Origin of the sequence: Aeromonas veronii, from assembly GCA_041319085.1 — a bacterium.
Lineage (GTDB): Bacteria > Pseudomonadota > Gammaproteobacteria > Enterobacterales > Aeromonadaceae > Aeromonas > Aeromonas veronii_F.
On record CP101033.1, the window covers coordinates 3,303,088 to 3,418,430 of the forward strand.

Annotated in this window: 104 protein-coding genes, 8 tRNA genes and 5 pseudogenes (2 of these 117 only partly in view); 53 read left to right on the forward strand and 64 right to left on the reverse strand. The window is 60.3% G+C overall.

Annotated elements, in window-relative coordinates; all coding sequences use genetic code 11:
* The 4 genes in view from NMD14_15605 to NMD14_15620 are tightly spaced (each overlapping or abutting the next) and all read left to right on the forward strand, a layout consistent with a single transcriptional unit that may run on beyond the window.
* On the forward strand, positions 1 to 664 hold the 3' portion of the coding sequence (locus NMD14_15605; protein ID XEI32168.1) for a beta-ketoacyl-[acyl-carrier-protein] synthase family protein. Its footprint begins 503 nt before the window's first position; the window shows 664 of its 1,167 coding nt (coding positions 504-1,167); its start codon lies beyond the left edge, outside the window; it ends in the stop codon at positions 662 to 664.
* A complete protein-coding gene (locus NMD14_15610) occupies positions 661 to 1,119 on the forward strand; it encodes a hotdog family protein (protein ID XEI32169.1) in 459 nt (152 codons plus the stop codon). Before NMD14_15605 ends, NMD14_15610 begins: the two co-directional genes overlap by 4 nt.
* Positions 1,116 to 1,841, forward strand: coding sequence for a 3-ketoacyl-ACP reductase FabG2 (locus NMD14_15615; GenBank protein XEI32170.1), 726 nt, complete (start codon positions 1,116 to 1,118; stop codon positions 1,839 to 1,841). Before NMD14_15610 ends, NMD14_15615 begins: the two co-directional genes overlap by 4 nt.
* The gene (locus NMD14_15620) at positions 1,838 to 3,079 is read left to right on the forward strand and encodes a beta-ketoacyl-ACP synthase (protein ID XEI32171.1); all 1,242 of its coding nucleotides are present in this window, start codon (positions 1,838 to 1,840) and stop codon (positions 3,077 to 3,079) included. The genes NMD14_15615 and NMD14_15620 overlap by 4 nt, the downstream gene beginning before the upstream one ends.
* Before the next feature lie 60 nt (positions 3,080 to 3,139).
* Here the strand turns inward: NMD14_15620 and NMD14_15625 are convergent.
* Positions 3,140 to 4,518 (reverse strand): annotated as a pseudogene (locus NMD14_15625) (IS4 family transposase).
* 151 nt (positions 4,519 to 4,669) lie between these two features.
* On the reverse strand, positions 4,670 to 5,944 hold the full coding sequence (locus NMD14_15630) for an alpha/beta hydrolase (GenBank protein ID XEI32172.1): 1,275 nt from the start codon (positions 5,942 to 5,944) through the stop codon (positions 4,670 to 4,672).
* 262 nt (positions 5,945 to 6,206) lie between these two features.
* On the opposite strand from NMD14_15630, the gene NMD14_15635 reads away from it, so the two are divergent.
* A complete protein-coding gene (locus NMD14_15635) occupies positions 6,207 to 6,392 on the forward strand; it encodes a hypothetical protein (protein ID XEI32173.1) in 186 nt (61 codons plus the stop codon).
* Here NMD14_15635 and NMD14_15640 read toward each other — a convergent pair.
* A tRNA-Asn gene (locus NMD14_15640) sits at positions 6,371 to 6,446 on the reverse strand. The genes NMD14_15635 and NMD14_15640 overlap by 22 nt on opposite strands.
* A 4-nt stretch (positions 6,447 to 6,450) precedes the next feature.
* Positions 6,451 to 6,526, reverse strand: a tRNA-Phe gene (locus tag NMD14_15645).
* Positions 6,527 to 6,791: 265 nt separating this feature from the next.
* On the opposite strand from NMD14_15645, the gene rraB reads away from it, so the two are divergent.
* Positions 6,792 to 7,127 carry a ribonuclease E inhibitor RraB gene (gene rraB / locus NMD14_15650; protein XEI34782.1) on the forward strand — a complete coding sequence of 112 codons (336 nt, stop codon included), beginning with the start codon at positions 6,792 to 6,794 and terminating at the stop codon, positions 7,125 to 7,127.
* Positions 7,128 to 7,190: 63 nt separating this feature from the next.
* Here rraB and NMD14_15655 read toward each other — a convergent pair whose 3' ends face one another.
* A complete protein-coding gene (locus NMD14_15655; GenBank protein XEI32174.1) occupies positions 7,191 to 9,155 on the reverse strand; it encodes an EAL domain-containing protein in 1,965 nt (654 codons plus the stop codon).
* Between the two features lie 176 nt (positions 9,156 to 9,331).
* On the opposite strand from NMD14_15655, the gene NMD14_15660 reads away from it, so the two are divergent.
* Positions 9,332 to 9,826 (forward strand): hypothetical protein, encoded by a 495-nt coding sequence (locus NMD14_15660; GenBank protein XEI32175.1) that lies wholly within the window; start codon positions 9,332 to 9,334, stop codon positions 9,824 to 9,826.
* Between the two features lie 67 nt (positions 9,827 to 9,893).
* Here NMD14_15660 and NMD14_15665 read toward each other — a convergent pair whose 3' ends face one another.
* From NMD14_15665 to NMD14_15685, 5 genes and pseudogenes are all read right to left on the reverse strand, one after another.
* On the reverse strand, positions 9,894 to 10,175 hold the full coding sequence (locus NMD14_15665; GenBank protein ID XEI34783.1) for a type I secretion C-terminal target domain-containing protein: 282 nt from the start codon (positions 10,173 to 10,175) through the stop codon (positions 9,894 to 9,896).
* Between the two features lie 108 nt (positions 10,176 to 10,283).
* Positions 10,284 to 10,490, reverse strand: a pseudogene (locus NMD14_15670) (hypothetical protein).
* A 1,713-nt stretch (positions 10,491 to 12,203) separates the two neighbouring features.
* Positions 12,204 to 22,013: pseudogene (locus tag NMD14_15675) on the reverse strand (hypothetical protein).
* 390 nt (positions 22,014 to 22,403) lie between these two features.
* Complete coding sequence (locus NMD14_15680) at positions 22,404 to 24,065, reverse strand: putative transporter (protein ID XEI32176.1); 1,662 nt, start codon at positions 24,063 to 24,065, stop codon at positions 22,404 to 22,406.
* Positions 24,066 to 24,192: 127 nt separating this feature from the next.
* Positions 24,193 to 24,828 (reverse strand): hemolysin III family protein, encoded by a 636-nt coding sequence (locus NMD14_15685; protein XEI32177.1) that lies wholly within the window; start codon positions 24,826 to 24,828, stop codon positions 24,193 to 24,195.
* A gap of 174 nt (positions 24,829 to 25,002) precedes the next feature.
* On the opposite strand from NMD14_15685, the gene NMD14_15690 reads away from it, so the two are divergent.
* From NMD14_15690 to NMD14_15700, 3 genes are all read left to right on the forward strand, one after another.
* Positions 25,003 to 26,508 (forward strand): aminotransferase class V-fold PLP-dependent enzyme, encoded by a 1,506-nt coding sequence (locus tag NMD14_15690; GenBank protein XEI32178.1) that lies wholly within the window; start codon positions 25,003 to 25,005, stop codon positions 26,506 to 26,508.
* A gap of 115 nt (positions 26,509 to 26,623) precedes the next feature.
* Positions 26,624 to 27,175: a septation protein A gene (locus NMD14_15695; protein XEI32179.1), complete on the forward strand. Its 552-nt coding sequence runs from the start codon at positions 26,624 to 26,626 to the stop codon at positions 27,173 to 27,175.
* A gap of 24 nt (positions 27,176 to 27,199) precedes the next feature.
* Positions 27,200 to 27,496, forward strand: coding sequence for a YciI family protein (locus NMD14_15700; GenBank protein ID XEI32180.1), 297 nt, complete (start codon positions 27,200 to 27,202; stop codon positions 27,494 to 27,496).
* A gap of 96 nt (positions 27,497 to 27,592) precedes the next feature.
* On the opposite strand, the gene cysQ is transcribed toward NMD14_15700, so the two are convergent.
* Positions 27,593 to 28,348, reverse strand: coding sequence for a 3'(2'),5'-bisphosphate nucleotidase CysQ (gene cysQ / locus NMD14_15705; GenBank protein ID XEI32181.1), 756 nt, complete (start codon positions 28,346 to 28,348; stop codon positions 27,593 to 27,595).
* A 119-nt stretch (positions 28,349 to 28,467) separates the two neighbouring features.
* A pseudogene (locus NMD14_15710) lies at positions 28,468 to 29,256 on the reverse strand (DeoR family transcriptional regulator).
* Between the two features lie 274 nt (positions 29,257 to 29,530).
* Between NMD14_15710 and kbaZ the strand changes: the two are divergent.
* The 8 genes from kbaZ to NMD14_15750 are packed head-to-tail and all read left to right on the forward strand — an operon-like array spanning position 29,531 to position 36,690.
* Complete coding sequence (kbaZ, locus tag NMD14_15715; protein ID XEI32182.1) at positions 29,531 to 30,844, forward strand: tagatose-bisphosphate aldolase subunit KbaZ; 1,314 nt, start codon at positions 29,531 to 29,533, stop codon at positions 30,842 to 30,844.
* Between the two features lie 12 nt (positions 30,845 to 30,856).
* Positions 30,857 to 32,026 (forward strand): SIS domain-containing protein, encoded by a 1,170-nt coding sequence (locus NMD14_15720; GenBank protein ID XEI32183.1) that lies wholly within the window; start codon positions 30,857 to 30,859, stop codon positions 32,024 to 32,026.
* Complete coding sequence (gene agaV / locus NMD14_15725) at positions 32,026 to 32,499, forward strand: PTS N-acetylgalactosamine transporter subunit IIB (GenBank protein XEI32184.1); 474 nt, start codon at positions 32,026 to 32,028, stop codon at positions 32,497 to 32,499. Before NMD14_15720 ends, agaV begins: the two co-directional genes overlap by 1 nt.
* Positions 32,500 to 32,514: 15 nt before the next feature.
* Positions 32,515 to 33,288, forward strand: coding sequence for a PTS N-acetylgalactosamine transporter subunit IIC (gene agaW, locus NMD14_15730; GenBank protein ID XEI32185.1), 774 nt, complete (start codon positions 32,515 to 32,517; stop codon positions 33,286 to 33,288).
* Positions 33,278 to 34,156 carry a PTS N-acetylgalactosamine transporter subunit IID gene (gene agaE, locus NMD14_15735; protein XEI32186.1) on the forward strand — a complete coding sequence of 293 codons (879 nt, stop codon included), beginning with the start codon at positions 33,278 to 33,280 and terminating at the stop codon, positions 34,154 to 34,156. Before agaW ends, agaE begins: the two co-directional genes overlap by 11 nt.
* Before the next feature lie 48 nt (positions 34,157 to 34,204).
* The gene (gene agaF / locus NMD14_15740) at positions 34,205 to 34,645 is read left to right on the forward strand and encodes a PTS galactosamine/N-acetylgalactosamine transporter subunit IIA (protein XEI32187.1); all 441 of its coding nucleotides are present in this window, start codon (positions 34,205 to 34,207) and stop codon (positions 34,643 to 34,645) included.
* The gene (gene nagA / locus NMD14_15745) at positions 34,646 to 35,845 is read left to right on the forward strand and encodes an N-acetylglucosamine-6-phosphate deacetylase (protein ID XEI32188.1); all 1,200 of its coding nucleotides are present in this window, start codon (positions 34,646 to 34,648) and stop codon (positions 35,843 to 35,845) included.
* Positions 35,836 to 36,690, forward strand: coding sequence for a tagatose bisphosphate family class II aldolase (locus NMD14_15750; protein XEI32189.1), 855 nt, complete (start codon positions 35,836 to 35,838; stop codon positions 36,688 to 36,690). Before nagA ends, NMD14_15750 begins: the two co-directional genes overlap by 10 nt.
* A gap of 116 nt (positions 36,691 to 36,806) precedes the next feature.
* Here the strand turns inward: NMD14_15750 and pdxJ are convergent, their stop codons facing one another.
* From pdxJ to rpoE, 10 genes are all read right to left on the reverse strand, one after another.
* The gene (gene pdxJ, locus NMD14_15755; GenBank protein XEI32190.1) at positions 36,807 to 37,544 is read right to left on the reverse strand and encodes a pyridoxine 5'-phosphate synthase; all 738 of its coding nucleotides are present in this window, start codon (positions 37,542 to 37,544) and stop codon (positions 36,807 to 36,809) included.
* Between the two features lie 84 nt (positions 37,545 to 37,628).
* A complete protein-coding gene (gene recO, locus NMD14_15760; protein XEI32191.1) occupies positions 37,629 to 38,339 on the reverse strand; it encodes a DNA repair protein RecO in 711 nt (236 codons plus the stop codon).
* Positions 38,340 to 39,239, reverse strand: coding sequence for a GTPase Era (gene era, locus NMD14_15765; GenBank protein ID XEI32192.1), 900 nt, complete (start codon positions 39,237 to 39,239; stop codon positions 38,340 to 38,342).
* A gap of 61 nt (positions 39,240 to 39,300) precedes the next feature.
* The gene (rnc, locus tag NMD14_15770) at positions 39,301 to 39,972 is read right to left on the reverse strand and encodes a ribonuclease III (GenBank protein ID XEI32193.1); all 672 of its coding nucleotides are present in this window, start codon (positions 39,970 to 39,972) and stop codon (positions 39,301 to 39,303) included.
* Positions 39,973 to 40,896 carry a signal peptidase I gene (gene lepB / locus NMD14_15775; protein XEI32194.1) on the reverse strand — a complete coding sequence of 308 codons (924 nt, stop codon included), beginning with the start codon at positions 40,894 to 40,896 and terminating at the stop codon, positions 39,973 to 39,975.
* Positions 40,897 to 40,902: 6 nt separating this feature from the next.
* Positions 40,903 to 42,696 carry a translation elongation factor 4 gene (lepA, locus tag NMD14_15780; GenBank protein ID XEI32195.1) on the reverse strand — a complete coding sequence of 598 codons (1,794 nt, stop codon included), beginning with the start codon at positions 42,694 to 42,696 and terminating at the stop codon, positions 40,903 to 40,905.
* A 116-nt stretch (positions 42,697 to 42,812) separates the two neighbouring features.
* Entirely contained in the window at positions 42,813 to 43,274 is a 462-nt protein-coding gene (locus NMD14_15785) for a SoxR reducing system RseC family protein (GenBank protein ID XEI34784.1), read from the reverse strand.
* A gap of 98 nt (positions 43,275 to 43,372) precedes the next feature.
* On the reverse strand, positions 43,373 to 44,353 hold the full coding sequence (locus NMD14_15790) for a MucB/RseB C-terminal domain-containing protein (GenBank protein XEI32196.1): 981 nt from the start codon (positions 44,351 to 44,353) through the stop codon (positions 43,373 to 43,375).
* A gap of 21 nt (positions 44,354 to 44,374) precedes the next feature.
* Positions 44,375 to 44,977, reverse strand: a complete 603-nt coding sequence (locus NMD14_15795; GenBank protein ID XEI32197.1) for an RseA family anti-sigma factor — start codon at positions 44,975 to 44,977, stop codon at positions 44,375 to 44,377.
* Between the two features lie 22 nt (positions 44,978 to 44,999).
* A complete protein-coding gene (gene rpoE / locus NMD14_15800) occupies positions 45,000 to 45,581 on the reverse strand; it encodes an RNA polymerase sigma factor RpoE (protein ID XEI32198.1) in 582 nt (193 codons plus the stop codon).
* Between the two features lie 184 nt (positions 45,582 to 45,765).
* Between rpoE and nadB the strand changes: the two genes are divergently transcribed.
* Complete coding sequence (nadB, locus tag NMD14_15805; GenBank protein XEI32199.1) at positions 45,766 to 47,373, forward strand: L-aspartate oxidase; 1,608 nt, start codon at positions 45,766 to 45,768, stop codon at positions 47,371 to 47,373.
* A gap of 155 nt (positions 47,374 to 47,528) precedes the next feature.
* Here nadB and NMD14_15810 read toward each other — a convergent pair whose 3' ends face one another.
* Together NMD14_15810 and NMD14_15815 are read right to left on the reverse strand one after the other, a co-directional pair.
* Positions 47,529 to 47,921 carry a hypothetical protein gene (locus tag NMD14_15810; GenBank protein ID XEI32200.1) on the reverse strand — a complete coding sequence of 131 codons (393 nt, stop codon included), beginning with the start codon at positions 47,919 to 47,921 and terminating at the stop codon, positions 47,529 to 47,531.
* Positions 47,922 to 47,940: 19 nt separating this feature from the next.
* Complete coding sequence (locus NMD14_15815) at positions 47,941 to 48,210, reverse strand: succinate dehydrogenase assembly factor 2 (GenBank protein ID XEI32201.1); 270 nt, start codon at positions 48,208 to 48,210, stop codon at positions 47,941 to 47,943.
* Between the two features lie 111 nt (positions 48,211 to 48,321).
* Between NMD14_15815 and ygfZ the strand changes: the two genes are divergently transcribed.
* Positions 48,322 to 49,230 carry a tRNA-modifying protein YgfZ gene (gene ygfZ, locus NMD14_15820; protein ID XEI32202.1) on the forward strand — a complete coding sequence of 303 codons (909 nt, stop codon included), beginning with the start codon at positions 48,322 to 48,324 and terminating at the stop codon, positions 49,228 to 49,230.
* Between the two features lie 6 nt (positions 49,231 to 49,236).
* Here the strand turns inward: ygfZ and NMD14_15825 are convergent, their stop codons facing one another.
* Positions 49,237 to 50,118: a LysR family transcriptional regulator gene (locus NMD14_15825; protein XEI32203.1), complete on the reverse strand. Its 882-nt coding sequence runs from the start codon at positions 50,116 to 50,118 to the stop codon at positions 49,237 to 49,239.
* Positions 50,119 to 50,243: 125 nt separating this feature from the next.
* Here NMD14_15825 and NMD14_15830 point away from each other — a divergent pair, with 125 nt between their 5' ends.
* Positions 50,244 to 50,690 (forward strand): PACE efflux transporter, encoded by a 447-nt coding sequence (locus NMD14_15830; GenBank protein XEI32204.1) that lies wholly within the window; start codon positions 50,244 to 50,246, stop codon positions 50,688 to 50,690.
* 162 nt (positions 50,691 to 50,852) lie between these two features.
* Here NMD14_15830 and NMD14_15835 read toward each other — a convergent pair whose 3' ends face one another.
* Positions 50,853 to 51,209, reverse strand: coding sequence for a hypothetical protein (locus tag NMD14_15835; GenBank protein ID XEI32205.1), 357 nt, complete (start codon positions 51,207 to 51,209; stop codon positions 50,853 to 50,855).
* A gap of 244 nt (positions 51,210 to 51,453) precedes the next feature.
* On the opposite strand from NMD14_15835, the gene NMD14_15840 reads away from it, so the two are divergent.
* The 4 genes from NMD14_15840 to NMD14_15855 all read left to right on the forward strand — a co-directional run bounded on the left by NMD14_15840 (position 51,454) and on the right by NMD14_15855 (position 54,541).
* The gene (locus NMD14_15840; protein XEI32206.1) at positions 51,454 to 51,771 is read left to right on the forward strand and encodes a divalent-cation tolerance protein CutA; all 318 of its coding nucleotides are present in this window, start codon (positions 51,454 to 51,456) and stop codon (positions 51,769 to 51,771) included.
* The gene (locus tag NMD14_15845; protein ID XEI32207.1) at positions 51,768 to 53,567 is read left to right on the forward strand and encodes a protein-disulfide reductase DsbD; all 1,800 of its coding nucleotides are present in this window, start codon (positions 51,768 to 51,770) and stop codon (positions 53,565 to 53,567) included. The genes NMD14_15840 and NMD14_15845 overlap by 4 nt, the downstream gene beginning before the upstream one ends.
* Positions 53,557 to 54,048: a GNAT family N-acetyltransferase gene (locus NMD14_15850; GenBank protein ID XEI32208.1), complete on the forward strand. Its 492-nt coding sequence runs from the start codon at positions 53,557 to 53,559 to the stop codon at positions 54,046 to 54,048. Before NMD14_15845 ends, NMD14_15850 begins: the two co-directional genes overlap by 11 nt.
* Before the next feature lie 79 nt (positions 54,049 to 54,127).
* Positions 54,128 to 54,541, forward strand: a complete 414-nt coding sequence (locus tag NMD14_15855) for a hypothetical protein (GenBank protein ID XEI32209.1) — start codon at positions 54,128 to 54,130, stop codon at positions 54,539 to 54,541.
* Positions 54,542 to 54,594: 53 nt separating this feature from the next.
* Here the strand turns inward: NMD14_15855 and NMD14_15860 are convergent, their stop codons facing one another.
* The 11 genes from NMD14_15860 to NMD14_15910 all read right to left on the reverse strand — a co-directional run bounded on the left by NMD14_15860 (position 54,595) and on the right by NMD14_15910 (position 68,596).
* Positions 54,595 to 55,098 carry a hypothetical protein gene (locus NMD14_15860; GenBank protein XEI32210.1) on the reverse strand — a complete coding sequence of 168 codons (504 nt, stop codon included), beginning with the start codon at positions 55,096 to 55,098 and terminating at the stop codon, positions 54,595 to 54,597.
* 307 nt (positions 55,099 to 55,405) lie between these two features.
* Positions 55,406 to 56,710 carry an FAD-binding oxidoreductase gene (locus NMD14_15865; GenBank protein ID XEI32211.1) on the reverse strand — a complete coding sequence of 435 codons (1,305 nt, stop codon included), beginning with the start codon at positions 56,708 to 56,710 and terminating at the stop codon, positions 55,406 to 55,408.
* A 158-nt stretch (positions 56,711 to 56,868) separates the two neighbouring features.
* On the reverse strand, positions 56,869 to 57,948 hold the full coding sequence (fbaA, locus tag NMD14_15870; GenBank protein XEI32212.1) for a class II fructose-bisphosphate aldolase: 1,080 nt from the start codon (positions 57,946 to 57,948) through the stop codon (positions 56,869 to 56,871).
* 115 nt (positions 57,949 to 58,063) lie between these two features.
* Complete coding sequence (locus tag NMD14_15875) at positions 58,064 to 59,227, reverse strand: phosphoglycerate kinase (GenBank protein ID XEI32213.1); 1,164 nt, start codon at positions 59,225 to 59,227, stop codon at positions 58,064 to 58,066.
* Positions 59,228 to 59,287: 60 nt separating this feature from the next.
* A complete protein-coding gene (epd, locus tag NMD14_15880; GenBank protein XEI32214.1) occupies positions 59,288 to 60,298 on the reverse strand; it encodes an erythrose-4-phosphate dehydrogenase in 1,011 nt (336 codons plus the stop codon).
* A 60-nt stretch (positions 60,299 to 60,358) separates the two neighbouring features.
* Positions 60,359 to 61,288, reverse strand: a complete 930-nt coding sequence (locus NMD14_15885) for an ROK family protein (GenBank protein ID XEI32215.1) — start codon at positions 61,286 to 61,288, stop codon at positions 60,359 to 60,361.
* A gap of 111 nt (positions 61,289 to 61,399) precedes the next feature.
* Entirely contained in the window at positions 61,400 to 62,467 is a 1,068-nt protein-coding gene (gene hemE / locus NMD14_15890) for a uroporphyrinogen decarboxylase (protein ID XEI32216.1), read from the reverse strand.
* Between the two features lie 157 nt (positions 62,468 to 62,624).
* Positions 62,625 to 63,404: an NAD(+) diphosphatase gene (gene nudC, locus NMD14_15895; GenBank protein XEI34785.1), complete on the reverse strand. Its 780-nt coding sequence runs from the start codon at positions 63,402 to 63,404 to the stop codon at positions 62,625 to 62,627.
* 186 nt (positions 63,405 to 63,590) lie between these two features.
* Positions 63,591 to 66,755: a bifunctional proline dehydrogenase/L-glutamate gamma-semialdehyde dehydrogenase PutA gene (gene putA, locus NMD14_15900; protein ID XEI32217.1), complete on the reverse strand. Its 3,165-nt coding sequence runs from the start codon at positions 66,753 to 66,755 to the stop codon at positions 63,591 to 63,593.
* 336 nt (positions 66,756 to 67,091) lie between these two features.
* Positions 67,092 to 67,697: a TIGR04211 family SH3 domain-containing protein gene (locus NMD14_15905; protein ID XEI32218.1), complete on the reverse strand. Its 606-nt coding sequence runs from the start codon at positions 67,695 to 67,697 to the stop codon at positions 67,092 to 67,094.
* A 146-nt stretch (positions 67,698 to 67,843) separates the two neighbouring features.
* Complete coding sequence (locus NMD14_15910; GenBank protein ID XEI32219.1) at positions 67,844 to 68,596, reverse strand: potassium channel family protein; 753 nt, start codon at positions 68,594 to 68,596, stop codon at positions 67,844 to 67,846.
* Positions 68,597 to 68,697: 101 nt separating this feature from the next.
* Between NMD14_15910 and NMD14_15915 the strand changes: the two genes are divergently transcribed.
* Positions 68,698 to 69,948, forward strand: a complete 1,251-nt coding sequence (locus NMD14_15915; protein XEI32220.1) for a methyl-accepting chemotaxis protein — start codon at positions 68,698 to 68,700, stop codon at positions 69,946 to 69,948.
* A 148-nt stretch (positions 69,949 to 70,096) separates the two neighbouring features.
* Here NMD14_15915 and NMD14_15920 read toward each other — a convergent pair whose 3' ends face one another.
* Complete coding sequence (locus tag NMD14_15920; GenBank protein ID XEI32221.1) at positions 70,097 to 70,228, reverse strand: glutamyl-tRNA synthetase; 132 nt, start codon at positions 70,226 to 70,228, stop codon at positions 70,097 to 70,099.
* Between the two features lie 2 nt (positions 70,229 to 70,230).
* Positions 70,231 to 71,646: a glutamate--tRNA ligase gene (gene gltX, locus NMD14_15925; GenBank protein ID XEI32222.1), complete on the reverse strand. Its 1,416-nt coding sequence runs from the start codon at positions 71,644 to 71,646 to the stop codon at positions 70,231 to 70,233.
* A 274-nt stretch (positions 71,647 to 71,920) separates the two neighbouring features.
* Between gltX and NMD14_15930 the strand changes: the two genes are divergently transcribed.
* From NMD14_15930 to NMD14_15940, 3 genes are all read left to right on the forward strand, one after another.
* Positions 71,921 to 74,023, forward strand: a complete 2,103-nt coding sequence (locus tag NMD14_15930; GenBank protein ID XEI32223.1) for a methyl-accepting chemotaxis protein — start codon at positions 71,921 to 71,923, stop codon at positions 74,021 to 74,023.
* A gap of 99 nt (positions 74,024 to 74,122) precedes the next feature.
* Complete coding sequence (locus tag NMD14_15935) at positions 74,123 to 74,791, forward strand: opacity-associated protein A (GenBank protein ID XEI32224.1); 669 nt, start codon at positions 74,123 to 74,125, stop codon at positions 74,789 to 74,791.
* 273 nt (positions 74,792 to 75,064) lie between these two features.
* Complete coding sequence (locus tag NMD14_15940; protein ID XEI32225.1) at positions 75,065 to 75,274, forward strand: cold-shock protein; 210 nt, start codon at positions 75,065 to 75,067, stop codon at positions 75,272 to 75,274.
* A 361-nt stretch (positions 75,275 to 75,635) separates the two neighbouring features.
* Here the strand turns inward: NMD14_15940 and NMD14_15945 are convergent.
* The 7 genes from NMD14_15945 to orn all read right to left on the reverse strand — a co-directional run bounded on the left by NMD14_15945 (position 75,636) and on the right by orn (position 76,958).
* Positions 75,636 to 75,711: transfer RNA gene (locus tag NMD14_15945), tRNA-Gly, on the reverse strand.
* A 24-nt stretch (positions 75,712 to 75,735) separates the two neighbouring features.
* Positions 75,736 to 75,811: transfer RNA gene (locus NMD14_15950), tRNA-Gly, on the reverse strand.
* Positions 75,812 to 75,835: 24 nt separating this feature from the next.
* A tRNA-Gly gene (locus NMD14_15955) sits at positions 75,836 to 75,911 on the reverse strand.
* Between the two features lie 25 nt (positions 75,912 to 75,936).
* Positions 75,937 to 76,012 (reverse strand) — tRNA-Gly (locus tag NMD14_15960).
* Between the two features lie 33 nt (positions 76,013 to 76,045).
* Positions 76,046 to 76,121 (reverse strand) — tRNA-Gly (locus NMD14_15965).
* Between the two features lie 37 nt (positions 76,122 to 76,158).
* A tRNA-Gly gene (locus tag NMD14_15970) sits at positions 76,159 to 76,234 on the reverse strand.
* A gap of 178 nt (positions 76,235 to 76,412) precedes the next feature.
* Positions 76,413 to 76,958, reverse strand: a complete 546-nt coding sequence (gene orn, locus NMD14_15975; protein ID XEI32226.1) for an oligoribonuclease — start codon at positions 76,956 to 76,958, stop codon at positions 76,413 to 76,415.
* A 91-nt stretch (positions 76,959 to 77,049) separates the two neighbouring features.
* On the opposite strand from orn, the gene rsgA reads away from it, so the two are divergent.
* From rsgA to NMD14_16005, 6 genes and pseudogenes are all read left to right on the forward strand, one after another.
* On the forward strand, positions 77,050 to 78,084 hold the full coding sequence (gene rsgA, locus NMD14_15980; GenBank protein ID XEI32227.1) for a small ribosomal subunit biogenesis GTPase RsgA: 1,035 nt from the start codon (positions 77,050 to 77,052) through the stop codon (positions 78,082 to 78,084).
* A 28-nt stretch (positions 78,085 to 78,112) separates the two neighbouring features.
* A complete protein-coding gene (gene asd, locus NMD14_15985) occupies positions 78,113 to 78,985 on the forward strand; it encodes an archaetidylserine decarboxylase (GenBank protein ID XEI32228.1) in 873 nt (290 codons plus the stop codon).
* Complete coding sequence (locus NMD14_15990) at positions 78,982 to 79,248, forward strand: VF530 family protein (GenBank protein XEI32229.1); 267 nt, start codon at positions 78,982 to 78,984, stop codon at positions 79,246 to 79,248. Before asd ends, NMD14_15990 begins: the two co-directional genes overlap by 4 nt.
* Positions 79,247 to 79,366, forward strand: a pseudogene (locus NMD14_15995) (VF530 family DNA-binding protein). Before NMD14_15990 ends, NMD14_15995 begins: the two are co-directional and overlap by 2 nt.
* The gene (locus NMD14_16000) at positions 79,356 to 79,607 is read left to right on the forward strand and encodes a DUF2960 domain-containing protein (protein ID XEI32230.1); all 252 of its coding nucleotides are present in this window, start codon (positions 79,356 to 79,358) and stop codon (positions 79,605 to 79,607) included. The pseudogene NMD14_15995 and the gene NMD14_16000 overlap by 11 nt, the downstream one beginning before the upstream one ends.
* A 2-nt stretch (positions 79,608 to 79,609) precedes the next feature.
* Positions 79,610 to 79,999, forward strand: a complete 390-nt coding sequence (locus tag NMD14_16005) for a hypothetical protein (protein ID XEI32231.1) — start codon at positions 79,610 to 79,612, stop codon at positions 79,997 to 79,999.
* A gap of 97 nt (positions 80,000 to 80,096) precedes the next feature.
* On the opposite strand, the gene NMD14_16010 is transcribed toward NMD14_16005, so the two are convergent.
* The 6 genes from NMD14_16010 to NMD14_16035 all read right to left on the reverse strand — a co-directional run bounded on the left by NMD14_16010 (position 80,097) and on the right by NMD14_16035 (position 85,329).
* Positions 80,097 to 81,350 carry a glutamate-5-semialdehyde dehydrogenase gene (locus NMD14_16010; protein XEI32232.1) on the reverse strand — a complete coding sequence of 418 codons (1,254 nt, stop codon included), beginning with the start codon at positions 81,348 to 81,350 and terminating at the stop codon, positions 80,097 to 80,099.
* A 35-nt stretch (positions 81,351 to 81,385) separates the two neighbouring features.
* Positions 81,386 to 82,489: a glutamate 5-kinase gene (gene proB / locus NMD14_16015; protein XEI32233.1), complete on the reverse strand. Its 1,104-nt coding sequence runs from the start codon at positions 82,487 to 82,489 to the stop codon at positions 81,386 to 81,388.
* A 180-nt stretch (positions 82,490 to 82,669) separates the two neighbouring features.
* Complete coding sequence (crl, locus tag NMD14_16020) at positions 82,670 to 83,062, reverse strand: sigma factor-binding protein Crl (GenBank protein XEI32234.1); 393 nt, start codon at positions 83,060 to 83,062, stop codon at positions 82,670 to 82,672.
* A 62-nt stretch (positions 83,063 to 83,124) separates the two neighbouring features.
* Positions 83,125 to 84,393: an esterase FrsA gene (frsA, locus tag NMD14_16025; GenBank protein XEI32235.1), complete on the reverse strand. Its 1,269-nt coding sequence runs from the start codon at positions 84,391 to 84,393 to the stop codon at positions 83,125 to 83,127.
* 171 nt (positions 84,394 to 84,564) lie between these two features.
* Positions 84,565 to 85,032, reverse strand: coding sequence for a xanthine phosphoribosyltransferase (gpt, locus tag NMD14_16030; protein ID XEI32236.1), 468 nt, complete (start codon positions 85,030 to 85,032; stop codon positions 84,565 to 84,567).
* A 36-nt stretch (positions 85,033 to 85,068) separates the two neighbouring features.
* Positions 85,069 to 85,329 (reverse strand): hypothetical protein, encoded by a 261-nt coding sequence (locus NMD14_16035; GenBank protein XEI32237.1) that lies wholly within the window; start codon positions 85,327 to 85,329, stop codon positions 85,069 to 85,071.
* A 650-nt stretch (positions 85,330 to 85,979) separates the two neighbouring features.
* On the opposite strand from NMD14_16035, the gene NMD14_16040 reads away from it, so the two are divergent.
* Complete coding sequence (locus tag NMD14_16040; GenBank protein XEI32238.1) at positions 85,980 to 87,431, forward strand: aminoacyl-histidine dipeptidase; 1,452 nt, start codon at positions 85,980 to 85,982, stop codon at positions 87,429 to 87,431.
* Between the two features lie 89 nt (positions 87,432 to 87,520).
* On the opposite strand, the gene djlA is transcribed toward NMD14_16040, so the two are convergent.
* Genes djlA through NMD14_16055 form a run of 3 tightly spaced genes read right to left on the reverse strand, consistent with a single transcriptional unit; the run spans position 87,521 to position 90,049 of the window.
* On the reverse strand, positions 87,521 to 88,354 hold the full coding sequence (gene djlA / locus NMD14_16045; GenBank protein ID XEI32239.1) for a co-chaperone DjlA: 834 nt from the start codon (positions 88,352 to 88,354) through the stop codon (positions 87,521 to 87,523).
* A 19-nt stretch (positions 88,355 to 88,373) separates the two neighbouring features.
* Positions 88,374 to 89,042 (reverse strand): nucleotidyltransferase family protein, encoded by a 669-nt coding sequence (locus tag NMD14_16050; protein ID XEI32240.1) that lies wholly within the window; start codon positions 89,040 to 89,042, stop codon positions 88,374 to 88,376.
* Positions 89,039 to 90,049, reverse strand: a complete 1,011-nt coding sequence (locus NMD14_16055; protein XEI32241.1) for a phosphotransferase — start codon at positions 90,047 to 90,049, stop codon at positions 89,039 to 89,041. Before NMD14_16055 ends, NMD14_16050 begins: the two co-directional genes overlap by 4 nt.
* A 174-nt stretch (positions 90,050 to 90,223) precedes the next feature.
* Here NMD14_16055 and lptD point away from each other — a divergent pair, with 174 nt between their 5' ends.
* From lptD to NMD14_16085, 6 genes are read left to right on the forward strand one after another with little or no spacing between them, the layout of a single operon-like run.
* Positions 90,224 to 92,659 (forward strand): LPS assembly protein LptD, encoded by a 2,436-nt coding sequence (gene lptD, locus NMD14_16060; GenBank protein ID XEI32242.1) that lies wholly within the window; start codon positions 90,224 to 90,226, stop codon positions 92,657 to 92,659.
* A 26-nt stretch (positions 92,660 to 92,685) separates the two neighbouring features.
* Entirely contained in the window at positions 92,686 to 93,984 is a 1,299-nt protein-coding gene (gene surA / locus NMD14_16065) for a peptidylprolyl isomerase SurA (protein XEI32243.1), read from the forward strand.
* Positions 93,984 to 94,979: a 4-hydroxythreonine-4-phosphate dehydrogenase PdxA gene (pdxA, locus tag NMD14_16070; protein ID XEI32244.1), complete on the forward strand. Its 996-nt coding sequence runs from the start codon at positions 93,984 to 93,986 to the stop codon at positions 94,977 to 94,979. Before surA ends, pdxA begins: the two co-directional genes overlap by 1 nt.
* The gene (rsmA, locus tag NMD14_16075) at positions 94,969 to 95,796 is read left to right on the forward strand and encodes a 16S rRNA (adenine(1518)-N(6)/adenine(1519)-N(6))-dimethyltransferase RsmA (GenBank protein ID XEI32245.1); all 828 of its coding nucleotides are present in this window, start codon (positions 94,969 to 94,971) and stop codon (positions 95,794 to 95,796) included. Before pdxA ends, rsmA begins: the two co-directional genes overlap by 11 nt.
* Positions 95,797 to 95,800: 4 nt before the next feature.
* Positions 95,801 to 96,163 carry a Co2+/Mg2+ efflux protein ApaG gene (gene apaG, locus NMD14_16080; GenBank protein XEI32246.1) on the forward strand — a complete coding sequence of 121 codons (363 nt, stop codon included), beginning with the start codon at positions 95,801 to 95,803 and terminating at the stop codon, positions 96,161 to 96,163.
* Between the two features lie 6 nt (positions 96,164 to 96,169).
* Positions 96,170 to 96,991 (forward strand): symmetrical bis(5'-nucleosyl)-tetraphosphatase, encoded by an 822-nt coding sequence (locus NMD14_16085; protein XEI32247.1) that lies wholly within the window; start codon positions 96,170 to 96,172, stop codon positions 96,989 to 96,991.
* Positions 96,992 to 97,291: 300 nt separating this feature from the next.
* On the opposite strand, the gene panC is transcribed toward NMD14_16085, so the two are convergent.
* From panC to thpR, 8 genes are all read right to left on the reverse strand, one after another.
* Positions 97,292 to 98,152 carry a pantoate--beta-alanine ligase gene (panC, locus tag NMD14_16090; protein XEI32248.1) on the reverse strand — a complete coding sequence of 287 codons (861 nt, stop codon included), beginning with the start codon at positions 98,150 to 98,152 and terminating at the stop codon, positions 97,292 to 97,294.
* A gap of 70 nt (positions 98,153 to 98,222) precedes the next feature.
* Positions 98,223 to 99,017 (reverse strand): 3-methyl-2-oxobutanoate hydroxymethyltransferase, encoded by a 795-nt coding sequence (panB, locus tag NMD14_16095; GenBank protein XEI32249.1) that lies wholly within the window; start codon positions 99,015 to 99,017, stop codon positions 98,223 to 98,225.
* On the reverse strand, positions 99,014 to 99,523 hold the full coding sequence (gene folK / locus NMD14_16100) for a 2-amino-4-hydroxy-6-hydroxymethyldihydropteridine diphosphokinase (protein XEI34786.1): 510 nt from the start codon (positions 99,521 to 99,523) through the stop codon (positions 99,014 to 99,016). Before folK ends, panB begins: the two co-directional genes overlap by 4 nt.
* Positions 99,524 to 99,534: 11 nt before the next feature.
* Positions 99,535 to 101,010, reverse strand: a complete 1,476-nt coding sequence (gene pcnB, locus NMD14_16105; GenBank protein ID XEI32250.1) for a polynucleotide adenylyltransferase PcnB — start codon at positions 101,008 to 101,010, stop codon at positions 99,535 to 99,537.
* 344 nt (positions 101,011 to 101,354) lie between these two features.
* A complete protein-coding gene (gluQRS, locus tag NMD14_16110) occupies positions 101,355 to 102,263 on the reverse strand; it encodes a tRNA glutamyl-Q(34) synthetase GluQRS (GenBank protein ID XEI32251.1) in 909 nt (302 codons plus the stop codon).
* A gap of 108 nt (positions 102,264 to 102,371) precedes the next feature.
* Entirely contained in the window at positions 102,372 to 102,821 is a 450-nt protein-coding gene (gene dksA / locus NMD14_16115) for an RNA polymerase-binding protein DksA (protein ID XEI32252.1), read from the reverse strand.
* 119 nt (positions 102,822 to 102,940) lie between these two features.
* Entirely contained in the window at positions 102,941 to 103,684 is a 744-nt protein-coding gene (gene sfsA / locus NMD14_16120; GenBank protein XEI32253.1) for a DNA/RNA nuclease SfsA, read from the reverse strand.
* A complete protein-coding gene (thpR, locus tag NMD14_16125; protein ID XEI32254.1) occupies positions 103,681 to 104,223 on the reverse strand; it encodes an RNA 2',3'-cyclic phosphodiesterase in 543 nt (180 codons plus the stop codon). Before thpR ends, sfsA begins: the two co-directional genes overlap by 4 nt.
* A 178-nt stretch (positions 104,224 to 104,401) precedes the next feature.
* Here thpR and hrpB point away from each other — a divergent pair, with 178 nt between their 5' ends.
* The 5 genes from hrpB to ppa all read left to right on the forward strand — a co-directional run bounded on the left by hrpB (position 104,402) and on the right by ppa (position 110,740).
* Positions 104,402 to 106,861, forward strand: a complete 2,460-nt coding sequence (hrpB, locus tag NMD14_16130) for an ATP-dependent helicase HrpB (GenBank protein XEI32255.1) — start codon at positions 104,402 to 104,404, stop codon at positions 106,859 to 106,861.
* 109 nt (positions 106,862 to 106,970) lie between these two features.
* Positions 106,971 to 109,289 carry a penicillin-binding protein 1B gene (gene mrcB, locus NMD14_16135; protein ID XEI32256.1) on the forward strand — a complete coding sequence of 773 codons (2,319 nt, stop codon included), beginning with the start codon at positions 106,971 to 106,973 and terminating at the stop codon, positions 109,287 to 109,289.
* A 58-nt stretch (positions 109,290 to 109,347) separates the two neighbouring features.
* Positions 109,348 to 109,749: a VOC family protein gene (locus NMD14_16140; protein ID XEI32257.1), complete on the forward strand. Its 402-nt coding sequence runs from the start codon at positions 109,348 to 109,350 to the stop codon at positions 109,747 to 109,749.
* 79 nt (positions 109,750 to 109,828) lie between these two features.
* The gene (locus tag NMD14_16145; GenBank protein ID XEI34809.1) at positions 109,829 to 109,993 is read left to right on the forward strand and encodes a hypothetical protein; all 165 of its coding nucleotides are present in this window, start codon (positions 109,829 to 109,831) and stop codon (positions 109,991 to 109,993) included.
* Between the two features lie 216 nt (positions 109,994 to 110,209).
* Entirely contained in the window at positions 110,210 to 110,740 is a 531-nt protein-coding gene (ppa, locus tag NMD14_16150; GenBank protein ID XEI32258.1) for an inorganic diphosphatase, read from the forward strand.
* A gap of 27 nt (positions 110,741 to 110,767) precedes the next feature.
* On the opposite strand, the gene NMD14_16155 is transcribed toward ppa, so the two are convergent.
* Positions 110,768 to 111,115, reverse strand: coding sequence for a hypothetical protein (locus tag NMD14_16155; GenBank protein ID XEI32259.1), 348 nt, complete (start codon positions 111,113 to 111,115; stop codon positions 110,768 to 110,770).
* 139 nt (positions 111,116 to 111,254) lie between these two features.
* On the opposite strand from NMD14_16155, the gene NMD14_16160 reads away from it, so the two are divergent.
* The 6 genes from NMD14_16160 to NMD14_16185 all read left to right on the forward strand — a co-directional run.
* Positions 111,255 to 112,145: a hypothetical protein gene (locus NMD14_16160; protein ID XEI32260.1), complete on the forward strand. Its 891-nt coding sequence runs from the start codon at positions 111,255 to 111,257 to the stop codon at positions 112,143 to 112,145.
* Between the two features lie 219 nt (positions 112,146 to 112,364).
* Entirely contained in the window at positions 112,365 to 112,907 is a 543-nt protein-coding gene (locus tag NMD14_16165) for a YtfJ family protein (GenBank protein XEI32261.1), read from the forward strand.
* 44 nt (positions 112,908 to 112,951) lie between these two features.
* Complete coding sequence (locus NMD14_16170; GenBank protein ID XEI32262.1) at positions 112,952 to 113,251, forward strand: DUF2607 family protein; 300 nt, start codon at positions 112,952 to 112,954, stop codon at positions 113,249 to 113,251.
* 29 nt (positions 113,252 to 113,280) lie between these two features.
* Entirely contained in the window at positions 113,281 to 113,883 is a 603-nt protein-coding gene (locus NMD14_16175) for a DUF2796 domain-containing protein (protein XEI32263.1), read from the forward strand.
* A 4-nt stretch (positions 113,884 to 113,887) separates the two neighbouring features.
* Entirely contained in the window at positions 113,888 to 114,577 is a 690-nt protein-coding gene (locus NMD14_16180) for an ABC transporter ATP-binding protein (protein XEI32264.1), read from the forward strand.
* Positions 114,571 to 115,343 carry the 5' portion of an ABC transporter permease gene (locus tag NMD14_16185; GenBank protein XEI32265.1) on the forward strand. The gene runs 475 nt beyond the window's last position, so only the first 773 of its 1,248 coding nucleotides appear in the window; its start codon is at positions 114,571 to 114,573; its stop codon lies beyond the right edge, outside the window. Before NMD14_16180 ends, NMD14_16185 begins: the two co-directional genes overlap by 7 nt.

A 115,343-nucleotide genomic window follows, 5' to 3' on the forward strand; every position in this document is an offset into this window, starting at 1 on the left:
TGCCCGCCGCCTGCTGGCCAGCGGTCAGGCCGATGTGGCGCTGGTCGGTGGCGCCGACTCGCTATGTGGCCTCACCCTCAACGGTTTTGACAGTCTCGAGTCCTTGAGCGAACAGCGCTGCCACTCGTTTGCCGCCGGGCGCGACGGCATCAACATCGGCGAAGGGGCGGCCCTGTTTCTGGTGAGCCTGGAGCCTGCTCCGCTTGCCCTGCTGGGGGATGGAGAGTCATCGGATGCCTGGCATATCTCGGCGCCGCACCCGCAAGGGGAAGGTGCCGAGCGGGCGATGCGGATGGCGCTGACCCGTGCCGGCCTTGAGGCTGACCAGATCGGCTACGTCAACGCCCACGGCACCGCCACCCGCCTCAACGATGAGATGGAGAGCCGCGCGCTGGCGCGCCTCTTCCCGAACAAGGTGCCGGTCAGCTCGACCAAGGTGCTGACCGGCCACACCCTCGGGGCGGCCGGCGCGACCGAAGCGGCGCTCTGCTGCCTGCTGATCGAACGTGGCCTGCCGCTGCCACCGCAGGGTGAATTAGCCGATCCGGCACTGGCCCCCATCTCTCTTGTGCAAGAGCAGGGGCCGGTCGATATCATCATGTCCAACTCGTTTGCCTTTGGTGGCAACAACGTCAGCCTGATTTTTGGCAAAGAGGCATCATGACTTTTCCTCCCATAGCACAACTGCTTCCCCATCGCGCCCCCATGCTGTTGCTCGAACGCGTCACGGCACATGACGAGCAGAGTGTCTGCTGCGAAACGGTGGTGGGAGCACGGCAGGCGCTGCTGCTCGATGACAACGGCGATCTGCCCGGCTGGTGTGGCATCGAGCTGATGGCGCAAACCATCGCCGCCTGGGCGGGCATGCAGGCACATCATCATCAAGAGCCGGTGCGGATCGGCATGCTGCTCGGAACCCGCAAATACCAGAGCCAGCTGCCCGTCTTTACCGCTGGCAGCCTGCTGCGCATCAAGGCCCACTGCCTGCTGCAGGATGCCGGGATGGCCAGCTTTGAATGCAGCATCTGGCTTGGGGATCGCGAGTGTGCCAGAGCCCGCCTGAGCACTTATCAGCCCACCGAGGCGCAACTGACGGATTTACTGGAGCAGAAACAATGAACTCGACCGTACTGGTAAGCGGTGCCAGCAAGGGGATTGGCCGTGCCATCGCCCTCAAGCTGGCGGCCGACGGTTTCACCGTGGTCGTCCACTACCACAGCGACCAGCAGGGGGCGCAGGCGACCCTCGCCGAGATCACCGCCCAGGGTGGCAATGGCCGCCTCATCCAGTTCGATATCGGCGATCGTGCGCTGTGCCGCGAACGCCTTGAAGCCGACATCGAGCAGCACGGCGCTTACTACGGCGTGGTCTGCAATGCCGGTATCGTGCGTGACGGCGCCTTCCCGGCGCTCACCGACGACGAGTGGGATGATGTCATCCATACCAACCTCGACGGTTTCTACAACCTGCTCAAGCCCTGCATCATGCCGATGATCGGGCTGCGCCGCGGCGGGCGTATCGTTACCCTTTCATCGGTCTCCGGCATCATGGGCAACCGTGGCCAGGTCAACTACAGCGCCTCCAAGGCCGGCCTTATCGGCGCGACCAAGGCGCTGGCACTGGAGCTCGCCAAACGGCGGATAACCGTCAACTGCGTGGCGCCCGGCCTTATCGACACCGGCATAGTCAGCCCGGAAGTAGAGAGCGAAGCGCTCAAGATGATCCCCCTCAAACGCATGGGGCAAGCAGAGGAGGTGGCCGGTCTGGTCTCCTACCTGATGTCCGACATCGCCGGCTATGTGACCCGGCAAGTAATTTCCATCAACGGAGGCCTGATATGAATCGACGGGTCGTAGTCACCGGCATGGCCGGTGTGACCGCCTTTGGCAACGACTGGGCCAGCGTCAAAGCGCGCCTGCAGGCAGGACGTAACGCCGTGGTCACCATGCACGAGTGGGGCGTCTATGACGGGCTCAACACCCGGCTGGCCGCGCCGATCCGCGACTTTGCCCTGCCAGCCCACTATCCGCGCAAGAAGACTCGGGCCATGGGGCGAGTCTCCGAGATGTCGACCGTGGCCTCCGAGCTGGCACTGGAACAGGCGAAGTTGCTGAATGAACCGGTGCTCAGCGATGGCCGCACCGGTATCGCCTATGGCTCCTCCACCGGCAGCACGGCGCCCATCAGCGCCTTTGGCGCCATGCTCAACGACAAGACCACCGCCAACATCACCGCCACTACCTATGTGCAGATGATGCCGCATACGACGGCAGTCAATACCGGTCTCTTCTTCGGCCTGCGTGGCCGGGTCATCCCTACCTCCAGCGCCTGCACCTCGGGCAGCCAGGGGATCGGCTATGCCTACGAGGCGATCCGCCACGGCTATCAGACCGTGATGGTGGCGGGCGGCGCGGAGGAGCTCTGCCCCTCCGAAGCGGTGGTGTTCGACACCCTGTTTGCCACCAGTCAACTCAACGATACCCCCGCGCTTACCCCGCGTCCGTTTGATGCTGCGCGTGATGGTCTGGTGATCGGGGAAGGGGCCGGCACCCTAGTGCTGGAAGAGCTGGAGCATGCCCTCGCCCGCGGTGCTCACATCATCGCCGAGCTGGTCAGTTTTGCCACCAACTGTGATGCGGCCCATGTCACCCAGCCCCAGAGCCAGACCATGCAACTCTGCATGCAGATGGCACTGGATCAGGCGGGGATCAACCCGGAACAGATTGGCTATATCAGCGCCCATGGCACCGCTACCGAGCGGGGTGATATCGCCGAAAGCCAGGCGACCGCCGCCATCTTTGGCGACAGGACCCCCATCTCCTCCCTCAAGAGCTACTTTGGCCATACCCTGGGGGCCTGTGGTGCCATCGAAGCCTGGTTGTCGCTTGAGATGCTGCACGACGGCTGGTTTGCGCCGACCCTTAATCTGGCCAATCCGGACCCAGCCTGTGCGCCCCTCGACCACATCACAGGCAAAGGGCGACAGCTGGAGATCGAGTACCTGATGTCCAACAACTTCGCCTTTGGCGGTATCAACACCTCGCTGATCTTTCGCCGCTGGCACGATGAAGCAAACTAGGTAGCATCGCAGCGAAGCAACTAAAAAAAGGGGCCTATATGGCCTGTCTCTTGATCACAACTATTGGTGCTCAAGAGACTGCGCCAGTTCGTAGCCTTCCAGGAGGGTCTGGAGTCGAAACCAGCCCTCCCATAATGCCGCTATTGAAGCCCGCCCCGTTCGTTTAGTGTCCTTCCAGCCCCCAGCTTGGCCAGGCTCCGGTACGCCCATCTCATATCCGGCACCTTGGTTGGCAACGGCGTTTTCTCTACCTTTCGCCAAAGCAGCTTCCACCCCGTCGGGCCTATCACCGTTTCGCAGCTTTGATTCTGTGCCGATGACTCCTCGTTGATAAACCTCAATTGCAACAGACGCACCGCGATAAACGACAAGATGACGCACATCCGCTTCAGGTTATCCATGCTCTGCATCCTTAAGGTTTCTACCCGAGTGCCGGCACTCTTCCAGACCTTGTGATAATCCTCGATAAGCCAGCGCCGCTCGTAATAGCCGATAACCTTGCGGGCCTGTGCATCGTCGGTCACGGCTTCACTAGTCAGCAGGTGCCACTCCAGCCGGTCAGAGGCATCGCCCTGCTCAATGCATCCCACGTAGTAGAGCGGGATATCCGGCTCGTTACGCTTGTTGGCCGGAGCCTTTAGGGTGACTTTGGTAAACTTGATGTCGAGCACGGCCTCTCTGGCTTTTCTGCCGCCCCGCTGCGGTATTTTGACGACCTTGGTGCCGGCAGAGTGGCACTGCCGGGCATAGTCGTAGAGCTTGTGGTCATGCTCTTCGATACAGCGACTTTGCATCGAGCGCACCACAAAGCGTTGTTGGTTGCTCTGCTTGTAATGCAGATATTCGTAGATATCCGCTTCCCGGTCACAGACCGAGATAACGTTGGCCATCTGAGTGCCGAGACGGGCGGCAAAGGCCACGGATGCCTCCTCCCACTTGCGACTCTCTTTCTCCTTGTAAGGCCGGGTGGCATGCCGGTGGCTCTCTCCCCGCTTGCTGACATCACGGGTCCAGATACGCTGTGCAATCATGCCGACCACCTGCGATTTATGCGGAGCAAACAACAAGACGGAGTGAGCCAGCAGAGCGCGACTACTGCCTTGATTGGTGTGCCCCAGCTCATCATGGACGCTGGCATGGTTGAAGGTCAGGGCCGTGGTATCTTCCAGTGCCAGCAACAGGTCGTAGTCCCTGGCTAGGGCTGCGGTGGTGGCAAAGCCTGCATCAGCAATGGCATCGGCATTGACATGGTGGTTGCGAATAAAGCGATATGAGCCTTCCATGTCGGCGGGTGAGAGGGGAAGTTGTGACACGCAATCTCCGGGTTGTTGAGCAAGGGCGGTGGCGAGTTTGACGAGACGTTCAGTGCGTCTGGGGTCCTTGAGATTGGCATGGCCAAACTGGTCGAATGCCCATTGTTCGAGTTGGGTGAGATGCATATTAGAGCCGTGATAAGGGATGGCAAAAGAGTCAGATCACGGAGAAGGGAAAAGGTTCAAAAAAATCCCCAAGCGATGCTTGGGGATTTGTGTATAAGAGACAGCCTATATGGCCCCCTTTTTCATCCGCAGTCCGGCGTCTCTATCCGCCTCAGCGATCCCGGTTCAGGGCGATAAGCTTGTCGAGCACCACCTCCCCGTCGGCCCGCAAGCCGTTGTGCTCATACTCGCTGGTGATCCAGGCGCGGCTGCTACCCAAGCCCCGCAGGGTCTCACGGCTGTAGTCAAATTCCACATACATATCCTCGGCATAGACGGCGCAGGCTACCGGCACCTGGTTGCGGGCCAGCTGGGCCGGGTCATAGAGCGCCCCCCAGTCCGCCTTGTTGGCCAGCAGATGAGCCGCCTCTTTCAGGGGTAGCAATTCGCGGAACTGCTCGAACATCCAGGGGTAAACCATCTCGCCGGTGAAAGCGAAATCCTTGCCGGGCGCCCAGTTCACCGCCGGGAACGCCCCTCTGACCCGATCCGCCGCCCAGCGAGTGGCCTCACCTTCGGCGTAGATAGCCTCGTGCAGGATGGCAAACAGCGGGTTGGTATTGAATGGCTGCATGCTCTGCACCTGATAGAGAAACGCCGGGCTCAGCTTGTCGCCGATAAAGGCCTCTTCCAGCAGGTAATAGAGCGCTTCAAAGGCGCCCGTGGCACCGAGATCCAGCCCTTGCTGCTGGAACTGCTCCACCGTCAGGCGCTGGCCGTTGGGCAATCGCACATCATGCTGGTGCAGATGGTTGGCCAGCCGGTTGGCAATCGCCTGGGCATGGGGGAAGCGGGCGAAGAAGGCGCGGTTCTTGTCGGCCACCCGCTGATAGGTGGCGCGGTAAACCTCCTCGGCACTGCGGCCAATCGGCGCGATGCCGCCGGTGATATAGACCTCCCGCAGACTATCGGGAAAGAGCGAGAGATAGGTCAGGCAGCAAAAACCGCCAAAGCTCTGGCCCAGCAGACTCCAGCGATGCTTGGGGCTCAGCTCCTGCCGGATGAACTCGGCATCTTGTACTATGCTGTCGGCGCGAAAATGGCTGAGATACGCCGCCTGCTCGGCGGGTGTCAGTTTGGCCAGGATATGCCCGTGGATGGGGCTCGACATCCCGGTGCCACGCTGATCCAATAGCAACACTCTGAACTCCTGCAACGCCCGCTTGAGCCAGCCACTATTGGCCGTCGGGCGCGGCGCCCCGAAACCGGGACCACCCTGCAAAAATAGCAGCCAGGGGAGCTTCTCATCGAGCTTGTCTTTGCGGCAGAGGGTACGGGCAAACAGAGTAATACTGTCGCCATCCGGCTCATCGTGATCGAGGGGAACGGTAAAAAAGTGCGGCTCGCAGTGGATACCGTCCAGTACATAGCTCAAGGGGCTGTTCATCTGGGATCTCTCCGTCAGGATGGGAACATCATTGACCCCATCATAGCCCCGCCCGGCCACGGGGTCACTCCGGTTTTCCAAAATGTTAACAATGGCTTAAAGGTCGAAACAGCCCCAGATTAGGCGCGGTTCAACCGTGCTGAATAAATTGTTTTGCGGGGGAGATTGACGCCATGGCGCCATTCAACAAAGATGGCTCGCCTGCACAGGAGTGCAGCCATTCAGGCCGACAACATGGATAAGAGAACGTGATGAAACCGACGTGGATCAGGGCCAGAAAAAGAGAGAAGAAGCCATGCCCTGGCAGCATGCTGCAAACCGGAATGCTGCTGTTCAGCGCAACCTGTGGCGCAACGCTATTTTTGGCAGCATGCAACAGCAACTAGAAATGAAAAAGCCCGCTCGATTGAGCGGGCTTTTCGAATTTGGCTCCTCCTACTGGACTTGAACCAGTGACATACGGATTAACAGTCCGCCGTTCTACCGACTGAACTAAGGAGGAATTATGGTGCCCAGAGACGGAATCGAACCGCCGACACGGGGATTTTCAATCCCCTGCTCTACCGACTGAGCTATCTGGGCAACGGCGCGCATTAAACCCTTTCTCGACTGGGGTGTCAACCATGATGGCTCGATAAAAAGCGCGTTCGCTCAACAACTGAACGTCACGACCATTTATTATCCATTCCAGCCCCGTTTCCCGCACTTGCTCGCCTCTGCGCGCCATACGGGCTGCGCCAATATGGTGGAAATTCGAGACTCAGTGGGTCAGCCGCATTGAGCCGAATCCACTCTGCGAGTATGCTTTGCCGCAATGATACCGCCTGGAGGCAACATGAGTCTGAATATGCAAGAGTGGCGTGATGAGACCACCGAGATCGTCAACGAACTGCTGGCCGATGGCAGCAATCCCGATGCGGATTACGACATCGAGCACCACTTCGCCTGCCAGGATTTCGACCGTCTGGAAAAAGCAGCGGTTGACCTGTTCAAGGCCGGTTTTGAAGTGACTGATGCCGAAGAGATGGAGCTGGATGACGGCGCCACCATCTTCTGCTTCGATGCCACCATCGAGTGCAAGCTGAATGTCGAAGCGATCGTCGCCGATATCGCTAAGATGCTGCCCATCCTGGAAAAATATGGGGTGGATTACGATGGCTGGGGCACCTACTTCCAGGATTGATCCTGCCTCCATCGTAAAACAACCAGGCCACCTGTCGGTGGCCTGGTTGTTTCTGGCGATCTCTCACGCCAGATAGCTGGCAGCAAACTCCGCCGGCGGCAGGGGGCGGCTGAACAGATAGCCCTGTAGCCGATCACACCCCGTCTCGGTCAGCCACTGCTGCTGCTCGGGCGTCTCCACCCCTTCGGCGGTGATCCGGATCCCCAGCTCATGGCCCAACCCGATCACCGAACGCACGATGGCGGTGGTTGTGGTATTGCTGACCAGCCCCTGGGTGAAGCTGCGATCCAGCTTAAGGGTCGCCACTTGCAAACGCGGCAAATAGGCCAGCGAGCAGTACCCGGTGCCGAAGTCATCGATAGCCAGCTGAAAACCGGCGGCGATCAGGTTGGCGAGGTTGGTCTCAATCTCGTCGGCGTTCTCCATCAGCACCCCTTCGGTGATCTCTAGCTCCAGCTGACTGGGCTTGAGGCCATGGCGAACGATACAGGTAGAGACCCGTTCACAGAGCGCCGGATCACGGAACTGCAGCGGCGAGAGGTTGATGGAGAGCACCATATCCGGCTGCGCGGTTTGCCACTGCGCCAGCTGGGCACACCCCAGCTCCAGCATCAACTGGCCAAGTTGGCCGATGATCCCCATCTCTTCCGCCAACGGAATGAACTCGTCGGGGGAGATCATCCCCAACTCGGGATGAGGCCAGCGACAGAGCAGCTCGGCACCGTGCAGCCGATGAGTACGGGTACAGATGATCGGCTGATAGACGGCAACCAGCTGGGCGGACTTGATGGCGAGCGGCAACTGGGCGGCGATCAGCTGACGCCGCTTGAGCCGGGCATGCAGCTCGGGATCAAACAGGGTGCAGTACTGCTGCTGCCGTTTGCCCTGCGCCAGCGCAGCCTCGGCATGGCTGAGCAACCGTTCGGCATCGCTTGCCCACCCCTGGGCCAGCCCCAGAAACACCGGGATCTGAATGCGATGCTCTTCCACCTGATAGTGCTCCATCAACTGCTGCTGCAGATGCTGGCTCCACTCCTGCAATGGCTCGTTGAAATCGGGCAGCAACAGACTGAAGTCATCGGCAGCGACCCGACAGAGCAGGGAATGTGGTGGCACCAGCTGCTGCAACCGCTTGGCCACCTGGCTGAGCAGGCGGTCGGCAATCCGGATCCCGAAGCGATCGTTGATCTCGCGAAAATGGTGCAGATCGATCAGCACCAGCGTGGCGCTGCGGCCCCCCAGATGGCGGCTGGTCTGCAAGAAACGGGAAAGTTTGAGCAGCCCGGTCAGACTGTCGTAGTGCTGCTCCTGCTGCAACTGCGCCTGAGTTGTGCGCAGGCCGGTGATGTCACGCCCCAGCGTCAGGATCCCGAGAGAGTGGCCATCACCATCGGGGACATCGACCCGGGTGATCTGCATGTGTCGCCCTTGCCCGCAGGCATCCAGCAGACAACACTCGCCATGACCCATTCCCTGTGGCGCCGCCAGCCGGAACGGCAGTTGCTGACCCAGCACCTCATCCGCCCCCTGCCCGATAAAGTCGAGGAATGCCTGATTACACGCCAGCAACACCCCGTTGTGATCATCAAAGCGGATCAGGTCAGGAATGGCATCGAGCAGATAACGCTGCAACAACTGCTGCTTTTTGACCGTCTGCTCCAGGCTCTTGCGCTGGGCAATCTCGTTAACCACACCGAACACCGCGCACGCCTCTCCCTGCGGGGTGTAAAGCGGCACCTTGTGCACCTCCATCCAGCAAGTATTCCCGCCCCGGTCACAATGAAACTGCTGATGAAGCATCGGTACGCCCCCGGCAAACAGCTGCTCATCCTCGCGGCGAAACACATCACCCCAGGGCATCTCTGCATCTGTCTTGCCGACCACCTCGGCTGGCGAGCCGAATCGAGCCTCCTTGGCGAACTCGCGATTGACGAGCAGGTAACGCCCATGGTTATCCCGACAGAAGATACTCATTGGCAATTGGTCGATGATCAGCTGCAGCAGGTCCGGGGTGAGTATATGAGTCACAGGGGCGCTTATGGAGGAATTTCGAGCAAATCTATGATAGCAAACCCATTTTGTAAAGCGCCCCGACCACCTCCCCATGACACCGGACGCAGGATGGTTGCTGACAGAGATTGTCGCTCCGGCGATAATAGGCGCCGGTTGGCCAATGGCCTGGTGATATGGACGAGAGAGACAAGATGAAAAAGATGATGGGGAGTGCCTTGGCGCTGCTGCTGGTTGGTTGTGCTGGTGACAATAACGGCGGTGAGGAGTATCGCTACAACCCGCCAATTGCCAAGGCAACCAACAACACTCAGGAGATGGCGATCCCGGTGGATCTGGTGTGGGCACGCGCCGAGAAGTGGTTCACCGATCACGGCCTCACCATCGAAAACAGCCAGCGAGGTTCCGGCCTGATGACCGCCAATGTCAACCAGTCCGCCGACGGGCTGGAGTGGCTGGACTGCGGCACCCTGGGTTCCAAAGTCGCACTGGGCAACCCGAACCTGCAGATCAACCTGATCATCACCCAGAGCGGCAACAGCAGCGTGGCGACCGTCAACGTCAAGGGCAACACCGAGCTGTTCTTCGTTGAATCCTCAGGAGAGCGCGTCCCGGCCTCGTCCATCAAGCCGGTCTGTGTCTCCCGCGGCACCCTGGAGCAGAGCCTGTTCGCCACCCTCGGCAACTGATTTCGCTTCCCTGCAAAGTAAAAAAAGCGGCAGATTGCTCTGCCGCTTTTTTAGCCTCGAATCGGGCTTACTTGTCGATATCGAGCATATTGTTGGCCAACATGTAGTCGATCACCTGACTGGCACTTGACGCACTGTTACCGGTCAGACTTGCAAAACTATGGCCGGACAACACGATTTCCTGGGTAGCTGGGCCACCCTGCGACTCGCTAACCTTGAAATGCACGCCTTGGCTATCTTCAAACACAGACAACAAACCTTTCAATGACGATTCATTTTTAGACCCATCATGATCCAGCAGATCGCTCAGGTCCAGCTTGTCACCTTCTGCCTTGGAGAAGTCGACCACGTAATCCTTGGCGACGCTGCCCGTAGCGGTATCGCCCTGCAGCCAGGTGAAGGTATCGGCGCCGCTATCCCCCTTGAGGATGTCATTGCCAAGCCCGCCGACCAGAGTGTCATTGCCCAAACCTCCACTCAGGGTATCGTTGCCGGCCCCGCCATACAGGGTATCGTTGCCACTGCCACCAAAGAGCTGGTCATCGCCCAGGCCGCCGAGCAGTATGTCGTCACCGGCACCGCCGAACAGGATGTCGTTGCCAGCACCACCATCCAGAATATCGTTGCCACCCTGACCGAACAGGATGTCGTTACCATCCCCGCCGATCAGCACATCTGCCTTGTCATTGCTGGAAGACTGATCGAACTCGCTGGCGTGGTCCGTGATGTAGTCATGGACCTGGGCATCGGTCACCAAACCTGCGCTCAGCTTGCCGGCCACATACTGCTTGATGGCCGCGTAGCCTTCACCGTTGATGCCGGCAAAATGGATGGCATCACCGAACAGGATGTCGTCACCGGCACCGCCGTCGATCCGGTCGCTGCCCGGCAGGTTGTTCACCGAGGTACCCAGGATGGCGTTGGCCAGGTCACTGGCATTGACACCGGTCATGATGACACCATCGGAGTCGTAGGACTTGAGATCGTTGTAGGAGATGCTGGCCCCTAGGCCGATCGCCTCTACCGTAACCCCCATCCCTGTCAGCAAGCCAAAACCAGCTACCGAGTTGCTGATGGTTGAGCTGGAGGTAGTGCTGCCATCACCATCCAGTGTTGAGTAGGTATATCCCCCCCTGCCATCCGGACGCATAAAACCGATCGGGCTGTTGTATCTGCCATCGGCATATACTCGGCCCGCGCTGTCGATAATGGTGTAACCATTCGAGCTATACACCCGACCCGGAACATAGGTGCCACCAAGCAGACTGTTGAGATAGACGTCATAGCTGTTGCCGGAGAAATTCAATACTCTCGGGTTGGAGCCTTCGTTACCGAGGTAATAAGTCGGTTTACCATCAGTAATGAAGTAGGTCAGGTTCTTGGCATTGGTGTTGTTCTGTACGGTCGAGCTGTTGAACCAGTTGGCAACCGTCTTGAACACATCTTCATAGTTGGTTCCCCCCCCGCTACTCATGGAATCGATGACAGACTGCAGCTGACTCAAGGCATTGCTGTCCTTCAGGTTCACACTAATACTGGCATTCGACAGGGCATCGAAGTCAACCAGCATGATGTTGACTGTACCAGCCCCCTCGCTGCCTGCGCTCGCCTTGAGGCTGGCGAAAATCTGCGCCAGCTGGCTCTTGATGGTGTTCATGGCGCTGCTGCCGATACTGCCTGAGCTGTCGACCATAAAGGCGATGTTGTAGTTCTGACCCGGCAGCACCACGCTGCCATCCAGATCCCCGACCACGATATTGTGCTCGCTACCGTAGGTACGGTTCTGATCACCCGGTTCCCCTTCTGTGGAGAGGAAATAGCTCATGCGGATCGAATCCTGATCCGATGCGCTGCTGGCCTCATCAGTCACCACTTCTTTGGCAATGGCTTCGACCTTGAGGTCGAACTGACCTGCACTGCTGCCCGGTACCCGCAGGGTCAAACCGGTCAGCTTGACGTCCAGCGCGCTCTGGTTCCACAGACCGGTCAGCGTCAGCTTGCCATCGGCCCCCACGGTACCGAGCACGGTGGAGCCCTGATAGAGGATCGACCCCGTCGGCATGCCGGTCAGTACCATGCTGTCGAACTGCTCGCTGCCATCCCGGTCGGTCAGGGAAACGCTGATCTCGAGCGGGTAATCCACCACGCTCGGCTGTACCGCCGTCAGGGTGCCATCGTTCTGATTGAACAGGTAGACACCATCATCAAACTGCACCAGCTCAATGTCGTAGAGCGACTTACTAATGGTGACGCCGTTCTCTTTCACCAAGAAGTTGAAACCGCCGTCACTTCTGCGCTCGATGACATAATTGGCACGAGAGCCCATCAGCACGGCCAGATCGGTTCCAGCGCCGCCATACAGGGTGTCGCCACCCAGCCCGGCTACCAGAATGTCGTTGCCGGTGCCGCCGTCGAGGGTGTCACCTGAGGTGGAGTTGCCACCGACCAGCACATCATTGCCTGCACCGCCGACGAAGTAATCGCCACCGCCCTTCACGCTGACGATGTAGTCATTGCCATTACCACCCACCACTTGATCCTGACTGGTGGTGCTGTCGGTCAGACTGTTGGTGATGCCGAGGCTATCTTTGTTGATGTTGCCGCTCTGGAACGCACCGGTTGAGATACCGGATGACGGGTACTGGGTATAGAGCGGTACGCCATTGCCGGTCAGGCTGATATCGACTACCGGCTTGTCAGCCACCGCAGCAATATCGATCACCAGCTTGCCGCTGTTGCTCAGGTTCGCGCCGTCACTGATCTGGTAACCAACGCTGGCATAATCGCCATTCAGGTTCCCAGTCACGACTCCATTACCGTTGCTGGAATTGGTGCTCGACTCATTGAGGCCAGGCACGAAGCGCAGGTGGCCGCTGTCGATATCGGCGTAGGAGACAAGATCCCCCACCTTCACCGCAATCCACTGGCCGGCTGCGTTCAGGTACTCCAGCTTGCCGCTCAGCGGCAAGGTGTTGATCTGCACGCTCAAGTCAGAAACGGCCTGATCATCGCTGGCACCAAACTGGGCCCAGGTCAACACCAGGGGCTTGTCTTCCTGCCCGGCACTGTAGCCACCCGTGGTCACCGGTACACGATCGTTGTCGGTGATGGTGGCGGTGCCGGTCACGGTGCTGATGGTGCCTGCGCCGCTCAGGGTGTAGCTCTCGCTCGCCTCGAACACGGTGTCATTCACGGTGCTCACCTTGACGCTGAAGCTGTCGGTGTTGGCCGGTACCGTCACGTTGAAGGTGCCATCCGCATTGACGTTCACGGTCTGCACCGCAGTGCCGATAGTGACGGTCACCTGGGTGCCGCTGAAGTCGACCCCCTTGGTGGCAGTGCCACTGGCCAGGGTCAGCGTCAGCGTGGTCGGGGTACTCGAGGTGTTGGTCAGCCCCACTGCAAAGCTGTTGGTATCCCCTTCCACCACGGTGTCGCCCACGATGGTCGCCACCTTCGGTGCGCTGTCGTTGTCGGTGATGGTGGCGGTGCCGGTCACGGTGCTGCTGGTGCCTGCGCCGCTCAGGGTGTAGCTCTCGCTCGCCTCGAACACGGTGTCATTCACGGTGCTCACCTTGACGCTGAAGCTGTCGGTGTTGGCCGGTACCGTCACGTTGAAGGTGCCATCCGCATTGACGTTCACGGTCTGCACCGCAGTGCCGATAGTGACGGTCACCTGGGTGCCGCTGAAGTCGACCCCCTTGGTGGCAGTGCCACTGGCCAGGGTCAGCGTCAGCGTGGTCGGGGTACTCGAGGTGTTGGTCAGCCCCACTGCAAAGCTGTTGGTATCCCCTTCCACCACGGTGTCGCCCACGATGGTCGCCACCTTCGGTGCGCTGTCGTTGTCGGTGATGGTGGCGGTGCCGGTCACGGTGCTGCTGGTGCCTGCGCCGCTCAGGGTGTAGCTCTCGCTCGCCTCGAACACGGTGTCATTCACGGTGCTCACCTTGACGCTGAAGCTGTCGGTGTTGGCCGGTACCGTCACGTTGAAGGTGCCATCCGCATTGACGTTCACGGTCTGCACCGCAGTGCCGATAGTGACGGTCACCTGGGTGCCGCTGAAGTCGACCCCCTTGGTGGCAGTGCCACTGGCCAGGGTCAGCGTCAGCGTGGTCGGGGTACTCGAGGTGTTGGTCAGCCCCACTGCAAAGCTGTTGGTATCCCCTTCCACCACGGTGTCGCCCACGATGGTCGCCACCTTCGGTGCGCTGTCGTTGTCGGTGATGGTGGCGGTGCCGGTCACGGTGCTGCTGGTGCCTGCGCCGCTCAGGGTGTAGCTCTCGCTCGCCTCGAACACGGTGTCATTCACGGTGCTCACCTTGACGCTGAAGCTGTCGGTGTTGGCCGGTACCGTCACGTTAAAGGTGCCATCCGCATTGACGTTCACGGTCTGCACCGCAGTGCCGATAGTGACGGTCACCTGGGTGCCGCTGAAGTCGACCCCCTTGGTGGCAGTGCCACTGGCCAGGGTCAGCGTCAGCGTGGTCGGGGTACTCGAGGTGTTGGTCAGCCCCACTGCAAAGCTGTTGGTATCCCCTTCCACCACGGTGTCGCCCACGATGGTCGCCACCTTCGGTGCGCTGTCGTTGTCGGTGATGGTGGCGGTGCCGGTCACGGTGCTGCTGGTGCCTGCGCCGCTCAGGGTGTAGCTCTCGCTCGCCTCGAACACGGTGTCATTCACGGTGCTCACCTTGACGCTGAAGCTGTCGGTGTTGGCCGGTACCGTCACGTTGAAGGTGCCATCCGCATTGACGTTCACGGTCTGCACCGCAGTGCCGATAGTGACGGTCACCTGGGTGCCGCTGAAGTCGACCCCCTTGGTGGCAGTGCCACTGGCCAGGGTCAGCGTCAGCGTGGTCGGGGTACTCGAGGTGTTGGTCAGCCCCACTGCAAAGCTGTTGGTATCCCCTTCCACCACGGTGTCGCCCACGATGGTCGCCACCTTCGGTGCGCTGTCGTTGTCGGTGATGGTGGCGGTGCCGGTCACGGTGCTGATGGTGCCTGCGCCGCTCAGGGTGTAGCTCTCGCTCGCCTCGAACACGGTGTCATTCACGGTGCTCACCTTGACGCTGAAGCTGTCGGTGTTGGCCGGTACCGTCACGTTGAAGGTGCCATCCGCATTGACGTTCACGGTCTGCACCGCAGTGCCGATAGTGACGGTCACCTGGGTGCCGCTGAAGTCGACCCCCTTGGTGGCAGTGCCACTGGCCAGGGTCAGCGTCAGCGTGGTCGGGGTACTCGAGGTGTTGGTCAGCCCCACTGCAAAGCTGTTGGTATCCCCTTCCACCACGGTGTCGCCCACGATGGTCGCCACCTTCGGTGCGCTGTCGTTGTCGGTGATGGTGGCGGTGCCGGTCACGGTGCTGCTGGTGCCTGCGCCGCTCAGGGTGTAGCTCTCGCTCGCCTCGAACACGGTGTCATTCACGGTGCTCACCTTGACGCTGAAGCTGTCGGTGTTGGCCGGTACCGTCACGTTGAAGGTGCCATCCGCATTGACGTTCACGGTCTGCACCGCAGTGCCGATAGTGACGGTCACCTGGGTGCCGCTGAAGTCGACCCCCTTGGTGGCAGTGCCACTGGCCAGGGTCAGCGTCAGCGTGGTCGGGGTACTCGAGGTGTTGGTCAGCCCCACTGCAAAGCTGTTGGTATCCCCTTCCACCACGGTGTCGCCCACGATGGTCGCCACCTTCGGTGCGCTGTCGTTGTCGGTGATGGTGGCGGTGCCGGTCACGGTGCTGCTGGTGCCTGCGCCGCTCAGGGTGTAGCTCTCGCTCGCCTCGAACACGGTGTCATTCACGGTGCTCACCTTGACGCTGAAGCTGTCGGTGTTGGCCGGTACCGTCACGTTAAAGGTGCCATCCGCATTGACGTTCACGGTCTGCACCGCAGTGCCGATAGTGACGGTCACCTGGGTGCCGCTGAAGTCGACCCCCTTGGTGGCAGTGCCACTGGCCAGGGTCAGCGTCAGCGTGGTCGGGGTACTCGAGGTGTTGGTCAGCCCCACTGCAAAGCTGTTGGTATCCCCTTCCACCACGGTGTCGCCCACGATGGTCGCCACCTTCGGTGCGCTGTCGTTGTCGGTGATGGTGGCGGTGCCGGTCACGGTGCTGCTGGTGCCTGCGCCGCTCAGGGTGTAGCTCTCGCTCGCCTCGAACACGGTGTCATTCACGGTGCTCACCTTGACGCTGAAGCTGTCGGTGTTGGCCGGTACCGTCACGTTGAAGGTGCCATCCGCATTGACGTTCACGGTCTGCACCGCAGTGCCGATAGTGACGGTCACCTGGGTGCCGCTGAAGTCGACCCCCTTGGTGGCAGTGCCACTGGCCAGGGTCAGCGTCAGCGTGGTCGGGGTACTCGAGGTGTTGGTCAGCCCCACTGCAAAGCTGTTGGTATCCCCTTCCACCACGGTGTCGCCCACGATGGTCGCCACCTTCGGTGCGCTGTCGTTGTCGGTGATGGTGGCGGTGCCGGTCACGGTGCTGCTGGTGCCTGCGCCGCTCAGGGTGTAGCTCTCGCTCGCCTCGAACACGGTGTCATTCACGGTGCTCACCTTGACGCTGAAGCTGTCGGTGTTGGCCGGTACCGTCACGTTGAAGGTGCCATCCGCATTGACGTTCACGGTCTGCACCGCAGTGCCGATAGTGACGGTCACCTGGGTGCCGCTGAAGTCGACCCCCTTGGTGGCAGTGCCACTGGCCAGGGTCAGCGTCAGCGTGGTCGGGGTACTCGAGGTGTTGGTCAGCCCCACTGCAAAGCTGTTGGTATCCCCTTCCACCACGGTGTCGCCCACGATGGTCGCCACCTTCGGTGCGCTGTCGTTGTCGGTGATGGTGGCGGTGCCGGTCACGGTGCTGCTGGTGCCTGCGCCGCTCAGGGTGTAGCTCTCGCTCGCCTCGAACACGGTGTCATTCACGGTGCTCACCTTGACGCTGAAGCTGTCGGTGTTGGCCGGTACCGTCACGTTAAAGGTGCCATCCGCATTGACGTTCACGGTCTGCACCGCAGTGCCGATAGTGACGGTCACCTGGGTGCCGCTGAAGTCGACCCCCTTGGTGGCAGTGCCACTGGCCAGGGTCAGCGTCAGCGTGGTCGGGGTACTCGAGGTGTTGGTCAGCCCCACTGCAAAGCTGTTGGTATCCCCTTCCACCACGGTGTCGCCCACGATGGTCGCCACCTTCGGTGCGCTGTCGTTGTCGGTGATGGTGGCGGTGCCGGTCACGGTGCTGCTGGTGCCTGCGCCGCTCAGGGTGTAGCTCTCGCTCGCCTCGAACACGGTGTCATTCACGGTGCTCACCTTGACGCTGAAGCTGTCGGTGTTGGCCGGTACCGTCACGTTGAAGGTGCCATCCGCATTGACGTTCACGGTCTGCACCGCAGTGCCGATAGTGACGGTCACCTGGGTGCCGCTGAAGTCGACCCCCTTGGTGGCAGTGCCACTGGCCAGGGTCAGCGTCAGCGTGGTCGGGGTACTCGAGGTGTTGGTCAGCCCCACTGCAAAGCTGTTGGTATCCCCTTCCACCACGGTGTCGCCCACGATGGTCGCCACCTTCGGTGCGCTGTCGTTGTCGGTGATGGTGGCGGTGCCGGTCACGGTGCTGCTGGTGCCTGCGCCGCTCAGGGTGTAGCTCTCGCTCGCCTCGAACACGGTGTCATTCACGGTGCTCACCTTGACGCTGAAGCTGTCGGTGTTGGCCGGTACCGTCACGTTAAAGGTGCCATCCGCATTGACGTTCACGGTCTGCACCGCAGTGCCGATAGTGACGGTCACCTGGGTGCCGCTGAAGTCGACCCCCTTGGTGGCAGTGCCACTGGCCAGGGTCAGCGTCAGCGTGGTCGGGGTACTCGAGGTGTTGGTCAGCCCCACTGCAAAGCTGTTGGTATCCCCTTCCACCACGGTGTCGCCCACGATGGTCGCCACCTTCGGTGCGCTGTCGTTGTCGGTGATGGTGGCGGTGCCGGTCACGGTGCTGCTGGTGCCTGCGCCGCTCAGGGTGTAGCTCTCGCTCGCCTCGAACACGGTGTCATTCACGGTGCTCACCTTGACGCTGAAGCTGTCGGTGTTGGCCGGTACCGTCACGTTAAAGGTGCCATCCGCATTGACGTTCACGGTCTGCACCGCAGTGCCGATAGTGACGGTCACCTGGGTGCCGCTGAAGTCGACCCCCTTGGTGGCAGTGCCACTGGCCAGGGTCAGCGTCAGCGTGGTCGGGGTACTCGAGGTGTTGGTCAGCCCCACTGCAAAGCTGTTGGTATCCCCTTCCACCACGGTGTCGCCCACGATGGTCGCCACCTTCGGTGCGCTGTCGTTGTCGGTGATGGTGGCGGTGCCGGTCACGGTGCTGCTGGTGCCTGCGCCGCTCAGGGTGTAGCTCTCGCTCGCCTCGAACACGGTGTCATTCACGGTGCTCACCTTGACGCTGAAGCTGTCGGTGTTGGCCGGTACCGTCACGTTGAAGGTGCCATCCGCATTGACGTTCACGGTCTGCACCGCAGTGCCGATAGTGACGGTCACCTGGGTGCCGCTGAAGTCGACCCCCTTGGTGGCAGTGCCACTGGCCAGGGTCAGCGTCAGCGTGGTCGGGGTACTCGAGGTGTTGGTCAGCCCCACTGCAAAGCTGTTGGTATCCCCTTCCACCACGGTGTCGCCCACGATGGTCGCCACCTTCGGTGCGCTGTCGTTGTCGGTGATGGTGGCGGTGCCGGTCACGGTGCTGCTGGTGCCTGCGCCGCTCAGGGTGTAGCTCTCGCTCGCCTCGAACACGGTGTCATTCACGGTGCTCACCTTGACGCTGAAGCTGTCGGTGTTGGCCGGTACCGTCACGTTAAAGGTGCCATCCGCATTGACGTTCACGGTCTGCACCGCAGTGCCGATAGTGACGGTCACCTGGGTGCCGCTGAAGTCGACCCCCTTGGTGGCAGTGCCACTGGCCAGGGTCAGCGTCAGCGTGGTCGGGGTACTCGAGGTGTTGGTCAGCCCCACTGCAAAGCTGTTGGTATCCCCTTCCACCACGGTGTCGCCCACGATGGTCGCCACCTTCGGTGCGCTGTCGTTGTCGGTGATGGTGGCGGTGCCGGTCACGGTGCTGCTGGTGCCTGCGCCGCTCAGGGTGTAGCTCTCGCTCGCCTCGAACACGGTGTCATTCACGGTGCTCACCTTGACGCTGAAGCTGTCGGTGTTGGCCGGTACCGTCACGTTGAAGGTGCCATCCGCATTGACGTTCACGGTCTGCACCGCAGTGCCGATAGTGACGGTCACCTGGGTGCCGCTGAAGTCGACCCCCTTGGTGGCAGTGCCACTGGCCAGGGTCAGCGTCAGCGTGGTCGGGGTACTCGAGGTGTTGGTCAGCCCCACTGCAAAGCTGTTGGTATCCCCTTCCACCACGGTGTCGCCCACGATGGTCGCCACCTTCGGTGCGCTGTCGTTGTCGGTGATGGTGGCGGTGCCGGTCACGGTGCTGCTGGTGCCTGCGCCGCTCAGGGTGTAGCTCTCGCTCGCCTCGAACACGGTGTCATTCACGGTGCTCACCTTGACGCTGAAGCTGTCGGTGTTGGCCGGTACCGTCACGTTGAAGGTGCCATCCGCATTGACGTTCACGGTCTGCACCGCAGTGCCGATAGTGACGGTCACCTGGGTGCCGCTGAAGTCGACCCCCTTGGTGGCAGTGCCACTGGCCAGGGTCAGCGTCAGCGTGGTCGGGGTACTCGAGGTGTTGGTCAGCCCCACTGCAAAGCTGTTGGTATCCCCTTCCACCACGGTGTCACCCACGATGGTCGCCACCTTCGGAGAATTCTGAGCATCAATAATGTTGGTATTAACTGTTGCTTTAGATACATCGAGCAATTCAAACACGTTGGAACCTATCGGTGTTTGGATTGCATCTACCGAGACATTGAAGCTTTCCAAGCCCTCGTAAACACCATCGTTAATCGTATCTATGGTGAAAGTCGCGGTCTTGCCATCAGCACCGATCACCGCCTGGGTGGTCTCGGTGATGTCTTTGCCACTGGCGCTGGTGTAGGTGTAACTCAGGGTCACGATGCTACCGACCGGCGCGGCATCGCTCAAGGTCACGGTGTAGGTCGAGGTAGTCTCGCCCTCCACCACACTGCCCGGCCCGCGCAGAGTAACGGTCACGGTGTCTTCCACCCCCGGCACTTCCGGGTCCACCGGAGAGGCCGCATCCTTGATGGTGGTCTCGACACTGGCACCGGACAGATCCAGTTTTTCAAACACGTTGCTGCCGCTCGGGGTCTGTACCCCGCTCACGCTCACGCTGAACTTCTCGTCACCTTCGGCAAACTTGTCATCCACCGTGGCGATGGTGAAGGTCGCGGTCTTGCCATCAGCACCGATCACCGCCTGGGTGGTCTCGGTGATGTCTTTGCCACTGGCGCTGGTGTAGGTGTAACTCAGGGTCACGATGCTACCGACCGGCGCGGCATCGCTCAGGGTCACGGTGTAGGTCGCAGTGGTCTCGCCCTCCACCACACTGCCCGGCCCGCTCAGGGTCACGGTCACGGTGTCTTCCACCCCCGGCACTTCCGGGTCCACCGGCGAGGCCGCATCCTTGATGGTGGTCTCGACACTGGCACCGGACAGATCCAGTTTTTCAAACACATTGCTGCCGCTCGGGGTCTGTACCCCGCTCACGCTCACGCTGAACTTCTCGTCACCTTCGGCAAACTTGTCATCCACCGTGGCGATGGTGAAGGTCGCGGTCTTGCCATCAGCACCGATCACCGCCTGGGTGGTCTCGGTGATGTCTTTGCCACTGGCGCTGGTGTAGGTGTAACTCAGGGTCACGATACTACCGACCGGCGCGGCATCGCTCAGGGTCACGGTGTAGGTCGCGGTGGTCTCGCCCTCCACCACACTGCCCGGCCCGCTCAGGGTCACGGTGGCGGAATCGCTGTCATCCACCACGGTATTGTTGATGGTGCCAGCAGTGGTCACGCTCTCGTAGTTGCCGCCATTGGTGCTGCTGATGGTGACGCTCAGCGCTTGATCATCCTGTAGATACACATCATCCGCACGCACCGGCACCGGCGCGCTGTTGGCACTGCTGGCGCCCACCGGAATGGTGATCACCACCCCGTTGGAGAGGGTCACGCTCAGCGGGCTGCCGGTCACCGGGTTGCTGACGATGGCGGTGTAGACAATGCTGCCGCCCTCGGTCACGGTCTGGCCGTTGGTGGCCGAGCTCAGAGTCACGGTGGTGGTGTCCACGGTGTCGCCCACCTCGGTGGTCACCGTGCTGCTGGTATCCAGCTGCTCGTAGTTGCCGCCCTGGCTGCCGGTGATACTCACCGTCAGGCTGCTGCCATCCTGGTACACATCGTCGCTCGGTGCATCGACCGTCACGCTGCCGCTCAGCTCGCTCGCCTTGATGGTGATGCTGGCGCCGTTGGACAGGGTCAGAACTAGGTCACTTTGCGGGGCATTATTGACGCTGGCGCTGTAGGTGATCTGGCCCCCTTCGTTGACCTGCGCCGGGGCGCTCAGGGTCACTGTGGTGGTGTCCACGGTGTCGTTAATCTGGGTAGTCGTTGAAGGTCCAGTGATAATCTGGTTGAAACCACCGCCCTGAGTACCGGTAATCGAAACGGTGATCGTTGACGGATCGACATAAGGGCTGTCTGCCGGAGCAGCAACAGTGACTGAACCGGAACTCTGGCCGACGGGAATGGTGATCACGGCACCATTTGACAGCTGAATAACCAGGTCAGCACCAAAAACAGGTTGATCAAGTGTCGCGGTAAAGGTGATAAGCCCACCTTCGTTCACCAGGGACTCGGCACTCAAGGCAAGGTTGGCGGCTGTAAACAGGGGATCATCTTCACCAACGGCTTCAAGCGGTGGCTCACCATCGGCGTTGTAGGTGGTATCGAAGGTAGCTTCGGCAATGGTTGCGGAACCGGTACGGTCGATGGTGACAAACCCGCCGTTGCCACTGGCACCGGCGACACCCCCAATACCGCCACCACCGGCAGCAGGTGCACCGCCTGCGGCAGAGGCTTCAAAAGCTTGAGTCGGGTCAGCGCCACCCAAAATGGCCTGTTGCAGGGCATTGATATCATCAGGAGTACCTGCAGCGCCGTTTTGTGCCAACTGGGAAGTATCCCCCTCTTCGGCAGGCTCACTCTGCTCGCTGGCCGGTTGCACATTGAACGACTGTCCGCCGCCCATGAAACTGGCGCCATCCGGCGACATGATCACCGCCCCTTTTGGCAGCACATCCCCTTCAGCCAACAGCTTCCGGCTGCCATCTGTGGCCACCAGATAAATTTGTCCTTTAAGTTGGGTTACGGTTACGCCCTGTTCCAAGGTAACGGCATTGGTAATCATGTTCTCTCCTGAATCCTGATTTGCATGCAAAAAGCCACGGCTTACTTTGCAGATTGAGGGAAAAAATAACCAGCTCGAAAATTCGAAAGAATAGACCGATTTGAAGCTGAATTATTCAGCCAAACAGGATGGTACGAAATAGCAAGACTGGAAGGGTAAAAACCAAATTTATCAATAAATTACAAAACAATGACAGGAGCATGACACGGCATGCTCCTGGTTAGATTAACCCTAGGCGCCAGCCCAGAGGATGATAGCCAAGAGCTGCGGCGAAATGATCCGCAGGAACATCACCAGCGGGTAGACAGTGGCGTATGAGAGCGCACTGGCACCACTGGTCGGGTGCATGGCGTTGGCAAAGGCCAGCGCGGGAGGATCGGTCATGGAGCCGGCCAGCAAACCGCACAGGGTCAAATAGTTCATCTTGCCGTAGAGGCGCGCCAGCACACCGACCACCAGCAGCGGGATCAGGGTAATGGCGGCCCCATATAGCATCCAGGAGGGGCCATCACCGTTGATCAGGGTATCAACAAAGCCGGCACCGGACTTGAAGCCGACTACGGCCAGAAATAGCACGATACCGATTTCGCGCAGCGCCAGGTTGGCACTGGGGGGCATGAACCAGTAGAGCTTGCCGATGCTGCCGATCCGCGACAGGATAAGCGCCACCACCAGTGGTCCGCCCGCCAAACCCAGCTTGAGCGCGGCCGGGAATCCGGGCAGATAGAAGGGAATGGAGCCGAGCAATACCCCTAGGCCAATCCCGATAAAGACCGGCAACATCTGCACCTGCTGCAGTTTTTGCTGCACGTTGCCGACCACATTGGTCACCGCTTCGATAGCATCGAGGCGTCCCACCAGGTTAAGAATGTCGCCAAACTGCAGGCTGGTCTGGCTGGTCGGCACCAGTTCAATACCAGCCCGATTGAGGCGGGAGATCACCACGTCATAGCGCTGTTTGATGTCGAGATCGCGGATCTTCTTACCCAGCACCTGCTCGTTGGTTACCACTACCCGCTCGACACGCAGATCGGTACCGCGAGTAGAGAGGGAGGTATCGACCTCTTCTCCAAGCACCAGCAACACCTTGTGCAGCGCGTGACGCTCACCGACCAGGTGCAGCAAGTCACCCAGTTCGATACGGGATTCCGGGCGCGGCACCATCAGTTCATCGCCACGCTTGAGCCGTGAACAGATCACATCAGATTCATCGAGGCTCGGGATCTCGCTCAGCATCAGCCCGTGCATATTGGGGTTGCGAACCGCGATGTTGATGGTCTGCAAGCTCTCCTTGGTTTTACCGGTTTGTAGCTCGAACTGGGCGGCTTCATCGTCGATCTTGATACGAAAGAACACCCGAACCAACCACATGGTGAGCAAAATGCCACAGATGCCGAACGGATAGGCGACCGCATAGCCCATCCCCATCAGACCGGTCGAACCGGGCGCAGCGCCCAGCTCGGCCAAGATCTGCTGGCCCGCACCGAGGGATGGCGTATTGGTGACGGCGCCGGAGAAGACCCCCAGAATGACCGGCAGCGGCACATCAAACAGTTGGTGCAAGCCGGCAGCCACCACGCAGCCAAGGATGACCAGCAGAGCGGCAAAGGCGTTGAGTTTGAGACCCGAACTGCGCAATGACGAGAAGAAGCCCGGCCCAACCTGGATGCCGATGGTATAGACAAACAGGATCAGGCCAAATTCTTGAATGAAATGAAGAGTGTGCTCATCCAGAGCGAGATCCGACACTCCGGCAAAGTGACCCACTATGATGCCGCCGAACAGCACCCCACCGATCCCTAACCCAACGCCATAGACCCGCCAGTTCCCCAGCCAGAGTCCTAGCACTGCCACCAGCGACAACATGCTGATGGAAAGCGCGATTTCACTCATTTCGTGCATCCTTTGCGAATTGAACTGGCCCTAGCTTGTCAGCAAACGCTGATACCAACTGTGTGATACCGCACGAATTTATCCATTTACACGCTATCAATACCAATTAAGGGCTAGTTGCACGACGTTAGGCGACGTAGCCGTAAATGGCCATAAAGTGACAAACGCTGCCACCCAGCACAAACAGATGCCAGATAGCGTGGTTATAGGGGATCTGCTTGGCCACATAGAAGATAACCCCGAGACTGTAGATAAGGCCGCCGAGCCCGAGCAGCAGCAGCCCCTCACCGGCCAGATGGATGTAGAGCTGATAGATGACCACCAGCGACAGCCAGCCCAGCATCAGGTAGGTAAACAGCGACAACTTCTTGAAGCGGTTGATAAACACCAGCTTGAACACCACGCCAGCCAGCGCCAAGACCCAGATCACCACCATCAACCCTTTCGCCAGCGGCGTGTCGAGCGCTACCAGCAGAAAAGGAGTGTAAGTACCGGCAATCAGCAGATAGATGGCGCAGTGATCAAACACCTTGCACCAGCGTCTGGCCCGCCCTTCCGCCATGCTGTGATACAGGGTCGAGGCCAGATAGAGCAGTACCAGACTGCCGCCATAGAGGCTGTAGCTCACCAGCGCCTGCGTGCCCTGTCCCCATCCCTTGATGAGCAGCAGCACCAGCCCGACAATCCCCAGCAACAATCCCGCACCGTGGCTCAGCCGGTTGGCCAGCTCTTCCCGGGGGGAGTAATCCATCACACCACTCATAACATTCACTCCGTCATCATTGGCGACACTCTACCCAGCGCCATTTCAGAGTACAAGTGTTCGCTTAAAAAATGGGGTGGCTGTCACCCGCCCCCCTTTGGTGTATGCTCTGCCGCCGATGCCCGAGACAAGCGGCATAGACACCTACCCCGGTGACCTGGTCTGGAGAACCTGATGAAGTTGACTGAGTTGTTTGCACAAGCGGATCCCGCCTTTGGCGAGGCGATGAACACCTTGCTGGAGAGCTTCCACCACTCCGACGACAGTCAGGTCCCCTACCAGCGAGACCAGTTCACCCACCAGCTCGATCAATCCTGTATGCCTGCGGTTGGCCTCTCCATCGAGGAGTATCTGGCGCGTCTGGCGACCCTGGTGCCCGGCGCCTCTCACCTCACCTCGCCACGCTACATGGGCCACATGACGGCGCCACTGCCGGCCTATACCGCCGAGCTGTCGCGCCTGCTGGTGATGCTGAACCAGAATCCGATGAAGATGGAGTCCTCCCGCCTGCTCAGCTTCCTGGAGCGGGAGGTGCTGGCCAAGCTGCACCGCCTCATCTATGGCCGGGACGATGCCTTCTACGGCGAGCAGATGCATGCCAAGGATGCCGCCCTCGGCGTCATGACCAGCGGCGGCACCATTGCCAACGTCACGGCGCTGTGGCTGGCCCGCAACCGCGCCTGCGGCGACAACCTGTTTGCCCTCTATGAGCAGGGCTATCGCGGCGCCGTCATTCTGGGTTCCCGGCTGATGCACTACTCCTTCGACAAGGGGATGGATCTGCTGGGACTGGGCGCCCGCAGCGTCTGGCGCCTTGAGACCGACGAGCAGAACCGGCTCAGTCTGGCTGCGCTGGAGCAGGCGCTGATCCAGTGCAAAGAACAGAAATTGAAGGTGCTGGCGCTGGTCGGCGTGGCGGGCAGCACCGACTTTGGCTCCATCGATCCGCTGCCGGAGCTGGCCGCCATCGCCGAGCGCGAGCAGATCCATTTTCATGTGGATGCAGCCTGGGGCGGCCCGACCCTCTTCTCCCCCCGCTATCAAAACCTGCTGGCCGGGATCGAGCGAGCCGATACCGTCACCCTAGATGGCCACAAACAGCTGCTGGTGCCGCTCGGTACCGGCATGCTGCTCTGCCGCCAGCCCAATCTGATGATGGCGGTCAAGCGGGAGGCTCCCTACGCCATTCGCGCCACCTCGTTTGATCAGGGCCGCTTTACGCTGGAAGGCACCCGCCCGGCCAACGCCCTCTATCTGGATGCCGCCTTCCAGCTATTTGGCCAGCAAGGCTATGCCGACCTGATCGAGGCCAACTACGACCGGGCCCGCCTGATGGCCGAACTTATCGAAAGCGATCCTGCCTTCGAGCTGATGTCGGCGCCGGTGATGAACCTGCTCTCCTACCGCTGCATCCCGCCCCACCTGCAGGGCAAGGCGCTGGACGAAGCGGCCAACGCGCAGATCAACGCCTTCAACGTGGCGCTGCAAAAAGCCCAGCGGGCCGAGGGGCACAGCTTTGTCTCCCGCACCCAGCGGGCAGTGGTGCGCTACGGCGCCCAGCCGCTCACCCTGCTGCGCGCCGTGCTGCTTAACCCGCTTATCGAAGAGCGCCATATCCGCGAGCTGCTGGCGGATCAAAAACGGTTGGGCGAGCCCCTTGCCTGCCAGCTATTTGGCTAGCGCCGCGCCAGGGAACTGGACGTAAATTGGGCGGTCTTATTCATTTGCCGTTGCCCATCGGGCAGGTAAACTGGACAAAATTTTGAGATCCATTCTTGAGGGCTACGCGCCAAACATGAAGCAATTTATTGAATTTATTCCACTTATCGTTTTCTTCGCGGTCTACAAGTTTTACGACATCTACATGGCCACCGGCGCACTGGTGGTCGTCACCGGTCTGCAGCTCGCCTATAGCTGGATCCGCTATCGCAAGGTTGAGAAGATGCAGCTGTTCACCTTCCTGCTGGTCGGCTTCTTCGGTGGCCTCACCGTGTTCTTCCACGATGACACCTTCATCAAGTGGAAGGTGACAGTTATCAACGTGCTGTTCGCACTGGGTCTGCTCATCAGTCGCTACGGCTTTGGCAAGAACCTGATCAAGCAGATGCTGGCCAAGGAGCTGCAAGCGCCCGATGCGGTCTGGGACAAGGTCAATCTCGGCTGGGTCGGCTTCTTTACCGTCTGTGGCCTGCTCAACCTCTACGTGGCGTTCAACCTGCCGCAAGAGATGTGGGTCAACTTCAAGGTGTTCGGCCTGCTGGGGATGACGCTGGTCTTTACCCTGCTCAGCGGCGTCTATCTCTACCGCCACATCCCTGCCGAACAAAAGAACGAGCTTAAAAAATAACCCTCATCAGAAAAGGATCCTCTCATGTGGTATCTCATCTACTCCGAAGATGTCCCAAATAGCCTGCCGCTGCGCAAGCAGGTTCGCCCTGCTCACTTGGCCCGGCTGCAAGCGCTGCAGGATGAAGGGCGCCTGCTGACTGCTGGCCCCCACCCGGCTATCGATGCCGAGGACCCAGCCGATGCAGGCTTTACCGGCAGCACCGTCATCGCCGAATTTGCCTCGCTGGCTGACGCCAAAGCCTGGGCCGATGCCGACCCCTATGTGACCGCCGGTGTTTTTGCCAAGGTCACCATCAAGCCGTTCAAGAAAGTCTTATAAACCCGCGTCAGATGCAAAGAGGCCGGAGTGGGTGTGTAACCCGCTCCGGCCGCTTTTTATGGGGCGATGTGAGCGATGTTCAGCTCTTCGGCAAGATCACGCCCTGGCGACAAACCAGGGGTTGAGGATATCGGGCTTGTTGTAGGCAAGGGGTGAGCCATCGAGTTGGGTGACGCAGCCCCCCGCTCCCTCCAGCACCGCCTGCGCCGCACCGGTGTCCCACTCGCAGGTGGGTGCGAGGCGCGGATAGAGCTCGGCGTCCCCCTCTGCGATGATGCAGAACTTGAGGGAGCTGCCCATGGAAACCAGCTCGATCTCGCCAAAAGGAGCCAGGAAATCGAGAGTCTCCTGCGACAGGTGGTTACGACTGCCCACCACTCGCCACGCCTCTCCTTCACGATGAGGCCGGGTCTGGATAGACTCGCGCTTGCCATCGGTGATGCGCCATGCCCCTAGCCCCTTGCCGCCATACCAGAGCTTGTCCAGCACAGGAGCATAGACCAGCCCCCAACGCGGCGCACCCTCTTCAATCAGCGCGATATTGACGGTGAACTCGCCATTGCGGGAGACAAACTCCTTGGTACCGTCGAGGGGATCCACCAGCCAGTAGCGTGACCAGCCGTGGCGCGCCACCATCACCTCGGGCCCCGACTCCTCCGACAATACGGGAATGTCGGGAGTCAGCCGTGCCAACCCCTGCACTATCACCTCATGAGCCCCCTTGTCGGCCGCGGTCAGCGGACTCTCGTCGCTCTTGTACTCCACCGCGAAGGGCTGGCTGTAAATGGCCATGATGGCCGCCCCTGCCGCGCGAGCGACAGGTTCAAGGTCGGTGATATCGGGGGGGTACATAACATGCTCGTCCTGTGGGTAAGAAACCCAGTCTATCGCGTTTTTCATCAACTACTTATAGCTGATTGCTCTGGATTATATTGTCCCCGCTTCTCTTGCCCTAAACTGCCATCGGCCGGTACCAGCATCACCTCGATTCCTGCATGGCATAATCCAGCAAGGATATCGGCAGGCACGGCATCGTCGGTGATCAGGGTGTGAATACGCAGGGTATCGATAATCTTGTGTAAGCTGCGTCGGCCAAATTTGCTGGAGTCGGTGACCACGATGATCCGCTCGGCGACCTGACACATGCAGCGATTAAGGCGCGCTTCATCCTCGTAATGGGTACTGACACCTCGCTCGAGGTCGATGCCATCCACACCGAGAAACAGCAGGTCAAAATGGTAGTTTTGCAGGGATTGCTCGGCCTGCGCACCATAGAACGAGAGTGATTTGCGGCGCAGGTGTCCGCCCGTCATCAGCAGATCCACCCCTTCGGCCTCCAGCAGTGCATTGGCCACGTTCATGCCATTGGTCATCACCAGGATCTCCTGATGTCCCTTAAGATGGCGCGCCACCTCCAGCGTTGTCGTCCCCGAATCGAGGATAAGACGACACCCGGGTGGCACCAGCGTGGCCGCCAGCGCGCCGATCCGCTGTTTGGCTGGCGTATTGAGCACACTTTTGTCGGCAATGGTCCGCTCGGACACGGCCTGATTAGGTTCACACAGCAGGGCTCCACCATAGGCGCGTACAGCGACCCCTTGTTTTTCTAGGAATGCCAGATCGTTGCGAATGGTAACGGTCGACACCTGATAGTAGGTGGCCAGTTCATTGACCTGAACACTGCCATTGCTGCGCAGTTGCTGAATGATCCGTTCCCGCCGCTCGCTGGTACCGAGCACGCTCTTTTCTGTTGTCTGCATAGTCTCTTCTGCCGGAATGCTGTGGTGAAAATGCTCTTTCACTTCGTTACGTATTCATATTAACGCTCAGCAGAAGAGTCAAATCAAGCCATTACTAAGCTTTTTAACAGCAACATTTTCATTTTCTATCGCGCAACCCTTTCAATGTCTTTCTTTTTTGTGATCGACCTCAAGAAGACAGAACTCTTTTGTTTCGTTTTGTTTGTATCACCACTAGGGTAAAGGAAACGAAGTGAAAGATCACTTTCATCTGGAGCAACGAAGGAAGATCAAAATGAAATCCATGCTGGCACTGGTCGAAAGACATAAACAGGGAGAACAGGTCGGGATCTATGCCGTCTGCTCCGCTCACCCGCTGGTGCTGGAGGCCGCTTTGCGTTTGGCCGCCGAAGGGGATCAACTGTTGCTGGTCGAGGCTACTTCCAATCAGGTGGATCAGTTCGGTGGTTACACCGGCATGACTCCAGCCGATTTTCGTGATCTCTTGTATCAACTGGCTGCCGAGTGCCAATTTCCGGCACACCGACTCATTCTCGGAGGCGATCACCTTGGTCCCAACCGCTGGCAAGGTGAGCCTGCCGAGCAGGCCATGACCCATGCCGAAAAGCTGATTGCCTGCTATGTTGCCGCCGGGTTCAAGAAGATCCATCTCGACTGCAGCATGTCTTGTCAGGGTGATCCGGTGCCGCTGACCGATGAGCTGGTCGCAGAGCGGGCCGCCCGTCTGGCGCAGATCGCCGAGCAAACCTGTCTGGCCACCTTTGGCCAGAGCGATCTGGTCTATGTGATTGGCACCGAGGTGCCGGTGCCGGGTGGTGCCCATGAAGATCTGGCCGAGCTGGCCGTCACCACACCAGAAGCTGCTCGCCATACCCTGGAGGCCCATCAGCAAGCCTTCGCTCAGGTTGGCCTGGCCCATATCTGGCCACGGGTGATCGGACTCGTTGTCCAGCCAGGGGTCGAGTTTGACCACACTCACATCATCGATTACCAACCCGCGAAAGCGGCACCACTGAGCCGGATGATTGAAGCCTACCCCCATCTGGTGTTCGAGGCTCACTCCACCGATTACCAGACCCCCGAGGTCTACCGCCAACTTGTTCGCGACCACTTTGCCATTCTCAAGGTCGGCCCGGCCCTCACCTTCGCCCTGCGTGAAGCACTGTTTGCCCTTGCCGCCATCGAAGAGGAGCTGGTTGTCGCCAAGGCCTGCTCGGGCCTGCGCCAGGTGATGGAAGAGACCATGCTGGATCGCCCCGACTTCTGGCGCAGCCACTATCAGGGCAGTGCCAACGAATGCCGACTCGCTCGCGGTTACAGCTACTCAGACCGCATTCGTTACTACTGGCCCGATGCGCGCGTCGATGAGTGCTATGCCAGATTGCTCACCAACCTGGCCGCAGAGCCAATTCCCTTGCCACTGCTCAGCCAGCACCTGCCCCTGCAGTACCGCAAGGTTCGTCAGGGCACCCTGTCGGCCAATCCCCATGAGCTCATTCTCGATCAGGTGCAGGAAGTGTTGCGCAGCTATGCCAACGCCTGCAGCACAGCCAGCCCCTGTCCTTCCCAGCTCGACCCTGTTGTTTAAGGAGTTGTAGACATGATTCTTGGTTATTCAGAAGAGATGCTGCGCACGGCCAACGGCCTGGCGACAGCCCGCGAAATTCAGCACCAACCGGCAACCTGGCGAGAGACCCTTGCCATGGTGGAGGAGTGCCGTCATACACTGGACCGATTTCTCGCCCCCCTGCTCGCCCATGGCAATCTGCGGGTGATCCTGACAGGTGCCGGTACCTCCGCTTTTGCCGGGCGAGCACTGGCTCCTTACCTCTCTGCACGCCTGAATAGCCGGTTCGAGGCGATTGCCTCCACCGATATCGTCACCGATCCGGCCGAATATCTGGCCGAGGATTGCCCGACCCTGCTCATCTCGTTCGCCCGTTCTGGCAATAGCCCGGAGAGCGTGGCTGCGGTCGAACTGGCCAGCCAGTTGCTCGACAACTGCCATCATCTGGTGCTCACCTGTAACGGCGAAGGGGCGCTCTATCGCCGCTGCCAACAAGATGGCCGCTCTCTGGCCCTGCTGATGCCGCCACAGACCAATGATCGCAGCTTTGCCATGACCAGCAGCTTGACCAGCATGATGCTGAGCTGTCTTGCCGTCTTCCTGCCAACACAGTTCAACCAGCAGGCTTGCGCACCGCTGGCTGACGCCAGTGAAGCGATCCTTGAGCAAGTTGTTCAGCAGGTGCCGGCATGGAATGAGCCGTTGCCACAACGGGTCATCTATCTTGGCAGCGGCAGCCTGCAAGGAGTCGCCCAGGAATCGGCGCTCAAGTTACTGGAACTGACCGCCGGCCGACTGGTCGCCCTGTTTGACTCTCCCACTGGTTTTCGCCATGGCCCCAAATCCGTCGTCAATGCACAGACTCTGATCGTTCAGCTCATCTCCAACGACCCCTATACCCGTCAATACGATCTGGATCTGCTGCGCGAACTGCGGGCTGATGGCCAGGCCGCCCGGGTGGTCGCCATCGCTGACCAGCACCATCCCTCCATTGAGGAAGGCGAGCACATCTATCTGCCCCACACCCTGCATGGTGACGATGCCCAGCTCGCCTTCTGTTACCTGCTCTATGCCCAGTTCTACGCCTTCCATACCTCGCTGGGACTGGGTATCAGCCCGGACAATCCCTGCCCAACAGGACAAGTCAACCGGGTCGTACAGGGGGTAAATATCTATCCGTTCCACCAAGAAGGAGTGCTGTGATGCCCAATATCGTATTGAGCCGGATCGATGAGCGCCTGATCCACGGTCAGGTCGGTGTCCAGTGGGTCGGCTTTGCCGGTGCCAATCTGGTGCTGGTTGCCAACGACGAAGTGGCAGAGGACCCCATCCAGCAGAACCTGATGGAAATGGTGCTGGCCGAAGGCATTGCGGTGCGGTTCTGGCCGATCCAGAAGGTGATCGACAACATCCACAAGGCGGCGGATCGCCAGAAGATCCTGCTGGTCTGCAAAAATCCTAGCGACTTCAACACCCTAGTTCAGGGAGGTGTCCCCATCTCCCGGATCAACGTCGGCAACATGCACTACGCCGACGGCAAGCGTCAAATCCACAAGACCGTCTCCGTGGACGAACAGGACATCACCGCATTTCGCGCCCTGCGGGACGCCCATGTCGAGTGCTATGTCCAGGGCGTGCCGACCGAACCGGCACAGGACATATTCAATTTGCTCTGATTAAGGACAATTGTGATGGAAATCAGTTTATTACAAGGACTTCTACTGGGGATTTTGGCATTTTTTGCCGGACTAGACCTGTTCAATGGTCTGACCCACTTCCACCGGCCCGTCGTACTGGGGCCGCTGGTTGGCCTGATCCTCGGCGACCTGCCCACCGGTATTCTGGTGGGCGGTACTCTGGAGCTGGTCTGGATGGGGCTGGCGCCGCTGGCGGGCGCACAGCCACCCAACGTCATCATCGGCACCATAGTCGGAGCCACCTTCGCTATCACCACCGGGGTCAAACCGGATGTGGCGGTCGGGGTTGCCGTTCCCTTCGCCGTTGCCGTCCAGATGGGGATCACCTTCCTCTTCTCGGTCATGTCCGGGGTCATGTCTCGCTGTGATCGCATGGCTGAAGCGGGTGATACCAAAGGGATAGAGCGGGTCAACTATCTGGCGCTGCTGGCTCTGGGTACCTTCTACTTCCTCTGTGCCTTCCTGCCCACCTACTTCGGGGCAGAGCATGCCAAGGCGGCCATCGACGTGCTGCCTGCCCGCCTCATTGACGGTCTCGGCGTCGCTGGCGGCATCATGCCCGCCATCGGCTTTGCCGTACTGCTCAAAATCATGATGAAGAACGTCTACATCCCCTACTTCATTCTCGGCTTCGTTGCTGCTGCTTGGCTCCAGCTACCGGTGCTGGCCATCGCTGCCGCCGCACTGGCCATGGCCCTGATCGACTTCATGCGCACCACCACCCCGCAAGCTCGTCCTGTCCAGGAGGAAACTGAAGATGGCATCTAACAACACCGCAGCCCGGGTCATCTCGGCAGTCGAACCACAACTGTCTCATGCACCTTCTGACGACACCTATGAAGATCAGCAACTTGGCGCCGAACTGACCAAGCAGGATATCAACCGCTTTGCCTGGCGCTCCCTGCTGCTGCAGGCCTCCTTCAACTATGAGCGGATGCAGGCCTCCGGCTGGCTCTATGGATTGCTGCCGGCACTGCAGAAGATCCACACCAATCCGCGGGATCTCTCCCGGGCCATGAAAGGGCACATGGGTTTCTTCAACACCCACCCCTTCCTGGTCACCTTCGTGATGGGGATCGTGCTGGCGATGGAGCGCTCCAAACAGAACGTCAACAGCATCCAGAGCACCAAGATCGCAGTCGGCGCACCGCTCGGCGGGATCGGCGATGCCATGTTCTGGCTCACCTTGCTCCCCATCTGTGGCGGCATCGGGGCAGATCTGGCGCTGCAAGGCTCCATCATGGGGGCTGTGGTCTTCTTCCTGCTGTTCAACGTGGTCCACTTCGGCCTGCGCTTTGGTCTGGCGCACTACGCCTACCGCATGGGGGTGGCGGCCATTCCGGTCATCAAGGCCAATACCCGCAAGGTGGGGCATGCCGCCTCCATTGTCGGCATGACGGTCATTGGCGCTCTGGTTGCCACCTATGTGCGCCTTGGCACCACGCTGGAGATCACCGCCGGTGATGCGGTCGTCAAACTGCAGGCGGATGTGCTCGACAAGCTGATGCCAGCGTTCCTGCCGCTGCTCTACACCCTGGCGATGTACGCCCTGATCCGCAAAGGCTGGAGCCCGCTGCGTCTCATCGTCATCACGGTCGTACTCGGTATCGTCGGCAAGTTCGCCGGTTTCCTCTAATCCGGAGCCGGCAGCAAGCCGGCCCCCTTTGCAGTAAAGGAACAGACTATGTTGGGCATCATCATTTGTGGTCATGGCGGTTTCGCCAGCGGTCTGGAGCGAGCCATGCTGCAGATCCTCGGCGAACAGGACGCGGTTATCGCCATCGACTTTCCCGAGAGCTCCACCACCGCCCTGTTGCAGGCGCAGTGCGAAGCGGCCCTTGCAGAGGTCGACAAGGGAGATGGCGTGGTCTTCCTGACCGATCTGCTCGGCGGCACCCCGTTTCGGGTCGCCTCAACCCTCTCACTGCACCAGCCAGAGCGGGAGGTTATTACCGGTACCAACCTGCAACTGCTGCTGGAGATGGCGCTGGAACGCGATGGCCTCAGCGCCCGTGAATTCCGCCGGCAGGCCCTTGATTGCGGCCACCGGGGTCTCACTTCGTTGGCGGATGAGATGAGCAAAGAGCGTCAGGTAGATACCGCTCTCGTCGAGGAGGGTATTTAAATGGCCTCACGGATCCGTGCCCGTCGCCTGCTAACCGAACAGGGTTGGCAGGAACATCAGGAGCTCACCCATGAAGGGGGCATCATCACCGTCATCGACCCCATCACGGATGGCGATCCGGCACGAGATGTCGAGCTGCTGGTGCCTGCGCTGATCGACGGTCATGTCCACGGCGGTGCCGGCGTCGATGTCATGGATAGCGATGGCAATGCCTTGGCTACCTTGTCGATGGCCAAGGCGGCAGAAGGGGTCGGCGCTTTTCTTGCCACCACGGTCACCGCCCCACTCCCCGAGATAGAGCAAGCTCTTGCCCGCATTGCCGATGGCGTTGCCCGCGGCATGCCGGGCGCCGAACTGCTCGGCTGCTATCTGGAAGGTCCCTACTTCACTCCGGACAACAAGGGTGCCCACGATCAAGCGCTGTTTCGTGAACTGGATATTGCCGAACTGAACCATCTGCAACAGCTGGCGCGCGGCACCCTGAAGGTGGTCGCACTGGCACCGGAAAAGCCCAATGCCATCGCGGCCATTCACCATCTTGCCGCAAATGGCATACGGGTGATGCTGGGCCACTCGGCGGCGGATCACGACACCACCATGACGGCGCTGGCAGCGGGTGCCTCCGGACTGGTGCACTGCTTCAACGGCATGTGCGGTCTGCACCACCGAGAACCTGGCATGGTCGGTGCGGGCCTTGTCCATCCCGCAGCCTGGCTGGAGCTGATCGCCGATGGCCATCACGTCCACCCGAGCGTGCTCAAGCTCTGTCACTGCTGTGCTGGCCAGCGCCTACTGCTGGTCACCGATGCGATGCGCGCCGCAGGTATGCCAGACGGTCACTATCTGCTCGGCAACTATCGGGTCGAAATGAAAGAGGGTGTGGTTCGCACCGAGGCCGGTGGCCTGGCGGGCAGCACCCTCACCCTGCTTGGCGCCGTACGCAACATGGTGCAGCTGGCGGATGTGCCGCTCGATGAAGCCATCACAATGGCCTCGCTGGCACCAGCAAAGATGCTCGGCATTGCCGATCGCCTCGGTTCACTAGCGGTTGGCAAACAGGCCAACCTGCTCGCCCTCACCACTGAACTCAATCAACAACACATCTGGGTGGCTGGCCGGAAGATAAATCCGACCAACCTCTCCTCCCTTTTCTCAGGATCTCGCGTCAATCAGGACGCTCAGGAGTCACTATGTATCTGATCTCTTCCCATGAAATGCTCAAAGATGCCCAGCGCCGCGGTTATGCCGTACCGGCTTTCAACATCCACAACCTGGAAACCGTGCAGGTGGTAGCTCGCACCGCCGCTCGCATGCAATCTCCGGTGATCCTGGCTGGCACCCCGGGTACCTATCGCCATGCCGGGGTCGAGTATCTGGTCTCCATCTGTCAGGCCGCGGCCCATGAGTACCGTATCCCGCTGGTGCTGCATCTGGATCACCACGAAGACGAGCAGGACATCCACAACAAGGTCGAAGCGGGTATTCGCTCCGCTATGATCGATGCCTCGCACTTTCCGTTTGAAGAGAACATCGAGAAGGTGCGCAGCGTGGTGACCTTCTGCCACCGTATGGGCGCCAGCGTCGAAGCGGAGCTGGGCCAGCTGGGAGGTCAGGAGGATGACCTCATCGTCGATGCCGCTCATGCCAAATTTACCGACCCGCTCAAGGCGGCCGAGTTTGTCCGTCGCACCGGTATCGACTCGCTGGCGGTGGCCATCGGTACCGCCCACGGCCTCTACAAGGAGGAGCCCCGTCTGGACTTCGCTCGCCTCGCCGCCATTCGCGAGCAAGTGGACATTCCGCTGGTGCTGCACGGCGCCTCCGGTGTGCCGGAAGCCGATGTGCGCCGCTGCATTGAGCTCGGGATCTGCAAGGTCAACGTTGCGACCGAGCTGAAGATAGCCTTCGCCGATGCGATGAAAGCCTTCCTTGGCTCTCATCCGGATGCCAGCGACCCGCGCCAGTATCTGGTGCCCGCAATGGCCGCCATGGAGGAGGTTGTCGAGGCGAAAATCCGTATGTGCATGAGCGATGGAAAGCTGTGATCACGAGAGTTGACTCGCCATGCCGTGATTGACTTGGTTCAGCTAAAAATAACAAGGGACGCCATGGCGTCCCTTGTTATTTTTGGCAGCCTGTCTCAGGCCGCCGGTCTGGTGAGTCAGATCCCCTGACGGGCTTCCTGCATCAGCAGGCGCATGTCGCTCACGGCTTTGGCCAGACCATCGAAGGCGGCACGGCCGATGATGGCGTGGCCGATGTTGAGCTCATAGAGCTCGGGGATAGCAGCGATAGCCTTGACGTTGTGGTAGTGCAGGCCGTGGCCGGCATTGACCTTCAAGCCCTTGCCAGCGGCATAGGAGGCACCGGCGGCGATGCGCTTGAACTCGGCGTTGCGCTCGGCATCTGTGGTGGCATCGGCATAACGGCCAGTGTGGATCTCGATAAAGGGGGCACCACTCTCGGCAGCCGCATCGATCTGGATGGGATCGGCATCGATAAAGAGCGAAACCTGGGCCCCCACAGCGGAAAGACGGGCAACAGCGTCAGTCACCTTGTCCAGCTGACCGGCCACGTCCAGACCGCCTTCGGTGGTCACCTCGGTGCGCTTCTCCGGCACCAGACAGACGAAGTGGGGTTTGATGCGGCAGGCGATGCCGATCATCTCTTCGGTCACCGCCATCTCCAGGTTCATTCTGGTCTGGATAGTCTGACGCAGGATCTCCACGTCGCGGTCGGTGATGTGGCGGCGATCTTCACGCAGATGCACGGTAATGCCATCGGCCCCGGCCTGTTCGGCCACGAACGCGGCCTGTACCGGATCCGGATACTGGGTGCCACGGGCGTTGCGCAGGGTGGCGATATGGTCGATGTTCACACCCAGATAGATTTCACTCATTGAGAACTCCTTGAAAGGCTTCATCTGTTGACTGCGCGGTCAGCGAATCACACCGCGCCAATATCCGTATGTCTGTAATCTGTGTCAGCCTTGCATACTGGCTTTGCGTTTTAAAAACAGCTCCCGGCTCTTTAACTGGCGTTTGCCCAGATAGGGTTGCAGTGCCAATCGGCTGAAACGTTTGGCCGCCTGCAGCAAGGGAGGGGTATCGAAACGTCCCTCGGCAAAGGCGAGCAGGTGGGCACCGAGAAACAGGGTACGGGGATCCGGCGCCCGCTCGCAAGCAACAAAGCCCAATTCACGCTCGAAGCCATAGAGCAGGGTCGGCTCGATGGGCAACTCGTCGTCCGCCGTGTATTCGAAATCCACCGCATAGCCGAGCGCCTGCAACAGCAGGAACTCGAAGCGGCGCAGCGACAGCTCCGGCGTCTCGCCGTCGGCCAGCGCCATGATGGCACGGGCATAGGCGTCGAACACTTCGGGGAAGGGGGTGTGCGCTTCCAGCAGGTAGTAGACCAGCTCGTTGAGATAGAGGCCGTAGAAGAGGCGATCGCCGCCGAGACGCAGGGAGTGATCCGGGCATTCGACCTGGGTGAGGTTCTTGAGATCACCCTTGCCACGCCAGGCGATGGTGAGCAGAGTAAAGGGTTGCAGCAGCCCCTTGAGAGGGGAGCGTGGCCCGCGAGAACCGCGAGCCACCAGAGTAAATCGGCCACTATCCTGGGTGAAGACCTCGACCAGCTGGCTGGTCTCCCGATAGGGCCGACTGTGGATGACGAAAGCCGGGGTCAGCAATCAGTCGTCGCCATACCCGAGGCTGCGCAGGGCGCGCTCATCATCAGCCCAGCCCGACTTGACCTTGACCCACAGCTCGAGGTGCACCTTGTTCTGGAACAGACGTTCCATATCGAGGCGCGCTTCGGTGCCGATGGTCTTGATCTTCTCGCCCTTGTTACCGATGACCATCTTCTTCTGGCCATCGCGCTCGACCAGGATCAGGCCGTGGATGTGATAGAGGCCGTTCTCTTCCACCTTGAAGCGCTCGATCTCCACCGTCACCGAGTAGGGCAGCTCCTCACCGGTGAAGCGCATCAGCTTCTCGCGGATGATTTCGGAGGCCATAAAGCGGGAGGAGCGGTCGGTCACGTAATCTTCCGGGAAGAAGTGGACGTTTTCCGGCAGCAGATCCTTTGCCCACTCGCGGATCTTCTCCACGTTGGTGCCCTTTTCGGCACTGATGGGCAGAATATGGGCGAAGTTCATCTGTTGGCCCAGCCACTCGAGGTGGGGCAGCAGATCTTCTTTCTCTTTGACGTTGTCGATCTTGTTGACCGCCAGTACCACGGGGCACTTGAGATTGCGCAGCTTGCCCAGCACCATCTCGTCGTCTTTGGTCCAGTGGGTACCGTCGACCATGAACACCACCATGGCCACATCACCCAGCGAACTAGTGGCGGCACGGTTCATCAGGCGATTGATGGCCCGTTTCTCTTCAATGTGCAGACCCGGGGTATCGACATAGATGGTCTGGTAGTTATCCTCGGTGTCGATCCCCAAAATCCGGTGACGGGTGGTCTGGGGCTTCTTCGAGGTAATGCTGACCTTCTGGCCAAGCAGCTTGTTGAGCAGGGTGGACTTGCCCACATTCGGGCGGCCCACGATGGCGACAAAGCCGCAGTAGGTGGTATCTGTCATGCCAGTGTTTCCAATGCCTGTTGTGTCAAAAGACCGCGCCTTTTCAAATCGGTTGTATCTGTCATGACAGTTTTTCCAATGCTTGCTGCGCCGCGGCCTGTTCGGCCTTGCGACGACTGGTGCCGACCCCTTTGATCGGACCATCCAGACCTTCCACGTCACACTGGACAGTGAACTCCTGGTTGTGGGCCTCGCCCTTGACGTTGGTCACGGTGTAGGTCGGCAGGGATTTGCGGCTTCCCTGCAAAATTTCTTGCAGACGGGTCTTGGGATCTTTCTGCTCGATGCCCGGCTTGATGTCGTCCAGGCGGCTGGCGTACCAGCTCAGCAGCAGTATCCGCACTGTCTCAAGATTGGTATCCAGATAGACGGCACCGATCACCGCCTCGACCGTATCGGCCAGAATGGATTCGCGGCGAAAACCGCCGCTTTTCAGCTCGCCCGGCCCCAAGATCAGGTGATCCCCGAGGTCAAACTCCCGGCCCAGTTCGGCCAGCGTCTTCTCGCGCACCAGGGTGGCACGCATCCGGCTGAGATCCCCTTCCGCCGCTTGCGGGAAGCGGTGGAACAGATCATCGGCAATCACCAGACTCAAAATCGAGTCACCCAGAAATTCCAGTCGCTCATTGTGACGGGAACCGGCACTGCGGTGAGTCAACGCCCGGGTCAGCAGTTCCAGATCCGCAAAGACATGCCCGAGACGGGACTGCAGTCTGTTCATCTTGATATTCATTTACTTGATTCCGCCAATGCGGTTGAAGCGCACACCTGTCGGTACCCAGCTTGGCAGCAGGGAGCCCTCTTCGCGCTCGAATTCAAAACTTATCCAGATAGCGACCGCCTTGCCGACCAGATTCTGCTCGGGCACAAAGCCCCAGAAGCGGCTGTCGGTGCTGTTGTCACGGTTATCGCCCATCACGAAATACTGGCCTTCCGGCACCACCCACTCGTCGGGGTAGGTGCCGGGCTGGCGGTAGTAACGGCCAACCATGTCAGGCATCAGCGGGTTGCGCAGGGTCTGGTGGGAGACATCACCCAACTGCTCGGTATAGCGGTCAAGGGGGATCCCCATCTGGGTAAATTCGCCTCTTTGTTCAAACTTGACGTCGAGCTTCTTGAAGCCCGGGCACGTTTTCCCTTCCTGCTCCTCACACTTGGGCCGGATCATCAGCTCCTTGTTGCGATAGATGACCCGATCACCCGGCATGCCGACCACCCGCTTGATGTAGTCAACACGCGGTTCAAGAGGATACTTGAACACCACCACGTCGCCACGCTGGGGCTCGCCGGTCTCGAGGAACTTGGTGTTGGTCACCGGGTCCCGCAGACCGTAGGCAAATTTTTCCACCAGGATGAAGTCGCCCACCAGCAGGGTGGGCATCATGGAACCTGACGGGATCTGGAACGGTTCAAAAATGAACGAACGCAGGATCAGCACAAAGGTGATGACCGGGAAGACCCCGGCGGTCTGTTCAATCCAGACCGGCACGGGGGCCACCTTGGCCAGGGTCTTCTCATCCAGGTGGGCACCACCATGGGCACGGGCCACGGCAATCTTGGCGGCGCGCTGCTTGGACCAAATCATCTTGTCCAGACACCAGATAATACCGGTGATCGCACAGACCACCACCAGGATCAGGGAAAACGTGCTTGCCATCTATTATTAGTCCTTTCCGACGTGGAGAATCGCGAGGAAGGCTTCCTGCGGCACGTCTACACGGCCGACAGACTTCATCCGCTTCTTACCTTCTTTCTGCTTGTTCAGCAGCTTTTTCTTCCGGCTCACGTCACCGCCGTAACACTTGGCGGTCACGTCTTTACGCAGCGCCTTGACGGTACTACGGGCGATGATCTGGTTGCCGATGGAGGCCTGAATGGCGATGTCGAACATCTGGCGCGGGATCAGCTCACGCATCTTCTCAACCACCTGGCGACCGCGATACTGGGCGTTCTCCTTGTGGGTGATGATGGCCAGCGCGTCGACCCGCTCACCATTGATCATGATGTCCAGACGGACCATGTCAGAGGTTTCGAAGCGCTTGAAGCCGTAATCTAAAGAGGCGTAACCGCGACTGGTGGATTTCAGGCGGTCGAAGAAGTCGAGCACCACTTCTGCCATCGGGATTTCATAGGTCAGTGCCACCTGCTTACCGTGATAGACCATGTTGGTCTGCACGCCACGCTTCTCGATACAGAGGGTGATCACGTTGCCCATGTACTCCTGCGGCAACAGGATATGGCACTCGGCGATCGGCTCACGCATCTCTTTGATATTGTTGACCGCAGGCATCGCCGCCGGGCTATCGATGTGGATGGTCTCGCCGTTGTTCAGCTCGATTTCATAGACCACGGTCGGCGCCGTGGTGATCAGATCCAGATCGTATTCCCGCTCCAGACGCTCCTGAATGATCTCCATGTGCAGCATGCCGAGGAAGCCGCAACGGAAACCGAAGCCCAGCGCAGTGGAGCTCTCCGGTTCGAAGAACAGGGAAGCGTCGTTGAGCGACAGCTTGTCGAGGGCGTCACGGAACGACTCGTAGTCATCGCTGGAGATGGGGAACAGACCGGCATAGACCTGCGGCTTCACCTTCTTGAAACCGGCCAGCGCCTTGTCGGCACCGTTCTTGGCCTGGGTCAGGGTATCGCCCACCGGCGCGCCGTGGATGTCCTTGATACCGCAGACAACCCAACCTACCTCGCCGCAACCCAGACCCTGGGTATCCACCTGCTTGGGCGTGAAGATACCGATACGATCGACACCCCACACCTGACCGGTGCTCATCACTTTGATCTTGTCGTTCTTCTTCAGCGAACCGTTCTTGACCCGCACCAGAGAGACAACACCCAGATAGGAGTCGAACCAGGAGTCGATGATCAACGCCTGCAGCGGGGCATCCGGATCACCTTCCGGTGCCGGGATGCGGGCCACGATCTCTTCCAGCACCAGATCGACCCCCAGGCCGGTCTTGGCGGAGCAGCGTACCGCGTCCATCGCATCGATGCCGACGATGTCTTCGATCTCCTCGGCAACCCGCTCCGGTTCTGCCGCAGGCAGGTCAATCTTGTTCAGCACCGGCACCACTTCCAGCTCCATTTCCATGGCGGTGTAGCAGTTGGCCAGAGTCTGTGCCTCAACCCCCTGGCCGGCATCCACCACCAGCAGCGCCCCTTCACAGGCCGCCAAAGAGCGGGAGACCTCGTAGGAGAAATCCACGTGGCCCGGGGTGTCGATAAAGTTCAGCTGGTAGGTGTTACCGTCTTGTGCCTGGTAGTTCAGGGTCACACTCTGTGCTTTGATAGTAATGCCGCGCTCGCGCTCCAGATCCATGGAGTCAAGCACCTGAGCCTGCATCTCGCGGTCGGACAAGCCACCGCAAGTCTGGATCAGACGGTCCGACAGGGTCGATTTACCGTGGTCGATGTGCGCAATAATCGAAAAGTTACGAATGTGTTTCATCGAGCAAGAGTCACTCAAAATTAGTTAAGGTCAGTTATGGAGGCGCGATTTTACTGGATAACCCGGCTGACGGCCATTCTTTAGTCGCCAGCGCCAGTGAAATAGCGCCTGTTCAATCAGGGGAGGATGCGGACAGGGACTACCACGCCGAGCATCTGCGGGCCGTAGCGCCCCTGATCCAGGCGGTTGGAAAAGTAACGAACCAGTAAAAAGCCCAGCACGCCCCCCAGCAGGCAGCAGAGAATGGTCACCCCCTCCCCGCCCGAGAGCAGCGGTGCCAGCCATAGCTGCCCCAGCAAGGCGCCGGCCAACAGACAGAACAGCGGCAACACATAGACCAGCGCAGCCCCACGCAGCAGACTCGTCTGCGGGATACCGAGCCTCACTTGTTGGCCAACCTGCACCTCGGCGGTCAGCCTGACCCGTAAGCGGGGAGCTTTCAGGGGAAATGCCTTGGCCACGGTGCCAGTACCGCAACTGGATTGCTGCTGGCAACCACTGCAAGCGGAGCGCCGCTCGCACTCCACCCAGGCATGGTCACCCTCAATGGCCACTACGGTCGCCATCTCTTCACTCATCTCATTCACGGCAACACCTCGTGCTCATGCAATGGGGATCTGAACACGACTCACAGCCAACGGCAAGCTACGCACCACTGTCAGCCCAGAACATGGACTCACTGCACGGCCTCGTTGCGAGCCAGCGGCTGGACCGACTCGGCGATGCGCTTGGCGGTCTCGGCAGGCACCTCCCCCACCACAGTGATCTCGACCCCCACCTCGTTGACATAGCTCACCAGCGAGGTCGCGCCCTGGCGGATCAGCTGCTGGCGTACCGCCTGCTTGGGATCTACGCGGGAGACATAGACCGAGAGATCCACCAACCCGTCGGAGAGCATCATGTAATCCACCGGCATACTGGTGGTCACCAACTGGTGCCGGTCTTGCGACAGCACCTTGAAGCCATCGGGCAGCCAAGTGATCTGCCAGTTCAGCTGCTGTTGCGGCGCCGGGTAGGCATCCTCCAGCGCCAGCGCCGGGGGTTGCTTGCTGTTGGCCAGCGTCACCAGCCAAGGGGCCGGTTTGCTCTGCAGATCCAGCTCGACACCGAGCACCTGTTCCACCAGATTGCCTTCCCGCTCGACCATGTCGATCCGCAGCAGCAAGTGGCTCTGCTCGTCAATCCAGAGCACGAAACCATATTTGTCGGCCTCTTTAGGCACCAGCCTCACCACCTGCGCCACCACACCGGCGACCCGGCTGCGACCCGCCAGCACAGGATCATAGCTCTCCAGCACCTGCGCCAGCGGCATCTTCACCAGGGTCGACCAGATGCCGGGGAAGCGGGCATCCTTCAGGGTGTAGGGATCGTGGCTGTTTTCAAAGAAGGTGTACTCGTTCTGGCGCTGGAGATACTCGATCGCCTTGCCGTCGAGGTAACTGAGGTGGGCCACTTCCTTGCCGTTGATCACGGCATGGCTGATCCGGATCGGTTCAAGACGCCCCTGACGGGCCTTGACCATGGACAACTCGAAATTCTGTTGCTGCACGGCACTCTGCATCTGCTGCAACAAGGCCTCGGCCGACTTATCGTCGGCCGAGGCCTTGGCACTGATCAGCAGGAGAGAGGCCAGCAAAATACGGCTAGGCTGGCGCACGTTAGTATCCCTGACAATTCGTTATTGTTGGATCTGTCTGTCTTGCAGCAGGCGTTGCTGCAACTGGTGGTCACGCAGGAAAGCATTGATGCGCTCACGCTGCTCCTGCATCTGCTGCTCGGTCAGCCCTTGCTGACGGGCACGGGCGCCATCCTGTTGCGGATAGTGAACACTCACCGGCGCCGCACTGCCACCGACAGGAATGGTATTGAGCACCGGATTGGCCGGTACGCCACCCTGCCCCTGATACTGCTGCACCCCGAAGATAACGGCAGCGGCCACAGATGCTGCAATGGCATATTGACCCAACTGCTGACCGACCCGGCGGAACAACGGAATCACATTAGAATCTGTCTTGACCGGTGCAACGACAGGTTGCAGCACGGGAGCCGTCTCAACCGGCTTGGGAGCCAGGATGGTGGGCTCATCCTCCAGCGCAGCCATGATGCTGTCACAGAGATCCAGTTGCAGCTTGACCGACAGGTCACCCCGCATGGCATCGCCGATCAGGTGGTAACGACCCCAGGTATCTTGCAAGTCGGAGTCCATCACCAACTCGTTCAGTACCTCTGCGTCACATAGGTCACCATCCATCAGGGCAGAGATTTGCTCTTTATTTGCCATAAGTTAACCCGTCTTTCCCCAGTTAATTCTCGATCAGAGGTTGCAGCTTTTTATCGATTGCTTCCCTCGCCCGGAAGATACGGGATCTGACCGTACCCACAGGGCAATCCATGATTTCGGCAATCTCTTCGTAGCTCAGCCCTTCCAGTTCGCGGAGGGTGATCGCTGTCCTCAGGTCTTCCGGCAATGCGTCTATGGCTGAAAACACGGTGCGCTTGATCTCGTCAGTCAGCACCAAGTTTTCGGGGGTTGAGACCTCTTGCAAGGCTTCACCACCACCATAAGACTCCGCTTCGTCAGCCTCCACATCACTGCTGGGCGGCCTGCGCCCTTGGGAGGACAGATAATTCTTCGCCGTGTTTACGGCAATTCGGTACAACCAGGTGTAAAAAGCACTTTCGCCACGGAATGTCGGCAATGCCCGGTAGGCTTTTATAAAGGCCTCTTGCGCCACATCGGGCACATCACCGGGATTGTTGACATACCTGGCAACCAGGTTGACCACCTTATGCTGGTATTTTTTTACCAACAGGTTGAAAGCTGCTTTATCGCCGCGCTGGACCCGTTCAACCAGCTGTTCGTCCAGTAGATTCTGGTCGCTCATCAGAGCCGTAAAACCCCCATCAGGTTATCGTTCTTCTTTTCCGGCCCTTCCTACTAGCGCACAAGTTCAGACAGGGAGAATCAGAGAAAGTTCGCTTCAATTGAAAAAAATGTGATGCAGGCTGCATCATCGCCCTCGCTTGGGCTACCATGGTGCCAGTTCTTAATCCAGGCTAATGATACTTATGAAAGCAAGTGTTGAATACCTTTGCGATGTGCTGATCATTGGCAGCGGTGCCGCTGGTCTGTCCCTCGCGTTGCGATTGGCAGACCACGCCAAAGTCCTGGTTCTGAGCAAGGGGCCCATCAGTGAAGGGGCCACTCTCTATGCGCAAGGAGGCATCGCTGCCGTTTTCGACGAAACCGACAGCATCGAATCCCACGTGAGCGACACGCTCAACGCCGGCGCAGGGTTGTGTGACCCGGCGGTGGTGGAGTTCACCGCTCGCCACGCCCGCGAGTCCATCCAGTGGCTGATTCAGCAAGGCGTCCCCTTCGATCAGGAGGAGAACGCCAACGGTGAATCCCACTATCACCTGACCCGCGAAGGGGGCCACAGCCATCGCCGCATCTTCCACGCGGCCGACGCCACCGGCAAAGCAGTGCAGCTCACCCTGATCGATCAGGTTCGCGCTCACCCCAATATCCAGCTGATGGAACGCTTCAACGCGGTCGACCTCATCACCACCCGCAAGCTCAACCTGCCGGGCAACAAGGTGCTGGGGGCCTATGTCTGGAACCGCAACGCCGAACAGGTCGAAGTGGTTCGCGCCCGCTTCGTGGCGCTGGCGACCGGTGGCGCCTCCAAGGTCTACCAATACACCTCCAACCCGGATGTGAGCTCTGGCGATGGTATCGCCATGGCATGGCGGGCCGGTTGCCGGGTGGCGAACCTGGAGTTCAACCAGTTCCACCCCACCAGCCTGTTCCATCCGGATGACCCCAACTTCCTGCTGACAGAAGCGCTGCGTGGCGAGGGGGCCTATCTGCGCCGCCCGGACGGCAGCCGCTTTATGACGGAGTTTGACGAGCGGGCCGAGCTGGCGCCGCGCGATATCGTCGCCCGTGCCATCGACCACGAGATGAAGCGGCTTGGGGCGGATTGCATGTATCTGGACATCAGCCACAAACCGGCCGATTTCATCATCAAGCACTTCCCGACCATTTATGAGCGTTGCCTTGCGGTCGGCATCGACATCACCAAGGAGCCGATGCCCATCGTGCCAGCTGCTCACTACACCTGTGGTGGCGTGATGATCGACAACAACGGCCAGACCGATATCCCCGGCCTCTACGCCATCGGTGAAGTGACCTATACCGGTCTGCACGGCGCCAACCGCATGGCCTCCAACTCCCTGCTGGAATGCGTGGTCTATGCCCATCAGGCGGGGGCCGATATTCTGGCCAAGCTGCCGATGAGCGTGGAGCCGCCGCGCCTGCCGGTGTGGGACGAGAGCAAAGTGGAAGATTCTGACGAACTGGTGGTGATCCAGCACAACTGGCACGAACTGCGGTTGATGATGTGGGACTACGTGGGGATTGTGCGTACCAACAAACGCCTGGCCCGCGCCAAGCGCCGCATCGACCTGCTCAAGCAGGAGGTGCAGGAGTACTACGCCAACTTCCGCGTCTCCAACAACCTGCTGGAGCTGCGCAACCTGCTGCAGGTGGCCGAGCTTATCGTCAACTGCGCCCTGCAGCGCAAGGAGTCCCGCGGCCTGCACTACAACCTGGATCATCCGGATATGCTGCCGGACTCCAAACCGACCGTGCTGACCCCGGAGCGGGATTAATCCCCCTTCCTGCCAAGCGTTGCAGCTATCAGTGACCCCGCCATGGCGGGGTCACTTGTTTTCAACCGCTTTTCAGCCACAAAAAGAGCGCAGCCAGCCGCATGGCTGCGGCTTATCGCGATAAATCAGCGCATGGTCATCACGGGAAGCAGGCGTCAGCGCCGGGACGGCAGAAAGTGGATGGCTCGCGCCAGCAGGCGGTAATGTTCGGGGGGAAAGGCGTCGGAGAAGAGCCACAGTTGCCGTGGCGACACTGATTCACTCTCTTGCGGCTCGGGGCAAAGCACCAGCCTGAGCACGCCGGGCAGAATGCGGCTTTTCTTGCCGAGCTGATAGCGGCGACCTTGCCACTGTAGCCACTGGCCATCCCAGACAAGCTCGAACGGGGGCTCGGCGAGCGCGCGCCAACTCAGCCAGAGCGCCACCAGCCAGACAGGCAGCAACAACGCCCACTGCCAACCGGCAATCAGGCCTGCCACCGGCCAGAGCAGCAACAGAAAGAGGGCCACCAGCAAACATTGCTGATGGCGGGAGGGGTGAACCGTCATGATCACCCGCTCCACGGTATTACCCCTGGCTGTCGTGGCGCGCCTGATTGCGCTCCAGGATCATCGGGATCATGGCGGCAAATGCGGGATCGGCAGGGACACCATGACCCATGCACCATTTGAACAGATCCGGATCGTCGCTTGCCAGCAGGCGGATAAAGGTCTGCTGATCGGCTTCGCTCAGGGAGTCGAACTCGTGTTCGAAAAAGGGCATAAAGATCACATCCAGCTCGAGCATGCCGCGACGGCAAGCCCACTTCAGGCGGGATTTTTCAACTGGGCTCAACATGGCACTCTCCTTACAAAGACCGGGGGATGGTACCAGCTGGATTTTCCGGCTGACAAACATTAGTTACGTCTTTACCATGCAGCTCACATACTTTCTCTCTGGAATACCATCGTGAGCCTGCAACCACCTGTTTTTCCTGCCGAGCCGACCCGCTTCTCTCTGACCAAGCTGGCCATCACCCGTATCAGCGGCCAGGATCGCGTCAAATATCTGCAAGGTCAGGTCACCTGTGATGTCAACGCCCTGCACCCGGGGCAACAGACCCCGGGTGGCCACTGTGATCCCAAGGGCAAGCTGTGGAGCAATTTCCGCCTGCTCTGCCTCGACGACAGCCTGCTGCTGCTGACCAGCCCGTCGGTGCTGGAGCGCCAGCTGCCGGAGCTGAAGAAATTTGCCGTCTTCTCCAAGGTCGAGATCGCCGCCGATGAGCGCCACGCCACCGGGATCGCCGGTACGGGCAGCGATGGGTGGATCGCCGCGCAGTTTGGTCTGGAGCAGAGCGGTCTTATCGACGGCGGCATGGCGGTGAAGATCGAACAGGATCGCTGGCTGCTGGTGAGCAATCAGCAAGCCGACGCCCTGCCGCAAGGTGACGAGCCACTCTGGTGGGGGCTCGAGATCAAGGCGGGTCTGCCGCACATGGAAGCTGTGCATCAGGGGGAGTTCATCCCGCAGATGCTCAACCTGCAGGCGCTGGACGGCATCAGCTTCAACAAGGGCTGCTACATGGGGCAGGAGACGGTAGCGCGCGCCAAGTATCGTGGCGCCAACAACCGCGCCCTGTTCTTGCTGGCGGGCACCACCGGCGAGCCGGTCGCCAGCGGCGATACCCTTGAGCTGCAACTGGGTGACAACTGGCGCCGTAGCGGCATGGTGCTCAACGCCTGGCAACAGGCTGGGCAGGTGTGGCTCACCGCCGTATTGCCGAAAGATACCGAGGCTGACGCCCAATTCCGCCTCAAGCAGGACGAAGGCTCCCGCCTCACCCTGCAACCACTGCCTTACCAACTGACCGAGTAAGGTCGGCTAGCGAGGCACCCGCGCCAGCAGTGCCTCCTTCAGCCAGCGTCCCGCCTGCCCCAGCGGGCGGGCGCGATGCCACTGTAACTCCAGCGCCAGCGCGTGGCTGGCGATAAAGTCCGGCTCCAGCACCACCACTTCACCCCGCTTCAGCGGTTGATGCAGCAGAAATTCCGGAATGGCGGACCAGCCAAGGCCCCGCTTGACCAGCTCCAGCACCCCGAGATCCCCCTCGACCCACCACACCTGAGCCGAGATACGAAAACGCTGGCGCTCGCTCCCTTCCCGTCGGCCGGTCACCATCAGCTGGCGTGCCCCCTGCAGATCGACCTCCCGCAGCGGCTGCTTGCGGGCCAGCGGATGATCCGGTGACACCACCAGCGGCATGGTCACCTCCCCCAGCGAACGGGCGACAATCTCCCGCTGAGGGTGCACCTTCTGATAGCTGATACCGAGCTGGGCCCGGCCAGTCACCAGCATCTCGGTCACATCCTCCATCAGCGGGAAGAGCAGCTCCAGCTCCACGGTCGGATAGCGAGTGGCAAACGCCTCCAGCAGGGTGCCGAGCCAGGGGAGGTGGGAGTCATCATCGATGGCCAGGGTGAGGCGCGTCTCCACCCCGGCCGCCAGCTCCCCGGCAATGGATTGCAACCGTTCACTCTGCGCCAGCAGGATCCCCGCCTCCTGCACCATGCGGGCCCCCGCCTCCGTCAGCTGCGGATAACGACCGCTGCGGTCAAACAGGGTGAGTGCCAAGTCGATCTCCAGATTGGCGATGGCGCTGCTCACCACCGACTGCGCCTTGCACAGCTTGCGGGCAGCAGCGGAAAACGAACCTGTTTCGGCAGCGGCCAGCAATATCCTCAGTTGTTCCAGTGATGGCGTCATCTTATGGCCCTCCGGCAAGTCGTCTCATCTATCTATTTTAGCGATGGATACCAACATGAATCTATCGCGAAAATTCTATATATTAACCCGTAATTCGTGAATGAACCTGATTGAGAGTGTGACTTATGCGTACCCGTAACGATCGCCTGCGCCATGCCATTGGCTTTGAACTGATCGGCCTGCTGATTGCCGCCCCGCTGGCCAGCTGGGTTACCGGGGTCGGGCTCAACCATATGGGCCCGCTGGCCCTGTTCTTCTCGGTGCTAGCCACGGTCTGGAACTACATCTACAACATCGGGGTCGACAAGCTGCTGCTGAAGTATCAGGGCCATACCCACAAGACCCTGTGGCAACGGGTGCTGCATACCTTCGGCTTTGAGGGCGGTCTGTTGATCGTCGCGCTGCCGGTCATGTCCTGGTGGCTGAGCGTCAGCCTGCTGGAGGCGCTGGTGCTGGATCTGGGCTTCGTCGCCTTCTACCTGATCTACGCCTTCGTCTACAACTGGGGTTATGACAAGGTGTTCCCCATCCCTCGCGAAGTGCCGCACGGCATGCCACAAGAGGTGCGTTAAGGCACGAATCGGGTGGGCCGGAACCGAGAAGTGAAGATCAACAAGGAAAGGCTACAGAAGAAACGACACGGCACCATCATGGCAGACATGATGGTGCCGCAAGAGGGATCAGTAGTGGCAGGCCGGCTGATTCAGAGGTAAGGATTCAGGCCTGCCCGTTGCTCAGGCCTGGGCCTTGAGCTCTTCGCCGCTCTCGTCGGCAGCTGCAGCCTCTTCAGGCTGGATCTGAGCAGCCTGCAGCGCTTCCAGTTCACTCTGATAATCGTTCAGGAGCTGCTGGGCGACCGCCATATCTCCCTTGTGTTTGCGCTCGAACAGATGGTGCTGCACCACGCCGTTGAGATACTCCACCGTGATGGGCTGCTCCAGGGTGGCCATCAGCTCCTCTTTCTCCAGCTCGGCATTGATTTCATCGGCGGTCGTGCGCAGCAGCCCGGCCAATTGAACCAACATGCGGCGCTCACCTTCGCGCAGCAGGCTCAACATGCGGTTTCTCTGCTGCTCATTCTGTTGGGTCATACATTTCCTTACGTCAATGGGGAACAAGCCCGCTCATTCTGCCCTGTCCCCATGACAGCGTCTATCTCATGCCCTCCACTAATTTTTGGCGCTGGCTCACAAATGGCTACAGATGCTATTTGAAGCGGCTCTGGGGTATAGTAGCCGCTGATTTTCGGGCGCTTTTTCACCTTCATCCGCAAGACAGGGATGACACGGCAAGGGCGCCTGCCCGGTTTACCCCAACGAGGTGAAGATCCACTTTATGACCGACGCCATTGTGGTGCTCTGCACCTGCCCAGATCAAACCAGTGCTGACCTTCTCTGCGAACAGCTGCTGAACCAGCGTCTGGCCGCCTGCATCAATCAGCTGCCGGACGTCACCTCCGTCTATCGCTGGCAAGGCAAGGTGGAGCGCGCCACCGAGATCCAGCTCATCATCAAATCTCGCCAGCCGCTCTTTGCCGAGCTGCGGGCATGCATTAAAGCCCATCACCCCTATGAGGTGCCCGAGCTGCTGGCCCTGCCGGTAAGTGCCGGACTACCCGCCTATCTCGACTGGCTGAATAGGGAGACCTCATGACGTTCACCCGCGTGATCTCTCCCTTGCTGCTGCTCTGTGCCCTGTTGATGACCGCGGTGGGCAGCTCCCCGGCCCACGCCAACGGCGCCGATCTGCTCAGCTCGCTGGGCATTGACGCCAACGCCAAACCCAAGTTTTTGCAGGTCGATGAAGCCTTTCAAATTGAGAGCAAACAGCGCGGCGATCAGCTGCTGCTGACCCTCCATATCGCAGACGACTACTACCTCTATCGCCACAGCCTGCGCTTCAAGGGGAACAATCTCAGCTTCAGCGAGCCGACCCTGCCGGAAGGGGCCGAGCACGAGGATGACTTCTTCGGCAAGACCCAGGTCTACTACCAGCAGGTAAGCATCGTGGTGCCGCTAAAAGAAGTGGGCGAAAACGCCACCCTGCGGGTGCGCTATCAGGGCTGTACCGACGGCCTCTGCTATCCGCCGACCGACAAGCTGATCGATGTGGCCCCGCTGGCTGCGGCAACCACAGCGTCCACTGCTGAAACGGCACAAAGCGTCGCACCAGTTAGCCAGCAGGATCAGCTGGCCGCCGCCCTCGGCCATCAGGGGTTCTGGCTCAGTGTCGTCGCCTTCTTCGCGCTGGGGCTGGGGCTCGCCTTCACCCCCTGCGTGTTCCCCATGTACCCGATCCTGACTGGCATCATCGCCGGCGCAGGTCATCGCCTCTCCACCGGCCGCGCCTTCCTGCTCTCCTTTGTCTATGTGCAGGGGATGGCGGTCACCTACACCTTGCTCGGACTGGTGGTCGCCTCGGCGGGCTTGAAATTTCAGGCGGCGCTGCAACACCCCTATGTGCTGATCGGCCTCTCGGGGATGTTCGTGCTGCTGGCCCTCTCCATGTTCGGGCTCTATACCCTGCAACTGCCGAGCAGTTTGCAAACCCGCCTCTCCGGCCTCTCCAACCGCCAACAGGGCGGATCTGTGGTCGGGGTCGCCATCATGGGGATGATCTCCGGGCTGGTCTGCTCCCCTTGCACCACGGCGCCGCTCTCGGGGGCGCTGATCTACGTGGCCCAGAGCGGCGATCTCTGGCTCGGCGGCGCGGCGCTCTATGCGCTGTCGCTCGGGATGGGGCTGCCGCTGCTGCTGCTCGGCACCTCGGGGGGCAAGCTGCTGCCCAAGGCGGGCGCCTGGATGGATGTGATCAAGCAGCTGTTTGGCTTTGCCCTGCTGGCGGTACCGATCCTGCTGCTGTCGCGGCTATGGAGCGATCAGATTGCGACCCTCGCCTGGCTCGGCTGGGGGCTGCTGCTGTGCGGCTATCTCTATCACCACAACCAGCACCAGCCCCACTCGGTGGCCAAGAGCCTGCGCGGTTTCGTGCTGTTGCTGGCGATGATCAGTGCCGTGGTGGTGGGCAAGGATCTGCTGCAACCGGCCGCCCCTGCTGCCGTCACGGCGGATGCCGGTCAAACGGCGCCGCAGTTTATCCGCATCAAGACGCTGGATGATCTCAAGGTGCAGCTGGCCGCCGCCCGCGGTAAGCCGGTGCTGCTCGACCTCTACGCCGACTGGTGCGTCGCCTGCAAGGAGTTCGAGCACAAGACCTTCAGCGACCCGGCGGTGAGGGCGCGCTTCGGCCAGATGGTGCTGTTGCAGGCAGACGTCACTGCCAACGACGATGCCGATATCGAGCTGCTCAACAGCCTCAATGTGCTGGGGCTGCCGACCCTCATCTTCTTCGATCGCGTGGGCAAGGAGCTGACAGGGCAGCGGGTCACCGGCTTTATGGGACCTATCCCCTTTGCCAAACATCTCGAGATGGTAAGTGATGCACACTGAGTTGCGTCGGCTGCAGACAAGCGATGCACCAGCCTTGCAGCGGCTGTTCGAGCAGGCCCCCTCCTATCAGGCGGCGGTGAGCAATGACCCTCTCTCTGCACAGGCAGGAGAAGAGGAACTTGTCGCCTGCCCACCCGGCCTGCCTCTCTCCGACAAACATCTCATCGGCCGCTGGGAGGAGGGAGCGCTGACTGCGGTGGTGGATCTGCTGCGCGGCTATCCCGACCCGACCACCGCCTATCTGGGGTTGTTGCTGGTAGGGGAACCCTGGCAAGGGGCTGGCCGGGGGCAGGCGCTCTATCGCCACGCCTGCTCGCTGGCGCGCTCATGGGGAGCCACCCGACTTCGCCTGTCGGTCATTGCCAGCAATGAATCCGCACTCTCTTTTTGGCAGCGCAGAGGGTTCACCGAGTGCTATCGTCGCGAGCTGGCCGGCTATCGGGCCGAGGCCATCGTGCTGGAACGCGCACTGGAACCGTGAGCCGAGGTTTGCCACCGCCCGTTCGCGTGGCACAATCTGCCCTCCCGTTTTGCTCTTTTTGCACCTGTTCGGAGTTTTGATGAAAAAGTGGTTCATCCCCCTGCTAGCCCTCTGGCTTTATGGCTGCAGTGCAGGGCCCGGTGAAGAGGATATCCGGAGCCAAGTTACCGCCAGGTTGCTGGCCGAGACAGATGCCAACCTGTTCGAAATCAGCGACTTCACCATCCTCGGCAAGGAGGAGCGGATGGAGGGGGTCTATCTGGTCAAGGTGAGTTACCAGCTTCACTTCAAGCAGGGGCTCGATCAGTTGCAGGTGTTGCACGACGAGGATCTGGTCTACGACCGGGCTGGCCCCTTCCAGCAGGAGATGGGTCTGATGGAGCTCGAACGTAAATATGGCGAGTTCGAGGCAGGCCAGGTGCTGCCGCAAGAGGCAGAGGTGTGGATGATGAAGGACGAACAGGGGTGGCGACTGGCCGAACCGGCCCAATAAAGGGCTTCCCGCCCCTTCAGTCTGCAACGGCGGGACTGCCGTTGCCAACCAGCTCAGACCTGGGTATCGACCCGATACCCTTTTCGCTCAGCGGGTTCGTTCGGCAGCTTGCTGGCCAACCCTGACAGCACCTCCTTGAGGGTGACCCCGCGCTCTGCCGCACCGCTGCTCTCCAGCAACTTGGTCAGCTGGCTCTGCAAGGGGTTCACCGCCTCAGCCTCGACTTCCTGCTCGCTCTCTTTTCCCTGCTCACCCTGTTGACCCAGCGTCTCCAGCAGGCGCTCCAGATCCCGCTTGAGCGAGTTCTCGCTGCTGCCGTCGATGGCGAGTTTGCGCTGTTCCTGCTCTTGCCGCTGTTGTTGCTGCAACGCCAGCTGTTGCTCCTGCTGCTGTTGCAGGGAGCCCATCATGGTGTTGATGAACGCTTCCAGCGAATCCCTGATTGAAACACTGCGCCCGCAGCTGCTCTCCCCTTGCGGTGACAGCCCCAACTCGTCCAGCACAGCACCAAGGTCGCACACCATCCGGCTGTCACTGCCCTTTAATGGTGAGGTCACAGCCCGCTCCTGTGCCTGCGCAGCGGGAAAACCCTGCCGTTGCGCCAGCGGGCTGAGCCCGCCTGACGCGACCACATTTATCTCCATCTTGGCCCTCCTCTCACCGTCCTCTGCCCTTTTTCGGCAAATATTCCGCCAATCTGACAGCCCCTTGGCAGATAACTGCTCTCACACGTAAAAGATAGCGCCAACCGGCAGGGATTGGCGCGAATGCATCTTTTGGTCTATCAGGCGGAACGATAGTGCCAACCCGCTATAAGCAAGGGGGCTGGCGTTCAGCCATCACTGCACAGACTGACAATCTGAGTCAGAAGACATCCTTCATCCGGTGCCACAGCATTCCCAGCGCCAGTAGCGGAGAGCGCAGCGCCGGGCCGCCGGGGAAGGTGATATGGGGCACGCTGGCGAAGAGATCGAAACCCCGGCTCTCGCCACGGATCGCCTCGGCCACCAGTTTGCCCGCCATATGGGTGGCATTGAGGCCGTGACCGGAGTAGGCCTGGGCGTAGAGCACGTTGGGGTGTTCCTTCAAGCGGCCAATCTGCGGCAGCCGGTTGGCGCCGATCCCGATCATGCCTCCCCACTGAAACTCGATGGCCGTGCCAGCCAGCTCGGGGAAGACCCGCAGCAGCTTGGGCAACATAAAGGCCTTGATATCCTTGGGATCGCGGCCGGAGTAGTTGCATGCGCCGCCAAACAGCAAGCGGCCGTCGGCGGAGAGGCGGTAGTAGTCGAGCGCCACATTCTGATCACACACCGCCATGTTTTGCGGCAGCAGCCGTTGGCGCAAGCGGCGATCCAGCACCTCGGTGGCGAGGATATAGGAGCCCGCCGGCAGCACCCGCCCTCCCAGCTCCGGGTTGAGGTCGTTGAGATAGGCGTTGCAGCCGATCACCAGATAATCGGCAGTGACCCGGCCGTGAGCGGTGGTCACCTCGACCTGCTTGCCGTAGTCGATATGGGTCACTCTGGAGTGTTCAAACAGCGAGACACCTAGGCTGGCGGCGGCACGGGCCTCTCCTAGCGCCAGATTGAGCGGATGCAGATGGCCGGAGCCCATGTCGATGAGGCCGCCGATATAGCGATCCGACCCCACCACGCTATGGATATCTTCGCGCGGCACCAGTTTCAGCTCGTGCTCATAGCCGAGGCTCGCCAAATGGTCGAGATCCTCTTCGAAACCGGCCAGATGACGCTGACGGGTCGCGAGGTCGCAGTAGCCCCAAGTGAGATCGCAGTCGATATTGAAGCGCTCGACCCGCTCGCGCACCAGCTGCACCGCCTCCAGCCCCATCAGGTCGAGCTCGCGCACCCCCTCCTCACCAATCCAGCGGGCAAACTGGCTGGTGTCGTGGCCGATACCGCGAATAAGCTGACCGCCATTGCGCCCGGAAGCGCCCCAACCGATGCGGTTGGCCTCCAGCAAGGCGACCTTGTAACCGGCGTCCGCCAGATTGATGGCGGTGTTGAGGCCGGTAAAACCGCCGCCGATGATGCAGACATCCGCCTTGTGCTCCCCCTCCAGCTCCGGCCACTGCTGCGGATCGTTGCGGGTCGCGGCGTAGTAGGAGGCCGCATGCTCCTGATATCCGATATGCTTTCCTGCCTGCATGTTCAGCATCCTGCCTTGTTGCAAATTGTTTAATAAAATAAGCAAACTTGTTTCGATAATACCCAGCTAAAGCACGGCAAACCAGCAGCACCGGATCACAGAAATGCAAAAGGCGCCCCGAAGGGCGCCTTTTCATGCAATCAAGGTGCAGTAACGAATTACAGTACGTCGATAGCGTTCAGGTCGGAGAATGCTTTCTCCAGACGAGCGATCATGGAAGTCTGACCTTCACGCAGCCATACGCGCGGATCGTAGAACTTCTTGTTCGGCTTGTCGGCGCCTTCCGGGTTGCCCAGCTGGCCTTGCAGGTAAGCTTCGTTCTTCTTGTAGAAGTTCAGCAGACCTTCCCAGGTTGCCCACTGGGTGTCGGTGTCGATGTTCATCTTCACTACGCCGTAGGAGATGGACTCGCGGATCTCTTCCAGAGTGGAACCTGAACCACCGTGGAATACGAAGTCCAGAGACTTGGCAGGGATGCCAAACTTCTCGGAAACGTACTTCTGGGAAGCGTCCAGGATGGACGGGGTCAGCTTGACGTTACCCGGCTTGTATACACCGTGTACGTTGCCGAAGGAGGCAGCGATGGTGAAACGCGGGCTGATCTTGGACAGACGCTCGTAAGCGTAAGCAACATCTTCCGGCTGGGTGTACAGAGCGGACTGATCCATGTGGCTGTTGTCGACGCCGTCTTCTTCGCCACCGGTGCAACCCAGTTCCAGCTCCAGAGTCATGTTCATCTTGGCCATGCGGGTCAGGTACTCGCAGCAGATGTCGATGTTCTCTTCCAGAGACTCTTCGGACAGATCCAGCATGTGGGAGGAGAACAGCGGCTTGCCGGTTTCAGCAAAGTGCTTCTCGCCCGCGTCCAGCAGACCGTCGATCCACGGCAGCAGCTTCTTGGCAGCGTGGTCGGTGTGCAGGATCACCGGGATACCGTAGGCTTCAGCAACAGCGTGAACGTGCTTGGCACCGGAAATGGCACCCAGGATGGCGGCTTTCTGACCTTCCAGCTTCAGACCCTTACCGGCGGTGAACACGGCACCACCGTTGGAGAACTGAACGATAACCGGCGCTTTAACCTTGGCGGCAGCTTCCAGTACGGCGTTAACGGAGTCGGTACCAACGCAGTTTACGGCCGGCAGAGCGAAGCCGTTCTCTTTAGCGATGGCGAATACTTTCTGAACGTCATCACCAGTGATCACGCCGGGTTTTACGAAGTCGAAAATTTTCTTAGACATGTTTAATCGTCCTGTCTCGTATGCCGTTAATAAAAAATGGGGGGTTCATCATGAACCGGCACAGCGGGCACATGATAAACGAAACGGGAGGCTTTTGCCCCCCGTCTCGGGTCAATTAAGCTTTGGCGCGCTGTTCCAGAATTTCAACAGCCGGCAGAACCTTGCCTTCTACGAACTCCAGGAAGGCGCCGCCGCCGGTGGAGATGTAGGAGACTTTGTCAGCGATGCCGAACTTGTCGATGGCAGCCAGGGTGTCGCCACCGCCAGCGATGGAGAAGGCCGGAGAAGCAGCGATGGCTTCAGCGATGATCTTGGTGCCTTCAGCGAACTGGTCGAACTCGAATACACCGACCGGGCCGTTCCACAGGATGGTCTTGGCGTTCATGATGATGTCAGCCAGAGCCTTGGCAGAATCCGGGCCGATGTCGAAAATCATGTCACCATCGGTCACATCGCTAACAGACTTGATGGTGGCCGGAGTGGACTCGGAGAACTCGGCGCCTACAACCACGTCGGTGGTCACAGGAATGTTGGTCTCGGCAGCCAGTTTCTTGGCGGTATCGATCAGGTCGTGCTCGCACAGGGACTTGCCGACGTTGTGACCGGCAGCAGCGATGAAGGTGTTGGCGATGCCACCACCGACAACCAGCTGGTCAGCGATCTTGGAGAGGGATTCCAGTACGGTCAGCTTGGTGGAGACCTTGGAGCCGCCAACGATGGCAACCATCGGACGCTCTGGCTTCAGCATGGCTTTGCCCAGCGCTTCCAGTTCACCCGCCAGCAGCGGACCGGCACAAGCAACCGGTGCGAACTGAGCCACACCGTAGGTAGAACCTTCGGCGCGGTGAGCAGTACCGAACGCGTCCATTACAAAGACGTCACACAGGGCGGCGTATTTTTTGGCCAGCTCTTCGGTGTTCTTCTTCTCGCCTTTGTTGAAGCGGCAGTTTTCCAGCACAACCAGCTCACCGGCAGCGACTTCTACGCCATCCAGGTAATCCTTGGCCAGGGTCACCTTGCAGGACAGAGCGTCTTTCAGATAGTTGACAACCGGAGCCAGGGAGAATTCTTCATTGTATTCACCCTCGGTCGGACGACCCAGGTGGGAGGTGATCATCAGCTTGGCGCCTTTTTCCAGAGCCAGCTTGATGGTCGGCAGAGTCGCCACGATACGTGCATCGGAGGTGACCTTGCCATCTTTTACCGGTACGTTCAGGTCAGCACGGATCAGAACGCGTTTACCCGCCAGATCCAGGTCAGTCATCTTGATAACAGACATATTCAGTCCTCTATATTTTCAGGTAATGTTAAAAACAGTAACCTTGTCCCCGGGGCAGGCTCAGCCTGCGGCCATCATGGCCCGGGTAGTATCCAGCATCCGGTTTGCGAAGCCCCATTCGTTATCGCACCACATCAACATCTTGACGAGGTTGGCATCGCTCACCCGGGTCTGGGTACCATCAATGATGCAGGAGTGTGCATCATGATTGAAGTCTACGGAGACCAGCGGTTCTTCCGTGTAATCCAGAATACCGTGTAATGTACCTCTGGATGCCCGTTGCAGAGCTTGATTTACGTCAGTAACCGTCACTTTTTTACGAACAGTAATACTGAGATCCATTGCCGTTACATTGATGGTCGGCACCCGCACCGCGATCGCCTCGAACTTGCCGGCGAAGTGGGGCAGGATCCGCTCCAACCCCTTGGCCAGCTTGGTATCCACCGGAATGATGGACTGACTGGCAGCGCGGGTTCGGCGCAAGTCACTGTGGTAGGCATCGATGACTTGCTGATCATGCATGGCCGAATGAATTGTTGTAATAGTACCACAATTTATCTCAAATTCTCGATGCAATGTTTCAATCACCGGCACCACGCAGTTGGTGGTACAGGAGGCGTTGGAGACGATCCGCTCGCGCCCCGTCAGCACCTGATGGTTGACCCCGTAGACCACGGTGGCATCCACATCCGCATCGGCCGGGTGGGAGAAGAGCACCTTGCCCGCCCCCGCCGCCAGATGCAGCTCGGCATCGGCCCGCGAGCCGAATACCCCGGTGCAATCGAGCACCACATCCACCCCCAGCGCCCGCCACGGCAGCTTTGACGGATCCCGCTCGGCAAACAGGGAGATGAGATCCTCCCCCACCAGCATGCTGTTGCCCGCCAGTTGCACCGGATGGTGGAAGCGACCGTGACTGGTATCGTAACGGGTCAGGTGCACCATGGCCTCGGGGGCCGCCAGCTCGTTGATGGCGACGATCTTGATGGTCTTGTCGCGCCCGCTTTCATAGAGGGCTCGCAACACGTTGCGACCGATCCGCCCGTAACCATTGATGGCAATCTTGATCATCGAGAATCCGTTTCCTTGAACCAGCAACAGGGCGGCGCACCGGCCGCCCGGGAGCCCCGGCTACGACAGCAGGGCCTCCTTGAATTCACCGCGGGCCAGCAGAGCGGCCCCGAATACCCCGGCACTGTCGCCAAGGGCAGGAGCAATAATGGGGGTTGCGAAGCGGGGATTAAAGAGGAAGGGCAAAATTGTCTGCCGTCCGGCGCTGTAAAGGCTCTGCACATTGCCCACCCCGCCGCCGATGACGATCACATCCGGGTCGAGAATGTTGACCACATTGGCCAGCGCCTGACCAAACAGCAGGTGCAGCCGGTCGATGGTGAGCTTGGCGATGTGATCGTGGGCGGTGGCCGCCGCGATTTGAGCGAGCGAAAGGCGCCGCTTGGCCTTGGCTTCGTACCAGGCCTCCAGCGCCGGGCCGCTGATCAGGGTCTCGACGCAGCCACGCTTGCCGCAGTAGCACTCGGGGCCGTCAGGGGAGAGCACATTGTGGCCCCACTCACCGGCGATGCCGTGGTGGCCGTTGAGGATCTGGCCGTTGATGACGATGCCGGAGCCGACCCCGGTGCCCATGATGATGCCGAACACCACTTTCGCATCGGGATGGTGCTGGCGCACTGCACCGAGATGGGTTTCTGCCAGCGCGAAGCAGTTGGCGTCGTTAGCGATCAGCACCGGCACACCCAGCTTGCGCTCCAGATCCTCCTTGAACGGCTTGCCGTTGAGCTCGGTGGTGTTGCAGTTCTTCATCAGGCCGGTCTGCGGATCCCGCGCCCCCGGCGTCCCCATGCCGATGACGGCTGGGCGCTGGCCAATCTTCTCGGCACACTCAGCTACCAGTTTGGCGATCTGGCCGATCATATGGTCATAACCGCCAGCCCGCTCGGTGGGGATGCGGTGGCGCAGCAGCACCTCGTTACCATCCAGCACCACGCATTCGCACTTGGTACCACCAAGATCGATACCCCAATCCAGTGACTTGCTGCTCATCTTGCCTCCTGCACTGGCGCCACATTCTCGTCGTTGCAGCGCCTATTTCAATGTAAAACGGGGCCTGACGGCCCCGGATTTCAAACACACTCTTCTTCTCTCGCCCCGGCCTTAGCGACCGTGGTACTGGGCAGAGAGCTCGTGTACCGCGTTGACGAACACACCGGCATGTTCCGGGTTCACATCCTGATGGATGCCGTGGCCGAGGTTGAATACGTGACCATTGCCGTGACCGAAACCGGCCAGAATGGAGGCGACCTCTTCACGGATGCGAGCCGGGGTAGCGTAGAGCATGGAGGGATCCATGTTGCCCTGCAGCGCCACCTTGTCGCCGACCCGGCGCTTGGCATCGGCGATGTCGGTGGTCCAGTCCAGACCCAGCGCATCGCAACCGGTGGCGGCGATCTGCTCCAGCCACTGGCCACCGTTCTTGGTAAAAAGGGTGACCGGCACGCGGCGACCGTCGTACTCGCGGATCAGGCCATCTACGATCTTGTGCATGTACTGCAGGGAGAAGTCGCGATAATCGCGCGGGGTGAGCACGCCGCCCCAGGTGTCGAACACCATGACCGCCTGGGCACCCGCCTTGATCTGGGCGTTGAGATAGCTAATCACGCTGTCGGCCAGCTTGTCGAGCAGCAGATGCAGGGTCATGGGCTCCGCGTACATCATCTGCTTGATCTTGGTGAATGCCTTGGAGCTGCCCCCCTCCACCATGTAGGTGGCCAGGGTCCATGGGCTACCGGAGAAGCCGATCAGCGGCACTTCGCCTTTCAGCTCGCGGCGGATGGTGCGTACCGCATTCATCACATAACCCAGCTCATCTTCCGGATCCGGGATCGGCAGCGCCTGCACGTCGGCCATGGAGGTGATCGGGCGCTCGAAGCGCGGGCCTTCACCCTGCTCGAAGTAGAGACCGAGCCCCATGGCATCGGGCACGGTGAGGATGTCGGAGAAGAGGATGGCGGCATCGAGCGGGTAGCGGCGCAGCGGCTGCAGGGTGACTTCACAGGCCAGCTCGGCGTTGCGGCACAGGGACATGAAATCCCCCGCCTGGGCGCGAGTCGCCTTGTATTCCGGCAGATAGCGGCCAGCCTGGCGCATCATCCATACCGGGGTCATGTCCACGTCCTGACGCAGCAAAGCGCGCAGGTATCGATCGTTCTTCAGCTCTTTCATCCCAGTTCCTGAGTTTGTATCACGCATAAAATGGCGGCCATAATACCACTTTGCCCACCGGAGCGGACTGCCCAAACGTGGCAAATGGGCGCGCGGTTGCAAAGATGTGAAGGGGCGCAAACCAGCGCGCCCCATTCCCGAAAAGATCGGCGCCCAGTTACCCCTCGCCAGCCAGTGACAACTCGATCAGCCGCCGGGCAATGGTGCCGTGGGGCGGCAAGCGCGGCAGCCGGTCGGCGGCAAAGAAATCAGCAGCGACCAGTTCGTCGTCCTGCACCTTGATCTCGCCGCTCTGGTAGTCGGCGGTAAAGCCCATCATCAGGCTGTGGGGGAAGGGCCAGGGCTGGCTCGCCACATAGCGCACATTGCGAACCCGGATGCCGCTCTCCTCGAACACCTCCCGCACCACGCACTGCTCGAGGTTCTCCCCCGCCTCCACAAAGCCGGCCAGCACGGTATACATGGGATCGTCCGCTTGATAGTGACGACGATGGGCCGCCAGCAGGATCTCCGGCCCCTTGCGCACCGCCACGATAATGCAGGGGGAGATGCGCGGATAAGCCGTGTGGCCGTGGTGGCACAGCTGCGCCCACTCCCCCACCTTCGGGGTCATGGGGGCCCCGCACTCGCCGCAGAAACGGTGGGTACGGCGGAAGGTGACCAGCTGCCAGGCGCGGCCAGCGAGGCGAAAGCCCTCTTCGTCCCCCGCCACCATCAACTGGCGCAGGGGGCTCATGGTGTTCGTGTCGGCCTCATTACCCAGATCCAGCAGATAGCAGGGCAGCCCCTGCCACTCGTCAAAACGCTCGAAATGGGCTTGGGCCAACTCTCCAGGCAAGCGGGCTTGCTCCCCTTGCGGTATCCGCCCCTGCGCATCGAGCAGTAGCAGATGATCGCCCCCCAGCACAAACCAGCGGGCTTGTTCAGTCAATGACATACGCATCAAGGCTCTATGATGTGGAAAAGGGGGCATCCCGCCCCGTCGAGGCACCATCTTACGACCGCCGTCACCGGATGACGACCCCGCTCACATCGATTGCGCTGTTCGCCAACCCTGATGAACCCGGCAACAAAGAGGCCGCCCGAAGGCGGCCTGCTGTTAATCGTTCTCTCGTTGCGCCGTTCAGGCATCGCCCATCGCCAGCAGGGAGGCGTTGCCGCCCACCGCCGTGGTGTTGATGGTGCGGGTCTTCTCGGTGACAAACCGACTCAGATAGTGGGGGCCACCCGCCTTGGGGCCGGTGCCGGAGAGCCCCTGCCCGCCGAACGGCTGCACCCCGACCATGGCGCCGATCTGGTTGCGGTTGATGTAGACGTTACCGACGTTGATGCGGCTCGCCAGCTCTTCGGCGTGGGATTCGTTGCGGCTGTGGATCCCGAGCGTCAGACCGTAGCCGGTGCCGTTGATGTCGCTGATCACCTTGTCCAGATCCCGGGTGGCATAGCGCACCACGTGCAGGATGGGGCCGAACTGCTCCTTGGCCAGCTCGCGGATGGAGCCGATCTCCAGCGCGGTCGGCTGGACAAAGTGCCCTTCCATGGTCGCGGCCGGCATCGGCGCCTGCGCGATCAGGCGAGCACGCGGGATCATGTAGGCGAGGTGGGCATCGAGACCGGATTTGGCATCGGCATCGATCACCGGGCCGACGTCGGTGTTGTGCTCGGCCGGGTTGCCCACTTTCAGCTCCTGCATGGCGCCGGTGAGGATCTCCAGCACCCGCTCTGCGATCTCCTCCTGCAGGTAGAGCACCCGCAGGGCCGAGCAGCGCTGACCGGCGCTCTGGAAGGCGGCGCTCACCACGTCGCGCACCACCTGCTCCGGCAGGGCGGTGGAGTCAACGATCATGGCGTTCTGACCGCCGGTCTCGGCGATAAGCGGCAGGATGGCACCATCGCGCTTGGCCAGGGTCATGTTGATGAGCTTGGCGGTCTCGGTGGAGCCGGTGAAGCAGACGCCGCCGATGCGCGGATCGGCTGTCAGCTTGGCACCAACGGTGGCGCCGTCACCGGGCAGCAGCTGCAGCACGTCGCCCGGAATACCGGCCTGATGGGCCAGCGTCACCGCCAGATGGGCGATAAGGCCGGTCTGCTCGGCAGGCTTAGCGATGACGGTATTGCCGGTGGCCAGCGCAGCGGCGATCTGGCCGAGGAAAATCGCCAGCGGGAAGTTCCACGGGCTGATGCAGACAAAGACACCGCGCCCCTGCAGGAACAGCTCGTTCATCTCGCCGGTGTAACCGGGCAGCAGGGTCGCCTGCCCCATCAGGCCGCGGGCCTGCACCGCGTAGTAGCGGCAGAAGTCCACCGCCTCGCGCACCTCGTCGATACCGTCCTGCAGCAGCTTGCCCGCCTCGCGGGTACAGAGGGAGATGAACTGCTCGCGGTTCGCTTCCAGCAGATCCGCCAGCTTCTCAAGGGCGGCGGCACGCTCGCTCACCGGGGTCTCGCGCCAGCGCGGGAAGGCGGCATGGGCCGAGGCCAGTGCCTGCTCCACCGCCTGCTCATCGGCCCAGTGGATCTTGCCGACGGTCAGGCTCACATCCTGCGGGCTCAGCACCACGCGGGCCTCGCTGCGCTTGAGGGTCTCACCATCGACGATGGGGCCCGCCAGCCACTGCTTGCTCTCCAACTCTTTCAAGCGGGCGAAGAAGGGGCGCTGGATGGAGAGGATGTTCATGTTGACGCCGCTGGAGTTCTTGCGGTCGGTGAAGAGGTTCACCGGCTGCGGAATGCGGTCGTTGGCAAAGCCGGAGTAGCGCTTGAGGGTGCGCAGCGGATGCTCGGCCAGCGAATCCACCGGGGTATTGGGATCCACCAGCTTGTGAACGAAGGAGGTGTTGGCTCCGTTCTCCAGCAGGCGGCGCACCAGATAGGGCAGCAGATCCTTGTGGGCGCCGACCGGCGCATAGATGCGACAGTGCAGGCCGGGATTGTCGTTCAGCACGGCGTTGTGCAGCTCCTCCCCCATGCCGTGCAGACGCTGGAACTCGAACTGGCGATCACCGGCCATCTCCAGAATGCTGACCACGGTATTGGCGTTGTGGGTGGCGAACTGGAGGGCGATAAAGCCGCGAGTCGGCTCGCTCAGCAGGTAGCGGGCGCAGGCGAGGTAGGAGATATCGGTACCCGCCTTGCGGGTAAACAGCGGATAGCCGGGCAGGCCCGCCTGCTGGGCATATTTCAGTTCGCTATCCCAGTAGGCGCCTTTTACCAGTCGCACCGGAATGAGGTCACCCTGCTCGCGGGCCAGTGCGGTGAGCCAGCAGAGTACCGGCAGCGCGCGCTTGGAGTAAGCCTGCACCACCATGCCGAGCTTGCCCCAGCCACGGTTGGCATCGGAGCGGTAGAGCTGCTCGAACAAGTCCAGCGACAGCTCGAGGCGGTCCATCTCTTCGGCATCGATGCTGATGGCCACATCCTTGTCGCGGGCCAGCCGCACCAACCCCACCAGCCGCTCGCACATCTCGCCAAGTACCCGCTCACGGTTCGCCACGTCATAGCGTGGATGGAGCGCCGAAAGCTTGATGGAGATGGAGGGGGCCGGGCCGCCGTCGCTAATGCGTTCATTGCCCACCGCCTCGATGGCGTTGCGGTAATCGGCCAGATACTTGCCGGCATCCTGCATGGTCAGCGCCGACTCACCCAGCATGTCGTAGGTGTGGGTGTAGCCCAGCTCGCGGGATTTGCGGCTCGCCTTGAGCGCCTCTTTCATGTCGCGCCCCAGCACGAACTGCTTGCCCATGATCTTCATGGCGGCATACATGGCGGAGCGCACCACCGGCTCCCCCAGCTTGTTGACCATCCGCCCCAGCAGGTTGGCCGGGTTGCCGTCGAGCTTTTTGTCCAGCTTGATGATCTTGCCGGTCAGCATCAGCCCCCAGGTGGAGGCGTTGACCAGAGTCGAGTCGCTCTTGCGGAAATGGGATGACCAGTTGGCGCCGGAGAGCTTGTCCTTGATCAGGGCATCGGCGGTCTCGGCATCGGGAATCCGCAGCAGCGCCTCGGCCAGACACATCAGAATGATCCCCTCCTGGGTATCCAGACTGTACTCCTGCAGGAAGGCGTCGATACCGTCACCGGAGCCGCTCTCCTTGCGCACCTTGGTCACCAGAGTACGGGCACGCTGGGTCACCTGCTCCAGCGAGGCGCCATCCCCCGGCAGCATGGCCGACAGTTCGGCCAGATAGGCATTTTCATCCACCACATAGTTCTGGGTGATGGCTTCGCGCAGGGCGGCCAGATCGGAGGGGATATAGTCAGCGGCAAGCACTTGAGTAGCTTTGAACATATGGGGTCTTCCTGTACGCCCTAGGGCTGATATCGACAAAGGCGGACGCACCGCCGAAACGCCGATAATGTATACAATGTTGCACCCTATATGAAATGAATTTGTTGCCACTCTTTAACAAAGATCGCTAATTCTGCGCCATCATCCCTCTGCGGGCAGTCTGGCCGACTATGGAGAGGGTCATTTGGCATCATTTTGTATACGATCTTGTGTGGATGCTTTCCGTCATCCGGGCGCAGACGGCAACTGATGTGGACAAAGTGCAGATAAAGATGCGGATAAAAAAGAAGGGCCGCCACGGCGACCCTTCTCATCAATCCATTCAGCCAGATGCTGTCAGTTCATCCAGCGATCGCCACGGCTGCGACGACGGGGCAGCATGGGCAGCAGGATGCCAAGCAGGATACCGGCCCCCACCATGGCACCACCACGGATAAACCAGTCCATCTGCATGTCGTGTTCCTGGTTGTCGTAGCTCTGGGTCAGGGCATCATTCTGCTCTTTGAGATTGCTCATCTCCTCCCCCTGGCTGGCCAGCTGGGCCTTGAGGGCGGCGATCTCCTTGCTCTGGGCAGCGATCTGGCCATCCTTCTCGGTGAAACGTTTCTCATTGTCACCGTTGAGGTTCTGCAGGCGATCTTTAAGCTCATCGCGCTCTTTTTCCACCAGGGGCAGTTGCTCGCGCAGGCTGATCTCGCCCTGCAGCTCGCTGTTCTTGATCCACCCCTCGCGGCCACGACCGTCCACCACCTGGGTGAAGCCGGCCTCGCTGTTCACCGCCTTGACCTCCAGCGGTTCACCAGCCTTGACGCTACCAAGGATCCGGTACTGGGTACCCGGGCCATTGTGAATATAGGTAAAGATGTTGTCTGAAACATAACGGGTATCGGCCAGTGCCTGTTGGGCACACAAGCAGATCAAAATCCCGAGAAGGGCGCGCATGGTCGATCGGTTCTCTTTTTCAGGTTTGGACAAGAGGTTGAATGTTAAGCCGCCAGCAGGTTAAAGGACAAGCAAAGAAAAAGCACCTCCCCCCGGATAATGCGCGCAGAGTTGCGAGTCACTTCGCAACTTGCCCGCCCGCAGCCTCACTTGTTTTTCAGCTCCCGCACCTCGCTGCGCAGGGCGCGGATCTCCCGCAACAACTCCTCTTGCTGGTTGTTGTAGTGATGACGCCACTTGTCGGTCTCGCCATCCCCCTTGTTAGGCTGCAAAAACAGGCTGGCCATAAAACCGCTGATGGCACCGAACAGGCCGACCCCGAACAGGATCAGCAGGCTGGCGACAAACCGCCCCTGTTCGGTTTTGGGCACCAGATCGCCGTAGCCCACGGTAGAGAGGGTCACCAGCGTCCACCAGAACGCGTCGTAAGGTGTCTCAATCTGGCTGCCGGGCTGACCTGACTCAATCCAGTACATGACGCCGGAGCCCACCCCCAGCAGCAGGAAGAACAGAAACAGGATGCCGGAGAGGGTGGTCTCATTGCGCTCGCGACGGAACATGGCCCAGAGATCCGGGTGCTCCTTGAACAGCTGATAAACCCGCCACAGCTGAAGTAAACGGGCCCAGCGCAGGGACTCCACCATGGGCAGACTACCCGGCAAATAGAACCAGTTGGCCTTGAAATAGGCCTTGCGATCGGAGGCCCGGATCCAGCCATAAGCAAAGTGCGCGAGGAAGAAGTAGCAGATCAGACTGTCGAGGTCATAGAAGAGCTGCAGGGTCTGTGGCGTCAGGCTCTCATGGCCCCACCAGCGGGCCGTCACCAGCACAACCGAGATAATCGACAGAAATGCCATCAGCAGATCCATCGCCCGCAGATGAGTTAAGTGATGTCGCATACATTTTCCAACTTTAAGCACAGTGCAAATTAATAAAAGAGAAGATAATGCCGATAGTCCTGAGGGCAAAGGAAAAAACGGCTTTTAAAAGGAGAATGACAATGCAGCTGAACCTGCTGGAGAAAAGAATGAGCAACATCCGGTTGGTACCCAAAGTGGTGCTGCTGATGGTGTTCAGTACCCTCCTGCTACTGACAAAACTCTGGTTTGACGCCAACAATCTGGAAGCGACCTTGCTCGCCGAGGGGCTGGATCCGGAAAAAGCCAATGCCATTGCCGACCGCCTGCTCTGGAACGGCCTGATGGAGACCACCATCATGGGGCTGCTGTTCGTGATCCTGCTGCTCACCGGCTCTCGCCTGATGGTCAAGCAGGTGCACTATCTGGTGGGCCTGCTGGAGCGCTTCGCCAAGCGGGACCTCAGCCACAAGGTACTGCTCAACTCTCGTGATGAATTCGGTGACATCGCCAAGGCGGTCTCCCACTCGCAGGAGAACCTCAAAGAGGTATTTGGCAACCAGCGCGCCGCTTGCAAAGAGCTCAACGACATCGCCTCCCAGGTGACCCTCTGCATGGAAGAGGCCAACGAAGCGATCAACGAAGAGTTCACCCAGATAGAACAACTGGCCAGCGCCATGAGCCAGATGGTCGGCGCCATTCGCGAAGTGGCCACCCATGCGGATCAGGCCTCTCATGCCACCGCCGAAACCAGCCAGCTGGCGGAAGAGGGGAGCCGCTGCGTCGCCGATACCGTCAGCACCATCGACACCCTCTCCGGTAACATCCAGCAATCTGCCACCGTGGTCAATCAGGTGGAGCAAGGGGTTGAACGCATTGGCTCGGTAGTCGACACCATTCGCGGCATCTCGGAGCAGACCAACCTGCTGGCACTTAACGCCGCCATCGAAGCGGCCCGCGCCGGTGAAGCGGGACGCGGCTTTGCCGTGGTCGCCTCCGAAGTGCGCGAGCTGGCCAACCGGGCCCAGGCTGCCACCGTCGAGATCCAGAAGATGATCGAGCAGTTGCAGGGCAATGCCGCTCAGGCCGCCGAACTGATGGCTCAGAGCGTGCGTCAGGCCGACAAGGGGGTGGAGCAGGTGACCCAGGCCGGTACCCAGCTCGCCACCATAGTGCAGCGGGTACAGGGGGTGGCCGACATGAACCGCCACATCGCCGCCGCCTCCGAGCAGCAGAGCGCGGTCGCCGAAGAGATGCGCGGCAACCTGGAACAGGTCAAGCAGATCGCCGAAGGATCGGTTGTGGTGCTACGCGAACTGCAAGAGGCCTCCGAGCTGGTCGAACAGCACAGCAAGGATCTCGACAGCCAGATCCACTCCTTCAAGCTCGCCTGACGGCTCACACTGGTCGGACATAACCACCGTTGTGCCCCGTCCCCGCCGATTACGGCCATAAAAAAATCCGAAACCAGTGGTTTCGGATTTTTTCTATTCAGCAGGTAGCAGAGCAGGGTGATCCCCTCGCCCCCCACCTCGGCAGCGCTTACTCGGCAGCCATGCAGGCTTCGATGTGAGCCAGTGCGCGGTCGATACGTGCCAGTACCCGCTCCTTGCCAACCAGCGCCATCACGGCGTCGATGCCGGGGGAGAGATTATCCCAGACCGGTGACAGCAAGCTTACTCGGCGGCCATGCGCGCTTCGATATACGCCAGGGCGCGGTCGATACGCGCCAGTACCCGCTCCTTGCCGACCAGCGCCATCACGGCGTCGATGCCGGGGGACTGACCCAGACCGGTGACGGCGACGCGCAGCGGCATGCCGACCTTGCCCATGCCCTGACCCAGCTCGGCGGCAGTGGCTTCAATCAGCTCGTGCAGCGCTTCGGTGGTCCAGCTATCCAGAGCAGCCAGCTTGGCCTTGGCCAGTGTCAGCGGCTCGGCAGCCACGCCGCGCAGGTGCTTCTTGGCAGCGGCTTCGTCGATCGCTTCGTACTCTTCGAACAGGTAGCGGCTCTGGGCAGCCATCTCGACCAGAGTGTTGCAGCGCTCGGCCAGCAGGGTGACCACGTCGGCCAGCGCCGGGCCATTGCTGGTGTCGATCTTCTGGTTTTCCATGTGCCATGCCAGATGCTTGGCAACGTAAGCCGGATCCAGGCTGCGCATGTAGTGGTTGTTCAGCCACAGCAGCTTGTCGGTGTTGAAGGCGGAGGCAGACTTGGAGATGGCATCCAGGCTGAACAGCTTGATCATCTCTTCCAGGCTGAAGATCTCCTGATCGCCGTGGGACCAGCCCAGACGCACCAGATAGTTCAGCAGCGCTTCCGGCAGGTAGCCATCGTCGCGGTACTGCATTACAGAGACTGCACCGTGGCGCTTGGAGAGCTTGGCACCGTCGTCACCCAGGATCATGGAGACGTGGGCAAATTCCGGTACCGGCGCGTTCAGGGCCTTGTAGATGTTGATCTGGCGCGGGGTGTTGTTGATGTGGTCTTCGCCACGCACCACGTGGGTGATCTCCATATCCCAGTCATCGACTACAACACAGAAGTTGTAGGTCGGCGCGCCGTCGGTACGGCGAATGATCAGATCGTCCAGCTCGGTGTTGGCGAACTCGATGCGGCCACGGACGTGGTCATCGAACACCACGGAGCCTTCGGTCGGGTTGCGGAAGCGGATCACGTGCGGCGCATCGGCCGGGTGATCGTGGTCGTGGTCGCGGCACTTGCCGTCATAACGGGGCTTCTCGCCGTTGGCCATCTGGCCTTCACGCAGCGCTTCCAGACGCTCTTTGGAGCAGTAGCACTTGTAGGCGCGGCCGTCAGCCAGCATCTCGTCGATCAGCGCGTTGTAGCGATCGAAGCGCTTGGTCTGGTAGTAGGGGCCCTCATCCCAGTTCAGCTCCAGCCATTCCATGCCCTCAATGATGGCGTCGATCGCCTCCTGAGTGGAACGTTCCAGATCGGTATCCTCGATACGCAGCACGAACTCACCGCCCTGGTTCTTTGCGAACAACCAGGAATAGAGTGCGGTACGGGCACCGCCGACATGCAAAAAGCCGGTCGGGCTGGGAGCAAAACGGGTTTTGACTTTCATCTTTAAGCCTTGTGTAGAGGGCCTTGGGCCAATTCGTTAGAAAAAACCGTCGCATTTTAGCACCGACCATCGCGGATGGGAAAACCATGACGCCATTGCGGGCGAAAGTAGGGGACTAAATCTGTCGCCATTTGCATCTATAGCCCGATATTTGAAGAGGATCGCAAAACCGAAGCCCCGCTTCCGATTTGTTATGCGCAATACTGGAGAGCGGCCTCCTCCGGTCGATACCCAGATAACGCTCACCACACTTCTCACGAACAAGGAAAAGACGATGCAGTTCCGTTCTATCCAGAATCGCATTCTAGTGATGGCCGGGATCGCCATGACCGCAGCCCTGGTCATCTTGATCCTGCTTAACCAATATTCCGGCCAACAGACCCAACAACTGACCATCAGCTCCAGCCGTGAAGCGCTGCAGCAGGAGGCATGGCAGAAGGTCAGCGCCAACGCCCGCGCAGAAGCCGCTACCATCACCCAACTGTTGCAAAAAGGGCTCTCCTATACCCAGCAAATGGCCAGCGCCCTCGCCCTGCAACAACAAGGCAAACTGCCGCTGGATCGCCAGCAGGCCACCGACCTGCTCAAGGCACAACTGGCGCTGGAGCCACAGCTCTATGGCGCCTTCGCCGGCTTCGAGCCCAACGGTTTCGACGGTCAGGATGCCAGCTTCGCCGGCCAGACAGCTCTGGGCAGTGACGACAAGGGGCGCTTCGTACCCTACTTCTATCGCGACAAGGATCAAATTGGCACCGATCTACTGCTCTCCATCGAAAAAACTGATCCGGACGAATTCGGTAATCCCGCCAACGACTACTACGCCTGCCCGAAACGGGAAGGTCGCTCTTGCCTGATCGACCCCTTCAAGGTGGATATCAACGGCCAACAGGTGCTGGTCAGCACCATCACCACCCCCATTCTGGTCGGCGGTCAGTTCAAGGGGATCGCTGCGCTCGATCTGGCGGTGGACTCCATCAGCCGTCAGGCCAAGAGCCTAAACAGCAACATTTATGACGGCCAGGGAGAAACCCTGATCGTCAGCGCCGCCGGTGTCATCACCGGCACCAGCGGGGATGCCAGCCTGCTTGGTAGCAGCGCCGGGAAGGTGCTGGGCAACCAGTGGCAGCAGTACCTGAAACCGGAAGTTCAGCGTCAGGAGCTGGACGAATCATTCCGCATTTCCGTCCCCATCATGGTGCCGGGAATGAGCCGCAACTGGGCCATCATCGTCACCCTGCCCTACAAGGTGGTACTGGCGGGGGCCGATCAGCTGGAGAGCCAGCTCAATGAGATGAACCGGGCCGCGGTGACCCAACAGCTGGTCGGTGCCTTGATCGTGCTGGTACTGGCGCTGGCCACCATGCTGGTGATTGCCCGCAGCATCACAGGCCCCATCCGTCAGATGGTCAGCCTGGTGGATGACATCGCCGATGGTGAAGGGGATCTCACCAAGCGCCTCGCGACCCGCTCCGTCGACGAGCTGGGGGATCTCGTCAAAGGCATCAACCGCTTTATCGACAAGTTGCAAGGGTTGCTCGGGGATGTGCAGAAGACCGCCAGCGAGGTCAACCGCTATGCCGGTGACACCAATCGCATCGCCGGTCAGACCGACAACAACCTACAGCATCATCAGGCGGAGATGGAGCAGATGCTGACCGCGGTACAGGAGATGTCCTACGTCAGTCAGGAGGTCGCCACCCACGCCAACAACACCGCCGACTCGGCCAAACAGGCGCAGAGCGCTGCGGATCAGGGCAAGGAGCGCTTCCAGCAGGTGATCCAGTCGATGCACAGGGTCGCGGCAGAAGCCGGTAAAGGGGCCGAAGTGGTCGAAGGGCTGGCCCACGACAGCGCCCAGATCACCAGCATCCTCACCGTGATTCAGGGGATTGCCGATCAGACCAACCTGCTGGCCCTCAACGCCGCTATCGAAGCGGCCCGGGCTGGCGAACAGGGACGCGGCTTCGCGGTGGTGGCCGACGAGGTGCGCAAACTGGCGGGCAATACCCAGCAGGCGGTGCAGAACACCCAGGAGCTGATCGAAAAGATCCGTCTGAGCTCGACCAATGCGGTCAATGCCATCACCCAGAGCCAGCAGCTGACCCATCAGGCGGTGAGCGAAGCGGATCTGGCGGAAGAAGCGCTCGGCAGCATCTACCAGGCCATCTCCACCATCAACGACATGACCTACCAGATCGCCTCCGCCGCCGAAGAGCAGAGCTCAGTCTCCGAAACCGTCTCCGGCAACCTGTCAAAAACCAACGCACTGGCCAACGACATTGCTCAGGATGCGACCGAAACGGCCAAAGCCAGTCAGGCATTGCGTCAGGCGGCCGACAAATTGCAGCAATTATTGGGTCAATTTCGTCTCAGCTGATAATTTTCCGCCTCAGGACTCTCCCCCTCGGGGGCGAGTCCGTTTACCATAGGAGACGAATTTGCCTGATGGCAGGCAATGTAGTGAGAGGTAAATGCCGTGCCCACCCCGGACCGTCGCCCACGAGGCCATAACAGACGAGCCCAGCAGCGTCGCCAAGACGAATCTCAAGGATCCCTGCTCCATCGCATCAATGCCGCGACCCTGTCCCTGCGCCAGCGTTTTGGCCAGGGGATGGGCAATCTTGGCCAACGCAGCCAGGATGCCAAAGCAGGCAAATTCAAGCTGTCCAGCCCGCTGCCCCGCAAAAACACCATAGGTCTGCTGATCCTGATCCCGCTCTGGTTGCTGGTGCTGGCCTGGGAGCCGGCGCCGCCCGCCCCCAAGGCGGCCCCTTCCGGCTCGCTGGAAGTGCCGCTGGCAGTGCCTGCTCAGGCTCTCACCGTCGACAATGGCGCGGCAGGCAGTGCGCCCGCAGCAGCCAAGCCGGTCGAAGAGAAGGTCAACGGCACCTGGCTGCAACACGATGTGCAGGCGGGTGAGACCCTCTACGCCATCTGGCGCAAATTCGAATTGCCGGGTGCAGAGCTGAGCCGCCTGATCGCCATCGAGGGGCCGGATCGCCCCCTGACCCGCCTGCAATCGGGCAAATCACTCTTTATCCTGCTGGACGATACCCGCCGCATCCAGCGGGTGGAGATCCGCGCCTACGGTCAGGCGGTCTACCGCTACGACCGGCAGGGCGAAGGGTTCGCCCTCAAGGAATAACAGAACGGGAGGCGCTGGCCTCCCGTTTTTTTCGGTTAAATCTCTGCAAATAAGCTACTGACTTCACAATATTTTTAGCTTGTTCAAAAAACGAAAGGGGTCAAATTGACATGGATCGGCGCTAACGTACAATCGTTTGTGCTTTAGACAGGGATTGTTCTACGTGCTACTGGGACAAAGAGACGTGGTCAGTCATGAGCCAACCCCTGCTTGCAAGGCAAATGCTGCCCAGCACGGGCTTAGTTTCATTTTGTTATTGATAGGATTTAGCACATGTCTGACATTCGCACCGGCCAGGTAAAATGGTTCAACGAAACCAAGGGTTTTGGCTTTATTGAACAATCCCAGGGTCCGGACGTATTCGTTCACTTCTCCTCCATCCAGAGCACCGGTTTCAAAACCCTGGCTGAAGGTCAAAAAGTCCAGTTCACTGTGACCCAGGGCAAAAAAGGCCCTCAGGCTGAGAACGTGACTCTGGTCTAAGCCCACGCCAGTGAATCATGCAGGAGGAGCCAAGGCCCCTCCTCTTTTTTGCCCGCAATCTCCTCCCAAGCACCTGCCATAACCGCCTGCCTCGTACAATCCGCACCATGAGCCCACATCCCCTTCCTGTTTGCAGGAGGTGGCTGAGACGCGTTGAGTAAACGCCAGATACGACAACGCATCGCAGCGCGATGTGAAGGGCAATTCAAAGGGATTATGAAGACTTCGGAGAGAGATTGGAGCGGGAAATGAGACTCGAACTCGCGACCCCAGCCTTGGCAAGCACGGATCATGCTCTACCAACTGGATATGGTAATGAGTGTGTTGAGATGTTGGATTGGTGGACTTCAAGGAGAGACATTGGAGCGGGAAACGAGACTCGAACTCGCGACCCCGACCTTGGCAAGGTCGTGCTCTACCAACTGAGCTATTCCCGCAACGGAATGTCACTTACAAATGTTTGGAGCGGGAAACGAGACTCGAACTCGCGACCCCGACCTTGGCAAGGTCGTGCTCTACCAACTGAGCTATTCCCGCAACAGAATGTCATCTGCAAGTGATTGGAGCGGGAAACGAGACTCGAACTCGCGACCCCGACCTTGGCAAGGTCGTGCTCTACCAACTGAGCTATTCCCGCATCGGAATATCACTTACAAATTTTTTGGAGCGGGAAACGAGACTCGAACTCGCGACCCCGACCTTGGCAAGGTCGTGCTCTACCAACTGAGCTATTCCCGCAACAATTTGGTTGTCTTGAGGCTGGCTGATGATTGGAGCGGGAAACGAGACTCGAACTCGCGACCCCGACCTTGGCAAGGTCGTGCTCTACCAACTGAGCTATTCCCGCATCGGGCTGGTTTGCACCAGTGTCATCATCAGATTTTTGGAGCGGGAAACGAGACTCGAACTCGCGACCCCGACCTTGGCAAGGTCGTGCTCTACCAACTGAGCTATTCCCGCAACTACCTTAAAACAAGCCGTACAGCATTTGGTTGCTTGCGCTACTGTACGGGAGCCGAATTATAAGAGCAGTCATTCCAATTGCAAGGGCTTTTTTGTCTGGTTGCGCGCGTTCGCTCAAAAGCTGGCCGAAGTGGCGATTTTAGCAGCCAGCGCATGACAAACCCTTGCCGGAGAATCAGATCTTGAAGACGTGGCTGCGATAGAACTGCAGCTCGGCGATGGATTCGCGGATATCGTCCAGCGCCTGGTGGGTGCCGCTCTTCTTGAACTGATCCAGCAGTTCCGGCTGCCAGCGGCGTACCAGCTCCTTGATGGTGCTGACGTCGACGTTGCGGTAGTGGAAGAAGGCTTCCAGCTCGGCCATGTGCTTGACCATGAAGCGGCGATCCTGACCGATGCTGTTGCCACACAGCGGGCTGGTGCGCTCCGGCACCCACTGGCGAATGAACTCGAGGGTCTCGGCAATGGCTTTCGCCTCGTCGTGCTGGCTCGCCTTGACCCGGGCCACCAGACCACTATTGGTGTGGGTGTTGACGTTCCAGTCGTCCATCTTGGCCAGCTCGTCTTCACTCTGGTGAATGGCGATGACCGGCCCTTCGGCCAGTACGTTCAGATCCTTGTCGGTGACGATGGTGGCGATCTCCAGTACCACGTTCTGTTCGGGGTCCAGACCCGTCATCTCCATGTCGATCCATACCAGGTTCTGCGCGCTGACTGTCATGATTGCTCTCTCTATTGGGAGGAATGGCGGAATTTTGCCAATTTGCATGTATCATACTGGCTTTGGATCTGTTCATAAACTGGCGAATCGAGTGGCAAAGAAAGCAAAACTCAATCTGGGTCAACAAAGGCGCGTCCAGGCCAACCGCGAACGGCGGCTGCAAAAAGATCACACCACAGTGGTGGATGACACCCTGTTTGGCCCCGCCATCGAAGGGGTGGTGATCAGCCGTTTTGGTCAGCATGCAGACGTGGAAGCGGTTGATGGCACCATCCACCGCAGCAACCTGCGTCGCAGCAGCATCAGTAGTCTGGTGTGCGGCGACAAGGTGGTGTGGCGTCCCGGCCTCAATGCCGCGACAGCGGGTGTCATCGAGGCGGTGCATCCGCGTCACTCGGTGCTGACCCGGCCGGACTTCTACGACGGGGTCAAACCCATCGCGGCCAATATCGACCAGATCATCATCGTCTCGGCGGTGATGCCCGAGTTCTCCACCAACATCGTCGACCGCTATCTGGTGGCCGCCGAGGATGTGGAGATCCAGCCGCTCATCGTGCTGAACAAGGTCGATATGCTGGATGACGCGGCGCGCAAGCGCATCGAGCGCCAGCTCGAACCCTATCGCAAGCTTGGCTATCAGGTGATCCTGGTGAGCTGCGAGAGCGGCGAAGGGCTCGACGAGCTCAAGGCCCAGTTCGAAGGCAAGATCAGCATCTTCGTCGGCCAGTCAGGGGTGGGCAAATCCTCGCTCACCAACGCCCTGATGCCGGGGCTGGATGTGCTCACCGGCGAGATCTCCGAAAACTCGGGGCTCGGCCAGCACACCACTACCACGGCGCGACTGTACCACTTCCCGAGCGGCGGCGATCTGATCGACTCCCCGGGGATCCGCGAGTTCGCCCTCTGGCATCTGGAAGCCGATCGCATCACCTGGTGCTTTATCGAGTTTCGTGACTATCTGGGTGGCTGCAAGTTCCGCGACTGCACCCACAAAGACGATCCCGGCTGTGCCCTGCGGGCGGCAGTCGACAGTGGCGCTATCAGCGCCGATCGCTTCCACAACTATCACCGCATCCTGGAAACCATGCAGGAAGCCCGTCACGGTCGCCAACAGGCGCGCCTGTGACCCTAATAAACCTACGTTGATGATGAACATGAGCATTACTGACAACCTGAAAATTGCCGGTCAATACTGTCTGCCCAAGCACGCCCTCTCCCGTCTGATCGGCAAATTTGCCGCCGCCGAAGCGGGTAACATCACCACTAAGGTGATCGAGGCCTTTATCAAGCAGTATCAGGTCGATATGAGCGAGGCGCTGCACGAGAGTCCGGCCCACTACAAGAGCTTCAACGCCTTCTTCACCCGCGAGCTCAAGCCCGGCATCCGCCCGGTGGTTGACGATGCCATGACTCTGGCACTGCCGGTAGATGGCACCGTCAGCCAGCTCGGCCCCATCCAGCAGGGCCGCATCATTCAGGCCAAGGGCCACGACTACAGCGCCCGCGAGCTGCTGGGTGGCTATGAGGATCTGGTTGCGCCGTTCAAGGATGGCGACTTTGCCACCATCTATCTGGCGCCCAAGGATTACCACCGCATCCATATGCCGCTGGACGGCGTGCTGGAGAGCATGGTGTTCGTGCCGGGGGATCTCTTCTCCGTCAACCCGCTCACCGCCGAGAACGTGCCGAACCTGTTTGCCCGCAACGAGCGGGTGGTGGCCACCTTCCGCACCCCGCACGGCCCGATGGCGCTGGTGCTGGTCGGCGCCACTATCGTCGCAAGTATCGAGACCATCTGGGCTGGCAACATTGCGCCGACCAAAGAGAAGAAGGTGGTGCGCTGGGACTACAGCGGCGACGAGGCCATCACCCTGCAGAAAGGCGCCGAGATGGGCCTGTTCAAGCTGGGCAGCACAGTCGTCTGCCTGTTTGGCCCGGGCATGCTGGCCGGGTTCGAACCCCATCTGGCCAACGGGGTCACCACCCGCATGGGTCAACCCTTTGCCAAGCTGGCGGAGCAGGCATGAGCGCAGAACAGCCGACCCCGGCGCAGAAAAACAACCCACTACACGGGCTGACTCTGGAAGCCATCGTCACCGCGCTGGTCGAACACTATGGCTGGGAAGAGCTGGGGCAGCAGATCAATATCCGCTGCTTCACCGATAATCCCAGCATCAAGTCCAGCCTGAAGTTCTTGCGCAAGACCCCCTGGGCTCGGGAGAAGGTCGAAAGCCTCTATCTGTATGTGCAACGCAAGCAGACCAAACAGAAAGGCTCCGACAGTGTTTAAATCCGGCCTGACATCCCTGCGCAAGACGCACAGAGCTCGGGAGAAGGTCGAAAGCCTCTACCTCTACGTCCAGCGCAAGCAAGCCAAATCGAAGAAGGAAGGGCAAGATGGCCTTTAAGATTACGTACACCTATAAAAAACAGGCCAAAGAGATCGGCTACGCGAACGACAAGTTCCGCAGCATCTACGACGCCATCGCCGCTGCTGAAGGGCTGGATCTCACCAGTTTTCACGCCATGGAGGCCCAGCTGGCTCAGGTTTGTCGCCGTGACAAGAAAAGCGTGAAGGATTACCAGGAGAACTACTTCAAAGAGTTGGGTTTCTCCAACATCGTCATTGAGCGGGATCTGCAGGAGTAACCATGCGCACCTTGACTCTGATGGCCGCCTCTCTGCTGCTGGCGGCATGCAGTACCCCGGAGCAACATCTGGTTGGCAGCGATCGCGACAGCCACGGCTGTATCGGCAGTGCGGGCTATCAGTGGTCAGCGCTGACTGGCAAATGTGTGCGCCTGTTTGAAGAGGGTATCCGGCTCAATCCAACCGACACCAGCCAGACCAGCAGCGCCTTCGTGCTGTTCAACGCCGACCAGACGCAGTCCGAACTGCATCTGCCAAGCGGCGAGCAGCACCTGCTGACCCGTCAAGGTGCGGAGGGCAACTGGTCGTGGCAGGGCAGCGGCTACACCCTCTTTATCTGGAAGGGTTATGTGCTCAAGTCCGGTGACAAGGTGCTCTATCACGGGGAATAACCCCGAGGGATAGCGCACTGCGTGGTATCGGTGCGATACACGCGAACAAAAATGCCGACCCTGTGGTCGGCATTTTTGTATCTGACACAACCGGTTATCAGGCGCGGCTGAGGTAATCCGCCTGCCCCACCCACTTGTAGCTGGTGAGCTCGGTCAGCCCCATGGGGCCACGGGCGTGCAGCATCTGGGTCGACACCGCCACCTCGGCCCCCAGCCCAAACTGGCCGCCATCGGTGAAACGGGTGGAGGCGTTCACATAGACCGCCGCCGAACCGGCCCCGTTGATGAAACGCTCGGCGTTGGCCAGATCGTTGGTCAGGATGGCATCGGAGTGGCCGGCGTTGTGCTCGCGCATATGGGCCAGCGCCTCGTTCACATCCGCTACCAGCTTGACCCCCAGGGTCAGACCCAGCCACTCGGTATCGAAATCCTCCGGCCCCGCCTCGCACAGGTTGTCGGCACCCGCCAGCAGCGTCATGGCGTTGGGCGCGGCCACCAGCGTCACCTTGCGCTCGTTCATCAGCGTCACCAGCTGCGGCAGGAAGGTGGCTGCCACCTTCTCGTGCACCAGCAGGGTATCGAGGGCATTGCAGGCGGAGGGGCGTTGTACCTTGGCGTTGTCGATAACCGCCAGAGAGCGCACCAGATCTGCACTCTCGTCGACGAAGATATGGCTGATACCGAACCCGCCGATGATGACCGGGATGGAGCTGTTCTCCTTGCACATCTTGTGCAAGCCGGCACCACCGCGCGGGATAATCATGTCCACATAGCGGTCGAGGCGCAGCAACTCGCCAACCAGCGCCCGATCCGGGTTGTCGATGTACTGCACCGCCGCCTCGGGCAGACCGGAGGCCGCCAAGGCATGCTGAATTACACGCACCAGCTCCAGATTGGAGTGGAAGGTCTCGCGCCCGCCGCGCAGTATGCTGGCATTGCCAGTCTTGAGGCAGAGGCTGGCGATATCGATGGTGACGTTGGGGCGCGCCTCGTAGATGACGCCGATAACCCCGATGGGCACCCGACGACGGGAGAGGCGCAGGCCATTTTCCAGCACCCGGCTATCCATTTCGGCACCGACCGGATCGTCCAGCGTGATCACCTTGCGCACATCCGACACAATCCCGGCCAACCGAGCCGGATTGAGCAGCAGGCGATCCAGCATGGCTTCTGACAAGCCAGCCTCACGGCCGGCGGCAATATCTTTCGCGTTGGCTGCGAGGATCTGTTCACTGCGCGCCTCCAGCTCGTCGGCGATGGCGGCCAGCGCCCGATGCTTCTGCGCCGTGCTGACGGTGCCAAGCTGATAGGCGGCTTCACGGGCCGCCTGCCCCATTTTCTCCAGACTCATCTCGGTTCCCTTTTGTTCATGCCGTGCCGCCCTGATTAGAGCAGCACCATATCGTCTCGATGGATGGCTACTGAACCATATCCATAGCCCAGTACCTGCTCAATCTGATCCGAGTGGACGCCACGCAGCTTCTCCAGCTCCAGATGGTCGTAACGGCAGATACCGCGCGCCAGCTCAGCGCCCTTGGGATCAAGAATGCGCACCACATCGCCCCGAATGAAGTCGCCCTTGACCGCAACGATCCCCTTGGGCAGCAGGCTGGAGCCTTTTTCCTTCATGGCGGCCACTGCGCCCTGATCCACATGCACTTCGCCGTGAGGCGGTGGGCCTGCCAGGATCCAGCTCTTGCGCCCTTCCAGCGGGGACGCCAGCGCCGGGAACAAGGTGCCAATCCGCTCGCCCTTGGCGAGACGGCCGATCACCTCCGGCATCTGGCCGGTCGCAATCACCACGTTGACGCCGGCGCGACGTGCCACATCGGCCGCCTGCAGCTTGGTGGCCATACCGCCGGTACCGAGGCCGCTGACACTGTCACCTGCCAGCGAGCGCAGGGTATCGTCGATGGTTTGCACCTCTTCAATAAGCTGGGCATCGGGATTGGTGCGCGGATCGGCGGTAAAGAGCCCCTTCTGGTCAGTCAGCAGGATCAGTAGATCCGCATCCGCCAGGATGGCGGCACGGGCGGAGAGGTTGTCATTGTCACCGACCTTGATCTCGGCGGTCGCCACCGCATCGTTTTCGTTGATGACCGGAATAATGCGGTGATCGAGCAGGGTGCGCATGGTGTCGCGGGCGTTGAGGTAACGCTCCCGATCTTCCAGATCGGCGCGGGTCAGCAGCATCTGGCCGATATGCAGACCGTAGAGGTTGAACAGATCCTGCCATACCCGAATAAGCTGGGTCTGACCAACCGCCGCCAGCATCTGCTTGTTGGGCAGGGTTGGCGCCAGTGGCGGGTGACCCAGATGTTCACGCCCGGCGGCGATAGCCCCTGATGTGACGACCACGACCCGATGGCCGTGACGGTGCAAGGCCGCACACTGTCTGACCAGCTCGACCATATGGGCACGATTGAGCTGGGAAGACCCCCCTGTGAGCACGCTGGTGCCCAACTTGACGACTATGGTTCTGTTTTCCATGGGAGCATAAAGGCTAAAAAAGTAAGGAATATCTTTATACCCACGGCCATGGTGCCCTGCAAGGCAATTAACGCCGGGGTGAGGAGATGGGGCAAAGGCCCGAATGATTGCGGTCGGAAGGGGAGATGGCTGACTGATGGCCCGGCAAGCAGCGGGGTGCTGCTCGCCGGGCATCAGGGATCAGGCGGCGGTCACGGTCAACTCATTGGTGACCTGATCCGCTGGCGCTAACTGGCACTCCAGTGCCGTCAGTTTGTCGCTGATGAGCTTGTAGAAACGGTTGAGGGTCCGCTCTACTTCTACCTGGTGCTTCTTGGGGATCGGCTTGTCCAGCCACTCGCCATCAGCATTGTAGAAACCGAACTGATAGTGGTAACGGAAATGGTGATCGTCCTGCTCCAACACCAGCCACCAGCCCCAGAACTCCCGTTTGTCCGGCGCCGGCTTGGCGCTGACGCAAACCGACAGGCAATCGAAACGATAACGCCCCTCTTCGCAGAGATCTTCGCGCAAATAGGGGCCAATGGCAGCAAACTGCCGCAGCAGTCGCTTGTAGGTCACTCTTTCAGACATGTTAACCTCCCTGTTAAACAAGCCGCGCCACCTCGGGATGACGTCAGTTCTTTAGCGCAATGTCAGGTACACAAATGCTGTTTCAGCCACTCGACGATTTCGTCCAGCGCCTTGTCATACACCTCCAGCAAAGGCTGTTTGTCGAAAACGATGGCCTTACCGTTACGACTGGCCGCCGCCAATGCCCGTACATCCTGCTCGGGACAAATAAAATCTCGCTTGTGTCCAATACTCAATATTGGCACTGAGGTGCGAGTCCCCAGTAATCCTTGTGTTTTCAGTGAAAATACCTGGCACTTGGTGCGCATGCCGTCCCACTGGGCCGCATCGGCCCCCAACCGGTTGGCCAGACTGTCCCGCATCATGCGCGGACACTTGGCAAACAGCTCCTGATTGGTAAACACCTGATTGACACCGGCGCCGACACAGACCACGGTCCGCAGCTTGAAGGGTTCGATAAAGGCCAATCTGGCGGCGATATTGCCCGCCAGACGCATCCCCACCATGGCAATACGCTGATGATCGACCCAGGCCACTTCGGAGAGGTAGTGCAGCACCGCCTGATGGAGACGGCTGGTATCCTGCACCAGCGGCCAATGCTCGGCATAACCGACCCCGGGCATGTCGAGGGAGAGCATGCCGATGCCGTTGGGCTCGAGCCGCTTGAGATAGAAGTTGAGGAAATCGAGCTGCAGCGAGTCGATGCCGCCGCTGATGATCACCAACGGCACCGGTTTGTCGGTGGTAGGCAGGTGGAGATAACCCTGAATATGCTTGCCGCGAAAGGGCACCTGGATCTCTTTGAGCGGCACCTTGAACAGCCGACCCGCCTCGCGATAGGCCATGTTGCCGAGCAGTTGGGCCTGATCCGCCAGCTCATCGTCCTTGAGATGGGGATAGCTGGCGATGGAGTAGTAGCGCACCGCCTTGAGCAGCAGCTTCAGGGCGCCAGCGGCATCCCCCTGCTCGCGCAGTTCGCGGCCCTGCTTGAAATAGTTGCCAGCCACCTGGCTCCACTCGTAGATCCAGTTGCCGGGCACATAGCCCTTGATGGTATCGAGATAGCAGTCATGGGTGCGCTCGCCGGTCGCCATGGCGATGCGGGCCAGGATCTGCTCCACCTCGATGGGATCTGCCCCCTGCCAGGCCCAGGATGGGCGGCGCAGCAGGCGATACCAGCTCTTTGACATGGAGCCATCGATAAACATCTCGTCTGACGCGGCCTCCGCCAGATCAGCCGCACTGGAGTTGGAGATCTCGGATGTTTCCAATACCTTCTTGACGCGGGTAAAGAGCTGTTCGGTCAGGTTTAGGTCGTCGTTCAAGTCCAAGATAATGTCTCATTCATATCAGGCAATGGCCCATCTTAACCACTTTTAGCGCCACTCAGCCACCCCGCAACAGATTGATAGACAAAAAACAGGGCTCCTAATTGGAGCCCTGTGAAACCATTAAAGCCGGTTGCGGCCAATGGACGCGGTGAGCGTCACATCACAATTCCGTTACTTTTCGTCGCAGATCGGTGTAGCGAACTCCAGCGCCATATCCCACGGCTGTTCGATCCAGGTATCCTGCGGGATCGCCACTTCGAAATCGTCCAGCAGCGCTTCGCCCATCGGCTTGGCGAAAATCGCGATGAACTTGGCTTTCGGGTAGAGCTCGCGGATCGCCTTGGCGGTGGTGCCGGTGTCCACCAGATCTTCCACCACCAGCCAGCCTTCGCCGTCACCGGCGGTGGTCGCGCCCTTCACGACCACCAGCTCACGCTGGCTGTCGTGGTCATAGCTGGAGATGCAGAGGGTTTCCACATTACGAATGCCAAGTTCACGGGCCATCAGGGCTGCGGGCACCAGACCACCGCGGCTGACCGCGATGATACCTTTCCACTGGCTGACAGGCAGCTGACGACGGGCCAGACGGCGAGCTTCACGTTGCAGGTTGTCCCACGACACATAGAACTTTTTCGGCATGTTATCGATCTCAAATAGTTATTTAAAAACAAAAACTTAAAATAATGACATCCGCAATTTTCCCTGCAAATGCCAGTAAATGGCGGCCCTTGCCAGACTGAATTCAGATTGCACGTCGGCTGCCTCAGGGCTGAGCCTCGGCAGCAAATCTGATAACAATGGAAGCAAGATGGGCGTATCCGGCGATCGGTTAGAAGAAGTGTCCAAACCGCGGACAGGCTGTTGGGCCGATATGATAGCACCGTTTACAGAGAAAAAGCCTGGCAAACGTATGCCAAAAACAGGAAAAATCGACATCACCCTCTCCATTCGACACACCTTAAGAGCCAAACGACCAACCTGCCGTCCCAGCTGCCGAGCCCAAATGGGCTGTGAGGCAAATCGCAGATAAAAAAATAGCAGGGGGAGGATTTACCTCACGCACCTGCTGCTTTCTCGCCTCTGCCTGGTTGGGCAGCTCGTCTTAGCGACGAGTGACGAAGGGGTTAGGGTAGCTGAAACCCTGGGTATACAAAGAAGGGGCAAACCAATAGGTTGAGTTGCTGCCTGGCATATTGAAACTCCTGATTGCTTAACAAGTTACGTACCTTTATGCGGGCTCAAATCCTTGAACAAACACTCGGTTCCATGGAGGCGCACTTGCTTTGCTTCGGTTCCCTGGAGGCTTTCATCGTCATCCTGACCGGTGGCGAACCACGGGAGCTAATTTACCAGTCGGCGCGTTAAATTCAATATTTTTGAGAGGTGGATCACATAATTTCTTTTCTATCGGCCAGCATCGTCCGAACCTGACGATCGTACTGCCTGATTGCCATCAGGCCAGCATAACCTGCCTGCGATTTGCGCTGATTGCTCACATTTTTATGTGATTGACTGTATTATCGTTACCCTCTTCCTCGGCCCGCTGATTGGGCCCTGTTTATTCCGTGCTGGTAAGGAGTCCCGACGTGGCACAGCTTAGCTCTCTCTCTCCCAAACTGATTTGGCATTTCTTCGAACAGATCTGCTCCATTCCCCACCCTTCCAAGCATGAAGCCAAACTGAGCGCCTGGATCATCCAATGGGCCCAAGGGGAAGGTCTGGCGGTCAAGCAGGACAAGGTCGGTAACATCATTATCAAGAAACCGGCCACCCCGGGGATGGAAAATCGCAAAGTCGTGGTGCTGCAAGCGCACATCGACATGGTGCCGCAGGCCAACTCCGACACCCAGCACGACTTCACGACCGACCCCATCGATGCCTATGTGGATGGCGAGTGGGTCACTGCCCGTGGCACCACCCTGGGTGCCGACAACGGCATCGGTATGGCCGGTTGCCTGGCGGTGCTGGCTGACAAGACCATCAAGCACGGCCCGCTGGAAGTGCTGCTGACCACTGACGAAGAGACCGGTATGACCGGCGCTTTCGGTCTGGAAGCGGGCTGGCTGGAAGGCGAAATTCTGCTCAACACCGACTCCGAAGAGGATGGCGAGGTCTACATGGGCTGCGCTGGCGGTGTAGATGCCAATATCCGCTTCCCGCTCGAGCTGGTTGACGTGAGTGAAGGCGAAGCGCTTGAGCTGGCGGTCAAAGGGCTGCGTGGTGGCCACTCCGGTTGCGACATCCATCGCGGTCGTGGCAACGCCAACAAGCTGCTGGTGCGCCTGCTCAAAGCAGCCGAACCGCTGGGTATCCGTCTGGCCGAGATCCACGGTGGCACCCTGCGCAACGCCATCCCGCGCGAAGCCCGTGCCACCCTGCTGGTGCCTGCGGCCAGCGTGAGCGAGTTCAATGCGCTGGTTGACCGCTACACCGGTATCTACCAGACCGAACTGGCCGCCACCGAGCCGAACCTGACCGTGCTGGTCAACAACGCCGCCAAACCGGCCAAGCTGATGAGCGTCTCCCTGCAGCAGCGCCTGCTGGATGCCCTGATGGCCTGCCCGAACGGCGTGATGCGTATGAGCGATGCCATGCCCGGCGTGACCGAAACCTCCACCAACCTGGGGGTCATTAAGACGCAAGATGGCGAAGTGTACGTCCAGTGCCTGATCCGCTCCCTGATCGACTCCGGCCGCGAGAGCATCGAGCAGATGACCCGCTCCCTGTTCACCCTGGCGGGCGCCAGCTGCGAATTCACCGGTGCCTATCCGGGTTGGGCGCCGAACGTGGACTCCCCCGTCATGGCGCTGGTGCGGAGCAGCTACCAATCGCTGTTTGGCACCATGCCCAACGTCATGGTGATCCACGCCGGCCTCGAGTGCGGTCTGTTCAAGAGCGCCTATCCGGAGTGGGACATGGTCTCCTTCGGCCCGACCATCCGCGGTGCCCACTCCCCTGACGAGAAGGTACATATCCCGGCGGTCGAGCGTTTCTGGCAGTTGCTGGTACACGTGCTGGAAGCCATTCCGGCCAAGTAAGCCAGCCCTGATTAAACGCCAAAACAAAAGCCCCGCACTGCTGCGGGGCTTTTTATTGTCAGTTGTGCTGGTCAGCGTGGCTTTTGCGCTTAACGAATGCCGCGTGCCTCGCGGATCCACTCCCAGGCTTGCTGGATCTCCTGGGTCTTCTCCTTGGCCATCTCCATCATCTCCGGCGGCAGCCCTTTGGCGGCCAGCTTGTCCGGGTGATGCTTGCTCATCTCCTTGCGGTAGGCGCGCTTGATATCCTGATCGCTGTCACTCTCGCTCACCCCCAGCAACTGGTAGGCATTCTTGAGGCGATCCGCAGAGGGTGCCGCCTGCCGATACTGCTGGCCACCGGAATGGCCTCCCTGATACTGGCCATGGGCCTGATTGAAGAAGTTCATCTGCGCTTCGGCCATCGCCAGAATGCGGGCCAGCTCGATGCGGCTGAACCCCAGCTCGTCGGCGATGGTATGAAGAATGGCGCGCTCGCCCTCCTCTACCCGCCCGTCGGCAAAAGCGGCCTGCAGTTGTACTTCCAGAAAGAAGCGCAGAATGTCGCGCTGCCCGAGGCTGGCGCGACGAAACTCGGCCAGGGTCTCGCGCAGCGGGAAGTCGGCCTCTTTACCGAGACGAAACGACTCCTGCGCCCGGGCACGCTGATCACCGGCCAGCCGCATCCGATCCATCAGGTTGGAGGCAACCCGGATCTCCTGCTCGGTCACCTGACCGCTGGACTTGGCGATGTGGCCCATCACCGAGAAGGTGGCATGAAAGAAGACGGCTTGCTGTGCCTGACTCGGGCCGCGACGAAACGCCCCCTGCAGCCCCATGCCTCGGTCGAAACGGTGGCCAATCCACAGGCCAATCAGGGCGCCGATGATATTGCCGAGCAGAAAGCCGAAGAAGGCGCCCAGCACCTTACCCCAAATACGCATGGTTCAAGACCTCTTGAAGTTAATGAGTGCGGGCCTGGAGCTGGTCATCCAGCTCGCGCAGTCGATCGACCGTGCCGATATCGCGCCACTCGCCAGCGAGCAGGCTGCCGCCCACCCGCCCTTGCGCCATCCAGTCACGCAGCAGCGGCGCCAGTTTGCGGGCACCGCCAGCGAGACCGGCAAAGGCCGCCGGATCATATAGTCCGACCCCACTGAAGGTAAACGCTGGCGTATCCACGACTCGCCCGGCTTGCAGGGCAAAGTCCCCGCTCGGGTGCTGGGGCGGATTGGGCGCCAGCCAGAGGTGGACCAGATCCCCGCCAAGGGGCTGACTGACCAGTGTGTGATAATCGAGATCGAGCCAGGTATCGCCGTTGATCACCAGAAAAGGGGCTACGCCCAGCAGTGGCAGCGCCTGCACGATGCCACCCGCGGTCTCCAGCGCACTCTCCTCGGCTGACCAGTGGATGGTCACCCCAAGCGCACTGCCATCACCAAGGCTCTCGACCAGCTTGTGGCCGAGCCAGGCGTGGTTGATGACCAGCTCGGTCACGCCAGCTGACTTCAACTTTTCGATATGGTGGACGATGAGCGGCTTGCCCCCCACCGCCAGCAGCGGCTTGGGCAGCAGGTCGGTCAGCGGGCGCATCCGCTCGCCACGGCCAGCGGCCAGGATCATCGCTTTCATGGTTTCACTCCGGCGTTGGCCATCCCGGGCAACACCACCTGCTCCAACCACTGCCCAAAACGGGCCAGTACCGGATAGGCGCTACCGTGAGTGCGACAGACATCCACCACGTAGCCGAGGGTGCGGGGAATATCCTTGAGATAACCGGACTTGCCATCGCGATGATAGAGCCGGGTGAAGATCCCGGCCGCTTTGAGGTGGCGCTGCATGCCGGTCAGGTCGGCATCACGACGGAAACTGGCATAATCGAGCTCGCCAAGCAGACCCGCCTGTTGCAGAGTGGCAAAACCGTGGCGCATCCCTTCATCGATCACCTCGTCCGGCCAGCGCACATAGCAATCTTTGAGCAGGGAAACGAGGTCATAGGTGAGCGGCCCGATGACCATATCCTGAAAATCGATGATGGCAAGGGTGCTGCTCTCGGGGGTATCACCGCCACACACCATCAGATTGCGACTGTGGAAATCCCGGTGCATCACCCCCTGCGGCTGGGCCAGATTGCAGGCGGTGAGGCAGGCAAAGGTCTCGTCCAGCAACTGCTGCTCTTCATCGCTCAGGGTCAGTTGCAGATGATGGCCAAGCAGCCACTCGGGGAAAATGCTGTTCTCCCGCGCCATAAAAGCCGCATCAAAGGGCTCAAGCGTCAGATCGACCGACCCCAGGCGGGGCAGCAAATCAATCGCCTTGCTGTACCAGGCCAGCACATTGTGCTCATTCAGGCAGCTGATCAGCTGGGTATCGCCCAGGTCACTGACCGCCAGCAAACCCTGTTCGTAGTCCACCGCCTTCACCTCTGGCGCCAGCAGCTGACGCGCCTGCAAGGCGGCAGCGTTACGAACAAACTCATGATTTTTTTCGGTTTTAGGATTGGCATCCACCCACACCAGACCACCACCACGAGCGTAGCGGCGGAAGCTGGCATCACCGGAAATGAGGGTCAACTGAAGATTGGCATCACCGGAAATACGGCGTGCCCACTGCAATAGCAGGGAATCGCGATCGTGCATAAGTAGAGGACCAAGGTGGAAAGCAGCACTTGGCTGTTAGCCCTGGCCGCAATAATGCTTTATCATTGCCGGCTAACATAAAGCAATGACATGCAATGTCAACTCGATGAAACCTGTCGTAAAATGCATGCCTTGGATCAACCGTATCTATCACGGATTGCACGAGTCTTTCACATGACAAAATGGACACTGGGGTGCCGCTATCCCATCGCCCTGACTATCAGCCTGGCCCCCGCACTCACCTCTATGATGGTGCAGGCGGCCCCGTTCGAAGCGCCGCCAGCCACCGGCATTCTCGATAGTCTCTGCTATGACTATGTTCCCAAGATAGAGAAGCCTGCATCGGGCCAGGATGCCAACGCGCAACCGGTCGAGGTTGATGCCGACCGTCTCGAGGCCAAACAGGGCGGCACCGCCGTCTATCAAGGCGACGTCAAGGTTCGTCAGGGGGTTCGCAAGTTTGACTCCGACTATGCCCAGCTCGACCAGAAGAGCCGGGATGTCATCGCCATCGGCAACATCTATTACAACGACGGTCAGGTGACCGTCACCAGCGACAAGACCCTTAAATCGAACCTGGATACCAAGAATTCCGAACTGGAAGAGGGCAAGTATCAGGTGCATGGCTCACCGGTACGCGGCTTTGCCAAACGCGTGGTGATGACCAACAACAACCAGAACATCACCATGGAGGGGGCCCAGTACACCACCTGCCCCCCCGGTCAGGAAGTGTGGACCCTCAAGGCGGGCAGCATCGACATCGACCAGAAAGAGGTGTTTGGCGAGGCGTGGAACGCCAGCCTCTGGCTCTATGACTACCCGGTGTTCTACTTCCCCTATATCAACTTCCCCATAAAGGATGAGCGGAAGACCGGCTTGCTCTATCCGGGCTATACCCAGAGTTCCAGTAACGGTCTGGAGATCACCCAGCCCTTCTACTGGAACATTGCCCCCAACTACGATGCCACCATCACCTCGCGCTTTATGGACAAACGCGGCCTGATGGAGCAGGTGGAGTTCCGCTATATGCCGGACCCCGCCCACGCCGGCACCCTCTACTTTGAAAATCTGGCGGATGACAAGCAGTACAACGAAACGCCGAGCCTCAACCAGGCCATGTCCAATGGCCACCGCTACCTGATGAACGTCCGTCACGGCTCCGCCCTGATGGATGGCGCCCTGCGTTTGGGCATCGACTACACCCAGGTGCGGGACAAGGATTACAACTACTTCAACGACTTCAGCCCGCCAGTGGGCACCCAGGTCGACAGTCAGTTGCAGCAATCCTTTACTGCCGGCTACTACCAGCGCAACTGGAACCTTACCTCCGAGGTGCGCCGCTACCAGATCCTGATTGCGGGTGCACAGCTCCCCCACGAGATGCTGCCGCGTATCGACTACAACTACTACCAGCAAGGCAAGTGGTTCGATCTGGCCTGGAACAGCGAGCTGACCAAGTTTGGCTATGACAGTGGTAACGCTAACGCCCAGCAGGCCGGTGAACGCTATACCTCCACCCGTCTGCATCTGGCACCGACCCTGACCGTGCCGCTGGTGGATGCACCGGGTTACTACCTGACCAGTCAGTACAAGCTGATGTTTACCTCCTATAACCAGGAGGTACCCGATAATCTGGTTAGCCAGGACCGCAGCCGCTTCACTGATGCAGACAGCAAACAGCTAACCCTGAAAGAGGGCACCATTACCCGCACCCTTCCCTCTTTCCGCCTCAAGGGGGGCCTCAACTTTGATCGCTCGGTTGACTGGTATGATGGCAAGGGGACCCAGACCCTGGAGCCCGAGTTCCAGTACCTCTATGTGCCCTATCGGGATCAGAGTGAGATCGGGATCTACGACTCCACCACCACCCGTCAGGACTACTACAGCCTGTTCAGCGATCGCCGCTTTGCCGGTCTCGACCGCATCAGCGATGCCAACCGGGTTACCGCTGGCCTGACCAGCCGGGTCTATGACAATGCGGGTGATGAACGATTGCGTTTGGCGGTAGCCCAAGCCTTTGAAGTGACACCACCCAAGGTGCGTCTCTACCCGTCCGATCCGAAAAGTACCAACGCCCGCTCGCTGCTCTCGTTTGAGGGGGATGCCCGGATCACCGATGAGTGGTTTGCCCACGCGGGGACCCAGTACGACACCTCCGAGGGGGAATTTACGGCGGGCAACGGGGCGGTCGAATACCGGGCCGGCAAGCTGACCACCCAGGTCAACTACCGCTACATCAAGGACGGTAATAGAAACTACAACAACACAGCGTTGACCGAGGATTTGGACCAGGCGGGTCTGGTGATGATGGCGCCGCTCGCCGATCAGTGGCAGATGTATGGCGGTTACTACCGTGATATCAAGCAGGATGTGAACATTGACCGCAAGATCGGTGTCAAATACGACTCCTGCTGCTGGAGCATCAACATGAGCCTGGAGTGGCACAACCAGCCAGACAACGTCACCCTGAAGCCCACTTCGGAAAAAGTCATTGGTCTGCAGTTTGAAATGAAGGGACTTGGCAGCGTGGGTACCGGTGGCCGCAGTGTCACCATGGATACCGAGCTGCTGCCCTATGTTCGCCCGTTTAATCTGAAAGGCCAGCAATGATGCTGGCCCAGCCTTGAGAGATGGATATGAAAAAGACCCTGATTGCCCTGCTGACCGCGGGAATGTTCGGCGCCATGAGCCAGGCCGCACTGGCTGCGCCCGAGCTGATGGACAAGGTGCTGGCCGTGGTCAACAAGGACGTGGTGCTGTCCAGCCAACAGGACGCACTGGTCAACAAGGTAAAACTCTCCGCCCAAGAGAGCGGCCAGTCCCTGCCTGACGACGCCACCCTGCGCAAACAGGCGCTGGATCGTCTGATCCAGGAGAGCCTGCAACTGCAACTGGCGGATCGCCAGGGGCTGAAGATCAGCGATACCCAGCTGGAACAGGCTATTCAGGGCATCGCCGCCGACAACAAGATGACCCTGGATCAGCTGCGCGCCCAGCTCGCCCGTGAAGGGATGACCTATGCCCAGTATCGGGAAGAGGTGCGCCGCGAGATCCTGATGAACGAGGTGCGCCGCAATCAGGTACGCCGCCGTATCAACATCTCCGAGCAGGAGGTGAAGCAGGTGGTGGAGATCCTGAAGAAACAGGGTCAACAGCAGGATCAATACCACGTCGGTCATATCCAGATTGCCCTGCCGGACAACCCCACCGCCGCCCAGCTGGATGCCGCCAAGAGCAAGATCGAGCGCATTCTGGCTGCCCTCAAGCAAGGTGCCGACTTCCGCAAACTGGCCATTGCCGAGAGTAACGGTCCCAAGGCGCTGGAAGGGGGTGACTGGGGCTGGATGAGCCCGCAAGAGATGCCCACCCTGATGGCCGAAGCGGTACAGGGAGCCAAGAAGGGCGACATCGTCGGCCCGCTGCGCTCCGGCGCCGGCCTGCACATCGTCAAGGTATTTGACACCAAGGGTCAGCAGCAGGTGATGCAGACCGAGGTGAAGGCCCGCCACATCCTGATCAAGCCCTCCATCATCCTGAGCGAAGAGAAAGCCAAGGGGATGCTGGATGGTATTCTGCACGACATCAAGAGCGGCAAGGCCAACTTCGCCAGCATGGCGGAGAAGTACTCCGAAGATCCGGGCTCTGCGGTGCAGGGTGGCGAACTGGGCTGGTCTGATCCCAACGTCTATGTGCCGGAGTTCCGTGACATGGTCAACCGCCTGCAACCGGGCCAGATCAGTGCTCCGTTCCGCACCTCTCACGGCTGGCACATCGTGCAGGTGGAAGATCGCCGCAGCCAGGATGCCACCGACAAGGCTCAGGAGCAGCGCGCCTACCAGCTGATTTACAACCGCCGCTTCGTGGAAGAGTCCCAGGCGTGGCTGGATGAGCTGCGTGACGAGGCTTACATCCAAATCGAAGGCGCTGGGAGCTGATGAGCTGCCGTCGCCTTGCCGTTACCCCGGGCGAACCGGCCGGGATCGGTCCGGATCTGGTGCTGCAGATTGCCCAGCAGGATTGGCCCCACCAGTTGGTGGTGATCGCCGATCCGGCGCTGCTGCGCGAGCGGGCCGCCCTGTTGGGGCTGTCCATCGAGCTTGAGCTCTATGAAGCCGCCGCCCCTGCCCATCCGCAGCGGGCGGGCACCCTGACCGTCTGTCCGATCCCCCTCGGCGCCCCCGTGGTGCCGGGCGAGCTCAGCGAAGGCAATGGCGCCTATGTGCTGGCGACCCTGCAGCGCGCCTGCGATGGCAACATGAGCGGCGAATTTGCCGCCGTGGTGACCGGACCGGTGCACAAGGGGATCATCAATCAGGCCGGGGTCTCGTTCAGCGGCCACACCGAGTTCTTTGCCCAGCAGTCGGGCACCGCCGATGTGGTGATGATGCTGGCAACCGAGGGGCTGCGGGTCGCGCTGGCGACCACCCATATTCCGCTGGCCTATGTGGCAATGGCCATCACCGAGGATCGCCTCGGTAAGGTGATCCGGATCCTCAACGAGGATCTCGCCACCAAATTTGGCATCGCCAAACCCCGTATTTACGTCTGCGGCCTCAACCCCCATGCCGGGGAAGGTGGCCATCTCGGACGTGAAGAGATTGACGTGATCGAACCCGCTCTGGCCACCCTGCGCCAAGAGGGAATCGATCTGGTCGGCCCCCTGCCAGCTGACACCCTGTTCCAGGAGAAATACCTCAAGGATGCGGATGCGGTACTCGCCATGTACCACGACCAGGGGCTGCCTGTGCTCAAATACAAGGGCTTCGGCAGTTCGGTCAATATCACCCTGGGGCTTCCCTTCATCCGCACTTCGGTGGATCACGGCACCGCGCTGGATCTGGCAGGCAAGGGCCTGGCGGATTCGGGCAGCCTGATCACCGCGATTAACCACGCCATCAAGATGGTAGAGAAAATAAGATATGAGCAGTAAGGTGCAGAGCAATAAGGTGCACATGGGCCACACGGCCCGTAAGCGTTTCGGTCAGAACTTCTTGCACGACCGCTATGTGATCGACCAGATCGTCGCCGCCATCAACCCGCAGCCGGGTCAGAATCTGGTGGAGATCGGTCCGGGTCTGGCCGCGCTGACCGAACCGGTCGCCTCCCAGATGGACAAGATGACCGTGGTCGAACTTGACCGGGACCTGGCCGCTCGCCTGCGCGAGCACCCGACCCTCAAGGACAAACTGACCGTCATCGAAGCGGATGCCATGCGTTTTGACTTCGGCACTCTGATGGGTGAAGGCAAGCCGCCGCTGCGCATCTTCGGCAACCTGCCCTACAACATCTCCACCCCGCTCATCTTCCACCTGTGCGAATTTGCCGACCGGGTTGAAGACATGCACTTCATGCTGCAAAAAGAGGTGGTATTGCGGATGTGTGCCGGCCCGGGCAGCAAGGCCTATGGTCGTCTGAGCGTCATGGTGCAGTACTACTGCCAGGTTGTGCCAGTGCTGGAAGTGGGCCCGGGCGCCTTCAAACCGGCGCCGAAAGTGGACTCTGCCGTGGTACGCCTGATCCCGCACAAGAACCCGACTCTGGTCGCGAAAGACATGCGCTGCCTGAGCCGCGTCTGCACCGAGGGCTTTGGCCAGCGTCGCAAGACTATCCGCAACAGCTTCTCCAACTTCATCACCGACGCCCAGCTGACCGAGCTTGGTATCGATGGCAACCTGCGCCCGGAGAACCTCTCCCTCGAGCAGTTCGTCATCATCGCCAACTGGCTGGCGGATCAGCAACAGGCCTGATCCTGTGGCTCACCCGCACCTCGAGATCCGCCCATACCCCGTGTATGTGGCGGGCTCCAAAGACCCTTACCAGTTTCACTATCTGATCGAGATTGAGAATCTGGGGCCCGGCCCGGTGCAATTGCTGCACCGGCGCTGGCTCATCACCGATGCCAATGGCAAGATGCAGGAAGTGGCAGGCCCGGGGGTGGTCGGGGAACAACCCGTCATTGCCGAAGGTGAGACTTACCGCTACCAGAGCGGCGTGCCGCTGGCGACCCCGCTAGGGGTGATGGAAGGGAGCTATACCCTGCAAGATGGCTCTGGTCAGCCGTTCGAGGCGCCCATCGCCCCCTTCACGCTGGCCATCCCCAATATTATCAACTGAGGTTTCATGGCGAACTGTTTTGTCGGTGACATCCAGGGCTGTTACGACGACTTGCGCCGTCTGCTGGATCTAGCCGCGTTCGATCCCGATAAAGACGTGCTCTGGCTCTGTGGCGACCTGGTCGCCCGCGGCCCGGACTCCCTCAATACCCTGCGTTTCGTCAAAGGGCTGGGCAACCGCGCCGTCACCGTGCTCGGCAACCACGACCTGCACCTGCTGGCGGTCGCCGATGGCGTTGCGCCGCTCAAGAAGAAAGACAAGCTGCAGAGCCTGATGGAGGCGCCGGATCGGGATGAACTGCTGGAATGGCTGCGCCACCGCCCGCTACTGGCCGAGCATCCGGATCTCCCCATCATGATGGTGCATGCCGGTATCTCCCCGGCGTGGGATGCCCGCACCGCCCGCAACTGCGCCCGCGAGGTAGAGAGCCTGCTGCGCGGCAATCAATACCAGTGGCTGCTGCACAACATGTATGGCGATCAGCCCGATGGCTGGCAAGATGATCTGGTCGGGATCGACCGCTACCGCTACATCATCAACACCTTCACCCGGATGCGCTTCTGCTATTTCGACGGTCGTCTCGACTTCAAATGCAAGAAGGGGCCCAAGGAGTCGACTCCGGGGCTGCGCCCCTGGTTCGAACAGCGCGAGCACCATGTGGATGACCCCATTCTGGTGTTCGGCCATTGGGCGGCCCTGATGGGCAGCACCGGCAAACAGGACATCAAGGCGCTCGATACCGGCTGCGTATGGGGCAACAACCTCACCCTGTGGCGCTATGAAGATGATGCCCTGATCGCCACCCCTTGTCCCGCTTATGCCAAGTGACGACAAGAGGCTGCGTCTGAGCAATCCGCGCCTCACCCTGTGGCGCTATGATGATGACGCCTGATCGCTACCCCTTGTCCCGCTTATGCCAAGTGACGACAAGAGGCTGCGTCTGAGCCATCAGCGCCTCACCCTGTGGCGCTATGAAGATGATGCCTGATCGCCACCCCTTTCCCCGCAAGCCAAGTGACGACAAGAGGCTGCGTCTGAGCAATCAGCGCCTCACCGTATGCGGCTGACCGATGGGATAAGGGGGCCTTGCCTCAGGGATATAAGGGTCGGCCATCAGAACGGCGAGTCTTAGCTTTTACTGATGAGGACAACGACCCGATTGTCGATAAGGCGGGCCTTGCCAAGATAAGCGGCCATCAGGATCACCAACTGCTCGCTCTGGTCGGTGGCCGCTTCGAGGGTGGCGGCATCGACGATGTCGATGGCATCGGTACGGAAACCGGCCTTGTCCAAGCGCTGGCTGGCCTGGGCCACCAAGGAGGGCAGGTGGTGATCGCCCGCTTCGATCTGCTCGGCGATCCAGTTCATGGTGCGCGCCAGCTCGGGGGCAATAGCTCGCTCGGCAGCAGTCAGGTAGCCGTTGCGCGAAGAGAGCGCCAGCCCGTCTTCGGCACGCACGGTCGGCACACCGACGATCTCGATGGGCATCGCCATGTCGGCCACCATCTTGCGAATAAGCGCCAACTGCTGGTAATCCTTCTGGCCAAAGCAGGCCACATCCGGCTGCACCAGATTGAACAGTTTGGTCACCACTGTGCTGACTCCGCGGAAGTGGCCAGGACGCAGCGCCCCCTCCAGCAGAGCGGAAAGACCCGGCACCTCGACGAAGGTGTGGCTCGCCAGCCCCTGCGGGTACATGATCTCCGGGGTCGGGGTGAACACCATGTCGACGCCAGCCGCTTCCAGCGCAGCGCAATCCTGCTCCAGGGTGCGCGGGTAGTTGGCAAGATCCTCGGCCTTGTCGAACTGCATCGGGTTGACGAAGATACTGACCACCACTTTCTCGGCGTAGCTGTGCGCCTCTTTCACCAGTGTCAGATGACCCTGATGCAGGTTACCCATGGTAGGCACGAATGCGATAGCACGCCCTTCACGGCGCCATTGGCTTATCTGCTCACGCAGAGCGACGGGATTATTTACGACCAACATCAGCAGTTCACCTTCCGATAAATCAAAAAGAGAGACGGGGGCCGTAGCCCCCTTCGTGCAACAGTCAGGTTCAGTTGAAGCAGTGCTCCGGGCCAGGGAAGCTCCCCTCGCTCACCTGCTGGACATAGAGGCGGATAGCAGCGCGCACATCGCCGGTCTCGGCCAGGAAGTTCTTGGTGAACTTGGGCACATAGCCGGAGGTGATGCCGAAGGCGTCGTGCATCACCAGGATCTGGCCGTCGGTCGCAGGACCGGCACCGATACCGATCACCGGAATGCGCAGCGCCTTGGTGATACGCTCGGCCAGCGCAGTGGGCACGCACTCAAGCACCAACAACTGGATACCGGCCGCTTGCAGTTCGAGGGCCTGACGGTAGATATCCTGGGCCTGAAACTCATCGCGCCCCTGCACCTTGAAGCCGCCAAAGACATGGACGGATTGCGGGGTAAGGCCGAGGTGACCGCACACCGGCACCCCGTTGCGGGTAAGGTGGCGGATGGAGTCGCAGAGCCAGTCGCCCCCTTCCATCTTCACCATGCGGGCACCGGCCGCCATCAGGCGGGCGGCGTTCTGGTAAGTCTGCTCCGGCGTGGCGTAGCTCATGAACGGCATGTCGGCGATCACCAGGGCCTTGCTGGCACCGCGCGCCACACAGCGGGTGTGATAGACCATCTCATCCATGTTGACCGCCAGGGTATCCTGACCCCCTTGCAGCACCATGCCCAGCGAGTCACCGATAAGCAGCACGTGGGCCCCCTCGTCGTCGAACAGCTTGGCAAAGGTGGCATCATAGGCGGTGATGGCGGTGAACTTTTGACCTTCCTGCTTCATCTTCAGCAGGCTGGCGGTGGTGATCTTGCTCATAGAGGCTCCTGTACGTCTGCTCGCGGGGCAATGATGGCGAGATCATTGCTCGGGCAGCGGGCAACCAGTCGGGCGAGCGGGGTGCCGCAAGGCAGCACCAGAGCAGGCGCAATCTCGGCAAGGGGCAGCAGCACGAACGCCCGCTCCTTCATGCCGTAATGGGGTACGATCAGGCGTTCATGATTGATCACCTGATCGCCATAGAGCAGCAGATCGAGATCCAGGGTTCTCGGCCCCCACCGCTCATCTTTGCGCACACGTCCCTGTTCCAGCTCGATTTTTTGTAATTGATCCAGCAGCGCAAGGGGCGCGAGCCGGGTGTTGAGCCGGGCCACGGCATTGACGTAGTCCGGTTGGTCAGCAGGGCCCATGGGGCGACTGCTGTAAAACGACGAGGCCTGCACCAGCACAGATTCCGGCAACCGGCCTAAGGCGGCGATGGCGCGACGCGCCTGACCCAACGGGTCAGACAGGTTGGAACCAATGGCGATGAAGACCTCGGTCATCACGTCGGTGGTCACTCGGCCACTTTCGGTTTGCGGCGACGGGGGCGACGACGGTTGCGGCTGTTGCTGCTGCGCTTCTCGCCATCGTTGCTGCGGGCCTCACCGGCCGGGGCACGCTCACCGCTCGCCGGGCGACGGGTCGCTTCGCGCTGCAGTTGCGGGCGCACATCCGGATTGGAGGCGACATAGCGCTCCCACCAGCTGGCCAGCTCGCCGAGACCACGCTCGACCCGGTTGCGCAGCAACAGGAAGTCGTACGCCGCGCGGAACTTGGGATGCTCCATGGCGCGCTCGGGGTGCTTGCCCTGACGGCGGGTCAGACGCTGTTGCAGGGCCCAGATATCGCGGACATCTGTGGTGAAACGGCGGGGAACGGCGATGATCCGCACCTGATTGTCCAGCACCTCGTTGATCGCCAGCATGAAGGCGTCATACCAGGGCAGGCCGCTCTCGTTCTCCAGCACCCGGCCACGGGCCTCGACACAGCCCCACAACAGGGTGGCGTAGAAGAAGGCGGGGCTGACGCGCTTCTCTTCACGGACACGGGTGTCGGTATCGATCAACGCCAACTCGATAAACTGCTCGTAAGGCGAGTTGCCGTGCGGGGTAAACAGCGCCGCCACTTGCGGGAACAACTGCTGGAACAGGCCGTACTCACGCAGCAACTTGTAGGTCGCCAGACCGTCGCCAGCCAGGAACAGCTTGAGGGTCTCCTCAAACAGGCGAGCTGCCGGAATATCCTGCAGCAGCGCCGCCAGCTCCCTGATGGGGGCAGCGGTGCGCGGACTGATGCTCATGTCCAGCTTGGCGGCGAAGCGCACGGCGCGCAGCATCCGCACCGGATCTTCGCGGTAGCGGGTCTCGGGATCACCGATAAGCTCCAGTTTGCGCTCGGCCAGATCTTCCAGCCCGCCCTCGAAATCGTGCAGGGTGAAATCTTTGGCGCTGTAGTAGAGAGCGTTGACGGTAAAGTCGCGGCGCTCGGCATCCTCTTCGATGGTGCCGTAGACGTTGTCGCGCAGCAGCATGCCTTCATCAGATTGGGCCGACACATGTTTGCTGGTATTGACCTGATGGTGGTGACCCCGGAAGGTGGCCACTTCGATCACGTCACGACCAAAGACAATGTGGGCCAGGCGGAAACGACGGCCAATCAGGCGGCAATTGCTGAACAGCGCCTTGATCTGCTCCGGCGTCGCATCGGTGGCGATGTCGAAATCCTTGGGCGTCTTCCCGAGCAGCAGATCCCGGACTCCGCCGCCAACCAGGTAGGCCTCATAGCCCCCTTTGTTCAGGCGATAGAGCACCTTGAGTGCATTCTCGCTGATCTCTTTGCGCGAAATGGGGTGCTGATCACGGCTCAAGGTACGACGTTGACCGGCGACACGGGCTGGAATGGGGGATTCCACCGACTGCTCGCCGTCTTCCTTGCCGAGCACCTTGCGGCAAAAGTTTGCGATCTGGGAAAAAATGGTACACCTCTTCATGACTTCTAAATTGACGGGAGGCCAAAAAATAGCGGCCTATCATAGCTCACGCCTGCACAAATGAAAAACCATGTGGTTACTTCAGCTCATTTGAATCAAACCGAGCCAAAAAATAACGGTCTACCTGTGCATAGCTCACACCTGACCAAATGAAAAACCATGTGGTTACTTCAGCTCATTTGAATCAAACCGGGCCAAAAAATAGCGGTCTACCTGCGCATAGCTCACGCCTGCACAAATGAAAAACCATGTGGTTACTTCAGCTCATTTGAATCAAACCGAGCCAAAAAATAGCGGTCTACCTGTGCATAGCTCACACCAGACCCCACGAAAACCGGCCCTCTTTACTCAAGGTCCAGCGGGATCTTCTCGCTGGCGGGCACCCGTTCTAGTTGCCAGTTAGCGATGCCCCACCGGATGATCTCGTCGATCCGGCTCGCCATCAGCTCGGGGGGCGGGCACTGACCGAGGAAGTGCAGTGCCTGCCACAGGGCCGGTCGCACCTCATCAAGCGCCAGCGCCGGCGCATGGTTCTGCTTGGAGAGCTTGTTGCCATCTGCCAACACCGCCAGCGGCAGGTGCACCCAGTCGGGCACCGGTGCCCCCAGGGTCTGGTAGAGGGCTATCTGGCGCACTGTGGGCTCCAGCAAGTCAGCGCCACGCACTATTTCGGTGATGCCGCTGTTCATATCATCCACCACCACCGCCAGGTTGTAGGCGTAGAGCCCGTCGCGGCGGCGGATAATGAAATCCTCCTCGGCCAGCGCCGTTGGCACCGCGATATGGCCCTGCAAGCGATCGTCGAAGTGGTAGACCGGATGGTGCTGGCGCAGCCGGGCGGCACACCCTTCTGCCGTCAGCCCGAGGGTGCGGCAGTGGCCGTTGTAGAGACCGCCCGCGGCCATGATCTCCCGCCGGGTACAGCGACACCAGTAGAGATCCCCCGCCCGATAGAGCTGATCGATGATCTCGTCATAGCGGTCATGACGCGCGCTCTGGTAGATCACCTCGCCATCCCACTCGAGGCCATATGCCTCAAGAGTCTTGAGGATCAGGGTCGCAGCCCCCGCCATCTCCCGCGGCGGATCGATATCTTCGATGCGTACCAGCCAGCGTCCCTGCCGGGATCTGGCCTGCAAAAAGCTGCCGAGGGCGGCGATCAGCGAACCGAAGTGGAGCGGGCCGGAAGGAGAGGGAGCAAAGCGGCCGACATAGGGGCGCACAAGGGATGAGGACGGGGTATTCACGGGCATGACTGTTCGGGTAAGCGATTCATTGAGGCTGCATTCTGGGGGCGACCGCCAAAGCTCAATAAAAAGGGAGCCCGCGAGCCCCCTTTTTCATATACCAGAGGGTCGGGATCAACCGGCCATCTGCTTTTCCTTGATCTCGGCCAGGGTCTTGCAATCGACACAGAGGTCGGCAGTCGGACGGGCTTCCAGACGACGGATACCGATCTCGATACCGCAGTGTTCGCAGTAACCGAAATCATCGTCTTCAAGCAGCTGCAAGGTCTTCTCGATCTTCTTGATCAGCTTGCGTTCACGGTCGCGGGTACGCAGTTCAAGAGCGAACTCTTCTTCTTGCGCGGCACGATCCACGGGATCCGGGAAGTTGGCAGCCTCGTCTTTCATATGGTCGACGGTACGATCCACTTCCTGCATCAGTTGGTTGCGCCAGGCACCCAGGATCTTGCGAAAATGCGCCTTTTGTTGGTCATTCATGTACTCCTCACCCGGCTTTTCCTGGTAAGGCGCGACACCCGCAATGGCCAGGGGGCCCAGAGATTTCCTGTTTTCGCCTGTTGGCATGCCCTGTCTCCTAATTCAGCACGCTACCCGTGCCATCCATAAATTGAGGGCGACATCTATAGCAGAAGGGTAACGGGTAAGCAAACGAGCCGTACCAATAATGTTACCCACTCCAATATTTATGCACTCCCCTCGGGTAACAGGTGACCAGATTCAAACGGGATAAACCCTTGAGCCACCATGCCTTGCACCCCAACATGGGGCCGATAGCATACAATTTCAACCCCCGCCGCCATTGACTGCTCAATTAGCAGACTATAGTGCGGATCTATATGGGTTGCAGGGCGCATCCGGCTTATTCCGGAGTGCAGCACCATAAACAGCAGCACGGCTCTGTGACCCGCCGCTTTCATCGCCATCAGCTCGCGCAAGTGCTTGGCGCCACGGGCAGTGACCGCATCGGGGAAGTAGCCCATGCCCGGTTGATCGCGCTCATCGAGCAGGGTGACCGATTTCACCTCGATGTAACAATTGCCCTTCTCGTCATCTTCCAGCAGCAGATCGATGCGGCTGTTCTCTTCGCCATATTTCACCTCGGTGCGCAACCGGCGGTAACCCGCCAGCGGAGCGATGGCCGCCTGCTCGATAAGCTCCCGGGCAATCTGGTTGGCGCGCGCAGTGTTGACGCAGATAAAGTGGCCCGCCGGGCTCTCGGCGATCTCCCAGCTGTTGGGCAACTTGCGCTTGGGATTGTCGGAGGTGGAGTACCAGACCCGGGTGCCCGGATCGGCGCAGCCGGTCATGGCACCGGTGTTGGCGCAGTGGATGGTGATGACCTCGCCGTTATCGAGTTGCACATCGGCCAGAAAGCGCTTGTAGCGGGCCACCAGCTGGCCCGATTGCAGGGGGGGATCAAAGATCACGGGTTCGTCCTCCGCGCATCTTCTTTTACCCGGGCGCGCAGCGGCCAGCAGGCAAGCGGCTCGTAGCGCACCCCGTCCGGAGTCGAAAGGGATTGATAGAGGCAGAACTCATCGGCCTGCAGCAGAAAATTTGGGGCTGGCAGGATGGCCGGTGCCTCACCCGCCTTGCGCGACAGGGTGACATGGGGGCGATAACCCTGCTCACCATTGCCAAGGCGCAGCTGTTCGCCGTGGCGACGCAGCGCCCGGGCTAATACGTTCAGCTCATTGGGCCACTCCTTCGGGCCAATCCAGGCGGCCTTGGCCCGGCTGAACCAGCCGGTCTCATCCAGTCTGATGGAAAGCGGCGGGCAGTGCTGACGCTCCACGGCTGCAATCAGGCGGCGGGTGGTCAACTCATCCGCCTCCCCCAAAAAGGCCAGGGTCAGATGAAGGTTGGCTTGCGGCACCGGCTGACCGGGCCAGGGCTGCTTATCGCGCCAGGCGATGAGCTCGGGGGCGAGCTCCTTGACGGGCAGGGCAAAGAAGAGTTTGGCCATGTGGTGATAATGCCTTTTTCACGCTCATTGGATGGGCCCATTCTATGGCAGCCATCCGGCCATGTCTCGCCAGCCGCCCGCCCGAATGGCCATCTCCGCACATCCACTCACGGTGGCGCGGGTGGCTGTGGCAGAATAGGCGCCGTTTTACCGGTTGCTACAGAAGGTGCTCATCGCTTTGTCCCCGCTCCCCATCGTTTCGGTATTGCCCGAACTCTTTGCCGCCCTCGACAGCCACAGCAGCGTGATCTTGCAGGCGCCCCCCGGTGCGGGCAAATCGACCCTGCTGCCGCTGGAGCTGGTGCGCCAGAACCGGCTGCCCGGCCGCATCATCATGCTGGAGCCAAGGCGGCTGGCAGCGCGCAATATCGCCAGCTTTCTGGCGCGCCAGCTGGGGGAGAAGGTGGGCGAGCGCATCGGCCTGCGGGTTCGCGGCGAGAGCCGCACCAGCGCAGGAACCCGGCTCGAGATCGTCACCGAGGGGGTGCTGACCCGGATGCTGCAGCAAGACCCTGAGCTGAATGGCGTCTCGCTGGTCATCTTCGATGAGTTCCACGAACGCAGTCTGCACGCCGATACCGCGCTGGCCTTCGCCATCGAGAGCCAGCAGGGATTGCGCGATGACCTCAAGCTGCTGGTGATGTCCGCTACCCTGGATGGCATGGCACTCGAGACCTTGTTGCCGGATGCCCCTGTGGTTCGCTCCGAGGGGCGCGGTTTTCCCATCGACTACCACTACCGCCCCGCCAACCGCCAGCAGTGGCTGGAGCCGCAGGTCGGCGCCGTAGTGCTGGAGGCGCTGGCCACCCACCGCGGCAGCCTGTTGGTCTTTCTGCCGGGACAGGGGGAGATCGAGCGGCTGGCCCAATGGTTACAAGGGGGGCTGGCAGACAAACTGCCGGACGACGTGACCCTCGCCCCCCTCTACGGTCGCCTCGATATGGCGGCCCAGCAGGCAGCCATCGAACCGGCGCCTGCTGGCCGCCGTAAGCTGGTGCTCACCACCAATGTGGCGGAGACCTCCCTCACTATCGAGGGGATCTCGGTGGTGATCGACAGCGGGCTGGAGCGGCGCGCCTCGTTCGACCTGAAAAGCGGAGTCACCCGACTGGAGACCCGCCAGATAGCCAAATCCTCCGCCACCCAGCGGGCGGGCCGTGCCGGCCGTCTCGGCCCCGGTGTCTGCTACCGGCTCTGGAGCAGCGAGGTGCAGGAGCGGCTCGCCGAGCAGAGCCCGCCAGACATCCTGACCCAGGAGCTGACCGGCCTGCTGCTGGACGCCGCCCAGTGGGGGGCAAAGGTGGAAGATCTGCCGCTGCTGGACATGCCGCCGGCAGCTGCCGTCGCCAGCGCCCAGCGGCTGCTGGTGGCCCTCGGTGCCATGAAGCCGGAGGGTGAGCAACAACTCACTCCCGCTGGCCGTGCCATGGCGGCCTTCGGTACCCACCCTCGCCTCGCCCGCATGCTGCTGCGCGCCCGCGAGCTGGAGTCCGAGGGTCTGACAGGGATTGTCGCCGATGCCGCCTATCTGGTGGCGTTGCAGGAAGAAGATCTGCGAGGATCGGAGCGCCTCTCGGTGCTGTTCCACCGCCGTCAAAACGCTCTGCGTCAGGGGTCGACCCGCTGGTTTGAACGGCTTGGCGTGCGCCCTGCCACTGCGCAGGGTCAGTGGCTCGGGCTGCTCTGCGCCCTCGCCTGGCCGGATCGCATCGGCAAACTGCGCAGCGGCAGTCGCTATCAACTCAGTGGTGGGGTGAGCTGCGATCTGGTAGAAGGTCATCCCTGTCAGGGACAAGGGGCCCTCATCGCCATCGAGATGGGCCAGAACGATCGCGGCAGCCGCATCTTTATCGCCGAACCGGTCGATCTGGACGAGCTGGTACGCCTGCTGCCGGAACTGGTGAGCGAACGGCAGTGGTTCGACTGGGATGAACGGGAAGAGCGGGTGCGCGCCGAACGCCAGCAGGTGATCGGCGAACTGGTGCTGAGCCAGCGACCGCTGACCGAACTCTCTGACGAGCAGAAAGGGCGCTGCCTGCTGCAAGGCATTCGCCGCAAGGGGCTGCATGTGCTGCCTTGGGACGAGAGCAGCGAAGGGCTGCTGGCCCGTCTGCGCTGCGCCCGCGACTGGCTGCCCGATGAGGGGTGGCCCGCGATGGATGACGAGAGCCTGCTGGCCACGCTGGAACAGTGGCTGCTACCGGCAGTGAGCGGTATGACCCGGTTGGAGCAGCTGAAGAAGCTCAACCTCGGCGACATCCTGCGCCAATCTCTGCCCTGGCCGCTGCCCAAGCGGCTGGACGAGGCGCTGCCGAGCCACTTTGCGGCGCCCACCGGCAGCCGGGTGCGGATCCGCTATCAACCCGGGCAGGCGCCGGTGATCCCGGTGCGCATTCAGGAGATGTTCGGGCAAGGTTCGACCCCCTGCGTGGCCGATGGCCGGGTGCCACTGGTGGTGGAGCTGCTCTCCCCCGCCCAGCGGCCGCTGCAAATCACCGCCGATCTGGCCGCCTTCTGGGCTGGCTCCTACGAGCAGGTGAAAAAAGAGATGAAGGGGCGCTATCCTCGCCACTACTGGCCGGACAATCCGCTGGAAGCGATGCCGACCAAGGTCACTAAGAAGAAGATGGGGTTGTAGGTTAGATGAACGAAATCTCACCGACCATTTGATGGATAATCGGCCGCGATCGTTCGATTACGCCGCGATGGCAACACAACGAATAATAACGAACAGGTAAAGAGGAACCATGGCAACCCAACGACGCAAGAGCCCCCCCAAGAAGGCCGCGCCCAAACGCACCCTCTGGCGCAAGCTGTTCTGGCTTGGCTTCAAGCTATCCCTGGTGGTGGCGGCCTTTATGGTGGTGTTTGGCATCTACCTCGATACCAAGGTGCGCGAGCGCTTCGATGGCGAGAAATGGCAGTTGCCGGTGATGGTCTACAGCCGGCCGCTGGAGCTCTACCCCAGCCAGCGCCTGTCGCGAGACCAGATGCTGCGCGAGCTCAACATGCTGAGCTACAAGCAGGTGCGCCAGCCTCACACGCCGGGTGAATACACCATCAACGGCAACCGCATCGAGCTTATTCGCCGTCCGTTCGAGTTCTATGATGGGGCCGATGGTGCCCGTGGCCTGCGCCTCACCTTCAACGGCCCGCGCCTCGAGGGGATCCAGTCGCTGGAGAACCAGCGCCAGCTCGGTTACGCCCAGATGGACCCGGTGCTGCTCGATCGCCTCAATACTGAGGAGCGTGAAGATCGCCTGCTGGTGCGCATCGCCGAGGTGCCCGACAGCCTGCTGGTGACCCTGCTCACCACCGAAGATCGCGACTTCTACCAGCATGGCGGCGTCTCGCCGGTCGCCATCATGCGCGCCATGTTCGCCAACCTGATCGCGGGTCGCACCGTGCAGGGGGGCAGTACCCTCACCCAGCAGCTGGCCAAGAACTTCTTCCTGACCCGTGAACGCAGCCTGTGGCGAAAACTGCAGGAAGCCTATATGGCGGTGCTGATCGACTATCGCTACAGCAAGGACGAGATCCTCGAGTCCTATATCAACGAGGTCTATCTGGGGCAGAACTTCTCGCAAGGGGTCTACGGTTTCGGCCTCGCCTCCTACTTCTACTTCGGCATTCCGGTCAACGAGCTGGATATCGATCAGGTCGCCCTGCTGGTCGGTCTGGTGAAAGGCCCCTCCTATTACGATCCCTGGCGCTTCCCGGAGCGGGCCAAGACCCGCCGTGATCTGGTGTTGAAGCTGCTGATGGATCACGGCAGCCTGACCCAGGCCGAATATGAGCTGGCTAGCCGCCAGCCCCTTGGCATCATCGCCCGTGGCCAGATGAGTTATGGCCGCACCCCGGCCTTTATGGGGCTGCTCAAGCGGGAGATCCAGAGCCGCTTCGGCGCCGATCTGCTCAAGCAGTCTGGCCTGAAGATCTTTACCAGTCTCGACCCCATCGCTCAGCATGCGGCAGAGCGGGCGGTCGAATCGGGCCTCGCCGATATCGAAAAGCTGCGCGGCAAGAAGAAGCTGGAGGCGGCCATGGTGGTCTCCGACTGGCATAAGGGCGAAGTGGTGGCGCTGGTGGGTGGCCGCGATCCCCGCTATGCCGGGTTCAACCGGGCGCTGGATGCTCGCCGCCAGATCGGCTCGCTGGTGAAACCGGCGGTCTACCTCACCGGTCTCTCCAACGGCCTGACCCTGGCGACCCCGCTGAAAGATCAGCCGATCCGCATTCGCGGTCAGGATGGTCAGGTCTGGACACCGCAAAACTACGATCGCAAGTTCCGCCAGAGCGTACCGCTGATGGATGCGCTGGCCAGCTCCCTCAACGTGCCGACCGTCAATCTGGGGCTGCAAGTCGGGCTGGAAAAAGTGGTGGATACCCTGCACAAGCTGGGGGTCCAGCAGGAGATCCAGCCCTACCCGTCGCTGGTGCTGGGGGCGGTGGCCCTCTCCCCGATGGAGGTGAACCAGATGTATCTGCCCATCGCCAATCAGGGGCTGACCCAACCGCTGTCGGCCATTCGCGCCGTGGTCAAGGGGGATGGCAGCCTGCTCTATCAGCATGATCATACCGCCAAGCGGGTCACCGACCAGCAAGCGAGCTGGCTGACCCTGTTCGCCATGACCAAGACGGTGAGTCAGGGCACAGCCCGCGCGCTCAGTGACAAGTTTCCCGGCGCCACCATGGCGGCCAAGACCGGCACCACCAATGAGCTGCGCGACTCCTGGTTTGCCGGGATGGACAACAACGAGCTGGTCAGTATCTGGGTCGGTCGCGATGACAACACCCCGGCGGGCTTGACCGGTGCCAGCGGGGCACTGCAACTCTTTAGCGGCTACATGAGCCAGCGCGGCGTCAACAGTCTGGGATTGAAGATGCCGGAAGGGGTCGCCTGGGCCAACTTCTCCCGCGCCAGCGGCACCCACGTCACCAACGACTGCCCGGGCAGCCTGCAGGTGCCGGCCAAGGCCTCCACCATGGGCTCCCCGGCCGGTTGTGCCAGCAGCGCCACGCCACGCAGCGCGCTGGATGACTGGTTCGGCGGTTTCTTCAACTAGATCAACGACACGGGCAGCGCAAGCTGCCCGCTCACTATGCTGCTGACAAGGAAACACCATGACCTTTCCGCTGTTTGACGCCATCCACCATGTGGCCATCATCGCCAGCAATTACCCACGCTCGCGCCACTTCTACCATGAGGTGCTGGGGCTGCCCATCATCGCCGAGACCCTGCGTGAAGCGCGCCAGTCGTGGAAACTGGATCTGGCCCTGCCGGACGGCAGCCAGCTGGAGTTGTTCAGCTTCCCCTCGCCTCCCGAGCGCCCCTCCCGCCCCGAGGCGTGCGGTCTGCGCCATCTCGCCTTTCGGGTCAGCGACCTCGACCGGGTCATCGCCCACCTGCTGGCCCATCAGATCGCGGTAGAGCCGGTGCGGGTGGACGAGCTGACCGGCAAGCGCTTCACCTTCTTCGCCGACCCCGACGGCCTGCCACTGGAGCTCTACGAAGTGCCGCGCTGAGCTTATTTCGGCCAAAAGCCTGCTATCTGTCGGTGGCCAGCATATCGGGCGTTCCCGTTTCGCGCAGATGTGCAACGCGGTGCTCGATGGACTGGGCTGGGCGGAGCGCCCCAACAAGGAGCCCTGGACGCTGGCGCAGACCATGGCGTATATCCAGCCCCGCTCCGGCACCCAGTTTGACCCTCAGGTGGTGGCGGCCCTGTCGCGGCTGGTCAACGAGTCGAGGCTCCCCTACTCGCTCTGACCCTTTTTGCTCGCCACTCCACATGCCCTGCCGGTGACCAAGGTCAGCGGCAGGGCATCAAAACAGCCGTTTTGTTGCATCCCGTACACATCAAAGTGCCGCAAACCGGAAACATCACCCTTCTTTGTTAGCGATATCCGCTGAAATATGGTCATTTAACATCACATCGCTATAATATCGGCCTGCAAACCTGATACTAACAACGAAGGAATTATCATGAGCCTGAACCTGGTACCGGCTGGCAAGAGCCTGCCCGACGATATCTATGTCATCATCGAAATCCCGCAGAATGCCGACCCGATCAAATACGAAGTCGACAAGGACAGCGGCGCAATTTTCGTCGATCGCTTCATGTCTACCCCGATGTTCTATCCGTGCAACTACGGCTATGTGAACGCGACCCTCTCTCTGGATGGTGACCCCGTCGACGTACTGGTTCCGACCCCCTACCCGCTGCTGGCCGGCTCCGTCATTCGCTGCCGCCCGGTTGGCGTGCTGAAGATGACCGACGAATCTGGCGAAGATGCCAAGATCGTGGCCGTACCGCACTCCAAGCTGACCAAGCAGTACGACCACATCCAGGATGTGAACGATCTGCCGGAACTGCTGAAAGCCCAGATCCAGCACTTCTTCGAGCGCTACAAAGAGCTGGAAGCGGGCAAATGGGTCAAGGTGGAAGGTTGGGGCGACAAGGCCGCTGCCGAAGCTGAGATCATCACCTCTGCCGAGCGTTACGCTGCCAAGTAAGCGTTATCCGGTATGTAAAAAGGCGCCTTATGGCGCCTTTTTTATCGGTGTGTGCGGCAGCTGACCGGCTGCATCTTTGGCAGGATTGCCCTGAATGTATATTTCACGGCCATCTTTCTGGTAGGGGCGATAGTAATCACCGCCACAGCGATAGCCGCCGCCCGGCTGGCTCATCAACTCGCAGTTGACCGGCAACACCTCCAGCCACTTGATGGCCTGCTGGTAACGCAGCCACTCCTGCCATTCGTGTTCGCGTGCCAGCTGATCACGCAGGGCAAAGGTATCCACAACGGAGAGCCCCTTGTTGACGATCACCTGACCCGCCATGGCTGGCAGGCTGAGCAACCCCGACAGCACTATGATCCAAGGCTTCATAACCCCTCCAAAGTGACTTAATTTCACAATTAAATTAAAAGTCACATCAATCTGTTATCCAGATCACAAAACGAAACATCACCAAAGTGGTGCCGGCTCACCTAGTTGTTAATTATCGTCCACGGCAGGAAGCACCACCATGAAGCCGATCCCCGCGCTGTTGCTGAGCCTCACTCTCTGCACCCCCCTTGGCGCCACAAGCAACGCCAGCGAGATCAACATGAGCTGGCAGTGGCAATCCACCGATGGCCAGCGCAAGCACTTCCAGCTGACCACCAACGATCAGGTGATGGCCGCCAGTCGCCACGAGATGAGCCTGCTGCAGGCTTCCCTCACTAATCCGCTGGAGACGCTCTACGCCTATATCAGCCCGCGGCTCTACAGCAGCATCAACCTGATCAACCAGAGCAGCCCCGAGACCGCCACCAAGTTTCGCAATCTGGAGCAGGCCTTCACCCTGCGGGACAACAGCATGGAGTCGCTGCTGTTCTGGCAAGCCTACCAGCAGTATCAGGAGGATGCCTTCTACCAGATGAGGGTGGTGCCCTGCGTCCATCCGGCCAATCGCAAACTGCCTTGCGTGCGCCCCGATTACTCCCAGCTCTTTTACCACTTCAAGGGTCAGCTCAAGCCGCTGGCGCAGCAGTTTGTCGCCAAGGATCTCGCCACCAGCGTCAGTCTGCTACAGGAGTGGCTGAACGCCATCCCGACCCAGCCAGAGCAGCTGGATCACTTCGCTCCGCCGCTGCAAGCGCTGCAGGATAACAAGGCCGACAGCGATGAGAAGGCGCTGTTGATGGCCAGCCTGCTGGCGGAGCTGGCCCCGCAATATGTGCTCAGCATCATCTATCCGGATATCAGCATCGGCAGCGTCTCCCCTGCCTGGCTGGCCATTACGGCAGACAGTGGCGTACCCGGTGATGTGGTGGTGATAAACAATCAGCGCCATGTGCTGCTGACCGGCTCGCCCCTGCTGGCCCAGCAGATGACCATGGCCAAGATCCCTCTCATCAGCGAGTCGCTCTACTGACGCAAACAGCTCAGACCAGCAGCCAATTTATTGATTTTTCTCGATGTCATGCCATTCTAGCCGCCCTTACCAGCCAATCTCCTGACTGGCGGGCGCCGATGCTTCTAAATTGCGATCTTATTTAACACTTTTTAAACAGATCCGATCAGTTTAGGATGAAGCTCGCCCATTCCCTCAATTCGAAACTCGTTATAACATAACAAATGGAGTGTCATCAGGATGAAACATCTCGTACTTACTTTGGCGCTGCTGCCATCTCTGGTCTTGGCTCACAACGTCAAGGATGGCAACCCGGTGCCGCTGGTCAATGTCAGTGACAAGGGTGAGCTGGTACTGAACGGCAAGGATATCGGCTACCAACCGTGGCAGAGCAGCTCGCTCACCGGCAAGGTGTTCCTGATCCAGCATATTGCCGGTCGCTCCAGTGCCAAGGAGCTGAACGCCCCGATGATCGAGGCGATCAAGGCCGCCAAGCTGCCGCAAGACAAGTACCAGACCGTCACCGTCATCAACAGCAATGACGCCATCTGGGGTACCTCCGGCTTCGTGAAGAGCAGTGCCGAGGACAGCAAGAAAGAGTTCCCCTGGTCCGCCATGGTGCTGGATGCCAAGGGAATGGCGCGCAACGCCTGGGATCTGGCGCCGGAAAGCTCGGCCATCATCCTGGTGGATAAAGAGGGCAAGGTGCTGTTTGCCAAAGATGGCCAGCTCGATGCCAACAACATCGCAACCGTGATGGGGCTCATAAAGGCCCATATCTAAGTCAGAGAGAAAGGGCGCTGATGGCGCCCTTTCCATAAGGGTCTATGGGTCGTATCAAGCTGAAAATCTGGATCTTGCTGCTTGGCTGGTTATGGCTGCAGCCTGCCCTTGCCCGGCATCAGCTTGAATCCACCCTGCCCGGCCACGACGACCATCACTGCCTGGTTTGCGCCCTCCATCTGGATGGCAAGCAAGTCATTACCGCAACCCCCTATTGTTTCCCCAGTGCGACCTCTGTTCTGCCCGTAGTTGCAACCATGCAACGATCGGCAACTACCGCCACGCTGCACAGCTATGCCATCCGTGCGCCGCCAGCCTCTGCCGTTCTCTATCCATTTGTTTAATTACGCTATTTTTTGAAAAAGGATTAAAGATGAAAGCAGTTACTCTGTTGCTGGCCGCTGCGGCCTTTGGCGCACACGCAAATCACGACGAACACGAGAGCCACAGCCACGGCGCCCACGAGCATGGCCACGGCCACCTCAATCTGGTGGTCGATGGTGACCAGCTGATGATCGAGCTGCAGGCCCCTGCTGCCGATCTGGTGGGCTTCGAACACGCCGCCAAGAGCGATGAAGAGAAGGCGCAATACGCCAAGGCCATCGCCCGCCTCCAGCAGCCTGACGCCCTGTTCCGCTTCGACCCGGCCGCTGGCTGCAAACTGGCCCAGCAGGAGCTGCAAGCCGCCCAAGAAGAGCATGATCACGACCATGACCATGACCATGACCATGACCATGACCATGACAAGGCTGCCAGCGACGAGCATGAAGACCACCATGATCATGACGAAGCGGGTCATGCCGATATGGGTGCCATGTATACCTACACCTGTGCCACCCCGGCCAAACTCACCGGTCTTGAAGCGACCCTGTTCAGCGTCTATCCGAGCCTTGAGAAGCTGAGCGTGCAGGGGATCCTGCCCACCGGCCAGACCGCAGGCGAGTTGACCCCGTCCGCCAACAAGCTGAGCTGGTAACGCCATGAAAAAAGCCGTGGTTGAGATCCGCGATCTGGCCTTTGCCTGGCCAGGTGGCGACGCTGTACTCGATCTGCCCGCCCTCACCATCCGCGAGGGTGAGCGGGTCTTTATCAAGGGCCCGTCAGGCTCAGGCAAATCGACCCTGCTCGGCCTGCTGGCCGGGATCCAGACCGCCAACCACGGCACCCTGGAGGTGCTGGGCCAACCATTGGCCCGGCTCTCTGGCCGTGCCCGTGACCACTTCCGGGCGGCCAATCTGGGTTATATCTTCCAGCAGTTCAATCTGCTGCCCTTTCTCTCGGTGCAGGACAACGTGACCGCGGCCCTCACCTTTTCGCCTGCCAAACGGGCTCGCCTGCAAGGGAGTCCGGAGCAGGAGGCGCGCCGCCTGCTAGGGGAGCTGCAACTGCCGGACGACGCGCTGCATCGTCCCGTGCACGCCCTCAGCATCGGCCAGCAGCAGCGGGTTGCCGCCGCACGGGCGCTGATAGGCTCGCCGCCACTGGTGATCGCCGACGAGCCCACCTCGGCCCTTGATACCGACAACCGGGCCGCCTTTATCAAGCTGTTGTTCGAGGAGTGCGACAAGCAGGGCTCGACCCTGATCTTCGTCAGTCACGACCCTTATCTCGAACCCCTGTTCCCGCGGGTCGAAAACCTGCAACAACTTAACCGGAGGGCAACGTGCTAAAACTCGCCCTGCAAAGTCTCTGGGCCCGCCGCCTCACCGCCGGGCTCACCCTGCTGGCCGTCGCCATCAGCGTCACCCTGCTGCTCGGGGTGGAACGGGTGCGCACCCAGGCCCGTGAAAGCTTCTCCAACACCGTCTCGGGCACCGATCTTATCGTCGGCGCCCGCTCCGGCCAGGTGAACCTGCTGCTCTACTCGGTGTTTCGCATCGGCAACCCCACCAACAACGTGGGGTGGGACTCCTATCAGGCTATCAAGCAGAAACCGGGCGTCGCCTGGACCATCCCGCTTTCCCTTGGTGACTCCCACAAGGGATTTCGGGTGCTCGGCACCAATGGCGACTACTTCACCCACCTGAAGTACGGTCAGCAACAGTCGCTGCAACTGCGGGAAGGGCGGCCGTTTGAGACGCCGTTTGAAGCGGTACTCGGTGCCCAGGTGGCCGAGAAGCTCGGCTATCACCTTGACCAATCCATCGTCATCGCCCACGGCGCTGGCAACACCTCGTTCAGCCAGCACGACAACCTGCCGTTCAAGGTGGTGGGCATCCTGGCGCCGACCGGTACGCCCATCGATCGCACCATCCATGTGCCGCTGGCGGGGATCGAGGCGATCCATCTCGGTTGGGATACCGGCCGCCACAGCAAGAACGTGACGCCGGAGCAGGCGCTGGCGCAGGATCTCACCCCGAAAACCATCACCGCCTTTATGGTGGGCTTGAGCAACCGGATCCTGGCGTTCCAGCTGCAACGCAGCGTCAACACCTA

Coding starts and splice junctions, on each gene's coding strand:
- NMD14_15610 (XEI32169.1), top strand. CDS start 661: ATGACTTTTCCTCCCATAGCACAACTGCTTCCCCATCGCGCCCCCATG.
- NMD14_15615 (XEI32170.1), top strand. CDS start 1,116: ATGAACTCGACCGTACTGGTAAGCGGTGCCAGCAAGGGGATTGGCCGT.
- NMD14_15620 (XEI32171.1), top strand. CDS start 1,838: ATGAATCGACGGGTCGTAGTCACCGGCATGGCCGGTGTGACCGCCTTT.
- NMD14_15630 (XEI32172.1), bottom strand. CDS start 5,944: ATGAACAGCCCCTTGAGCTATGTACTGGACGGTATCCACTGCGAGCCG.
- rraB (XEI34782.1), top strand. CDS start 6,792: ATGCAAGAGTGGCGTGATGAGACCACCGAGATCGTCAACGAACTGCTG.
- NMD14_15660 (XEI32175.1), top strand. CDS start 9,332: ATGAAAAAGATGATGGGGAGTGCCTTGGCGCTGCTGCTGGTTGGTTGT.
- NMD14_15680 (XEI32176.1), bottom strand. CDS start 24,065: ATGAGTGAAATCGCGCTTTCCATCAGCATGTTGTCGCTGGTGGCAGTG.
- NMD14_15685 (XEI32177.1), bottom strand. CDS start 24,828: ATGAGTGGTGTGATGGATTACTCCCCCCGGGAAGAGCTGGCCAACCGG.
- NMD14_15690 (XEI32178.1), top strand. CDS start 25,003: ATGAAGTTGACTGAGTTGTTTGCACAAGCGGATCCCGCCTTTGGCGAG.
- NMD14_15695 (XEI32179.1), top strand. CDS start 26,624: ATGAAGCAATTTATTGAATTTATTCCACTTATCGTTTTCTTCGCGGTC.
- NMD14_15700 (XEI32180.1), top strand. CDS start 27,200: ATGTGGTATCTCATCTACTCCGAAGATGTCCCAAATAGCCTGCCGCTG.
- cysQ (XEI32181.1), bottom strand. CDS start 28,348: ATGTACCCCCCCGATATCACCGACCTTGAACCTGTCGCTCGCGCGGCA.
- kbaZ (XEI32182.1), top strand. CDS start 29,531: ATGAAATCCATGCTGGCACTGGTCGAAAGACATAAACAGGGAGAACAG.
- NMD14_15720 (XEI32183.1), top strand. CDS start 30,857: ATGATTCTTGGTTATTCAGAAGAGATGCTGCGCACGGCCAACGGCCTG.
- agaV (XEI32184.1), top strand. CDS start 32,026: ATGCCCAATATCGTATTGAGCCGGATCGATGAGCGCCTGATCCACGGT.
- agaW (XEI32185.1), top strand. CDS start 32,515: ATGGAAATCAGTTTATTACAAGGACTTCTACTGGGGATTTTGGCATTT.
- agaE (XEI32186.1), top strand. CDS start 33,278: ATGGCATCTAACAACACCGCAGCCCGGGTCATCTCGGCAGTCGAACCA.
- agaF (XEI32187.1), top strand. CDS start 34,205: ATGTTGGGCATCATCATTTGTGGTCATGGCGGTTTCGCCAGCGGTCTG.
- nagA (XEI32188.1), top strand. CDS start 34,646: ATGGCCTCACGGATCCGTGCCCGTCGCCTGCTAACCGAACAGGGTTGG.
- NMD14_15750 (XEI32189.1), top strand. CDS start 35,836: ATGTATCTGATCTCTTCCCATGAAATGCTCAAAGATGCCCAGCGCCGC.
- pdxJ (XEI32190.1), bottom strand. CDS start 37,544: ATGAGTGAAATCTATCTGGGTGTGAACATCGACCATATCGCCACCCTG.
- era (XEI32192.1), bottom strand. CDS start 39,239: ATGACAGATACCACCTACTGCGGCTTTGTCGCCATCGTGGGCCGCCCG.
- rnc (XEI32193.1), bottom strand. CDS start 39,972: ATGAATATCAAGATGAACAGACTGCAGTCCCGTCTCGGGCATGTCTTT.
- lepB (XEI32194.1), bottom strand. CDS start 40,896: ATGGCAAGCACGTTTTCCCTGATCCTGGTGGTGGTCTGTGCGATCACC.
- lepA (XEI32195.1), bottom strand. CDS start 42,696: ATGAAACACATTCGTAACTTTTCGATTATTGCGCACATCGACCACGGT.
- NMD14_15785 (XEI34784.1), bottom strand. CDS start 43,274: ATGAGTGAAGAGATGGCGACCGTAGTGGCCATTGAGGGTGACCATGCC.
- NMD14_15795 (XEI32197.1), bottom strand. CDS start 44,977: ATGGCAAATAAAGAGCAAATCTCTGCCCTGATGGATGGTGACCTATGT.
- rpoE (XEI32198.1), bottom strand. CDS start 45,581: ATGAGCGACCAGAATCTACTGGACGAACAGCTGGTTGAACGGGTCCAG.
- nadB (XEI32199.1), top strand. CDS start 45,766: ATGAAAGCAAGTGTTGAATACCTTTGCGATGTGCTGATCATTGGCAGC.
- NMD14_15810 (XEI32200.1), bottom strand. CDS start 47,921: ATGACGGTTCACCCCTCCCGCCATCAGCAATGTTTGCTGGTGGCCCTC.
- NMD14_15815 (XEI32201.1), bottom strand. CDS start 48,210: ATGTTGAGCCCAGTTGAAAAATCCCGCCTGAAGTGGGCTTGCCGTCGC.
- NMD14_15825 (XEI32203.1), bottom strand. CDS start 50,118: ATGACGCCATCACTGGAACAACTGAGGATATTGCTGGCCGCTGCCGAA.
- NMD14_15830 (XEI32204.1), top strand. CDS start 50,244: ATGCGTACCCGTAACGATCGCCTGCGCCATGCCATTGGCTTTGAACTG.
- NMD14_15835 (XEI32205.1), bottom strand. CDS start 51,209: ATGACCCAACAGAATGAGCAGCAGAGAAACCGCATGTTGAGCCTGCTG.
- NMD14_15840 (XEI32206.1), top strand. CDS start 51,454: ATGACCGACGCCATTGTGGTGCTCTGCACCTGCCCAGATCAAACCAGT.
- NMD14_15845 (XEI32207.1), top strand. CDS start 51,768: ATGACGTTCACCCGCGTGATCTCTCCCTTGCTGCTGCTCTGTGCCCTG.
- NMD14_15850 (XEI32208.1), top strand. CDS start 53,557: ATGCACACTGAGTTGCGTCGGCTGCAGACAAGCGATGCACCAGCCTTG.
- NMD14_15855 (XEI32209.1), top strand. CDS start 54,128: ATGAAAAAGTGGTTCATCCCCCTGCTAGCCCTCTGGCTTTATGGCTGC.
- NMD14_15865 (XEI32211.1), bottom strand. CDS start 56,710: ATGCAGGCAGGAAAGCATATCGGATATCAGGAGCATGCGGCCTCCTAC.
- fbaA (XEI32212.1), bottom strand. CDS start 57,948: ATGTCTAAGAAAATTTTCGACTTCGTAAAACCCGGCGTGATCACTGGT.
- NMD14_15875 (XEI32213.1), bottom strand. CDS start 59,227: ATGTCTGTTATCAAGATGACTGACCTGGATCTGGCGGGTAAACGCGTT.
- epd (XEI32214.1), bottom strand. CDS start 60,298: ATGATCAAGATTGCCATCAATGGTTACGGGCGGATCGGTCGCAACGTG.
- NMD14_15885 (XEI32215.1), bottom strand. CDS start 61,288: ATGAGCAGCAAGTCACTGGATTGGGGTATCGATCTTGGTGGTACCAAG.
- hemE (XEI32216.1), bottom strand. CDS start 62,467: ATGAAAGAGCTGAAGAACGATCGATACCTGCGCGCTTTGCTGCGTCAG.
- nudC (XEI34785.1), bottom strand. CDS start 63,404: ATGTCATTGACTGAACAAGCCCGCTGGTTTGTGCTGGGGGGCGATCAT.
- putA (XEI32217.1), bottom strand. CDS start 66,755: ATGTTCAAAGCTACTCAAGTGCTTGCCGCTGACTATATCCCCTCCGAT.
- NMD14_15905 (XEI32218.1), bottom strand. CDS start 67,697: ATGCGCGCCCTTCTCGGGATTTTGATCTGCTTGTGTGCCCAACAGGCA.
- NMD14_15910 (XEI32219.1), bottom strand. CDS start 68,596: ATGCGACATCACTTAACTCATCTGCGGGCGATGGATCTGCTGATGGCA.
- NMD14_15915 (XEI32220.1), top strand. CDS start 68,698: ATGCAGCTGAACCTGCTGGAGAAAAGAATGAGCAACATCCGGTTGGTA.
- gltX (XEI32222.1), bottom strand. CDS start 71,646: ATGAAAGTCAAAACCCGTTTTGCTCCCAGCCCGACCGGCTTTTTGCAT.
- NMD14_15930 (XEI32223.1), top strand. CDS start 71,921: ATGCAGTTCCGTTCTATCCAGAATCGCATTCTAGTGATGGCCGGGATC.
- NMD14_15940 (XEI32225.1), top strand. CDS start 75,065: ATGTCTGACATTCGCACCGGCCAGGTAAAATGGTTCAACGAAACCAAG.
- orn (XEI32226.1), bottom strand. CDS start 76,958: ATGACAGTCAGCGCGCAGAACCTGGTATGGATCGACATGGAGATGACG.
- asd (XEI32228.1), top strand. CDS start 78,113: ATGAGCATTACTGACAACCTGAAAATTGCCGGTCAATACTGTCTGCCC.
- NMD14_15990 (XEI32229.1), top strand. CDS start 78,982: ATGAGCGCAGAACAGCCGACCCCGGCGCAGAAAAACAACCCACTACAC.
- NMD14_16000 (XEI32230.1), top strand. CDS start 79,356: ATGGCCTTTAAGATTACGTACACCTATAAAAAACAGGCCAAAGAGATC.
- NMD14_16005 (XEI32231.1), top strand. CDS start 79,610: ATGCGCACCTTGACTCTGATGGCCGCCTCTCTGCTGCTGGCGGCATGC.
- NMD14_16010 (XEI32232.1), bottom strand. CDS start 81,350: ATGAGTCTGGAGAAAATGGGGCAGGCGGCCCGTGAAGCCGCCTATCAG.
- proB (XEI32233.1), bottom strand. CDS start 82,489: ATGGAAAACAGAACCATAGTCGTCAAGTTGGGCACCAGCGTGCTCACA.
- crl (XEI32234.1), bottom strand. CDS start 83,062: ATGTCTGAAAGAGTGACCTACAAGCGACTGCTGCGGCAGTTTGCTGCC.
- gpt (XEI32236.1), bottom strand. CDS start 85,032: ATGCCGAAAAAGTTCTATGTGTCGTGGGACAACCTGCAACGTGAAGCT.
- NMD14_16035 (XEI32237.1), bottom strand. CDS start 85,329: ATGTCGATTTTTCCTGTTTTTGGCATACGTTTGCCAGGCTTTTTCTCT.
- djlA (XEI32239.1), bottom strand. CDS start 88,354: ATGCGTATTTGGGGTAAGGTGCTGGGCGCCTTCTTCGGCTTTCTGCTC.
- NMD14_16050 (XEI32240.1), bottom strand. CDS start 89,042: ATGAAAGCGATGATCCTGGCCGCTGGCCGTGGCGAGCGGATGCGCCCG.
- NMD14_16055 (XEI32241.1), bottom strand. CDS start 90,049: ATGCACGATCGCGATTCCCTGCTATTGCAGTGGGCACGCCGTATTTCC.
- lptD (XEI32242.1), top strand. CDS start 90,224: ATGACAAAATGGACACTGGGGTGCCGCTATCCCATCGCCCTGACTATC.
- surA (XEI32243.1), top strand. CDS start 92,686: ATGAAAAAGACCCTGATTGCCCTGCTGACCGCGGGAATGTTCGGCGCC.
- pdxA (XEI32244.1), top strand. CDS start 93,984: ATGAGCTGCCGTCGCCTTGCCGTTACCCCGGGCGAACCGGCCGGGATC.
- rsmA (XEI32245.1), top strand. CDS start 94,969: ATGAGCAGTAAGGTGCAGAGCAATAAGGTGCACATGGGCCACACGGCC.
- NMD14_16085 (XEI32247.1), top strand. CDS start 96,170: ATGGCGAACTGTTTTGTCGGTGACATCCAGGGCTGTTACGACGACTTG.
- panC (XEI32248.1), bottom strand. CDS start 98,152: ATGTTGGTCGTAAATAATCCCGTCGCTCTGCGTGAGCAGATAAGCCAA.
- panB (XEI32249.1), bottom strand. CDS start 99,017: ATGAGCAAGATCACCACCGCCAGCCTGCTGAAGATGAAGCAGGAAGGT.
- folK (XEI34786.1), bottom strand. CDS start 99,523: ATGACCGAGGTCTTCATCGCCATTGGTTCCAACCTGTCTGACCCGTTG.
- pcnB (XEI32250.1), bottom strand. CDS start 101,010: ATGAAGAGGTGTACCATTTTTTCCCAGATCGCAAACTTTTGCCGCAAG.
- gluQRS (XEI32251.1), bottom strand. CDS start 102,263: ATGCCCGTGAATACCCCGTCCTCATCCCTTGTGCGCCCCTATGTCGGC.
- dksA (XEI32252.1), bottom strand. CDS start 102,821: ATGCCAACAGGCGAAAACAGGAAATCTCTGGGCCCCCTGGCCATTGCG.
- thpR (XEI32254.1), bottom strand. CDS start 104,223: ATGGCCAAACTCTTCTTTGCCCTGCCCGTCAAGGAGCTCGCCCCCGAG.
- mrcB (XEI32256.1), top strand. CDS start 106,971: ATGGCAACCCAACGACGCAAGAGCCCCCCCAAGAAGGCCGCGCCCAAA.
- NMD14_16140 (XEI32257.1), top strand. CDS start 109,348: ATGACCTTTCCGCTGTTTGACGCCATCCACCATGTGGCCATCATCGCC.
- ppa (XEI32258.1), top strand. CDS start 110,210: ATGAGCCTGAACCTGGTACCGGCTGGCAAGAGCCTGCCCGACGATATC.
- NMD14_16155 (XEI32259.1), bottom strand. CDS start 111,115: ATGAAGCCTTGGATCATAGTGCTGTCGGGGTTGCTCAGCCTGCCAGCC.
- NMD14_16160 (XEI32260.1), top strand. CDS start 111,255: ATGAAGCCGATCCCCGCGCTGTTGCTGAGCCTCACTCTCTGCACCCCC.
- NMD14_16165 (XEI32261.1), top strand. CDS start 112,365: ATGAAACATCTCGTACTTACTTTGGCGCTGCTGCCATCTCTGGTCTTG.
- NMD14_16170 (XEI32262.1), top strand. CDS start 112,952: ATGGGTCGTATCAAGCTGAAAATCTGGATCTTGCTGCTTGGCTGGTTA.
- NMD14_16175 (XEI32263.1), top strand. CDS start 113,281: ATGAAAGCAGTTACTCTGTTGCTGGCCGCTGCGGCCTTTGGCGCACAC.
- NMD14_16180 (XEI32264.1), top strand. CDS start 113,888: ATGAAAAAAGCCGTGGTTGAGATCCGCGATCTGGCCTTTGCCTGGCCA.